The 111144-nt window shown below is 63.3% G+C and carries 107 protein-coding genes and 9 pseudogenes (2 of these 116 only partly in view); 53 read left to right on the forward strand and 63 right to left on the reverse strand.

Annotated elements, in window-relative coordinates; genetic code table 11:
- The 3 genes in view from PX554_RS18055 to PX554_RS18065 are tightly spaced (at most 11 nt apart) and all read right to left on the reverse strand, a layout consistent with a single transcriptional unit that may run on beyond the window.
- A protein-coding gene (locus PX554_RS18055) for a hypothetical protein (protein WP_275503914.1) crosses the window boundary here: on the reverse strand, positions 1-134 show its start. The gene continues 190 nt to the left of window position 1, outside the view; the window shows 134 of its 324 coding nt (coding positions 1-134); the start codon lies at positions 132-134; its stop codon lies off the left edge, out of view.
- An 11-nt stretch (positions 135-145) separates the two neighbouring features.
- Entirely contained in the window at positions 146-781 is a 636-nt protein-coding gene (locus PX554_RS18060; RefSeq protein WP_275503915.1) for a glycoside hydrolase family 19 protein, read from the reverse strand.
- Positions 778-1191, reverse strand: a complete 414-nt coding sequence (locus tag PX554_RS18065; RefSeq protein ID WP_275503916.1) for a hypothetical protein — start codon at positions 1189-1191, stop codon at positions 778-780. The genes PX554_RS18060 and PX554_RS18065 overlap by 4 nt, the downstream gene beginning before the upstream one ends.
- A gap of 115 nt (positions 1192-1306) precedes the next feature.
- Between PX554_RS18065 and PX554_RS18070 the strand changes: the two genes are divergently transcribed.
- The gene (locus PX554_RS18070; RefSeq protein WP_275503917.1) at positions 1307-1438 is read left to right on the forward strand and encodes a hypothetical protein; all 132 of its coding nucleotides are present in this window, start codon (positions 1307-1309) and stop codon (positions 1436-1438) included.
- Between the two features lie 18 nt (positions 1439-1456).
- On the opposite strand, the gene PX554_RS18075 is transcribed toward PX554_RS18070, so the two are convergent.
- The 5 genes from PX554_RS18075 to PX554_RS18095 form a co-directional block, all read right to left on the reverse strand.
- Positions 1457-1750, reverse strand: a complete 294-nt coding sequence (locus PX554_RS18075; RefSeq protein WP_275503918.1) for a hypothetical protein — start codon at positions 1748-1750, stop codon at positions 1457-1459.
- Between the two features lie 415 nt (positions 1751-2165).
- Positions 2166-4520 (reverse strand): hypothetical protein, encoded by a 2355-nt coding sequence (locus PX554_RS18080; protein ID WP_275503919.1) that lies wholly within the window; start codon positions 4518-4520, stop codon positions 2166-2168.
- Positions 4514-4771 (reverse strand): hypothetical protein, encoded by a 258-nt coding sequence (locus PX554_RS18085; protein WP_275503920.1) that lies wholly within the window; start codon positions 4769-4771, stop codon positions 4514-4516. The genes PX554_RS18080 and PX554_RS18085 overlap by 7 nt, the downstream gene beginning before the upstream one ends.
- Complete coding sequence (locus PX554_RS18090) at positions 4768-4992, reverse strand: hypothetical protein (RefSeq protein ID WP_275503921.1); 225 nt, start codon at positions 4990-4992, stop codon at positions 4768-4770. The genes PX554_RS18085 and PX554_RS18090 overlap by 4 nt, the downstream gene beginning before the upstream one ends.
- On the reverse strand, positions 4989-7517 hold the full coding sequence (locus PX554_RS18095) for a hypothetical protein (protein WP_275503922.1): 2529 nt from the start codon (positions 7515-7517) through the stop codon (positions 4989-4991). The genes PX554_RS18090 and PX554_RS18095 overlap by 4 nt, the downstream gene beginning before the upstream one ends.
- 576 nt (positions 7518-8093) lie before the next feature.
- Here PX554_RS18095 and glyA point away from each other — a divergent pair.
- Positions 8094-9407, forward strand: coding sequence for a serine hydroxymethyltransferase (gene glyA, locus PX554_RS18100; protein WP_100239678.1), 1314 nt, complete (start codon positions 8094-8096; stop codon positions 9405-9407).
- 102 nt (positions 9408-9509) lie between these two features.
- Here glyA and PX554_RS18105 read toward each other — a convergent pair whose 3' ends face one another.
- Genes PX554_RS18105 through PX554_RS18125 form a run of 5 tightly spaced genes read right to left on the reverse strand, consistent with a single transcriptional unit; the run spans position 9510 to position 14316 of the window.
- Positions 9510-10565 carry a Pnap_2097 family protein gene (locus tag PX554_RS18105; protein WP_197707541.1) on the reverse strand — a complete coding sequence of 352 codons (1056 nt, stop codon included), beginning with the start codon at positions 10563-10565 and terminating at the stop codon, positions 9510-9512.
- A complete protein-coding gene (locus tag PX554_RS18110) occupies positions 10562-11560 on the reverse strand; it encodes a sll0787 family AIR synthase-like protein (RefSeq protein WP_275503923.1) in 999 nt (332 codons plus the stop codon). The genes PX554_RS18105 and PX554_RS18110 overlap by 4 nt, the downstream gene beginning before the upstream one ends.
- A complete protein-coding gene (locus PX554_RS18115) occupies positions 11557-12105 on the reverse strand; it encodes an MSMEG_0567/Sll0786 family nitrogen starvation N-acetyltransferase (RefSeq protein ID WP_275503924.1) in 549 nt (182 codons plus the stop codon). The genes PX554_RS18110 and PX554_RS18115 overlap by 4 nt, the downstream gene beginning before the upstream one ends.
- Positions 12102-13199: an MSMEG_0568 family radical SAM protein gene (locus tag PX554_RS18120; protein WP_275503925.1), complete on the reverse strand. Its 1098-nt coding sequence runs from the start codon at positions 13197-13199 to the stop codon at positions 12102-12104. The genes PX554_RS18115 and PX554_RS18120 overlap by 4 nt, the downstream gene beginning before the upstream one ends.
- Entirely contained in the window at positions 13189-14316 is a 1128-nt protein-coding gene (locus PX554_RS18125; RefSeq protein ID WP_275503926.1) for a Nit6803 family nitrilase, read from the reverse strand. Before PX554_RS18125 ends, PX554_RS18120 begins: the two co-directional genes overlap by 11 nt.
- Before the next feature lie 236 nt (positions 14317-14552).
- Between PX554_RS18125 and PX554_RS18130 the strand changes: the two genes are divergently transcribed.
- From PX554_RS18130 to PX554_RS18155, 6 genes are all read left to right on the forward strand, one after another.
- Complete coding sequence (locus tag PX554_RS18130) at positions 14553-15950, forward strand: aminotransferase-like domain-containing protein (protein ID WP_275503927.1); 1398 nt, start codon at positions 14553-14555, stop codon at positions 15948-15950.
- A 74-nt stretch (positions 15951-16024) separates the two neighbouring features.
- Positions 16025-16435 carry an OsmC family protein gene (locus PX554_RS18135; RefSeq protein WP_275503928.1) on the forward strand — a complete coding sequence of 137 codons (411 nt, stop codon included), beginning with the start codon at positions 16025-16027 and terminating at the stop codon, positions 16433-16435.
- Between the two features lie 326 nt (positions 16436-16761).
- Positions 16762-17568: a phosphosulfolactate synthase gene (locus PX554_RS18140; RefSeq protein WP_275503929.1), complete on the forward strand. Its 807-nt coding sequence runs from the start codon at positions 16762-16764 to the stop codon at positions 17566-17568.
- On the forward strand, positions 17555-18469 hold the full coding sequence (locus PX554_RS18145) for an XcbA family protein (protein ID WP_275503930.1): 915 nt from the start codon (positions 17555-17557) through the stop codon (positions 18467-18469). Before PX554_RS18140 ends, PX554_RS18145 begins: the two co-directional genes overlap by 14 nt.
- A complete protein-coding gene (locus PX554_RS18150) occupies positions 18466-19797 on the forward strand; it encodes a class-II fumarase/aspartase family protein (protein ID WP_275503931.1) in 1332 nt (443 codons plus the stop codon). Before PX554_RS18145 ends, PX554_RS18150 begins: the two co-directional genes overlap by 4 nt.
- On the forward strand, positions 19794-20810 hold the full coding sequence (locus PX554_RS18155) for a 1-aminocyclopropane-1-carboxylate deaminase/D-cysteine desulfhydrase (protein WP_275503970.1): 1017 nt from the start codon (positions 19794-19796) through the stop codon (positions 20808-20810). Before PX554_RS18150 ends, PX554_RS18155 begins: the two co-directional genes overlap by 4 nt.
- Here PX554_RS18155 and PX554_RS18160 read toward each other — a convergent pair.
- Complete coding sequence (locus PX554_RS18160) at positions 20792-20983, reverse strand: hypothetical protein (RefSeq protein WP_275503975.1); 192 nt, start codon at positions 20981-20983, stop codon at positions 20792-20794. The two genes, PX554_RS18155 and PX554_RS18160, sit on opposite strands and share 19 nt — an antisense overlap.
- Before the next feature lie 42 nt (positions 20984-21025).
- Here PX554_RS18160 and PX554_RS18165 point away from each other — a divergent pair, with 42 nt between their 5' ends.
- Positions 21026-22327, forward strand: a complete 1302-nt coding sequence (locus tag PX554_RS18165; RefSeq protein ID WP_275503971.1) for an argininosuccinate lyase — start codon at positions 21026-21028, stop codon at positions 22325-22327.
- Positions 22328-22386: 59 nt separating this feature from the next.
- Here the strand turns inward: PX554_RS18165 and PX554_RS18170 are convergent, their stop codons facing one another.
- Both PX554_RS18170 and PX554_RS18175 read right to left on the reverse strand, forming a co-directional pair.
- Positions 22387-23046, reverse strand: a complete 660-nt coding sequence (locus PX554_RS18170; protein ID WP_275503932.1) for a cupin domain-containing protein — start codon at positions 23044-23046, stop codon at positions 22387-22389.
- A gap of 147 nt (positions 23047-23193) precedes the next feature.
- Positions 23194-23817, reverse strand: a complete 624-nt coding sequence (locus tag PX554_RS18175) for a hypothetical protein (RefSeq protein ID WP_275503933.1) — start codon at positions 23815-23817, stop codon at positions 23194-23196.
- Between the two features lie 238 nt (positions 23818-24055).
- Here PX554_RS18175 and PX554_RS18180 point away from each other — a divergent pair, with 238 nt between their 5' ends.
- A complete protein-coding gene (locus PX554_RS18180) occupies positions 24056-25585 on the forward strand; it encodes a hypothetical protein (protein ID WP_275503934.1) in 1530 nt (509 codons plus the stop codon).
- A 13-nt stretch (positions 25586-25598) separates the two neighbouring features.
- Positions 25599-26828 (forward strand): MSMEG_0565 family glycosyltransferase, encoded by a 1230-nt coding sequence (locus tag PX554_RS18185; RefSeq protein ID WP_275503935.1) that lies wholly within the window; start codon positions 25599-25601, stop codon positions 26826-26828.
- A gap of 90 nt (positions 26829-26918) precedes the next feature.
- Here the strand turns inward: PX554_RS18185 and PX554_RS26685 are convergent.
- The 5 genes and pseudogenes from PX554_RS26685 to PX554_RS18205 all read right to left on the reverse strand — a co-directional run.
- Positions 26919-27338 (reverse strand): annotated as a pseudogene (locus PX554_RS26685) (oxamate carbamoyltransferase subunit AllH family protein); the annotation flags it as partial.
- 345 nt (positions 27339-27683) lie between these two features.
- Entirely contained in the window at positions 27684-29075 is a 1392-nt protein-coding gene (locus tag PX554_RS18190) for a YlbE family protein (RefSeq protein WP_275503936.1), read from the reverse strand.
- A gap of 162 nt (positions 29076-29237) precedes the next feature.
- Positions 29238-29726 carry an MSMEG_0572/Sll0783 family nitrogen starvation response protein gene (locus PX554_RS18195; RefSeq protein ID WP_100239660.1) on the reverse strand — a complete coding sequence of 163 codons (489 nt, stop codon included), beginning with the start codon at positions 29724-29726 and terminating at the stop codon, positions 29238-29240.
- Positions 29727-29782: 56 nt separating this feature from the next.
- The gene (locus tag PX554_RS18200; RefSeq protein ID WP_100239659.1) at positions 29783-30082 is read right to left on the reverse strand and encodes a hypothetical protein; all 300 of its coding nucleotides are present in this window, start codon (positions 30080-30082) and stop codon (positions 29783-29785) included.
- Positions 30083-30084: 2 nt separating this feature from the next.
- On the reverse strand, positions 30085-31413 hold the full coding sequence (locus PX554_RS18205; protein WP_100239658.1) for an FAD-dependent oxidoreductase: 1329 nt from the start codon (positions 31411-31413) through the stop codon (positions 30085-30087).
- Between the two features lie 151 nt (positions 31414-31564).
- Here PX554_RS18205 and PX554_RS18210 point away from each other — a divergent pair, with 151 nt between their 5' ends.
- The 3 genes from PX554_RS18210 to PX554_RS18220 all read left to right on the forward strand — a co-directional run bounded on the left by PX554_RS18210 (position 31565) and on the right by PX554_RS18220 (position 33126).
- Positions 31565-32026 carry an SRPBCC domain-containing protein gene (locus tag PX554_RS18210; RefSeq protein WP_100239657.1) on the forward strand — a complete coding sequence of 154 codons (462 nt, stop codon included), beginning with the start codon at positions 31565-31567 and terminating at the stop codon, positions 32024-32026.
- Between the two features lie 550 nt (positions 32027-32576).
- On the forward strand, positions 32577-32753 hold the full coding sequence (locus PX554_RS18215) for a hypothetical protein (protein ID WP_197707538.1): 177 nt from the start codon (positions 32577-32579) through the stop codon (positions 32751-32753).
- Between the two features lie 46 nt (positions 32754-32799).
- Entirely contained in the window at positions 32800-33126 is a 327-nt protein-coding gene (locus tag PX554_RS18220) for an HU family DNA-binding protein (protein ID WP_275503972.1), read from the forward strand.
- 163 nt (positions 33127-33289) lie between these two features.
- Here the strand turns inward: PX554_RS18220 and PX554_RS18225 are convergent, their stop codons facing one another.
- From PX554_RS18225 to PX554_RS18240, 4 genes are all read right to left on the reverse strand, one after another.
- Positions 33290-34462, reverse strand: coding sequence for a benzoate/H(+) symporter BenE family transporter (locus tag PX554_RS18225; RefSeq protein ID WP_100239654.1), 1173 nt, complete (start codon positions 34460-34462; stop codon positions 33290-33292).
- A 119-nt stretch (positions 34463-34581) separates the two neighbouring features.
- Positions 34582-34929 carry a RidA family protein gene (locus tag PX554_RS18230; protein ID WP_275503937.1) on the reverse strand — a complete coding sequence of 116 codons (348 nt, stop codon included), beginning with the start codon at positions 34927-34929 and terminating at the stop codon, positions 34582-34584.
- A gap of 30 nt (positions 34930-34959) precedes the next feature.
- Positions 34960-35736, reverse strand: coding sequence for an alpha/beta fold hydrolase (locus tag PX554_RS18235; RefSeq protein ID WP_100239856.1), 777 nt, complete (start codon positions 35734-35736; stop codon positions 34960-34962).
- Between the two features lie 111 nt (positions 35737-35847).
- Positions 35848-36870 (reverse strand): nitrilase-related carbon-nitrogen hydrolase, encoded by a 1023-nt coding sequence (locus PX554_RS18240; RefSeq protein ID WP_275503938.1) that lies wholly within the window; start codon positions 36868-36870, stop codon positions 35848-35850.
- 231 nt (positions 36871-37101) lie between these two features.
- Between PX554_RS18240 and PX554_RS18245 the strand changes: the two genes are divergently transcribed.
- From PX554_RS18245 to PX554_RS18255, 3 genes are read left to right on the forward strand one after another with little or no spacing between them, the layout of a single operon-like run.
- Positions 37102-38034, forward strand: a complete 933-nt coding sequence (locus PX554_RS18245; protein WP_275503939.1) for a LysR family transcriptional regulator — start codon at positions 37102-37104, stop codon at positions 38032-38034.
- Positions 38034-38678: an MBL fold metallo-hydrolase gene (locus tag PX554_RS18250; protein ID WP_100239650.1), complete on the forward strand. Its 645-nt coding sequence runs from the start codon at positions 38034-38036 to the stop codon at positions 38676-38678. Before PX554_RS18245 ends, PX554_RS18250 begins: the two co-directional genes overlap by 1 nt.
- A 60-nt stretch (positions 38679-38738) precedes the next feature.
- Positions 38739-40127, forward strand: a complete 1389-nt coding sequence (locus PX554_RS18255) for a pyridoxal phosphate-dependent decarboxylase family protein (protein WP_275503940.1) — start codon at positions 38739-38741, stop codon at positions 40125-40127.
- Positions 40128-40526: 399 nt separating this feature from the next.
- On the opposite strand, the gene PX554_RS18260 is transcribed toward PX554_RS18255, so the two are convergent.
- Together PX554_RS18260 and PX554_RS18265 are read right to left on the reverse strand one after the other, a co-directional pair.
- The gene (locus tag PX554_RS18260; RefSeq protein WP_100237113.1) at positions 40527-41153 is read right to left on the reverse strand and encodes a DJ-1/PfpI family protein; all 627 of its coding nucleotides are present in this window, start codon (positions 41151-41153) and stop codon (positions 40527-40529) included.
- Positions 41154-41531: 378 nt separating this feature from the next.
- Positions 41532-42242, reverse strand: a complete 711-nt coding sequence (locus tag PX554_RS18265; protein WP_100237112.1) for a Crp/Fnr family transcriptional regulator — start codon at positions 42240-42242, stop codon at positions 41532-41534.
- 393 nt (positions 42243-42635) lie between these two features.
- Here PX554_RS18265 and PX554_RS18270 point away from each other — a divergent pair, with 393 nt between their 5' ends.
- Entirely contained in the window at positions 42636-42905 is a 270-nt protein-coding gene (locus PX554_RS18270) for a cupin domain-containing protein (RefSeq protein WP_275503941.1), read from the forward strand.
- Between the two features lie 41 nt (positions 42906-42946).
- Positions 42947-45199, forward strand: a complete 2253-nt coding sequence (locus PX554_RS18275) for a nitric-oxide reductase large subunit (protein ID WP_100239648.1) — start codon at positions 42947-42949, stop codon at positions 45197-45199.
- A 258-nt stretch (positions 45200-45457) separates the two neighbouring features.
- On the opposite strand, the gene PX554_RS18280 is transcribed toward PX554_RS18275, so the two are convergent.
- From PX554_RS18280 to PX554_RS18305, 6 genes are all read right to left on the reverse strand, one after another.
- Positions 45458-46048 carry a TetR/AcrR family transcriptional regulator gene (locus PX554_RS18280; protein ID WP_100239647.1) on the reverse strand — a complete coding sequence of 197 codons (591 nt, stop codon included), beginning with the start codon at positions 46046-46048 and terminating at the stop codon, positions 45458-45460.
- A gap of 120 nt (positions 46049-46168) precedes the next feature.
- Entirely contained in the window at positions 46169-46633 is a 465-nt protein-coding gene (locus PX554_RS18285) for a hypothetical protein (protein WP_100239646.1), read from the reverse strand.
- A gap of 14 nt (positions 46634-46647) precedes the next feature.
- Complete coding sequence (gene hmpA / locus PX554_RS18290; RefSeq protein ID WP_275503942.1) at positions 46648-47859, reverse strand: NO-inducible flavohemoprotein; 1212 nt, start codon at positions 47857-47859, stop codon at positions 46648-46650.
- A 37-nt stretch (positions 47860-47896) separates the two neighbouring features.
- On the reverse strand, positions 47897-48169 hold the full coding sequence (locus PX554_RS18295; protein WP_100239644.1) for a TehB family protein: 273 nt from the start codon (positions 48167-48169) through the stop codon (positions 47897-47899).
- A gap of 1 nt (position 48170) precedes the next feature.
- Positions 48171-48857, reverse strand: coding sequence for an alternative oxidase (locus PX554_RS18300; RefSeq protein WP_100239643.1), 687 nt, complete (start codon positions 48855-48857; stop codon positions 48171-48173).
- A complete protein-coding gene (locus PX554_RS18305) occupies positions 48854-49288 on the reverse strand; it encodes a group III truncated hemoglobin (RefSeq protein WP_275503943.1) in 435 nt (144 codons plus the stop codon). The genes PX554_RS18300 and PX554_RS18305 overlap by 4 nt, the downstream gene beginning before the upstream one ends.
- A 110-nt stretch (positions 49289-49398) precedes the next feature.
- Between PX554_RS18305 and PX554_RS18310 the strand changes: the two genes are divergently transcribed.
- Positions 49399-49857, forward strand: coding sequence for an Rrf2 family transcriptional regulator (locus PX554_RS18310; RefSeq protein WP_100239641.1), 459 nt, complete (start codon positions 49399-49401; stop codon positions 49855-49857).
- 57 nt (positions 49858-49914) lie between these two features.
- Here the strand turns inward: PX554_RS18310 and PX554_RS18315 are convergent, their stop codons facing one another.
- From PX554_RS18315 to cyoA, 10 genes and pseudogenes are all read right to left on the reverse strand, one after another.
- On the reverse strand, positions 49915-51165 hold the full coding sequence (locus PX554_RS18315; protein ID WP_157801340.1) for a DUF6438 domain-containing protein: 1251 nt from the start codon (positions 51163-51165) through the stop codon (positions 49915-49917).
- Positions 51166-51386: 221 nt separating this feature from the next.
- A complete protein-coding gene (locus PX554_RS18320; RefSeq protein WP_275503944.1) occupies positions 51387-52778 on the reverse strand; it encodes an aminotransferase-like domain-containing protein in 1392 nt (463 codons plus the stop codon).
- 85 nt (positions 52779-52863) lie between these two features.
- The gene (locus tag PX554_RS18325) at positions 52864-54069 is read right to left on the reverse strand and encodes an amino acid aminotransferase (RefSeq protein WP_275503945.1); all 1206 of its coding nucleotides are present in this window, start codon (positions 54067-54069) and stop codon (positions 52864-52866) included.
- An 11-nt stretch (positions 54070-54080) separates the two neighbouring features.
- Positions 54081-55277 carry an aspartate aminotransferase family protein gene (locus PX554_RS18330; protein ID WP_100239638.1) on the reverse strand — a complete coding sequence of 399 codons (1197 nt, stop codon included), beginning with the start codon at positions 55275-55277 and terminating at the stop codon, positions 54081-54083.
- The gene (locus PX554_RS18335) at positions 55277-56443 is read right to left on the reverse strand and encodes a phosphoserine transaminase (RefSeq protein WP_275503946.1); all 1167 of its coding nucleotides are present in this window, start codon (positions 56441-56443) and stop codon (positions 55277-55279) included. Before PX554_RS18335 ends, PX554_RS18330 begins: the two co-directional genes overlap by 1 nt.
- Positions 56444-56494: 51 nt before the next feature.
- Positions 56495-57772 (reverse strand): annotated as a pseudogene (locus PX554_RS18340) (malic enzyme-like NAD(P)-binding protein); the annotation flags it as partial.
- Between the two features lie 104 nt (positions 57773-57876).
- Positions 57877-58248: a cytochrome o ubiquinol oxidase subunit IV gene (gene cyoD / locus PX554_RS18345; protein ID WP_100239635.1), complete on the reverse strand. Its 372-nt coding sequence runs from the start codon at positions 58246-58248 to the stop codon at positions 57877-57879.
- On the reverse strand, positions 58248-58862 hold the full coding sequence (gene cyoC, locus PX554_RS18350) for a cytochrome o ubiquinol oxidase subunit III (protein ID WP_420833464.1): 615 nt from the start codon (positions 58860-58862) through the stop codon (positions 58248-58250). Before cyoC ends, cyoD begins: the two co-directional genes overlap by 1 nt.
- Before the next feature lie 8 nt (positions 58863-58870).
- Positions 58871-60841: a cytochrome o ubiquinol oxidase subunit I gene (cyoB, locus tag PX554_RS18355; protein WP_100239854.1), complete on the reverse strand. Its 1971-nt coding sequence runs from the start codon at positions 60839-60841 to the stop codon at positions 58871-58873.
- A gap of 5 nt (positions 60842-60846) precedes the next feature.
- Entirely contained in the window at positions 60847-61773 is a 927-nt protein-coding gene (cyoA, locus tag PX554_RS18360) for a ubiquinol oxidase subunit II (RefSeq protein ID WP_242443570.1), read from the reverse strand.
- Positions 61774-62184: 411 nt separating this feature from the next.
- On the opposite strand from cyoA, the gene PX554_RS18365 reads away from it, so the two are divergent.
- From PX554_RS18365 to PX554_RS18390, 6 genes and pseudogenes are all read left to right on the forward strand, one after another.
- Positions 62185-62835: a 2-dehydro-3-deoxy-6-phosphogalactonate aldolase gene (locus PX554_RS18365; RefSeq protein ID WP_275503947.1), complete on the forward strand. Its 651-nt coding sequence runs from the start codon at positions 62185-62187 to the stop codon at positions 62833-62835.
- A gap of 26 nt (positions 62836-62861) precedes the next feature.
- Complete coding sequence (dapA, locus tag PX554_RS18370) at positions 62862-63809, forward strand: 4-hydroxy-tetrahydrodipicolinate synthase (RefSeq protein WP_275503948.1); 948 nt, start codon at positions 62862-62864, stop codon at positions 63807-63809.
- The gene (locus PX554_RS18375) at positions 63806-64471 is read left to right on the forward strand and encodes an HAD-IA family hydrolase (protein WP_275503949.1); all 666 of its coding nucleotides are present in this window, start codon (positions 63806-63808) and stop codon (positions 64469-64471) included. The genes dapA and PX554_RS18375 overlap by 4 nt, the downstream gene beginning before the upstream one ends.
- A gap of 56 nt (positions 64472-64527) precedes the next feature.
- Positions 64528-65505, forward strand: a complete 978-nt coding sequence (locus PX554_RS18380; protein WP_275503950.1) for a hypothetical protein — start codon at positions 64528-64530, stop codon at positions 65503-65505.
- A 47-nt stretch (positions 65506-65552) separates the two neighbouring features.
- The gene (locus PX554_RS18385; protein WP_275503951.1) at positions 65553-66707 is read left to right on the forward strand and encodes an MFS transporter; all 1155 of its coding nucleotides are present in this window, start codon (positions 65553-65555) and stop codon (positions 66705-66707) included.
- Between the two features lie 118 nt (positions 66708-66825).
- Positions 66826-67709: pseudogene (locus tag PX554_RS18390) on the forward strand (aminotransferase class I/II-fold pyridoxal phosphate-dependent enzyme); the annotation flags it as partial.
- 16 nt (positions 67710-67725) lie between these two features.
- On the opposite strand, the gene PX554_RS18395 reads toward PX554_RS18390, so the two are convergent.
- Both PX554_RS18395 and PX554_RS18400 read right to left on the reverse strand, forming a co-directional pair.
- Complete coding sequence (locus PX554_RS18395; protein ID WP_275503952.1) at positions 67726-68472, reverse strand: metallophosphoesterase family protein; 747 nt, start codon at positions 68470-68472, stop codon at positions 67726-67728.
- 148 nt (positions 68473-68620) lie between these two features.
- A complete protein-coding gene (locus PX554_RS18400) occupies positions 68621-69538 on the reverse strand; it encodes a LysR substrate-binding domain-containing protein (RefSeq protein WP_100239628.1) in 918 nt (305 codons plus the stop codon).
- 208 nt (positions 69539-69746) lie between these two features.
- Between PX554_RS18400 and PX554_RS18405 the strand changes: the two genes are divergently transcribed.
- From PX554_RS18405 to PX554_RS18430, 6 genes are all read left to right on the forward strand, one after another.
- A complete protein-coding gene (locus PX554_RS18405; RefSeq protein ID WP_100239627.1) occupies positions 69747-71270 on the forward strand; it encodes an MFS transporter in 1524 nt (507 codons plus the stop codon).
- A gap of 363 nt (positions 71271-71633) precedes the next feature.
- On the forward strand, positions 71634-72302 hold the full coding sequence (locus PX554_RS18410) for an ABC transporter permease subunit (RefSeq protein ID WP_198771971.1): 669 nt from the start codon (positions 71634-71636) through the stop codon (positions 72300-72302).
- 8 nt (positions 72303-72310) lie between these two features.
- Positions 72311-73129, forward strand: coding sequence for an ABC transporter ATP-binding protein (locus PX554_RS18415; protein WP_100239625.1), 819 nt, complete (start codon positions 72311-72313; stop codon positions 73127-73129).
- Positions 73130-73155: 26 nt separating this feature from the next.
- Positions 73156-74130, forward strand: coding sequence for an aliphatic sulfonate ABC transporter substrate-binding protein (locus tag PX554_RS18420; protein WP_100239624.1), 975 nt, complete (start codon positions 73156-73158; stop codon positions 74128-74130).
- A 150-nt stretch (positions 74131-74280) separates the two neighbouring features.
- Positions 74281-74664 (forward strand): hypothetical protein, encoded by a 384-nt coding sequence (locus tag PX554_RS18425; RefSeq protein WP_100239623.1) that lies wholly within the window; start codon positions 74281-74283, stop codon positions 74662-74664.
- A 420-nt stretch (positions 74665-75084) separates the two neighbouring features.
- Positions 75085-75438, forward strand: a complete 354-nt coding sequence (locus PX554_RS18430; protein ID WP_157801339.1) for a hypothetical protein — start codon at positions 75085-75087, stop codon at positions 75436-75438.
- Positions 75439-75496: 58 nt separating this feature from the next.
- Here the strand turns inward: PX554_RS18430 and PX554_RS18435 are convergent, their stop codons facing one another.
- The 4 genes from PX554_RS18435 to hemA are packed head-to-tail and all read right to left on the reverse strand — an operon-like array spanning position 75497 to position 79655.
- A complete protein-coding gene (locus PX554_RS18435; protein ID WP_242443567.1) occupies positions 75497-75826 on the reverse strand; it encodes a DUF983 domain-containing protein in 330 nt (109 codons plus the stop codon).
- Between the two features lie 56 nt (positions 75827-75882).
- Positions 75883-76446 (reverse strand): DUF934 domain-containing protein, encoded by a 564-nt coding sequence (locus tag PX554_RS18440; RefSeq protein WP_100239620.1) that lies wholly within the window; start codon positions 76444-76446, stop codon positions 75883-75885.
- Positions 76433-78418 carry a DUF2849 domain-containing protein gene (locus tag PX554_RS18445; RefSeq protein ID WP_100239619.1) on the reverse strand — a complete coding sequence of 662 codons (1986 nt, stop codon included), beginning with the start codon at positions 78416-78418 and terminating at the stop codon, positions 76433-76435. Before PX554_RS18445 ends, PX554_RS18440 begins: the two co-directional genes overlap by 14 nt.
- Positions 78419-78431: 13 nt before the next feature.
- The gene (gene hemA / locus PX554_RS18450; protein WP_100239618.1) at positions 78432-79655 is read right to left on the reverse strand and encodes a 5-aminolevulinate synthase; all 1224 of its coding nucleotides are present in this window, start codon (positions 79653-79655) and stop codon (positions 78432-78434) included.
- A 112-nt stretch (positions 79656-79767) separates the two neighbouring features.
- Here hemA and PX554_RS18455 point away from each other — a divergent pair, with 112 nt between their 5' ends.
- The 10 genes from PX554_RS18455 to PX554_RS18500 all read left to right on the forward strand — a co-directional run bounded on the left by PX554_RS18455 (position 79768) and on the right by PX554_RS18500 (position 90801).
- Positions 79768-81168 carry an aminotransferase-like domain-containing protein gene (locus PX554_RS18455; protein ID WP_100239617.1) on the forward strand — a complete coding sequence of 467 codons (1401 nt, stop codon included), beginning with the start codon at positions 79768-79770 and terminating at the stop codon, positions 81166-81168.
- Between the two features lie 200 nt (positions 81169-81368).
- The gene (locus PX554_RS18460; protein ID WP_242443566.1) at positions 81369-82085 is read left to right on the forward strand and encodes a sterol desaturase family protein; all 717 of its coding nucleotides are present in this window, start codon (positions 81369-81371) and stop codon (positions 82083-82085) included.
- A complete protein-coding gene (gene hisC / locus PX554_RS18465; protein ID WP_100239615.1) occupies positions 82078-83208 on the forward strand; it encodes a histidinol-phosphate transaminase in 1131 nt (376 codons plus the stop codon). Before PX554_RS18460 ends, hisC begins: the two co-directional genes overlap by 8 nt.
- 147 nt (positions 83209-83355) lie before the next feature.
- Positions 83356-84852, forward strand: a complete 1497-nt coding sequence (locus PX554_RS18470; RefSeq protein WP_275503953.1) for a catalase — start codon at positions 83356-83358, stop codon at positions 84850-84852.
- Positions 84853-85056: 204 nt separating this feature from the next.
- Positions 85057-86436, forward strand: a complete 1380-nt coding sequence (locus PX554_RS18475; RefSeq protein ID WP_275503954.1) for an aminotransferase-like domain-containing protein — start codon at positions 85057-85059, stop codon at positions 86434-86436.
- A gap of 19 nt (positions 86437-86455) precedes the next feature.
- Positions 86456-87454 (forward strand): carbon-nitrogen hydrolase family protein, encoded by a 999-nt coding sequence (locus tag PX554_RS18480; RefSeq protein ID WP_100239612.1) that lies wholly within the window; start codon positions 86456-86458, stop codon positions 87452-87454.
- Complete coding sequence (locus tag PX554_RS18485; RefSeq protein ID WP_100239611.1) at positions 87442-88863, forward strand: cytochrome ubiquinol oxidase subunit I; 1422 nt, start codon at positions 87442-87444, stop codon at positions 88861-88863. Before PX554_RS18480 ends, PX554_RS18485 begins: the two co-directional genes overlap by 13 nt.
- Before the next feature lie 2 nt (positions 88864-88865).
- Positions 88866-89873, forward strand: coding sequence for a cytochrome d ubiquinol oxidase subunit II (cydB, locus tag PX554_RS18490; RefSeq protein ID WP_100239610.1), 1008 nt, complete (start codon positions 88866-88868; stop codon positions 89871-89873).
- Positions 89873-90019 (forward strand): DUF2474 domain-containing protein, encoded by a 147-nt coding sequence (locus PX554_RS18495; RefSeq protein WP_100239609.1) that lies wholly within the window; start codon positions 89873-89875, stop codon positions 90017-90019. The genes cydB and PX554_RS18495 overlap by 1 nt, the downstream gene beginning before the upstream one ends.
- A complete protein-coding gene (locus PX554_RS18500) occupies positions 90016-90801 on the forward strand; it encodes a 2OG-Fe dioxygenase family protein (RefSeq protein WP_100239608.1) in 786 nt (261 codons plus the stop codon). The genes PX554_RS18495 and PX554_RS18500 overlap by 4 nt, the downstream gene beginning before the upstream one ends.
- Before the next feature lie 206 nt (positions 90802-91007).
- On the opposite strand, the gene PX554_RS18505 is transcribed toward PX554_RS18500, so the two are convergent.
- The 4 genes from PX554_RS18505 to PX554_RS18520 form a co-directional block, all read right to left on the reverse strand.
- Positions 91008-91667: an FMN-dependent NADH-azoreductase gene (locus PX554_RS18505; RefSeq protein ID WP_275503955.1), complete on the reverse strand. Its 660-nt coding sequence runs from the start codon at positions 91665-91667 to the stop codon at positions 91008-91010.
- 151 nt (positions 91668-91818) lie between these two features.
- Positions 91819-92253: an ester cyclase gene (locus PX554_RS18510; protein WP_275503956.1), complete on the reverse strand. Its 435-nt coding sequence runs from the start codon at positions 92251-92253 to the stop codon at positions 91819-91821.
- Positions 92254-92312: 59 nt separating this feature from the next.
- Positions 92313-92924: a TetR/AcrR family transcriptional regulator gene (locus tag PX554_RS18515; RefSeq protein ID WP_275503957.1), complete on the reverse strand. Its 612-nt coding sequence runs from the start codon at positions 92922-92924 to the stop codon at positions 92313-92315.
- Between the two features lie 217 nt (positions 92925-93141).
- On the reverse strand, positions 93142-93924 hold the full coding sequence (locus tag PX554_RS18520) for an MBL fold metallo-hydrolase (RefSeq protein WP_275503958.1): 783 nt from the start codon (positions 93922-93924) through the stop codon (positions 93142-93144).
- A 92-nt stretch (positions 93925-94016) separates the two neighbouring features.
- Between PX554_RS18520 and PX554_RS18525 the strand changes: the two genes are divergently transcribed.
- The gene (locus tag PX554_RS18525) at positions 94017-94394 is read left to right on the forward strand and encodes a winged helix-turn-helix transcriptional regulator (RefSeq protein WP_275503959.1); all 378 of its coding nucleotides are present in this window, start codon (positions 94017-94019) and stop codon (positions 94392-94394) included.
- A gap of 35 nt (positions 94395-94429) precedes the next feature.
- On the opposite strand, the gene PX554_RS18530 is transcribed toward PX554_RS18525, so the two are convergent.
- Together PX554_RS18530 and PX554_RS18535 are read right to left on the reverse strand one after the other, a co-directional pair.
- Entirely contained in the window at positions 94430-95023 is a 594-nt protein-coding gene (locus tag PX554_RS18530; RefSeq protein WP_275503961.1) for a cytochrome b, read from the reverse strand.
- Positions 95020-96105: a catalase family peroxidase gene (locus tag PX554_RS18535; RefSeq protein ID WP_275503962.1), complete on the reverse strand. Its 1086-nt coding sequence runs from the start codon at positions 96103-96105 to the stop codon at positions 95020-95022. Before PX554_RS18535 ends, PX554_RS18530 begins: the two co-directional genes overlap by 4 nt.
- 617 nt (positions 96106-96722) lie before the next feature.
- Between PX554_RS18535 and PX554_RS18540 the strand changes: the two are divergent.
- Positions 96723-97474, forward strand: a pseudogene (locus PX554_RS18540) (IS5 family transposase).
- Positions 97475-97487: 13 nt separating this feature from the next.
- Here the strand turns inward: PX554_RS18540 and PX554_RS18545 are convergent.
- Together PX554_RS18545 and PX554_RS18550 are read right to left on the reverse strand one after the other, a co-directional pair.
- Positions 97488-97874 (reverse strand): type II toxin-antitoxin system VapC family toxin, encoded by a 387-nt coding sequence (locus tag PX554_RS18545; protein ID WP_275503963.1) that lies wholly within the window; start codon positions 97872-97874, stop codon positions 97488-97490.
- Positions 97871-98158: an AbrB/MazE/SpoVT family DNA-binding domain-containing protein gene (locus PX554_RS18550; RefSeq protein ID WP_275503973.1), complete on the reverse strand. Its 288-nt coding sequence runs from the start codon at positions 98156-98158 to the stop codon at positions 97871-97873. Before PX554_RS18550 ends, PX554_RS18545 begins: the two co-directional genes overlap by 4 nt.
- A gap of 393 nt (positions 98159-98551) precedes the next feature.
- On the opposite strand from PX554_RS18550, the gene PX554_RS18555 reads away from it, so the two are divergent.
- Together PX554_RS18555 and PX554_RS18560 are read left to right on the forward strand one after the other, a co-directional pair.
- Positions 98552-99310: a hypothetical protein gene (locus PX554_RS18555; RefSeq protein ID WP_275503964.1), complete on the forward strand. Its 759-nt coding sequence runs from the start codon at positions 98552-98554 to the stop codon at positions 99308-99310.
- Positions 99307-99954: an RES family NAD+ phosphorylase gene (locus tag PX554_RS18560; protein ID WP_275503965.1), complete on the forward strand. Its 648-nt coding sequence runs from the start codon at positions 99307-99309 to the stop codon at positions 99952-99954. The genes PX554_RS18555 and PX554_RS18560 overlap by 4 nt, the downstream gene beginning before the upstream one ends.
- Before the next feature lie 561 nt (positions 99955-100515).
- Here the strand turns inward: PX554_RS18560 and PX554_RS18565 are convergent.
- Positions 100516-101103, reverse strand: a pseudogene (locus tag PX554_RS18565) (Mu transposase domain-containing protein); the annotation flags it as partial.
- Between the two features lie 272 nt (positions 101104-101375).
- On the opposite strand from PX554_RS18565, the pseudogene PX554_RS18570 reads away from it, so the two are divergent.
- Both PX554_RS18570 and PX554_RS18575 read left to right on the forward strand, forming a co-directional pair.
- Positions 101376-102736: pseudogene (locus PX554_RS18570) on the forward strand (IS3 family transposase).
- A gap of 120 nt (positions 102737-102856) precedes the next feature.
- The gene (locus tag PX554_RS18575; protein ID WP_037523462.1) at positions 102857-103768 is read left to right on the forward strand and encodes a LysR family transcriptional regulator; all 912 of its coding nucleotides are present in this window, start codon (positions 102857-102859) and stop codon (positions 103766-103768) included.
- Positions 103769-103819: 51 nt separating this feature from the next.
- Here PX554_RS18575 and PX554_RS18580 read toward each other — a convergent pair whose 3' ends face one another.
- Positions 103820-104566, reverse strand: coding sequence for an IclR family transcriptional regulator (locus tag PX554_RS18580; protein WP_037523465.1), 747 nt, complete (start codon positions 104564-104566; stop codon positions 103820-103822).
- Between the two features lie 149 nt (positions 104567-104715).
- On the opposite strand from PX554_RS18580, the gene PX554_RS18585 reads away from it, so the two are divergent.
- From PX554_RS18585 to PX554_RS18595, 3 genes are all read left to right on the forward strand, one after another.
- On the forward strand, positions 104716-106269 hold the full coding sequence (locus PX554_RS18585) for a 4-hydroxyphenylacetate 3-hydroxylase N-terminal domain-containing protein (RefSeq protein WP_275503966.1): 1554 nt from the start codon (positions 104716-104718) through the stop codon (positions 106267-106269).
- A 66-nt stretch (positions 106270-106335) separates the two neighbouring features.
- Positions 106336-106959 carry an FAD synthetase family protein gene (locus PX554_RS18590; protein ID WP_030540716.1) on the forward strand — a complete coding sequence of 208 codons (624 nt, stop codon included), beginning with the start codon at positions 106336-106338 and terminating at the stop codon, positions 106957-106959.
- The gene (locus PX554_RS18595) at positions 106952-107431 is read left to right on the forward strand and encodes a flavin reductase family protein (protein ID WP_037523468.1); all 480 of its coding nucleotides are present in this window, start codon (positions 106952-106954) and stop codon (positions 107429-107431) included. Before PX554_RS18590 ends, PX554_RS18595 begins: the two co-directional genes overlap by 8 nt.
- A 103-nt stretch (positions 107432-107534) precedes the next feature.
- On the opposite strand, the gene PX554_RS18600 is transcribed toward PX554_RS18595, so the two are convergent.
- A complete protein-coding gene (locus PX554_RS18600) occupies positions 107535-108005 on the reverse strand; it encodes a DDE-type integrase/transposase/recombinase (RefSeq protein WP_275503967.1) in 471 nt (156 codons plus the stop codon).
- Here PX554_RS18600 and PX554_RS26690 point away from each other — a divergent pair.
- Both PX554_RS26690 and PX554_RS18610 read left to right on the forward strand, forming a co-directional pair.
- Positions 107971-108477: a DDE-type integrase/transposase/recombinase gene (locus PX554_RS26690; protein WP_156393945.1), complete on the forward strand. Its 507-nt coding sequence runs from the start codon at positions 107971-107973 to the stop codon at positions 108475-108477. The genes PX554_RS18600 and PX554_RS26690 overlap by 35 nt on opposite strands.
- 181 nt (positions 108478-108658) lie before the next feature.
- Positions 108659-109078 (forward strand): annotated as a pseudogene (locus tag PX554_RS18610) (IS21 family transposase); the annotation flags it as partial.
- Positions 109079-109196: 118 nt separating this feature from the next.
- On the opposite strand, the pseudogene istB reads toward PX554_RS18610, so the two are convergent.
- The 3 genes and pseudogenes from istB to PX554_RS18625 all read right to left on the reverse strand — a co-directional run.
- Positions 109197-109715: pseudogene (gene istB, locus PX554_RS18615) on the reverse strand (IS21-like element helper ATPase IstB); the annotation flags it as partial.
- Positions 109716-109940: 225 nt separating this feature from the next.
- Positions 109941-110690, reverse strand: a pseudogene (locus PX554_RS18620) (DNA cytosine methyltransferase); the annotation flags it as partial.
- Positions 110636-111144 carry the end of a deazapurine DNA modification protein DpdA family protein gene (locus PX554_RS18625; RefSeq protein ID WP_275503968.1) on the reverse strand. The gene runs 547 nt beyond the window's last position, so the window shows 509 of its 1056 coding nt (coding positions 548-1056); its start codon lies beyond the right edge, outside the window; its stop codon occupies positions 110636-110638. The gene PX554_RS18625 and the pseudogene PX554_RS18620, both read right to left, overlap by 55 nt.

Genomic DNA, 111144 nt, shown 5'->3' on the forward strand with positions numbered 1-111144 from the left:
TCGGCAGACGGCACCCGGCCATCCGGGCCGATGTGGTGGCCGATGATCGCGAAGGTGGCGCCGATGAGGTAGAGCAGAGCTGCGGCGAGTAGCGTCAGTGCAGCAAGGCCGCACAGTTGCAGACGAGCGTTCATTGCTTGTCCTTTCAGATCAGAATGATGCGCCCGCGCGCCGTGGCGACCTGGCGCTCGGCCAAGCCGTTCGGCGTGCGGGTCGATCGCGGGTTTCCGAGGTTGATCGCCCGGCTCATCGCCAGCGTGTCGTCAGCGTCGGCCCACTGCGCGAGCTTGTTGACGGTCCAGTAGTCGCAGGCGCTCAGCACTGCGTTGTGCGGTTCCTCGAGCAGCTCGGGATGCGCGACGACGTCGATCTTGATGCGCGTCGCCAGATCCTCGTAATTGCCGCGCCCGGTCGTCTGGAATATGCCGCGGCCGCGGTACCGGAATCCGTCTCCCGGCTGGGTATTGCCAAGATCAGCCCGGCCCTCATAGCGCTTCTGCGCTTCGGTCGGTCCCCATGCCTCACGCAGCAGCGTGAAACCCTGCGTCTCATGCGAGCCCTGCCCAAGCCAGTGCGGCAGACGGAGCGGCGTCGTGATGCCGGCCGGGCCCAGGTACCGCGCCATGCCCTCGCCGAGTGCGAGTCCCTTGTCGCCGAGCTTGCGCTGTCCGACCCATTCGAGCAGCGCGGCATAGGTTCGCGGGCCGATCGAGCCATCGACCTTGAGCCCGGCACCGCGCGCGTTGAGGCGGTTCTGGACTTGGATGCCGTTGATGGTCATTCATGGCTCCCTTCGTCGCGTACCCGCATCGCGCGCTCGCCAGCGGCACGAACCTCCGGCGACATTTCGAGCGCGCGGCCAGTCATCACCTGCGCGGCGATGAGCTGGCGTACCAAGCCATCGATCTGCGCTTGCATGGCCCTCAGTTTCTCATCGCAGGCGTGGCGCTCATCCTGCTGCTCGCGGCGAATGTCCGCGATCTGGTTGGCGTGGTCCGTGCGCGCCTCAGCGAGCATCCGCATCAGGTCGGCGCGAAGGCTGGCGTCTTCGGCATTCTCGAGCTCGCGCATCTTCGGGCGCTGGCTGGTCCACATCCGCCATTGCTGGAACAGTCCGCCGACGACGAGGATGCACAGCACCCAACCGCTCGCGGTACTGCGAGCTACCAGGCCCTCAATGGCAGCGTTCATCGACGCGCGACCGCATGAGTCGCGATGCTCTTATTCGTCATCGGATTTTCCTTGTGAACGGGTGTGGAAAGCCGCCGCCGGGGCGTCTTAGACGCGGGGCTACAGGGGTATGATTATGAAGCGATATGTATTGGGCGCGTTCACCATTCTCAGCGTGATGGTGTTGCTGCCGATCGCGCTGGTGCTGCTGCCGTTCTACGTGTGGGATCAGGGCAAGGATTCGTCGCGGCTGTACGACCTGTATTGAGCGGGGCGGGTTTGAGGTTCAGCCCGAGGAACTGACCGGCACAGCTTTGTCGAGCCGGCCCATGATGTCGACCAGCGCAGCGACGTGGAACGACAGCAAGCCGTCCGCCTCGTTGCCGCTGACGATAGCCGCCAGATCATCGCGGACGGTCGCCCACTCCGGCTTCGCGAGAAGTGCGGCCGTAGCGTTTCGGTACGCCGAGCGACGGGCGGTGAGTTCAGCCCCTTTCTTCGCCATATCAAGCGCGACAATCCGCTGAGAGCGAGCGAGTTCCTCGGGCGTGTATTCGGGTTCTTGTTGCGTGTCGGACATACGGCCTCCTGAGAAAATGCTAGTCGAAGGGCAGCAGCGCGCCATCACTGGCGCGGGGCAATGGGCGAGAGATATGCGGAGCTATCGGTGCTCGGTTTCGGCATCCTCAGCGCAACGGACTCGGCGGTGCGCAGCCCGAGCGTGGCGCCTGTGACCTCAATATGTGGTAGGACGTTGCGCAGGAGAGGAAAACCCGGAACGGAGTCGTTCTCTCATGGTCTATATTCTGCTCGTCGCCCTGATGGTTGGGCTTGGCTATTGCGGTTGGCGACTATGGCTTGAGGCGCGCGCCGCGTATGATCCGAGGGAAGCCAAATACAAGCGCCTGTATCGGCGCAAGGGACGCCGCCGACGCTAACACTTTCACGCGAGCGCCGTCTGCCTGCTGGGAGCCGCTGGCGGTCGGCTGCCAACGTCAAACATTGGCGCACATCTCGAAAGCCGAATGAATGTAACGGCCTTCAGCCGAAGTTATGATGGACTTGTTGTTGGTGCCGGGCACTGCTGATGGGCCTGCCGTCAGAGTCAGGGTGCGGCCAACAACATTTATGACGCGAGGCCACGCCACCTGACCATGCGCGATGGCAGTACCCAAATTGCTGATGACCGTGATGGTGATCCTTGCCGTGTTTTGGTTGAAACGTTGCAGTTGGACCGTGGCAGTCCAGTTGCACGTCTGCGCGCCGCCGGTCGTATTGGTGACGACAGCGGTCGCCAGCACCGTCGTGTCATTGCGCAAGCCGACCGATAGCGTCGCTCCTCCGGCCACAGGTCCCGAGCCGATAGCTTGAAACTGCACGGCCTCCCACCATGCATCGGTGGCGCCGACCGCGAGGTCATAAGGGATCGTGAGCGCGAGCAGATCGAAGGTGCCGGTGCCCACGATCTCCTGATAGACTTTGCGGGACAGAAACTGGGGTGATTTTTCCGAAGCATCCTGCGCGGCGCGAGCGACGCAGTTCTTTATTTTTACCCCATCGACGTAAAGCGCGTGCAGGCGATCGACGACCAAATTGCGTAGGCTCAGATCAGTCATGACCGGCGAGTTGAGCAAGACTCTGCCCGGCGAGGTCATGCCATCAATCGTCGCCGACACACATGTCGCGGTCGTAAAAACCCGATCCACTGTCGCCCCGCCGAGCGCGTTGATGGTGATCCCCGAAAATACGTCGAGTTTGTCGGCGTCGGCATTGCCATTGTAGTCGATGATGATGCCCTGCGCGCCGCCCAGCAGGTCGACCTTTACATCGCTGACCTTGTGTGCGCGCACCGGCGAGAGGGTCGGCTTGTTGGTCTGCGACAGCAGGATCATCGCGACCTGATTGCCGCCGAGGCACCGGCCACGGATGCCGCTGGCCGTGCAGCGGATGCCAGACGACGAGAAAAATATCGCCACCGGGCAATTCGGCAGGTCGAAATAGATGCCGGTGGAGTGGCAATCCCGCGCGCCTTCGCCGAAGTTGACGAGCGTAGCCCTGATGCCGGTAACGTTGCCCTCTTCAAGATAGCGGGTGCCGGTCTCGATCGTGCCGATCGATCCGATCTTGATCTCGCCGAGCGATGCAGGCCCGACGCCCGCTTTGACATAGACAGTATTGTTGGTGAACCGGGAGTAGCAAAACGCATTGCCGTAAACGATCGCGCCGCCGTGGCTGATGATGTCGCGGATATCGCAGTTGTAGGTGCCCGCACCGGTAAACAGCGTGTGGTAATAGGACGCTGTCGCAGCCGGAAAGACCTCGAACCCCTCGATAAAGCTGTCCGCCCAGACATCGCAGTCCGGCATGTTGTAGGACGGGGTGGTGAGACCGGTGCCGTCCTGCCGCGCGGTTGTATCGCCAAGCTGTGGTGAGACCCAATAACCGAGATCGGAAATGGCCTTGTCGGTGCTGAGCACGGCACCGTTGATCGCGGTGATCCGTACCATTTGGCACAGCACCGGCTCGTTGCCGTTATCCTTGATGCCGCCGGGGCCGTTGGACAGATTGTAGATGCCACCGACTCGGTATTTCGCGGCGTCTGAGACATTGGCGAGCGTGATCGAGCGATCCGCGAGGCTGGCGATCGGAGACCACCGAAATTTAGGATTCGTCGCGTATCCATCGAGCCGGTACACGCCACCCCAGATTTTCATGGGGTTCCAGTCGCTGGTGATTTTGCATCCGTAACCGGAGAGCGACACGCCTGGATACGGGGCGAGGCTTTCATAGTCGATCAACCGCAGCCAGGCCCCGGTGAAATCGATGATACCGCCGCCGCGCCGTGAAATCGCGATTACGGCAGCCTGCGCCGAAACCCAATCGAGACTACGGGTGATGTCTTGCAACCACGGGGCAAGCCGCTGCGCCTGCGGCAAGCTCCAGCGCTCGGCGATACGATGGACACCACCGTCTCCGACGATCGGCCATGCGGTGACAGGGTACATTCCCGATGCGAGCTTGGCGACGCGCACGCCGACCCCCGAGAGCGGGTGATCGTAATCACCGGTGCCGGACACGACGATGTCCCAGGTCTGTCCGGTATCGGCCACTACGCGCGCGCCGAGCGGATAGGGCTGAGCCGCACCGAAAAACACGCTCGGCGCGGTGACCCGAAGGACGAGTTGCGCCTGCGCGACCGGATCGACATTCACCCGCGCGACACCGTCGCTTCCGACGACGTAGGTCTGCACCGTCTGGCCATCGGCTGAGACCAAATAGGTTGTGTTCGGAACATAGGGGCCGAACGGCAGCGCGGCGACTCGCGCGAAGTTGATCGATGGGCTTACCATTCCGCCCTCACGACTTGCAGATCAGCGCTGAGACGCGCGAGGCAGGGCATATAAACCGTCTGCCCCGAGACGTTGACGACGGGGTAATAGCCGAGCGCGCCCGTCTTCCCGCCATCCTTATCGAAGCTGTCGGGATCGTCGGTCGAGCCGGCGAGGAACAGGATCTGCCAGTTGACCGAATTGTCGAGCGTCGCGAGGAACGCCTGAAGCTGCGCGCTGATCGCGGAGAGTTGATCGTCGGTCGTGCTCATGCCTGCCCCTCATCCGCGCCGTTGACGCGACGGAATGTGCCTGTCGAAAAGTCATAGGTGTGCATGCCCACGCGGGGCGTATCCTGCGCGTCGGCCGCTTCGGGCGCTTCGATCTTCGTTGTGTCGGCTGGCATATTCAGGTCGATCACTGCCTCGCTCGACGCGGTGACGGTGCGCGCGATCGATCCATCGGGGCGCACGGCTGCGAACCGAAACATCATTTGTAGAACTCCTGCGCGTAGATCTCGCCGTAGGTGTACCGGATGCCCGCCGCAGTCGCGCCGCCGCCCGAAATCGGGGTGTAGCGACTGAAGAAGAGTTGGTAGCCGTGGGTGCCTGGGGGCGGATTATCGATGAGCGTGAAGAAAGCCGGGAACCCGCCATTGGTGGCGGATGTCGAGTTTAGCTGGAAAGCGCGACTGATCGGCCCACCGTCCCGGTAAAGCTGCATGAAGAAGTTTGGGTTTTGGCCGGGAATCAACGTGATGTTCAAATTCACATCGAGCCGCATCACCTTGCCGTAATGCGACGGGACGTAGAACACGTCGCTGATCGTCGATGTGAGCGTGCTGTCGAGTTCCCCGGTCAACCCGCTGATCGAGGTGAAGCCCGTCACCGAATTGTCGACCAGCGCATCGGTGGTGACGCTCTGCGCCTTCAGCCGGCCGACAACGACGTTGTTCATGTAAACGGTGCCGGTCGTACTATCGACCTCGAAGATCAGGCTGTTGCCGACCACGAAGCGATCCGCAGCAATCGCGAATAGGTGTTCCTGCCCATTGATCTTGAGGCCAGTCATGACCGGCGCGCCGTTGTCGTCGACGGTTACGGCGATTTGGGCGATGGCTTGCTGGCCGTTGATCGTCTCGAACAGCACATCGATGGACGCCGTCTGGCCATCAACGGTGGATTTGAGCGTCGTAATAGAACTCGCGCGCACGCCAGCTTCGTCCGCGATTGCCTGATCCAGCCGAGCGACTTCCCCCGTAAGCGCACCTTGAGGCCCGGTGATGGACGCCTGAAGGTCGGCGATCATCTGCGCGGTCGCGCTCTGTTGGGTAGCGAGTGCAAGGTTGAGCTGCGACACCGCTGCTGCAATCGGCCCGCTCGGGCCGGTGATCTCCGCCTTCAGGTCCGTGTCGGCCTGCACGCGCGCATCATGCTCTGTCACCACGGCTTGGTTGAGCTGGGTGAACGCCGCATCCAGCGCGTCGCCATTGGCGGTGATCGCCGCCTGAAGCTGGTCGAACGCCTCGGCGCGCGCGCTGTTCGCATCCGCTACCGCCTGCGTCAGTTGCGTGACGGCAGCCGCGATAGGACCATCGGGGCCGGTGATCGCTGCATCGAGCGCCTGCAACGCCAGCGCTTGCGCATGATCGCCATCGGCGATCGCCTGGGTGAGTTGCGTCACCGCTGCCGCGATCGGGCCGTTCGGCCCGGTGATGGCGGCTTCGACTTCGACGATCTGTTGCGCGAGGGCGAGACCTTGCTCGATCCGTTCCGTGATCTCGGTTCGAACGCGCGCACCCATCGGGATGCCGTCGAGATGGGTCGCCGAATCCGTGCGCGTCTTCCGGGCGAACGCAAGCAACTGATTCTTGATTTGTGTCAACGCCGTTTCACGAGTGCGGTCGACCAGGCCCTTCGCGCCCTCGATCTGCTTGTCAGGGTCAGGAGAGCTCGCCAGTTCTGCGAGCGCATCGACAAAAGTTCTGGCGGGGATGCCACCCACCACTTCGCCGCCTGGGCCGACCGTACCGCCGATCGCTGCACCGGGGGGGACTAGCGCCACTTCTAAAGCATCGGTGCCGACGGGGCCGAGGATGAGGCGTCCACCATTCCGCGAACTGCGGCTGTATCGGACGCTGACCTGGTACGGAACCGTCGCCTCGACGCTGGCGATCACCTTCGCGGTCGCCGATGGCGGCTCGATGCCAGCGGTGATCCAGCCGTCATCCGGGCCGAGGCCAGTGGTGAACTTCCGGTAGTCAAACACGATCCCGTCAATCGCGGACGCGTCCCGCGCGCCTTCGATCACCAGCGCGGGCACCGTACCCGAACTCGACTGGATCGACGTCGCAGTGATCGCCCAGGCATTGGCGCCCGGAACCGGGATGAGGGGAGGGCCGGTCAAGCCGGGCGTGGGCGGCGGCGTGGTGGTCTGCCCGAGCGCATAGGGGTGCTTCGCCGCGGTCTCGCTGCGCGCCGTCATCGTCACGACGCCTTGCGATGGATCAAGCTCACGGTTCAGCAAGAGGACCGGCTGCGCGTTCAGCCCGACCTCGGGCAGGGTCACGGTGACGCAGTCGCCCGGCTTGTAGCCCATCCACACCAGCTTCAGCGGCAGGGTGATCGGGCCGAACTCGCGCGCGTTCTCGATGTCATAGCGGACGGCCGTCGCGACCTGCGGCGTCTGCTGAATGAAGGGATAGTCCTGGACCTTCGACCGCTTGCCGCGATCAGCGAGGACATATTCGGCGACCGAGATCGGCGTGCCGGGCAGCAACTGCCAGTTGTTCTCCTCGAGCCGGAACCGCGGGGTGATGGTGTTGATGCGGTTGCGGCGCGGCTGGGTGCCAGCCACGCTTGCAGCGCCGATCACATCATCGACCGCGATGTTCGCCAGCGAAACCTTGGGCGCGTTGACGAGGCAACTGATCCGCGCGCCGAGGGCGAGCGGCTCGCCCATCCCGGCTTGCAGGATCTTCTTCATCGTGTCCCACTTGTCGTCGCCGGAATAGATCATCCCGCCGGCCTTCCAGCCGTTCGCCGCGGCGATGTTCCGCCCTTCAGCGCCATCGTAGCGAAAATTCAGTCAGTTTCGCGTTCACAGTTTCAAAGAGTAGCCGCCACTTGCGGGATGCGTCGGCAACTAGATCGGGCAGTTATTCGGTAGGCTCCTAGAAGCCTATGGCTCGACCGAACTTCTTCCTATCTGGGCACAGAATGTCCCAGCCGCTTGTTGCGCTCAAGGGGGCGGGCGCTGAGTTGCTGCGTGCGGGCACCTCAATGCTATGATGAGGCATATAAGTGCCGCTTATGGTCGTTGCCCGTTTCCCGATAGAGCGTCGTCTCGTGCGATGGGCAAAGCTATAACGACATAAACATACCTTTATATCGTGCTTGACGCAGCATTTCTAACCCGCGATTGAGCAACAGCGAGGTGACCCATCCCAAGCGTGGCGGCAGGGCGAAGACGGGAAGCCGGAGGATGCCCCTCAGGGTAGATTCTGGCTCCGACCCCGCAACTGCAAGCGGCGAGCGGCGCATATGCCGATGTTGGCATCATCCGATTCCGCTCCCGCGCCCTACGGAGGAATTGATGAGCACCAGTCCCATAAGCGCCGCCCACGCCCACCTCGAAAGCTATTTCACCCGATCTCTTTCCGAAGCCGATCCGGCCGTGTTCGCCGGTGTCGCGAATGAGCTCGATCGCGAGCAGCACCAAATCGAGCTGATCGCATCCGAGAACATTGTCTCCAAGGCGGTGCTGGAGGCGCAGGGTAGCGTCTTCACCAACAAGTACGCCGAGGGTTATCCGGGCAAGCGCTATTATCAAGGCTGTCACCCATCGGACGAGGTGGAGCAACTCGCGATCGATCGCGCCAAGCAGCTCTTCAACTGCGGCTTCGCCAACGTCCAGCCGCATTCGGGTGCGCAGGCTAACGGCGCGGTGATGCTGGCGCTGACCAAGCCTGGCGACACAATCATGGGCCTCAGCCTCGATGCCGGCGGCCACCTAACCCATGGAGCCCGTGCGGCGATGAGTGGCAAGTGGTTCAACGCGGTCCCATATTCTGTACGCCCTGACGACCACCTGATCGACTTCGACCAGGTCGAGCGGCTGGCCAAGGAGCACGAGCCGAAGCTCATCATCACCGGCGGCTCGGCCTATCCGCGGATCCTCGACTTTGCGCGCTTCCGCGCGATCGCGGACGAGGTCGGCGCACTGTTCATGGTCGACATGGCGCATTTCGCCGGGCTCGTCGCGGGCGGCGTACATCCAACGCCCTTCGGCCACGCCCATGTGGTGACCACGACCACGCACAAGACGCTGCGCGGCCCGCGTGGCGGTGCGATCTTCACCGACGACGAAGCTATTGCCAAGAAGATCAATTCAGCTGTCTTCCCTGGCCTTCAGGGTGGCCCTCTGATGCATGTGATTGCCGCAAAGGCAGTGGCGTTTGGCGAAGCACTGCAACCCGAATTCAAGGCGTATGCCGGTGCTGTCGTCGAGAACGCCAAGGTGTTGGCGGCCACGCTCAAGGAGCGCGGCGCGGATCTCGTTGCCGGTGGCACGGACACTCATCTCGCGCTGGTCGATCTCCGTCCACTCGGCGTTACCGGTAAGGATGCGGACGAGGCGCTGGAGCGGGCGGGGATCACCTGCAACAAGAACGGCATCCCCAACGATCCAATGCCACCTGTCAAAACCAGCGGTATCCGCGTCGGCTCGCCGGCAGGCACCACGCGCGGCTTCGGCACGGACGAGTTCCACGAAATAGGCAACATGGTCGCCGACGTGCTCGATGGGTTGCGCGAGAATGGAGAACAGGGCGACGATCAGGTTGAGCGGAACGTCCGAGAGCGGGCCCGTGCACTGTGCGAGCGCTTCCCGATTTACCCGGAGCTTTGAGCACTCGAGGGGCGGGCAAATGCCTGCCCCTTATTTCCCGTGATCCGGATAGCTCACAACACGGCCCACTGATCGGAAGGTTTCGTCCGGATACCTCAACGATCAGCTGATCTGCCGGATCGTAAAAACCTCGGCTATCGGCTGATTGTCTCCTGTCCGCACAAGCCGGCAATGATGCGAAAGAGTCTGGCTACCTGGCTTGAGGTCGCCGAGCCCTTGAGCATATCGTTGATCGACAAGGCCAACCGTCAGGGTCTCGCCTGGGTCAAGATTCCCAGCGAAGAAGATGTCGCGCCGCACGGTCGTTGCCGTTTGCGCGCAGTCGCGAGCGAACTGCCATTCCGCGCGATCCACAAATGAGGCGAAGCTGCTGAAATAGAGAAAACCCGCGCCGTTGAAATCCTGTGCCGGGCAAGGATCGATCGGGACAACTGGTGTCCCTATGGGGCGGTCCAGCGCAAAGCCCATATGCTCTTTAAGATGGCCCGCGCGCATGGCAGCCGCCCGACCGGGAAGGTCTTCCCGGCCGCGATAGGGTTCCGGCTTGGGCAGGCCCGGCACGACGAAACGCGAAACAGTGTGATTGCCGCCGGTTAGCCCCCTCCGGACAAAGACCGATACCATTTCAACCTGCCCGATAGGGCGGCCGGCCACGAGCAACCGATGGCGGCTCAACATCTGGGTCTGAGTCACGCGTCGCAGGCGCGATCGCACCATCAGCTCATCGTTCTCCCGAGCAGAACCGAAATCGCCATCCTGAATCGAAATCGCGCAGAATGCGGCATAGACGGGGTCTCCGCGCTCATCGATGAAGCTCGGAGCCTTCTGGCCGGCCAAGTTCGCGAGCATCATCCAGTGCTGGTGCCCAAGCTGCTTGAGCAACCACGTCTCCGAGAGACCTTGCAGGCTCAACTGCGGCATGCCGAGCAGGATCGTTTCCCTGCGGCTGCTCAGCCACGAAGACGTTTGCGCCGCCCGAGGCGTTCCGGTTGGGCTGGGCGGCACGACGGGGGATGCCACCGGGTCATAGCCACAATGCTCGCAGCGATCCTGCAACCGGCCAAAGGCGCTCAACAACAATTTCTGGCCGCACGCAGGGCAGGGTTCGCGCAAGGCGTCATGATGAACCTTGCCGATGGGGCGGACAGCGCCCGTCATGCCGGTATCTCGATGTGGCTGGTTGCTGAAACGGGAGCACATCCGATCAACGGCCGGTCAGACAAGTCCCAGACTGTTTCCCGGTGTCCGTCGAACTCAATCTGTACAGCGAGATCCTGGGTGATAATGCCGATCGGCGCGGCTGCGATGTCTCTGGTATGAAACCGGGCTAGAACCGCATCTAACTGATCGGGGCCGACCGCGAGCAGATAGCCGAAACTCGGAAAAGTCTGGAGCCAGCGCTCCATCCCGACGCCTGGTGGCATTGGGATCGCATCGATGTCGATAATTGCACCAACGCCTGAACATTCTGCGAGCATCGTTGCAGTGCCGACGATGCCACCCTGGCTGATGTCCTTGGCCGCTCTTGCAAGCCCAGCTTCGGCGATCTCCGGCAGCAACTCGAGATCGCCGCGCAGGCGCGCGGTTGGCGCGGAGGTGGCCGCATCCCAGTTTGGATAAGGGTCGCGATACCGACCACGCAGATCGATGGCCGCCACGAGATGATCGCCTGGTACTGCATCGAAGCTCGTCAGCAGCTTCTTCGCGCGACCGAGAATCGAGAGCGCAAGCTGGCTGTTCTTCGTCCGTAGATTACTATGCCCACCGACCATAGGGACATCAAAGGCGCGCGATGCGTCACGCAAGCCCTCGAGGATGGGCAGGGCACCGTCTTGTCCGTCCGACCAGACGGCATTCACCGTTGCCAGGGGACGACCGCCCATCGCCGCGATATCGGAGACGTTGACCATCACGCCGCACCAGCCTGCGAACCAGGGATCGCTGGCAACGAACTCGTTGATGAATCCCTCGATCGCGAACAGCAGATAGCCGTCGCCATCGGGGATCGCAGCACAATCGTCACCGACCGCGATTGCACCGGTGTCTATCCCCAGGGACTTCACCACCTCGGCGATGTCTGCCTTGGCGGCGAAGCTGCGGCTCTCGCGCAGCGATCGGGCGAGAGCGCCCAGGTCAATGCCTGCCGTGCTCATCCGCGTCCGCGGGACAGGAAACCCACCTGGGGCGTATCGAAGGGCGGGTAGTATTCCAGATCAGCTTCCATTCGGTGATGCGGCCTGCCAAACAGGTCGAACTCCTTCATCGAGCGCCAATGCAGCCGCTGGAAGAGAAGGCCGTTCTGGCTCTGCACATTCGCCAGAAAGCGTCTACATCCACGGCCATGCGCCGAGGAAACAGCCAGGCGAATGAGGTCGGAACCGATCCGTCCACCAGCGCGACCCCGATAGGCCTGATCGACGGCGAGGCGGGATCCCCACCATGTGTGGAGCTCGGTCGGATCCTCGTGGATCCGCACCGTGCCTACCACCCGGGAAGCTCCAATCTCGTCCTGCGCAACGGCCACCAGCGCGATAGCGATCTCGTCAATCTCGTCGCGATCGTCCGCCGCGAAAACCCCTTGCTCCTCGCAAAAAATTTCACGTCGCAGCGCAAAAGCCGCGGCGCGCTCCCACTCCGCTGTCGCCCATTTGATGCGCACCGAAGGTGCCGGCACGGTCTGTTGCGCTACGGCGCTCATGACACGCGCCGTTCATAGGTCGAAAGAGCCGAGCAGGCGCCGCATCGCCCGCACCCCGCCTTGATATCGCTCGACTGCATGCCCGCGTCGCGCAGCATCACACCGAGCGGCTGGAGCACGCTGTGCATGAAGGTCGGTTTCGGCGACGGATGGCTCTCGAGTGGAGTACCCGCGATCGGAACGAAGGGCACCACGAACGGATAGACCCCGATCTCGACAAGCCGTCGGCAGACCTCGAGGAGATCCTCGCGACTGTCCCCGAGGCCCGCGAGGATGAATGTCGAGACCTGTCCCCATCCGAACACCTCGATCGCGGCTTGGAAGGCGTCGAAATAGCGTTCGAGCGAGACCTGGGCCTTGCCGGGCATGATGCGTGCGCGAACCTCTGGCGTCACGACCTCGAGATGCATGCCGAGCGAGTCGACGCCGGCATCCTTCAGACGCGTGAACCACAGATCGTCGTCTGGCGGCTCACACTGGGCCTGGATTGGTAGATCGACTGCAGCCTTCACGCCCGCGGCGCTCTCCGCGAGGATCGCGGCGCCTCGATCGGCGCCCGGTGGCGTGCCGGTTGTCATGACCATGTGGCGCACATGGTCCAGTTCGACAGCGGCCTTGGCGACCTCGGCCAGCTGGGCGGGCGTCTTGCGCTCTATCGTCCGGCCAGCCGCCAGAGATTGGCCGATTGCGCAGAATTGGCAGGCCTTGGTGCGGCTCTGGTAGCGTATGCAGGTCTGCAGGATCGTCGTAGCCAGGACATCGCGGCCGTGCAGGGTAGCGATATGCGAATAGGGAACCCCATCCGCTGTCGAAAGCTCATAGAATTTGGGCTTCGTGGGGAAGGAAATCGCGGCGAGTTGCACGCCGTCCCGGCTCAGTCGGCTCAGGCCCGCCGCGTCAGGACTGTCCGCCTGGTACGGGCTCTCGAAAGCCGGCGCATTGTGAACCGGCACCATCACGGTGGTACCGTCGATCGTCACCGGCATATGGTCGGAAGGGCCGGCGCCACCGCGCCGGCTAACCCCCGAGCTCTTGGGATCGACGAGCCGAATCCCGAAGGACTGCAACTCGTTGATCAAGGACTCAGTCGACATTCTCGAGTGCCCCCTGATCTTCGCCTGCCTCCGTGTTCACCACGGCATGAGGGACGGTGCGGATCGAACCGGCGCGGCGCATCGGGACTGCCGGCTGGTCGTTGATCAGGAGCGACAGGAGTTCGGGACGAGCATAGTGTCCGACCGAATCCATCATGCGCTTGCGCTTGATGATGAGGCTCATGTCCAGGTCGGCGACCAGAAGGCCTTCACCCGACGTCAGCGGCGGGACGACATGCTTGCCTTCCGGCGAGATGATCGCCGTCATGCAGCCGCCGCGCAGGCCGCGCTGCAGCCCTTCATCGGGCGAGATGGATGCGATCTGCTCCTCGGTCAGCCAGCCCGTCGAATTGACCACGAAGCAGCCGCTTTCCAGGGCATGGTGTCGGATCGTCACCTCGGTCTGTTCGCCGAATATGTCGCCGACCAGCGAGCCCGGGAACTGCCCGGCGTGAATTTCCTCGTGCTGCGCCATCAGCGCGTAGCGCGCCAGCGGGTTATAATGCTCCCAGCAGGCGAGCGCGCCGACCCGGCCCACGGCGGTGTCGACAACCTTGAGGCCGGCACCATCGCCGCCGCCCCAGATCATGCGCTCATGGAAGGTGGCGGTCAGCTTGCGGCGCTTGAGCAGGAGCTGGCCATCGGTGTCGAAGATCAGCTGGGCATTGTAGATTGTGCCATGGTCGAGTTCGTTGACGCCGAGCACGATGACCATCTTGTGCCGCCGTGCGGCCTGGCTGACCGCCTCGGTGACCGGGCCGGGTACCACGACGGCATTTTCATAGAAGCGCATATGGTCGCCACCGCTGGTCATCGGCGGGCGCACAAAGGAGAAATAGGGGTAATAGGGGACGAACGTCTCGGGGAAGACGATAAACTGGACGCCCTTTTCGGCGGCATCGGAGATCGCTGCCAGGACGCGATCGAGCGTGCCCAGCGGTGTTTCGAGATCGGGGGCGATCTGTACGGCGGCAGCTCGGATCACACGTTTTTCAGACATGACTTTCCTCTCAGGTTGCAGGGACAATTTCGCTCTTTTGGCAAGGGGCAGGTGCAGCCAACCCGCGACATGAAACGGGAAATTGATTGGATATGATGCAGTCAATGCCCACATCATTGCGGCGATAGTGTCGACTCATGATGCCATCTTATGTCCGTTCATTCTCCTATCATGAGGCCTAAACCCCTTGCGGAAAGCCGTCAACACAACTGCTTGGGTTTCTTATCATTCCGCGCTGCACAATGCCGTCAACGAGCGCGCTGCCACCTGTCATGAGGAGCTCCTGTCGGGCTGGCCTCAGTGCGCGCAACACTGTACGGTCAATCCATCATAGACTTTGAAGCAATGAGCTCATGCACGACTGGACGCCCGATCTTTCAACCTCAGCCAGGCCGCGTTACCTCGCCCTTGCCGACCGTATCGCATCGGACGTGCAGGCCGGGCGCCTGGTCGCGGGCGACCGTCTGCCCGCCCAGCGCTTGCTTGCGGAGCGTGTGGGGATCGACTTCACGACCGTAGCCCGCGGTTATGGAGAGGCGCAGAAACGCGGCTTGGTCGAGGCGCGGCAGGGGCAGGGGACTTTCGTCCTGCCGACTCAGCGCACGGCAGCGAGGTCTGACGTGACCACGCTATCCCGGGCTCATGCAGACGACACCGATCTTTCGATGAACCTGCCGCCGGAGCCGCACAATCCTGAACTGATCGAGCGCATGCGAGCTGGTTGGGATGCGATCGGACAAGATATTCTTCCGATGCTCCGTTACCGATCCTTCGGTGGAGGAACGCGTGACAAGGAGGCGGCGCTGCATTGGCTGGCGCGTCGCGGCCTCGTTCCCGCCATCGAGCAGGTCTATGTCACCCCAGGCGCACACGCTGCGCTGCTGGGAATTCTGAGCGCTCTTACCAAGCCTGGCGATGTGCTGCTCAGCGAGAACCTGACTTATCCGGGTGTAAGGGCCGTCGCGGCGCTCGTCGGCGTAGATCTCCACGGCCTCCCGATGGATCACGAAGGGATTGATCCGGAGGCATTCGCAGACGCCTGCGCGCGCTTTTCGCCCAAGGCCCTCTATCTGAACCCCACGCTTCAGAATCCGACCAACCTCACCATCTCGCTCGCGCGTCGGCAGCAGATCGTGGAGATCGCCCGGCGCTTCGATGTCGCAATCATCGAAGACGATGCCTACGGCTTCATCGCACAGGGAACGCCGCCGACCATCGCATCCCTGGCGCCGGATCTCACCTGGTATGTTGCCTCGCTGGCAAAATGCATCGGAGCAGGATTGCGCACCGCCTATGTCGTCGTGCCGGAGAAGCGGTCGACCTGGGGGTTCGCATCGGCGGTGCGTTCAGCGACCGTCATTGCCTCGCCTATCACCCTGGCTCTCGCGACACGCTGGATCGAAGATGGAACCGCCGATGCCATCCTGCGCGCAGTTCGCGTCGAGACGGAGGAACGACAGAAACTCGCGCACCGGATCCTTGCCGACCAACGCCTTGAAGGAGATCCGGACAGCTTCAACATCTGGTTGTCACTTCCCGCCGGATGGACGCGGTCGGCTTTTGTCGGTCACATGCGCTCGACGGGCGTGGGGATCGTCCCGAGCGACGCGTTCACCGTGTCCGGAACCCCGCCGGAAGCGGTGCGCATTTGCCTTGGCGGACCAGCGCCGCGCTCGACCGTGGAGCGAGCCCTCGAATGCGCAGCGCACGCATTGGAGGCGATGCCGGCTACGGTGACTTCATTCCTCTGAGGCGCGGATTCGGCCAGATGGCGGGGCGATAGACCGCGCCGGATCTCGCCCAAACCCAAATAACAGGAGAGAATATGTCCGCGAACCGCGAACGGTCGGTGGTCAGTGAATGGCGGGGAGGCCTTTCCTGTGAGGTGCAGGCTGGGCGGTTCACCCTGGTCGTGGATGAGCCCGAAAATGTGGGCGGCACCGATCGCGGGCCGCAGCCCACCGAGCTCTTTCTATCCTCGATCGCCTCCTGCTTTACGCTGGCATTGGCCTTCAGCGCCCGAAACCGATCGGTCGTTGTTGATGCAATCAATGTTACGGCGACGGGCATCTATGACGGGCCGCGCTTTAGTGCCGTCCGTATCGATGCGCGGGTCGCTTGCGACCCGGCCGCGTTGGACGGCCTCATACGACAGGCGCAGCGGGTCTGCTATGTCACCAACACGCTAAAATCCGATCTCGATATCGTGATCGCCCACGAGTTGATCGGAACGTAATTTCAAGCAAGGCGCTCAAATCTCACAAGCTGGCAGAGCCGTGGAAATGGCGAAATGCAATGTTGCGTTGATAAATTGCGCCGATGACTGTCATCGTATTTTCCATCTGACCTCGGTCGACTGACGAGCCCGCAGGGAATCCTCAGACGCTGACTTGGAAAATCCGACCAACAATAATGGCTTAACAAGGGCGCGCGCAGTCGATCCCTCCCGGGACCAAGGGGCTTTTCGCGCGCCAGCCTCGAGTCTCGCCATTGACGATATGTCGTATGAGAATTACATCATTCACTATAGTATCAAAAGAACGAGTAAGGAGAGCGGCGCTTATGCCCGCCAGCCAGCTTCCCACCTTCCTTGACCTTCCCGCAAGATCAGCGAAGCCCCGCAAAACCGGTATCACCCATATCCTCGACAAGGGCAGTACGACGAACGATGTCCAGGCGATCCTGGAATCCGCTGCGCGCTATATCGATGTCTGGAAGTTCGGCTTTGGGACCTCATACGTCGACCCGACTGCGCCGGCAAAAATCGCGCTTCTGAAAGCCGCCGGCATCAAGACCTGTACCGGCGGCACCCTGCTCGAAATCGCGTGGCTACGAGGGCGCGCCGAGGCCTTCTTCGAATTTGCCGCTGAAAGGGGCTTCGACTGCGTTGAGGTTTCCGATGGTGCAACCGACATTCCCTTCCACGACAAGCTCGCTCTGATCGAACGCGCGAACGCCCTCGGGTTCGAGGTGCTCTCCGAGATCGGCAGCAAGGATCCCACCAAACGCCTGACCTCGGCCGAATGGGTCAGCCAGCTTGAGACGGACGCCCAGGCCGGCGCACGCTGGATCGTGATCGAGGGGCGGGAAAGCGGAACCGTCGGCCTGTATGACGAATATGGCAAAATCCGGAACGATATCCTCCATGCAGTCACGCGCAGCAGGTTCGTCGACAAGCTGATCTTCGAAGCGCCGCAACGGGCGCAGCAAGCCTTTCTGATCCGGGAGTTCGGTCCGGAGGTCAACCTGGGCAACATTCTCGTCGACGACGTGATCAGCCTTGAAACCCTGCGTCTGGGACTGCGCGCTGACACGCTCCAGCTGCTGGCTGACGTCGATAGGGAGGGGCGCCGCGTTGTTCACGCTTGACCCCTCGGCGCAGAACATCATGCCTACACGCTATCGGCAGGTGGCAATCAGCAGCGATGTCGAGAGCCTGGAACCGGCATGGCTGGAGCAGCACTTCCTCGGGCGTGAAGCCTATATGCGCACGCGATTCATCGTCGCCCGGCTCGGCGAAGAATGCGCGCTCGTCGAGGTCGATCGTCCTGAGAGCAAGGCGCTCTTCTCGGTCATCACGGGCGTTCGGGTCGTCGCTCCGGCGGCCAGCTGTCGATATTTCTACGAACCCAGGATCGATACCGCCATTCCGTCCCAACTTGCACTGGTGGCGATCAAGAACCCGGACGTGCCCTGCGTGATCGTGGAGGGCGAGTACGGCCATGTGAGCTTCATCCTCAATCCGGCGCCGCTGCTCCTCAATGTCTTCGACATTGTCCCGCCCTTTCCGTCGAAGCTGCTCGATCAGGTGGAAAGGGTTCTTGCGGTGGCCGAAGACCTGCCGCCGATCGTGCCAGTTCCGGTCCTGGTCGACAGCCGAGAAGAACTCGCAGCGCATGTCAGTCCGCTACCCGCCGAGGTGCTGGTGCCTTGCCGCGGATCAGGCCTCGAATTTCCAGACACGAAGGTCGCCTATCTCGACGAGCGTCCACGCAAGGTGGACTGGATTCTCCTCGGCTGCGACCGGTCGCAGCAGATCCACCGCTGGTTCTACGGCACCCAGGCGCCAGTGGTGGATATCTGTCCGACCCGTTTTCTCGGCAAGCACCTCGATCCGGCGAGGACCATCACCCGCTGCTGCCTGATCCAGGAGGGAGTCGAGGCACGTGACCTCGCGACCTACGTCCCCTGGGGTTCGTCGCTGGATGAGGTGCGCAAGGCCCTCGTCCATATCCTTTCCAAAGTTGACGTGCCGTGGACGCGCACATGATCGATTCCCGGATATTCGGCCATCTCTGGTCGACGCCGGAAAGCCATGCCATCTTCGACGAGCCGGTCAGGGTCGACCGCTGGCTCGACGTCATCATCGCATTGGCTCAAGCCCAGGCCGAGCTGGACCTGATCCCGGCGGAAGCCGCGCTGGAAATAGCCGCCCTGAGGGACCGCAAGCTTCCCATTGATCGCATCGCTGAAGCGACGCGCAGGACCGGTCATTCGACTCTCGGCATGATCGAGGTGTTGCAGGATCTGCTATCGCCCTCCGCGGCGCCGTACGTCTATTATGGCGCGACCGTCCAGGACATCACCGACACGTCGCAGGCGCTTGAACTTGCCGCGACCGGCTCTCTCCTCTGGCGCGACCTGCGCGCGATCGAAGACAGGCTTCTCGACCTTGCCGCGACCCATCGTCTAACGCCGATGGCGGGCCGAACCCACGGCCAGCTCGGCTCACCTATCCCGCTGGGCTTCAAGATTGCGAGCTGGGCCGATCAGGTTGGACGCGATCTGTCCAGATTCCACGACGGGCGCGATCGCTGGCTGACGGGCCAGTTCGCGGGTGCGGTCGGAACGCTCGGTTTTTTCGGAGCCAAGGGCCTTCCGTTGCGGACAGCCTTTTGCAGAAATGTCGGACTGGCCGAACCTGCCATCTCCTGGCTTTCAGCGCGGGACCGGTTCGTCGAATTCGCAAACGTGTCCGCGATGGCGGTCAACACGCTCGCCCGGATCGCCAATGAGGTCTATGGCCTTCAACGTCGCGAGATCAGCGAACTTGGCGAGCGTCCAGCCGCCAGGACGGTCGGCAGCATCACCATGCCGCACAAGCGCAATCCGGAGAACAGCGAGCAGATTGTCACACTGGCCCAGCTTGCGCGCGCGCAGAGCGCGCTTCTCGCCGATGCCATGATCCATGAACATGAGCGAGATGGCCGGGCCTGGAAGCTCGAATGGTCGGTCTTCCCCACGCTCGCCCATTCTGTCCTCGCTACCAGCTCGCTAACGCGAGACCTCCTCGACGGACTCGAAGTCGATACCCAGGCCATGGCTCGCAATCTGGCACTCGTGCCGGCGTCTGAGCATCTGCTGAGGTTGATGACGGCACGCCTGGGTAAGCATGTCGCGCAGCAGACGCTGCAGCAGGCGTACCGACGCATCCGCGATGAGCGGCTCTCGCTTGCAGACGCACTGGAGGGAGTAGCGACGCCTGCCGAACTTGCCGCAATCGCCGATATCGATTTGGGGTCGGGGCCAGAAATGGTCGACCGCGTAATCGCGTCTTCCCGGCAGCGCCGCGAGGCGGAGCCGGAGCATTGGCGATGATCGCGCCGCCGCGCCTCCCGCTTGCCGCGCTGCCGACCCCACTCCAGCATCGCCCCGATCTTGGGGCAGCACTTGGCCGCAAGGCATTGTGGGTCAAGCGCGACGATCTCACCGGCTATTCCTGGGGCGGGAACAAGGTCCGGACGATCGAATATCTGCTCGGTGATGCCGAAGCGCAGGCCTGCGACACGGTTGTGCTGTGCGGCGGTCCGACATCGAATTTCGCGGCGCTCATGGCGGCCGCCTGCGCCGCCCGCGGTCTGGCGACCATCCAGGTCAGCTATGGAACAGAGCCCGATCCGAAGCCCGCGGCATTGGCCGCCGGCGAGGCGGCCGGGGCCGCCATTCGCTACACCGGGTCTCCTGATCGCGCGAGGATGGAGGACGTGGCAGATGCTCTCGCGGAAACCTTGCGCGGGCAAGGCCGGCGTCCCTATCCTGTGCCGCGTGGCGGTGCCACGGTAGTCGGGGCATTCGGATATGCCCATGCCGCGGGAGAGGTACGACGCCAGCTCAGGCAAGTCGGGGTCGACGCCGTTACCCTGGTCATTCCCGTCGGTTCGGGCGGCAGCATCGCGGGGCTGCTGGCCGGCTTTCTGTTCAACTTCGAAGGTGACGAAAAGGAGACGCCGCTCGATCTGGAACTGATCGGTGTCAGCGTCTCCCGTCCACCCGAGGAATTGCGGGAGGGAATCGACGCCAAGGCGCGGGCCTGTGGGGCAGGGCGCTCGCGTCTCGCGAACGTGAACTGCCGCTGGGAGCTGGTGGACGCGCGAGGGGCCGGTTTCAATCACTATGACTCGGACGATGCGGCATTCGTCGACGACATAATGCGGTGTTCGGGATTGCTCATCGACACAACCTATAACGGCAAGGCGCTACGCTGGCTTTGCGACCTGCTGCCGGAGACCAACCGGCCGATCCTCTATTGGCATACCGGCGGCTCTCTGGCGGTCGCCGATCGGCTGGGAACACCCGGTCATCCTTCGCCCGATCATAAGGAAATCAAATGAGCATGCTCCCCACCGGAGAAGAACGGGCAGCGCCCCGCGTTGAAGGTCCTTCCGCCGATGGACCAGCGCCGGAGCTGATCGAGGCCGGGTTCGGGTGGGAGATCGCCGATGCTGGCGTATTGCACCACGGCTTGAACATCGCAGACTTCGCGCACGTGCTCGACCTGCATCATCGGGCAGTCATCTCAGACGATGTTGCGCGTAAGCTCCTGTCCGTGCTGCTGGAGGCCCACCGCAAGGACGCAAGCGACTTCCCCTATGATCCGCATTATGGCGAGGCCTATAATTCTCGCGAGCGCTTCTTCGCCGAGCGGATCGGCGATTGCGCAGGATGGCTCCACGCTGGCCGGCCTCGACGCGAGGCGGCGCGTGTCGCTTTCCGCATCGTGCTGCGCCGGCTGACGGCCGAGCTGCTGAAATCTGGCGCCTCCTTCGCCGAGGCCGCCTGCACTGTCGCGAACCGCCATCGTGAAAGTTTCATGGCGGACCAGACCTATCTCCAGCAAGCCCAGCCTTCGACTTTCGGGCACTATCTGCTAGGATTCGTCCCGCCGGCGCTGCGCGACAGCGATCGGCTGCTATCCGCCCTCCAGGCAGTCAACCGCAGTCCAGGCGGCGCTGGCTGTGTCAATGGCAGCCACTTGCTCGCGGACCGCGGCTATCTTGCATCGTTGCTCGGTTTCGACGGCGTGATCGAGCACACCCGCGACGCGATGTGGCAGGTCGACACGTTCATCGATATCCTGTCGACCGGCGTCAGCCTGCTCTCGAATCAGTCGAAGCTCGCCGAGGATCTCGAGATCTGGTCGAGCCAGGAATTCAACTATGTGGACCTGGCCGGTCCCTATACCCGTTCGTCGGTGCTGATGCCGCAGAAGCGCAATCCTTACGCTCTCACCATCATCCGCGGCGGAAGCGGAATGCTTATCGGCCGGCTCTCGGGGTTCCTGGCGGTCGTGAAAACCCCTTCGGCCCGCAGCGACAATCTGATCTTTGCCTATGGCGAGCTCCCGCGTGCGTTGGACTATGCGGTCAAGATCAGCAACCTCAGCCGCGGCGTCGTCGAAACCTTGACGGTCAACGAGGATCGGCTGTGGAAGTCGCTCGAAGCCGGCTTCAGCCAGGCGACCGACCTCGCCGAATATGTCATGGTCGAATGCGGGATCGATTACCGCAGCGCATACAAGATCGTCGGCCACGCGGTTCGTGCGGCAAGCGCAGCCGGCCAGCGCGGGATCGATATCGATGTCGAGGCAATCCGGCAGGCCGGACAGCAGGTGGCGGGTCTCGATCTTTCGCTCGACGCCGACAAGCTCGCTTCCGCGTTGGATCCTCGCCAGATCGTTTCCAGCCGATCGGCCCAGGGAGGTGCGGCACCGGCGGTCGTAGCCGACATGGCGGCGCGCTTCGCCCAGACAGCATCTGACCTTGGTCGGCAAGCTAGCGAGAATCTTGCCCGTTTCGAGCTCGTGGAACAGCAATTGCTCCAGCGTGTCGAAGCTATGGCCAACCTCTAGGGGACGAAAGTCGGAGGCTGGTGGCACAATTGCAACCCGCCTCCGCCTGATGGTTCCGTTCAGGCTCCCTCGCGGTTGCGGAAAACATACCAGATCACCTGTGCCGGTTCTGTTCCTCGGTTCTCCCAGTGATGTGGAACTCCGCCCTGAAAATGCAGCGCGTCACCAGGCGTGAGGACGTAATCCTCCGCGTCCATCCGAAACACGACCTCTCCGGACAGCACAAAGATCAGCTCTTCTCCGGTGTGGTTCAGAACTTGGTCCCCGCTCGATGCGCCAGGAGGCATAGTTGCGACCGCCGCGGCAGTCACGAACTGGCGGTAGGATCCCGAGATGCTACCGAGGCTCAGTCCTTCATGCGGGGTGTAGACCGGCTGCCGATGACCGGCAGGGGTGAATTGGAAGGGAGCCGAAGCATTCTCGTCTTCTTCCACGAAATAGCCGACGGTGACGCCGAGCGCCGTGGCGAGCTTCAGCAGCGTCGTGATCGTGGGGACCATGCCGCTGCGCTCGATCTTATGGATCGCGCCCGGCGACACGTCGCTGATATCTGCGAGGTTCTGGAGTGACAGTCTTTTCTTGCGCCGCAGCGCTTCGATCTTCTTGCCAACCTTGCTGACAATGACGTCGACTTCATCATTGCCTGTCGGAGTCGGAGCCTTTTTCGGGGCAGCGGCTCGCGGCTTTGCGTCACCTTCCTTCTTTGCGCGTGTCGCCAATATTCTCTCCAGGGCAAATCAATAGTCGGTGAAATTGCAGACCTGCGTCATGCAACGCGGTGAGGCAAGAGGCGGTGCCGCGAAACATCAGGCGCGACAATCGTTCCCGCATCCGGACGGGCAGCGGGAGCCGCCCATGCCCCGTCTTCAAACTTGGACATCTCCCGTCTCGATCCGTCGACGCCAACCGTCGATCGCCCCGTCGAGCGCGGCGCGATCCCTTGTTTCCAGCCAATCCTCGAGCCCCGGCGTCGCGTCGATCATCACGCCGGATTTGTTCTCCAGGCGAATGATGGTGAGGGAATAGACAAGATTATTGGTCATGGTGGCATGTTGCGCCATCGAAAGTGTCGCCAGGCCGCTTGCGAGATGCATGGCCGCCGTGCTGAACGGCGCGGCCGCCTCGGGGTTCGGATCCCCGGTCTCCTGAAGTACCACCCATGTTTCGCCCGCTGCGCGGGCGCTCGCGATGCGCTCTTCGACCAGACGCGCATCCACGGCCGCTTGGATATCCCGGGCGCGGAGCGCGAAGGCCGCGCCGCGCACAAGCTTCAGGCGCCGATCGGAACCTGTCTCTGACGCGCTCGGCCAGGCGTCGATCAACTGATCGAGCGTTCTCAGATCCTGCAAACGGTCCGCCTCTGCGCGGAGGGCTCTCAGATCACTTTCGTAGCGCTGCACATCCGGCATGGCGGTGGCGTGCAGTTCCCGTTCGCAATCCGCCCATTCGTCCTGAAAGGGCCTAGTTATGGTCGACGACGTGCCGTGCATGGATCAGAATTCCCGGAGGCTTGGCCGATTCATACGACCGCAACCACGTTTGACATGGCGTCGTAATATCGCATAGGAAAAATGAAATCACTATAAGATACGCACCCGAGGGCTTCGGGCGCGCAGCGCTGGTAGAGAAGCGTCGATGCGGCAAGAGGCCCGGTGGTAGGAAAGGCGAGCGCTTCGTTGCCGTGAACATCAGCCCTAACTCTGTCCGACATCCGAGAAGGCGTCAGCCTTGAGGCTTCTCCTCACCGTGCACCGCGGCGCCTACAAGGACAGTGTCCGGCAGATGGCCGCAACGCGGGCGATGCTAGAAGCGAGCGGCGTTGAGTGGGCAGGGGCATTCATGGCCACTCCAGCCAATCTTCAGCAACTGCACGCCGAGGGTTTCGCGGAAGCCGATCTGGATACGCAGGCCAACGATCTCGTGCTCGCCGTTCGGGCGGAGGATGGGGCTTCAGCGCAACGAGCATTGGCGCGTGCCGAAGCCAGCCTGTTCGCCTCCGAACCTCAGCCAACGGGTGTCCAGGAACTACCGCCAGCAGATTTGCGGGCAGCGCTGCGCGTCGATCGAGCAGCCAATATCGCTATGATCTCAGTGCCCGGACCTTATGCCGCACTGGAGGCTCAGAAGGCGCTGTCCGAGGGGCTCCATGTGATGCTGTTCAGCGACGGCGTAGAACTGGCCGATGAGCTCGCGCTCAAACAACGCGGGCGGATGCTCGGCTTGTTCGTCATGGGGCCGGGTGCCGGTACATCCTGGATCGACGGCATCGGGTTCGGTTTTGCCAATCGCGTTCAACCCGGCCCGGTCGGCATCATCGCCGCCTCGGGCACCGGTGCCCAGGCGGTCATGTGCCTCCTCGACCACATGGGGATCGGGACATCGCACGCGATCGGAGTTGGTGCGCATGACCTCACGGCCGACATTGGCGGCCTTTCCGCGCATATGGCGCTGGAGGCGTTCGAGGGAGACGAGGCAACGCGCGCCATCATCCTCATATCCAAGCAGGCCGATGCGGCAGTGGCCGCCGGACTACTCGTTCGCGCGCGCAAGCCGACCGTCGCGGTTCTGCTCGGTACGAGTGACGAGCGCCTGATGAGCCACGAAGACGTCTATTCCACTCTTGAGCAGGGCGCATTCGCGGTTGCGGGCTTGCTCGGATACCCACCGCCGACGACGGTCGACGCGCATCTAATGGAACGGGTCGAGGCGGCAGTGGCCCATCTATCGCCGGAGCGGACGCGTGTCGTAGGCCTGTTCAGCGGCGGAACCCTTTGCGAAGAGGCAGCGGCGATCGTCGGCCGTTATCTCGCACCGATCGAGCGGGTCGCGTCCTCGCGGCTCGATCCGGCCACACGTCCTGTGCATCTCCTGCTCGATATGGGCGACGAGGATCATACGCGCGGCAAGCCTCACCCGATGATCGACGCCGCGGCCCGATCGGCGCTCTTGCTCGAACAAGGTGCGGATCTCAGTGTCGCGGTCGTCCTGCTAGACCTCGTGATTGGCGAAGGTTCGCACCCTGATCCCGCCAGCGTGCTGGCACCTGCGGTCACCAAGGTCGTCGAATCCGGTGCGGTTGTGCTCGCCTGCGTCATCGGCACGCCGGCGGACCCGCAGGATCTCCAAAAGCAGCGCGACCAACTCGAACGTGCCGGCTGCATTCTTGCCCTAACCACAGCGCGCGCGGCCCACGCCGCGGTCGCGATCGCGCTGCGCAAGCCTTCGATCGCTATCGAGACCGAACCTCGAACCTCCTGATCCTGATATCCGAATGGACCAACACCTGATGTCGTCTCAGCCTTCTTCTCCCGCCGCGCACAGCCCGCGTGTTGCGCTCACCACCTATTCCACCAAACCGCGCGGCGGCGTCGTGCACACGCTGGAGTTGGCCGAGGCGCTGCAGGCGCAGGGGGTCGATGTGACGGTGATAGCGATGGGTGAGCGAGGCTCGCTGTTTCGCGAGGTCACGGTTCCGGTCGAGTATATTCGGCCGCCCGAGGTCAAGGACACGCTGGAGGCGCGCGTCTTCAGCTGGATCGACACGTTGACCAAGGGCCTTGAGCCGCTGCGCGAGCGTTTCGACATCGTGCACAGCCAGGACTGCATCTCGGCGCGCGCGGCTGCCAGGATCCGTGACGCGGGCGCTGCCTTTCGGCTGGTGCGCACAGTACACCATGTCGACGACTTCACCACCGACGCACTCATCGAATGCCAACGCCAGGCGATCCTCGAGCCGGACGATGTCCTGGTGGTAAGCAAGGTCTGGCAAGAGCGCCTGCACGCAGATTATGGCGTGGAGGCCGACATCGTCACGAACGGGGTCTGGCCCGAGAACTTCCGGTGCAGCCTTGATGACACCCGCCGCAAGGAGCTGCGCCGCAGGGTCGGCGCGGAGGATCGTTTCCTTTATCTCACGATCGGCGGCATCGAGCCGCGCAAGGGCAGCCGTTTCCTTGCCGAGGCGCTCTCACGGCTCAAGTCCCGGCGTGCCATCTCGCCGGTGCTCGCCATCATCGGTGGCCATAGTTTCCAGGACTATTCGGCCTATAGCGAAGAGGTGCTGGCCTCCTTGCCTGGGCTCGGCCTTGAGCTGGGACGCGATGTCGTCCTGCTGCGGACGGTTGCCCAGGCCGAGCTGGTCGAGTGGCTGGCGGTCGCCGACGGCTTCGTGTTCCCTTCGATCAATGAGGGGTGGGGACTGGTCATCATGGAGGCGGCGAGTGCCGGCCTCCCCGTGGTCGCGTCCGACATCGACGTCTTTCGTGAGTTTCTGGACGATGGCCAGAACGCGATCCTCACCCGAGCCGGCGACAGCGGGTCGCTCGCCCTCGGCATGGCACGGCTGATGGACGAACCCAACACGCGCCGGCGGCTCGCGGCCGAAGGCACGGCGCTCGTCGCCAACTATGGATGGGATCGGACCGCCCGCCAGCACATCGCGCAATATGACCGCATATGGAGCGCAATGAACGCCGCCGAACGGGTCGGGCTCTCCGCCTAAGGACCACCCGTCCGCAGGCCGGAGCGACGACGCTCTCAGGAATCGTCTGCTGCCGTCGCTTTTCCAGGCTGCGGCGGCCAGCCCGAGCCCAGCCAGGAGCGCGGCACCAGAACAATGGCCTATGCCGCGCACGATATGTGCTGCTTGCTCGAATTCTCCGCGGCGCTGCGGGGCCGAGGGGCAGAGGGCATCTCCGCTATCAGAAAAGAGCATATGCACCGGTGCGATGCTCTGTCCGCGCGCGGCCCATCGCAGGAAATTGCGGCTGAGATCCGTCGTCCGGGCCCTTGTCGCGATCGCTGTGAGCCGTGCCGGGCGCCATCCTGTCCAATGGTAGAACAGCAAGAGGCCCGCAAGCGCGTCGTCGCCCGACGGCGTGAGCCCGGTACCGCGTCCCTCAAGAACCGCGGCGGCGCCTTCTAAATCTCCATTTTCAGTCGCGGCCTGTACATCATGCCAGGTTGCGCCAAGATCATTGGGACGCTGCTCTGCAGCAGCCCAGAATGTCATCCACGGGGCTGCGATGCCGAGTTCGCGTGCCGGAGGCGTACGCGGCACATAGACGCTTGCCGACGCGATATCGATCGTCCCTTCCGAAAAGGTGAGGCGCCGGGGATCCAGATAGACGGCCGCGCCGTTAACAACCGGCGGTGGATTGCTATCGAGGACGAGATGGATCGGGCCTGGCCAGATCCTCGGCCCGACGACCGCGAAGATGCTATCGTCGATCCGCACGTAAAAACCGCCGGCGAAGTTTCCCACGACTTTGCCCGGCAATGGTCCGCTGCGGGCAGCCTCGCTGCACAATTCCGCGATCGCCTCGCCCTGATAGACCGCGCGCGCCGATCTTGTCACTTAGGCGATCCTTTCGTCGAGCTCGAGTGCCGCCTGCACGAAACAGGCGAGCGGCGCGCGGGCGATCCCAGCGCCGATCTGCCCCAAACCGTCTGTCGCATGCACGATACCGGTGCTGATCCCGGGTGTGACCGAGAGCTCGGCGATCCGGCGGACGTCGAGACCCAAGGGAGCACCCTTGTTCGACAGATAGGGCATCCGAAATCGGTCGCTTTCACCTACGCTGATGGTCTCCATGGCTTGGGTGAGGGCGAGCGCGTCGTTTGCACCGCCAAGGAAGGTGGCTGCCGCCGGCGTGTTCCCCGCGACCGCGGCGCCAAGTCCGATGAGTTCGAGAACCGCGCTGTCTCCGATGTCGGGAGCAGCGCATTCGGGACCGAATCCGGGTCTGAACAATGCGCTTCTGACCGGCGGGGCGTCAGTCACGATCCAGGGACGATTGCCCAGCCGAATCCCGAAGGAAGAGCCGTTGCGCGCCATGGTCGTCACGATACTGGTGCCGTCGACCCTTGCCGCCGCGTCCGCCAGCGCCTTTGCCGCCGCCATTGCCATGTTCAGCGTCGTGAGCGGGTTGCCGGCTAGGAAATCAGCGGCGACGGCGGTCAACGGATGGCTCGATCGAACAAGTGCGGGCAGCAAGTCCCGCAGCACGAGGTTGGTCGTCGCCTGGATGCGCATATGGACGTCGTCGGCCATCGCGACCCCCTGTGCGGCGAGGTCGAGGATATCGATCCCGCCACGGCGCTTCAGCGCTTCCGCCAGCACAGGCCCGATCACGTCGCGCACCAGCTTCAGTCGGTCGATGCCTGCTTCGTTGTTGACGCCGAACCAGGGGGCTTCGCCCGCGCCCTGGTTGACGCTGGAGAAAGCGGTGGTGCCGCCGTGCGCGTTTTCCACGACGTAGACCGGCGCAGAGGGGCCGATCACGGTGGCCATCGGGACCACGGTCTGGTGATCGTTGGCGGGCTTGAACATGACTTCACCGGCTTGGGCGAGTTCTGCGGCCGTCGCGACATTGTTGGCCCAGCCTTCGGCGACGATCGCAGCGGTCGCCGACCGGCGCAGCGGATCGATCATGTCGTCCCAGGTGATCGCGGGACCGCAATGCAGGAGAGTCCGCTCACCGAGTCCTTCGATGACCGCGCCCGCGCGCTCGACGGTCCTTATGATCGGGCTGGCGTTCAGATGACCGAGTACCCGGGCGTTCGCCGCGTCGATCCGGGTCGCCTTGGGACCGAGCAGCCGCCCGAGCGCGGAAACCAATCCGCCGTCGCCACCGGCAGGAATGCGCCAGTCGACATCCACGACCGGGGCGCCTTGATCGCGCAGCGCGTCCGCGAAGATCGGCAGCCCGACATTGATAACGCGAACCTCGCCGGGCAGGCGGGGCACTGGGTCTTGGTCGGGTCGTTTCATCGTTCGGGCGTCTTATGCACTGGGGGAGGAAACCGATATGAAAACGCGAAATCTTCCGCGGAGGATAACGCACCCGTGACAAAGAAAAAGCAGCAAGCCTGTCCAGGCTTGCTGCTTCGGGAGTGGCGTGGATTGAGCTCAGACCGTCCAGGTCGAGAAGATCAGGGCGCGGTCCCGCCAAGCCTGGATGTTGATATCGAGCACGTCGAGTGGATTGATCGGAATGACGCCCGGGATCAGGTCGTCTTCGCGCATGCCGTACAGGGCGCCCATGGCGAAGCGGCAGGCATAGACCTTCGCGCCTTCGTCCATCAGCGTCTTGAGCTGACGATTATACTGGAGATTGCCGGGGAAGGCCTCGGTGCCGACCGCTGGATAGCCCCGCGTCGCCGCTGCCATCAGGACGCCCGGACCGTAGAGCACGAATGACAGCTCGAAACCCTTGCGGCGCAGGCGCGTGGCCGTCAGCATGTTCACGAAGCCCACCGACCCCTCGAACGGGACGGTGTGCATGAGGATCAAGGCCTTGTCGCCTTCGTTGGCCTTGAGATCCGGAAAAACCTTTTCCTCCACATTGAAGAGGATATCGCCTTCCTTGGGAGCGGGAATTGTCACTGTCTTCGGCATAGTTCTCTCCTTACGAAAATCATCCGGGCGTCGCCCGAAAGTGGCAGTTCAGTGGCTTATTTCCTGGGCGATCGGTCCTGCCCGTCGATCCGCACGAACGGATGGGGAGGCCGGGGACGGGGGCTCTGCTTGGGCCAGGGCCGGCGATGGCTCCCCGGCATCGCGTGGATAAGATACTGGCGCAGCCCGTTCGGCAGCATCTTGTACGTCGGCACGAAAATATAGCGCCAGAACCGGTCCTTCAGCGTGCGCGGCTTGCCGTAGACGGTGACGCCGTTCTTCCGGCCGATACGCTGCTGCGCATCTGCCAGGAGATATTGCTGCGAATTGGTGCGCAGCCACTCCGTGAATGACATGCTTACCTCCGGAAATTCTGCTGGACGGCCAGAGCTGCCATCTGGATCGGCTCGTTGAGCGCGCCGATGGCGGGCGAATACACATTCTCCATCGTGGCGAGATCGTCGACCGAGATGCCGGCTCGGATAGCGACCGCAAGGAAGTCGGCTCGCTCCTTCACGCCTTCCCCGCCGACCATCTGCGCGCCGATCAGGCAGCGCGTCGCCGGATCCGCCAGCAACTTCACCGTGATGGGCTTCACGCCCGGATAGTAGCGCGCGCGGGTGATGCCCTTTGCCACGCCACTGACATAGTCCATCCCGACGGCGCTGGCGGTGGTCTCGCCGAACGACACGCCGCCGATCATCCATTCGCCGGCGAGCATTGCCCAGGGCACATAGACCGATTGATACTCGCGGGTGCCGCCCGCGGCGTTGATGCCGGCGGTCTTCCCTTGCGCATAAGCGTGGCTCCCGGACAGGCCTTGCAGCGACACGTTCGAAACGCCGTGCGGGATTTCCGTGCAATCGCCCGCCGCGAAAACATCCGGTGCCGAAGTCCGCATCCGCGCATCGACTACGATGCCGCCGGTGCCGCCAAGTTCGATCCCGGCGGCGCGCGCGAGATCGCTATTGGGCACCTTGCGTGTGCCGATGACAGCGAGCTGCGCTTCGATTCGACCGGCAGTAGTCTCTACATAGGAAAGGGTGCCATCACCACCGAACGCGGTGACCTGCTCACCCCAGAGCGTGGTCACGCCTGCTTCCGCCCAGCCTGCGCGGACGGGATCGATGATGTCGGGATCAACCACTTCGGCCATCGGCCAGGGGCCCGGATCGACAACCGTGACCTTGATGCCGCGGTGGACCAGAGCGGTCACCATTTCGACCGCGATCAGGCCGCACTCTACGACAACGGCCGACTTGACCGTGTCGAGGAACGAGTCCCATTCCTTGGCACGCTGGATGTTCTTGACCCGGTAGATGCCTTTGAGATCGCCGCCGGGGAGGTTGGGATCCCGGTAATTCCAGCCGGTGGCGAGAACCAGCTTGTCGTATCGAACTTCGCCTTCTCCCGCGACCTTGATCACATGACGCTTGGTGTCGATGCTATCGACCGTCGTCTCGTAGTGAACGTCGATACCCTGTTCCTGATACTGCTGCTTGGTTGCGAGGAACAGCCGATCGAAGGACTCGATTTCCTTGCCATGGACGAAGGGAATACCGCAGGGACTATAGGCAACGTCTTCGAACTGGGTGTAGACAACCATCTCGGCAGAAGGATCGACACCTAACGCTGCACCCGCAGCGCCTAAACCAGCAGCACCACCACCAATCACCACAATTTTCATAATGCGATCCTCGCCTCGGATTTGTCACCGTATCGTATAGGGAATGCTTTTTTCCTAAAGTAGATACGAGGCCAAACCCCGTCAAGGGGAATGCAGCGGGATCGAGTTGTCGTTGGCGAGCGCCGCCACACAGGTTAGGAGCGCATCGACCATGAGCTCCGCGACGCACACCACCTCTCGAATCATTCTCGCGACCCAGCGCGCGATATTTCGGGCCTTCTTCGATCCTGAGGTTCTGGTGAACTGGCGGCCACCCACGGGGATGTCGGCCGAGCTTCATGCATTCGATCCACGTCCAGGGGGTGGGTACCGGATGACGCTGGCTTATGAGGATCCGAGCAGCCGCCCCGGCAAAACGGCAGTCGGGCGCGACGTTGTTCACGCGCGTTTCCTGGAAATTTATCCCGAGGAGCGAATTGTCGAGGCGATCACGTTCGAGACCGATTATCCCGCATTTTCTGGGACGATGACTCTCACAACCACGATGCGGCCGGTGACGGGCGGAACCAAGGTGACCTTCCTTGCAGAGAATGTGCCGGAGGGCATCGCTCAGGAAGATCACCTCAAGGGCATGGAGTCGACGCTCAAGAACCTTGCGAACCTGCTCGAATGAAAGGCCAGAGAAATGGCCTGCAGCTCGCGGATCTGCCGGAGATCGACCTGCTGAGAGAGGCGGACGAACGGGCGCGGACCTATGCTGCAACCATCGGCAGCCGCCGTGCTTGGCCGGATCCAGAAGCGCTGGAAGCGCTTGTCGCTTTTCAGGAAGATCTCCGAAACACTGGAGAACCGATGTCGAGACACTGCGGCTGCTGGACGAAATCGGTTCTCCCGCAACTGCGGCGACCACAGGGCCGAACTATTTTAGCTATGTGATTGGCGGTGTTCTTCCTGCCGCCGCGGCGGCTGTGCGCTTGGTGTTCGCCTGGGAGAAGTGCGCGTCTACCCTCGACACGTCGCCGGTTGCCGACGCAATCGAAATCCAGGCGGCGCGCTGGATATTAGAGGCACTGGACCTTCCCCGGTCCGCCGGGGTGGGCTTCGGCACCAGCGCCACGGCCTGCACTATTGCCTGTCTCGCGGCGGCGCGTCGGGCGCTACTCGCGCGCGCAGGCTGGAATTGGGACCGCCACGGCGCATAAGGCGCGCCGGTGGTGAGGGGCATGCTGCCGAAGACCGCCCATGTGGCCGTCATCAAGGCCCTTCGCATTCTGATTTTCGGTCTCGACAATCTCGTGCGGTTGGGCGCGCGCTTCGTCCTCGCGGGAGCTGTGCGATGGCGTCGAGTGGGCGGAAAGCTTGACGGCGGATGGTCACAAGTGGCTGAACACGCCCTATGATGGCGCCTTCTCCATCTGCCGGGACGCGAGCGACATGGCGAGTGCGATGTCCTCCGAGGCAGTCTATGCGAGAAGCCCCAGTCAAACAGGAGTATCTATGAACAACACCGAACTCGCCGAGCAAATTGCTTCCGGACGAGACCTGTCCAAAGCCGACGCGCGCAAGATCGTCGACGAGGTATTCTCCGCGATCGTAACTGCAGCGGCCGCTGGCCAGGAGATTTCGTTGAACGGCTTCGGCAAGTTCAAGCTGAAGGAATCGTCGGCACGCGAGGGCCGCAATCCTTCGACGGGCGAGTCGATCCAGATCGCCGCGTCGAAGAAGCTGACATTCGCGCCGGCCAAGGCCGTCAAGGATCGCCTGAACCCCTGATCGATCGGAACGGGGCGCCGCGCACCGGCGCCCCGCAACATATCGATGGTGCGCTGGGTTTCTCGATCAGCTCGTGGCACTCCTCGCCGACCCGCCCGGCGACGCGGAGAGGAAGGCTCCATTCGCCTCCTCGGCGATGGCCCGGCCACCGGGGACGAGATCGCTACGACGCCTTCGTTCGCAATATCGTTTTGGCTGCCAAGGCCGCAAAGCCTGTCACCAATCCCCAAAAGGCTGCGCCAAGGCCGAAAAGCGCCAAGCCCGACCCCGTGGCGAGGAATGTCACAATGGCCGCGTCGCGATCCTCCCTTGCCGCAAGCGCCGTCTCGAGCGCGCCGACCAAGGCCGGGATCAAGGCGATCCCCGTCAAAGCTGCAATCACGTTGTGCGGCAACGCCAGGAAGAACCGCACAAGCAACGGGGCGAACAGCGCTAGAAGCAGGTAAAAGCCGGCATACATAATGCCGACGATCCACCGCCGAGTCCGATCAGGATGGGCTTCCTCGCTAGTGCAGATCGCCGCTGTGAGCGCCGCGAGATTGACCGAGTGTGCGCCGAACGGCGCCGCCGCAAGGGATGCAAGGCCGGTTCCCGCCAACAATAGGCCAGGCTTTGGGCGGAAATCAGCCGTTCGCAGCACTACCAGCCCCGGCAGATTTTGCGAGACGAGGGTGACTAGGAACAATGGAACACCGAGGCTGATGATCGCGCGCGCATCGAATTGGGGTGCGACAGGGAAAAGCACACCAAATGCTGCTCCCGTAGGTAGGTGCGCGATGTCACCCCGCAAAGCGGTCAAGAGGGCGCCCGCGGCGAGGACGAGCAGCAATGCGTAGAGCGGAACCCGCTGGCGCGCTGCAAGGTAGACGGCGACAATGATCGTGACCAGAAGCGGATCGCTTCCTCCAATCTTGAACAGCCCGAGGCAGAATGGGAGCAAGACACCGCCCAGCATGGCCGATGCAACCGATGCAGGAATGCGTTCCGCCAGCCTGCCAAGGGCTGGTACGGCACCGAGACAGACCATCAGCAAGCCGCTGACCAGGAATGCACCGATCGCGACCGGCCAAGTCTGCCCAGGCGTCGTCGCAGCCAAAAGCGCCGCCCCCGGTGTCGACCAAGCCAGTACGATCGGCATCCGCAATTTCGTGGAAAGCGCCGCGCCGGCAATCGCGATCCCAAGACAGAGCGCCGTGACGGCCGAACCGGTCTGTTCAACGGATGCCCCCAACGTCCGCATCGCTTGCACGACCAACGCCACGGTACCACCGAAGCCAATTAGTGCGGCGATGAGAGCGGAAGACCATGCGTGCAATGGGGGCAGCGAACGAAGCATCCGGCCCCCCTAACCCTGCCCGTGCCGGTTCGTCACCTGCGTTGACAAGAACCGTGATGCTGCGCGAGCGGACGGTCCGACGGCCATGAAAGCGCACCCAAGCGTCATGTGAGGCTCCTTCAACGAAGGGCTGCAGTGACGATGATCTCAACCTTCCAGTCAGCTCGGGCGAGTTGCGCCTGCGCAGTCGCGCGCGCCGGGGCAGGGGAGTCGCCGATCCAGTCCTCCCATATCCGGTTCATCACGTCATAATCGGTGATATTGGCGAGCCATATCGTTGCTTGAAGCAGCCGCGAGCGATCCGTGCCCGCTTGCGCAAGCAGATCGTCAATCGTCGCAAGGATAGCCCGTACCTGGGCCGCAATATCCTCTCCCGGAGCGCCTATCTGGCCGGCCAGATAGACGGTGCCATTGTGGATGACGGCATGGCTCATGCGTCGACCGGGCTTCAGGCGCTGGATGTCCATTGAATCTTCTCGTTTTGAATGAGATGTCGACTATGCGGTGGCGTCGAGGAAGCGCGCGAGCAGCGCGTTGAACGCGGCCGGATCCTCAAGATAGGGGAGGTGGCCGCAGTGCGGCAGCCGCGCAATCGAGGAATTGTCGAGAAGCTGGTGCAACTCCTCCACGCAATAGGGCGGTACGAAGCCGTCCTGCTCGCCGCGCACGAGCAGCACCGGGCATCGGATGTCGGCCAGCTCGGGGCGCTGGTCGAAGTCGATCAGTTCCTGGAACCGTGCGCGGATATGTTTCGGGTCGATGCTGTCGAGCGATTTCAGGAATCCTCGCACGATCGCCCGGTGCTCGTTCACGCCCATGGCGGCGAGGAGAGTTTCGGCCCAGGCGCGCTCTCCACTAGGCTGGACGAGCAGATCGTAGAGCGCAAGCCGGGCCTGCCTGTCGGCGGGCGTGAGATGAACGAAGGCGTTGACGACCGCGATACGCTCGACGCGATCGGGAAATCGCGCCGCGAACATCATCCCGGCCCTGGCCCCCTTGGACAGGCCGCATATCGCGATCCGCTCGGCGTTGAGATGATCGCAAAGCGCCTCGATCGCTTCCCAATAGCGGATGAACGAGACGTCGCGGCCGCCCGAACGACCGTGGCCAGGAAGATCCAGCGCGACGACACGATGCGAAGGGGCAAACGCCTTTCGCTGCAGCACCCAGTTCTCGCCATTGCCGCCCAGGCCGTGGAGAAAGAGCAGGATCGGGCCCGTGCCTTCGATCGTGTAGGACAGCGTATATCCCTGGTGTGAGAAGCTTTCGATCATGGTCACAGCGGTCCCATTGTGCGCGATCGTTGCACGAAGCTATGCGGGCAGCAACGACAAGTCGCGCGCACCATGCCAGGGGGGCGGCATGGTGCGCGCGAACCCTCGGGATCAGGCTTCCGTCTGAGCGGCGAGGGCGGTGCCGGCGCCATCGGCACCCACCAGCTTGAGCGCCTTGGACACCTGCTCCGGTGTCAGGTCCTGGGCGGTCACGGCGGGGGATGTCGCCGGGTTCGTCATCAGCAGGCGCAGCAGTTCGGGGCGGGAGAAGTGGCCGACCGAGTCCATCAGACGCTTGCGGCCGAGGTTCAGGTCCATGTTGAGGTCGGCGATCAGGATACCCTCGCCGGAGGTCAGCGGCGGCACGACATGTCGGCCTTCCGGATCGATGATCGCGGTGATGCTGCCGCCACGGATCATGCCCGCCGCGCCGTGCTCGCCCGAAATCTCCGCAATCTGCTCCTCGGTGAGCCACCCTGTCGCGTTGACGACGAAGCAGCCACTCTCGAGAGCATGGTTCCGGATCTGCACCTCGGTCTGGTCCGCAAAGGTCGGGCCGAACAGCGCACCGGGGAACATCGAGACGTGGATGTCCTCATGCTGCGCCATCAGCGCGTAGCGAGCGAGGGGATTGTAATGCTCCCAGCAGATAAGACCGCCCACGCGGCCGACCGCAGTGTCGATCACCTTCAACGTCGAGCCGTCGCCCACGCCCCAGATCATGCGCTCGTGATAAGCCGGTGAGAGCTTGCGATGCTTGAGGCGAAGCGTGCCGTCGGCGTCGAAAATCAGCAGGCTGTTGTAAAGCGTGCCGTGATCGCGCTCGTTGATGCCGATCGAGATGACAATGTGGTGCTGCCGCGCGGCAGCGGACAGTGCCTCCGTGACCGGGCCAGGCGCAACGACGCCATTCTTGTAAAGGCGGAGGTGCTCGTCACCGATTAGCGCCGGACCGTGCACGATCGAGAAATAGGGATACCAAGGGAGGAACGTCTCGGGGAAGACGACGAGCTCCGCCCCCTTCGAGGCCGCTTCCGAGGCCGCGGCGAGTACGCGATCGACGGTGTTCGCCAGTGTATCCAGCGCCGGAGCGATCTGAACGGCCGCAGCGCGGACGGTACGGGAATCTGTCATTGGTGGCCTTTCCTTACGAACGGAGCATGCGAGATCGACCGATCGCGCAAACCTTCGGGCAATCGGACCAGCGAGTGTCGGCGCGAGGAGATTGCTCCGATTTTTCCACTCGGGGCAGCTTCAGCCGCACGATCCACACCGATGACCTCGGGTTCGTGTTGGATTTTGGTGAATTCCAATAGAATAGGGAATATAGACTTTGCTGAAATGATTTTTCCGGAATCGTGAATAATGGACACATTGCGCGCCATGCAGGTCATCGTCGCCATCGCCGAGCAAGGAGGCTTTGCAACGGCTGGACGCCAACTCGGCCTCTCGGCACCGGCGATCACTCGTATCGTCACCGACCTGGAGACCCAGCTCAACGTCAAGCTCGTCGCCCGCACCACTCGTAGCGTCCGGCTTACCGAGGCCGGCCAGCGCTACGTCGACGACGCGCGCCGCATCCTCGCCGCGGTGGATGACGCTGGCGATGCGGCCCGCGGCATCCACGGGGAATTGCGCGGACGCGTCAACGTCACCGCGTCCGTCCTCTTCGGCCGGCTGTTCGTATCGGACCTTCTCGTCGCATTCCTCCGCCTCCATCCCGGCATGGAGATCGCGACGCTCTATGTGGATCGCGTGGTCCAGCTTTCCGACGAAAACCAGGACATCGCGGTCCGTGTCGGAGCGCTCGCCGACTCCAGCCTTCGTGCGGTCCGCGTTGGTGCTGTTCGGCGGATCGTCTGTGGGGCACCTTCCTATCTCGAGGCCCACGGTATTCCGCAGCGGCCAGAAGATCTGGACGCGCACGAGACCATCGGCATCACAGCGCTAGGCGCCGGGTTGAACTGGCAGTTCAGAAGAGGTGGGGAAGCATTCACCAAGCGGGTCCGTCCAAGGTTCTTCGTGAACGCTCACGAGAGCGGGATAACTGCGGCTGAGGCTGGTTTCGGGTTGACCCAGGCCTGCTCAGATCAAATCGCCCACCAACTGCGCGCGGGTTCGCTCAAGGCGATCCTCACCGACTGGGAAGCTCCACCCTTGCCAGTCCATATCCTCCACCGCGAAGGAGATCGCATCTCCGCGCGCGTGCGCGGTTTGGTCGATCATCTGATCGTCGGGCTGCGTGCGAAGCTCGAGATACTGGCTCGCTATGAGCTTGAACCGGCAACCGTGACCTAATGCGACTCGATAGAAGTCATCATCATGAGGCTGGCAGGGCAACGATACGCGAGGCAGCGGGCAGCGTTGTCGACGTCTCGAAGATCCGCCATTTCGGCTTCAGCCACTTCGAGTCCGATGAATGCGGCGCGCTTAACGATTGGCTTGAAGCGACGCCGGATGCGGTGGCCTTCACCTGCCCCCTGTGCTGCGACGAGCTCGCCATCCGAACGCCTGCCGTTCTTGCCAAGGAGGCAATGCTGGAAACCGAATCCAAGCGCTTCCGGCTGATACCCTCATCCCATTTTAGACTCGCGCACGATGTCGTCAAAGGAGGCCTTTCGATCTCGAGGCTGTTCGACATGGCGCCGTTCGTCCATAGCTGGCTTCAGGCAGCGCTTCGCCTGAGCGGTCAGGAGATCCTCAACATCAGCCCAATCCGCATCGTGAAGGCATGCGCAACGCCGCTGATCGCAGCCTGGGGCGGCGCAGAGACTACAGCCTTCGGCAATCAGTCCAACAACTTCCTCGAGGCATGGGCCGCGATGGGAAACAAAGGTGCCCCGCTGGAGATCCCGGGCAAGAATCACTTCGATGTTCTGGACGGCTTCGAGACGGTCGATGGGACATTGACGCAAGCGCTGCTCTCTCTAGCGTCGATGTAAGGGGACGGGCAGAACCGGCCGCCTCAGGCAACCCGGAATCACTCATCCATGGAGTATGTGTTGGATCAATTGAATGGCGTCGCAGGCACGGCTGATGGCGACGAAATCAACCTGTTGCAAGCTGCTGACGAACGCGCGCGTTCCTATACAGCTACGATCGGCAACCGCCGCGCCTGGCCGGCACCCGAGGCCCTCGAAGCGCTCTCCGCGTTCCAGGAGGATTTCCCCGAACACGGGATGACGGCTACGGACACACTGCGGCTTCTCGACGATATCGGCTCTCCCGCGACATCCGCGAGCACGGGTCCCAACTATTTCGGCTATGTAATCGGTGGCGTTCTCCCGGCCGCCGCTGCCGCCGAGCGGCTAGTGCTCGCTTGGGACCAGCGCGCATCGACGTTCGACAGCTCGCCGGTCTCCGACGTGATCGAAACACAGGCGGCTCGCTGGATTTTGGAAGCCCTAGACCTTCCCCGGTCCGCCGGGGTGGGCTTCGGCACGAGTGCCACTGCCTGCACCATCGCCTGTCTCGCAGCAGCCCGCCGGGCGCTGCTCGCGCGTGCTGGCTGGAATTGGGACCGCCACGGCGCACAAGGCGCGCCGGTGGTGAGGGTCATGCTGCCGGAGACGGCGCATGTGGCCCTCATCAAGGCGCTTCGCATTCTGGGCTTCGGTCTCGACAATCTCGTGCGACTGCCGGTCGACGGATCGGGCCGTGCGATCGTCGAGCAAGTACCCGATGCGGACGATCTGACAATCCTATGCCTTCAGGCGGGCGAGGTGAACACCGGTAGCTTCGATGATTTCGCCAAGCTCATCCCCATGGCGCAGGCACGTGGGGCGTGGGTGCATGTCGATGGGGCGTTCGGCCTTTGGGCGCGCGCCTCGTCCTCGCGGGCGCTGTGCGATGGCGTGGAGTGGGCGGACAGTTGGACGGCGGACGGCCACAAATGGTTGAACACGCCCTATGACGGTGCCTTCGCTATTTGCCGGGAAGCGGACAACATGGCGACCGCGATGTCCTCCGAGGCGGTATACGCGCCGACCTCCGCCTCCGCGCAGCAGAACCTGACACTCGAGTTCTCGCGTCGCGCCCGCGGCATCCCGATCTGGGCGGCATTGCGGACGCTAGGCCGAGATGGCCTTCGTCAACTCGTGGACCGCAACATTTCGCAGGCGCAGCATGTCGCTGAACGTCTCCGAGCCGAAGGCTATGAGATTCTGAATGATGTGGTGCTGAACCAGGTGCTGGTGCGCGCGGACGACGACGAGCGCACCCAGCGCATTTGCCGGGCCGCTCAGGCTTCCGGTGTTGCTTGGTTCGGTATGACCCGATGGGAAGGACGCCCGGCGTTCAGGCTGAGTTTCTCAAGCTGGCGCACGAACCAGGAAAATCTCGACAAGCTCGTCGCGCTATTGGTTGGACTGTTGCGTGACGTGAAGAACTGAAGCGCGATACGGATGTCCGCGGCGGTTGGGCCGCCGCGGATCCGATCGAGGCAGATGCCGATCGGTTTCGAGTGGGTGGGTACGTGCGCGGTCTGCCAGGGATCGCCGGACAGAATTGGATGACCACTCGCAGTGTCGGGCTCTCAGAGGCAGGCGAGCACTATATCGATGATGCGCTTCGCGTCCTTGCGGCGGGTCGACGATGTCGGCGAACCCCAGCAGAGGTCGATGAGTGGATCGGCTCGACTGGAAGGGGCCGACACAACACCCGCCTCCATGAACCTTTTCATCGAGGCCGAAGGCACCTTCGGGTTTCGGCTAGCGTGCGAAAGGCCCGATCGAACCCGGATACGCGCTGTCAATAGTCGGACGGCCATCCGCCAGACCGCTATTTCAAGCTCAGGGCACCTGAGGCGTGCGACGCCACGATTCCGCGGGTTCTGGGATCCGCATCAGTTTGCGGATATGATCTGAGTTCGCTTGCGATGTTAGGGTTGTCAGCAGTTCAAAGGCAACCTCGATCGCGGTGCCTGGACCAGTCGAGGTAATCAACGTGCCGTCGACGACAACGGCTTCGTCGACAAACTGCGCTCCATAACCTTCGAGCTGAGCTCGCCGCTTGCCGCCGATCTGGTGATAAACCGTAGCGCGTCGGCCATTCAATACTCCAGCTGCACCCAATGATAGGGATGCGACGCAAACGGCCGCCACGGTTTGCTGCCTCTCCACAAATCTGCGAATAATGTCGGTAAATGGCTGCGACAAAGCGTCGTTATAGAAGCCCGCACCTTCAAATCCCCCTGGAACGGCAACGGCATCAAATCCATCCAGATCAAGGTCTGCCACCAGTGCCTGGGGCAAAACTGAGAATCCGAATGTCGCCTTGAGCGGCGACCGCAAGCCTGCAGAAACGAGCTCTATTCCCTCTTCTCCATCAAGATTCGCCCAGCCGAGAACATCGGTAAATCCGGCTGCTTCCAGGGGCTCAAATCCGTCAGCAAGTAACAATAGAACACGCTTTGTCATCGTACTTCTCTCAAAAAATGCATATTATTCATTATAGGGTATGTTCCGCCATCTATGGTAGTGCTGTAATAGCAGTATTTCGGAATACTGAATTTCATATCTGTGAATAATGAGGGTAATGTTTTCGCCCTTACACTGCCGGCGACACACGTTGATCAGAGGACAGAGAACGCATCCTCCCTCGTGGAAGGACGTCAGTCTCCCTGAGCTCACTTGAACGCTCTGCCTTCTTCAATGCGTGGATATCGGTGACGACGAATCGGAATCCGTCGCGGCTGTTGGTTGTGATAGATGGCGCAATGAACGCAAGGCTGCTGCGGTCTGGTTCATCGAGGCGGAAGGCGCCGCTGGGCTCGGCTTCGCTTGGCATCGGTTGACCTAATGCCCGGCAGCACCGTCGGCGATCTCACGAATCTTATCGAGAGATAGCAGGACCAATTGTTGATTATGGCTCGCAATCAAGCCACGCCGTTCCCACCCTGCAACGACCCGGCTGGCGGTATGGAGCGTAGTGCCGGCAATATCGGCGATATCCTTGCGCCGCAGGGGAAACTCGATCCGGATGCCGTCATTCATTCGTCTTCCGGCTTGGTCGGCTAGCCTTAGCAAGGCCCGCGCGATCCGTCGGTCGACGTTCTGCGTGGCAAGCTCGCGCAACCTTTCCTGCGCTTCGCTCAACCGCGTGCCGAGAATGGCGGTCATATTGATCGCAATCGTGGAATGCTGCCGCATCAGCTCCAGGAGATCGACGGGACTCCAGCTGATCTCGATCGAATCAACCATCGTCGTTGCGTCGGCGGGATAGAGGCCATCGGTCAACAAAGGAACACAACCGAAAATTTCGCCCGGACCAATGAACCGGACCAGTATCTCGCCGCCGTCGCTCCCCGACTGGGTAATCCGGACACTCCCGGACAATAGGGCGTGTGCACGGCCGGCCGGCTGTCCCTGGTCAAAGACCCGTACGTCACGGGGGATATCCCGCTTGCGCGCGATCGCAACCGCTTGCGCTCGCACATCCGGCGGCAACGCCGTGAACAGCGCGATGCCCGAGATCGGATCTGCGCTAACGGGATTCCGAGCAATCATGGCTTCCTTGTAAGAGCGGGTTCGCAAAAGTGGAGCAGTTTGCGCCAGCGCAACCTCGAATCCCCCGACTATGCTAGATTCGGGCTGCGGCTGGAACGAAAACCGTCTAGCGGAAAATAACGGCTGAGGTATCGCAATGCTCTGTCCAGAATGCGGTGAAGTGATCGGATCGGGCCCGCTTGATTTGCGACATCCTGTGTCGTGCGAACGAAACAGCGCTCCGCTCAAGACCGCAACCCAGCGATTTTTTGCGGAACTCTCAAGGCTGATAGGCGGCGTAAGCCGCGCGATGCGCGCAGCGCAGGCGGACTGATTGTGGCGCTGCCGCATTCCCGACCAGGAGAGGTGTTTCGCCTGGCACCGCTCGGCGATAAGACCACACGGACTGTGGCGTTGGCACGCACACCATCCTTCGAGGCCGTTCACCTGGTCATTCGCGCCGGCCAATCAATCGCACCGCACCACGTTGCCGGTTCGATGACGCTTTACTGTATTGCGGGTCATGTACGCTTTGAGGGTAGCACGCCGCCGGAGCTTCGAACCGGCGACTGGCTCTTCCTCGATCCGGGTGCCCCGCACGCGGTAGAAGCGATCGTCGACAGTTCCTTGCTTCTGACGATCATGTTCGATGAATCCCATGGCGGAGGGCCTGAACCGGCCTGAGCGACTGGTACGACGCGGTGGTAACGACAGGGGGGGAAACAGTGGGCGAGTATCGCAAGCTTTGGTGGACTTTGATCGCGGTCCTGGCCGTGACCTTCACGATATTGGGCGTATCGGGCGTTGAAGTCTATCGCAAGGCTCCACCTATCCCCGCCAGGGTCGTCACGCCCTCCGGCTCGGTGCTAATGACCCATGACGACATCCTGGCGGGTCAAGCGGCCTGGCAAAGTACAGGTGGGATGGAACTCGGCTCGATCTGGGGCCACGGCGCCTACCAGGCTCCTGACTGGAGTGCCGACTGGCTCCATCGCGAACTGGTCGCATGGCTGGATCTCGCCGCGTGGGAGACCTACGGCAAGGCGTTCGATACGCTGGGTGTCGAGCAGAAGGCCGCGCTGACCTATCGCCTGCGGCAGGAATATCGCCACAACGGCCATGATGCCGCGACAGGCGTCCTCACGGTGTCGGATCGCCGCGCCCGCGCGATCGCGCTGACTGCCGACCATTATAGCCGGCTCTACGGCAATGATCCCGCGCTTCAGGAGATGCGCGATAATTATGCGATGAAAGAGGGGACGCTCCCAAGCCCGGAAAGCCGCGCCAAGCTCGCCGATTTCTTCTTCTGGACGGCCTGGGCCGCCGCGACGGAACGGCCCGGGACGGTCGCCACCTACACCAACAACTGGCCACCCGAACCGCTGATCGGCAACCAGCCGACGCCGGAGAACATCCTCTGGTCGCTTGCCTGCGTCGTCATCCTGATCGCGGGCGTCGGCACGCTGATCTGGGGCTGGGCGTTCCTGCGCCGTCACGACGATACGCCGCTCGTCGCGGCGGACAGGGACCCGCTGACGCTGGCCGCGCTCACCCCGTCGCAGCGATCGCTCGGCAAATATCTGTTCGTCGTCGCCGCGCTGTTCATCTTCCAGGTTTTCATCGGCGGCTTCACCGCGCACTACACGATCGAAGGACAAAGCTTCTACGGCATCGATGTCTCGCAATGGTTTCCCTATGCGCTGACCCGCACCTGGCATGTGCAGAGCGCGATACTATGGATCGCGACGGCGTTCCTCGCCGCCGGTCTGTTTCTTGCGCCGGTGATCAACGGCGGTGACCCCAAGTATCAGAAGCTCGGCGTCGACATCCTGTTCTGGGCGCTGATCCTTGTCGTCGCCGGATCCTTCATCGGCAATTTTCTAGCGCTCTCGCATGCCTTGCCTGCCAATCTCAGTTTCTGGTTCGGGCATCAGGGATATGAGTTCCTCGACCTGGGCCGCGTATGGCAGATCGCACTGTTCGGCGGGCTGCTGTTCTGGCTTACGTTGATGCTGCGCGGCATGCTGCCGGCGCTGCGCGCGAAGGATGGAGGCGACAAAAGCCTGCTGGCGCTGCTCACCGTCTCCACCGTCGCGATCGGTCTCTTCTACGGCTCGGGACTGTTCTACGGCGAGCGCACCCACATCACGATCATGGAATATTGGCGCTGGTGGGTGGTCCACCTGTGGGTGGAGGGCATTTTCGAAGTGTTCGCCACCGCTGCGATCGCCTTCATCTTCGCCTCCATGGGCCTGGTGTCACGGCGGATCGCGACCGCCGCCAGCCTCGCTTCGGCCTCCTTGTTCATGGTGGGCGGCGTGCCTGGCACTTTCCACCACCTTTATTTTTCGGGCACGACCACGCCCATCCTGGCGGTCGGCGCGGCGTTCAGCGCGCTTGAGGTGGTGCCGCTGATCGTGCTCGGCTACGAAGCATGGGAGCGCTGGAGCCTGCGCAATCACGCCCCCTGGATGCGCGCGATGCGCTGGCCGCTGATGTGCTTCATCGCGGTCGCCTTCTGGAACATGCTGGGTGCCGGCGTCTTCGGCTTCATGATCAACACGCCGGTCGCACTGTTCTACCTTCAGGGGCTGAACACGACCGCGGTCCACGCCCACGCGGCGCTGTTCGGAGTCTATGGCTTCCTGGCGCTCGGGTTCACCCTTCTGGTGCTGCGCTACATCAGGTCCGACATCGCCTTCAACGAGCGGCTGATGCAGACCGGCTTCTGGGGGTTGAACGCGGGGCTAGTGCTGATGATCTTCACCAGCCTGCTTCCGGTTGGCCTGTTCCAGTTCGAAGCCAGTGTCACCACCGGCATGTGGTATGCGCGCAGCGACGCGTTCCTCCAGCAAGGCTTTCTTGAGACGCTGCGCTGGATCCGTACCTTTGGCGACGTGGTGTTCATCGCAGGCGCCATAGCAGTCGCGTGGCAGATCGTGATCCTCGGGCTGTGGCGTCAGGGCACGCGGACATAGCCAAGAAGGGCGGTCAAAGGGTGGGCGTGCAGGGGAGGACTGTCCCAAGCCGTCTCTACAGGTCATGCCCTCATAGGCGTGAAGCAAAATCTACGAATGGGTGCTCGAATCGGTCGAACATCCCGTTCCCGGACCGAGGGCGCAGTCCAACGCACTTGCCCAACTTGAAAGACCTCATGGTGCCGGGCTGAAGGAGGGTACGCCAGATCACAGCTGATCTAGGGCGTCATACCCTTCAAGTTGGGTTCCATGCAGATCCTATCGAAGCTGCTGCGAGATGCAGCTAAGGGCCATCTTCGTGGTTGCGCACAAGGTTTCTCGAAGATCGCCGGACTTGGCCTGAAGTGCCAGACCACCACAAACCGAGATGACGAAATGGGCGAGTACCTCTGGTGCGGCGTTGTCGACGAGTTCATCCTTCGCAAGCGCGGCTTCGAAGCGTCGACGCAATACGCCTTCATAATAGGCGCGGTAATTCACGAGCTTCTGCCGGATCGTCTCATGTTCCGGTGCGCATGCAATCGCACCATTCAAGGTCAGGCAGCCCAGTGGCGTGTCGGGGTCGGCGATAACCTCGATGAACCGACAGATAAACGTCTCGATCGCAATCTCGATCGAAGGAATTTCGAGTGCCTGTTCCACGAATTCGAGATGCTGTCGTCGGTAGCGTTCGAGAGTCTGGCCGAACAATTCCTCCTTGCTCGCGAACACCCGATAGAGGCTCGGCCGTTCGATTCCGATCGCCGCAGTGAGATCGGACAGCGAGGTCCCTTCGTAACCCTTGAGCCAGAATTCGCGCATGGCGGTGTCGAGGGCTTCGTCTATGTCGAACTGCCGTTTACGGCCCACTTTTACCAACGCCTTTCGTGCCGGGAATCGAGACCTCTCGTTTACCCGCTCGGCACGGCAAAAGGATGGCGATTTATGGCAGGCCTATGCTGCTCGAACGCAACTGATACCGGGATGCGATCACATCAGTCCGTGGCTGCCGGCCACCGCTCCCAGTAGCGCGATGAGCGAGAGGGCAAGCAGCAGGCGGTGCATGCGTTCCATCCGCATGAAGTCCGCGGCGGGTGAAGCGGAACGCCTCATGCGATCGTGAAGGAATAGCGGCTCGACGATGAAAAGCATGAGAGCGAAGATCGCCCAGACTCCGACCATGGCATGCATCCACCAGAAATGGGGATCGGCGAACCGACCCCACATTTCGAACCGATAGACCATCCAGAGACCTGACGTGCCCGCGAGCAGCACCCATAGGCGTGCCTGTCCGGCAAACCGCCCTTCGATCCGGTGAAAGGCGGCGAGCCGGCAGTCTGGATCGTGATCGTGGCGAATGGACGGCATCACCACGCAAGTCACGAAGCCCACGCCGCCGATCCACAGCAGGATCGCCAGGACATGCAGCGCGCGAGCGACAATGACATCGTCCATCCGAATCGTCCCAATCAGGCGGCCAGCAATTCGTCGGCGGGGCCGAAGAACTCGTAGTGGATACGGTCGGACGGCACTCCGGCAAGGGACAACGCCGATACAGCCGCGCGCAGGAACGGACGCGGGCCGCAGATATAGTAATCCGCCTCCGCGACGGGAGTGCTGGCAATCAACCACTCGTCGGTTATGATCCCGGCTCGGTCATAATCCTGGCCTGCCAGCTCGCCGACCAGTGGCGTCTGGTGGAAGTCGGTCACTTGCACGACCGTCCCGCCGTTCACCAACTCGCGAACATGGTCGCGCATCGCGTGTGTATCGCGGTCATGGGTTCCGTGAATATAGTGGGCGGGCGTGCCCGGATACCTCTCGACCAGCGTCTCGAGCATCGCGACCATCGGGGTCAGACCGACACCGCCCGACAGAAGGACAACAGGGCGTTCGGGATGCTCGGCAAGAAAGAACTCGCCGGCCGGCGGCGAGACCTTGAGGATCGTCCCCGGCTTCGCGTGATCGTGCAGCCAGCTCGAGGCCAGCCCGTGCGGCTCGCGCTTCACCGAGATGCGATAGAACTCGCCGTTGGGCGCGTTCGAGATCGAGTAGTTGCGCTTAATCGGGGGATGCCCCGGAATCTCGAACCAGAAGGTCAGATACTGCCCTGCTTTGTGGCGGATGACTGCGCGACCGTCGACCGGACGCAGGATGAAGGAACTGATCACGCTGCTCTCGCGGATCACCTCCTCGACGCGGAAATCGCGCCAGCCGGTCCAGCCGCCTTCGGCGGTCTCATGCTCGCGATAGATGTTCGCTTCGCGCGCCATTAGAACCTTGGCTAGGAACCAATAGGCATCGCCCCAGGCCGCCAGGATTTCCTCCGTCGCAGCCTCGCCGAGCACGGCCTTGATGGCACCGAGCAGTGCTTCTCCGACGTGCGGATAATGCTCGGGCAAGATCTGGAGGCCGACATGCTTCTGCGCGATCCGCTCGACCGCGGGCGCGAGCGCCGTGAGATTGTCGATATTGCTGGCATAGGCGAGGATCGCCGCCGTCAGTGCGCGCGGCTGAGCGCCCGCGGCATCCTGATGCGACTGGTTGAACAGGTCGCGGATCTCTGGGTTCTCGAACATGCGGGCGTACATCTCGCGCACGATCTCGAGCCCGCTGGCTTCGAGTGCGGGTACGGTGGCCTTGACGAGCGCGATCGTGCGCTCGTTGATTGTCTGCGACATCAACGTCTCCTGTGACGGGTTGGAAAGGAAAGTAGGTTCAGCCGGTCGGCAACTGATCGTAGAAATCGACCCGCATCCTCATCGGTCCAATCGGCTCGACGAAATGCGGTTGCTGAGGAAGGACCAATCCCGGTGTCTCGGGATCGAGAAGGATTTCGGACGACGGGTCGAGATAGGTGAGCCGCAACTGCCCCTCGATCACCCGCACCAAACCCCACACGCCGGCCTTGGTGTTGTGCCGACCACGCAATGCAACCGGCAATGTGTCCTGGTCGAAGACCGGCGTGGACCGATAGGGCAGGGCGGCCATGTCAGGCGGCCAGCCGGATGTCTTCGGCGTGCGTGGGGTAAGGAGCCACGCCAGCGGCGGTGTCCAAGCCTGCCAGTTCGCTCGCGAAGCCGTGGTTCACATCACGATGATGCGCTTCGTCCGCGCGCACTACCAGCACGACGTCCCGCAGCGTGGCGTTATCCGGTAGCTTCCAATAGTGTCGTGCGATCGTCGGCGCCGGCACATTAGGGCTGCGACCCTCATCGATCTCCTTGAGAAAGTGCGTATAGCTGATCACCGCTTCTTCCTCGAAATAGCCGACGATGCGGTGCGCGGTCCGAGGGCTGACGAGGTAGAGCGCGAAGAAGGCGAGATAGAAGACCCACTGAACGCCAAGAATGACCAGCCGCTCGAACAGGGTCGGTTTGGCGATCTCGATGAAAGTCATCAGATGCATGCGCTCATTCTCCGCTTCCTCCATCAAGGTGCGGATCCAGCCCTTGTCGTCGCACATCCGGCGTAGGCATTTGAGGTGGTTGATCGTCGCGCCGACCATGCCCGGCACGGCGGCAACCGTCTCCAGCACGATCGCGCGATGACCGTAGCGCTTGGCGAAGAACGTATCGGCGCAAAAGCGCAATACCTTGGTGAAACCGAGCGCGATGCGGTCGCGCAGGTCGCGCGGCTGGTGATGGACCGTAAGGTCGACAAGAGGGATGTCGGTCATGACAGGACGCTCCTTTTGAGATGGTCCGTCGCTGGGGCGGGCCGAGGAACCGGTCGGCGATCCGGCCGGAAAAACAGAGCAAGCTGCAGGCTCTCGGCGATGCGAGCTGCCTTCGCCTGTAACGCAGCCGCGGCGCGAGCTGTCATCTGCTCGTTCGTGACCTCCGCCCACAGCGTGAGCAAGCGCTCGAACAGCGCGGGGGCCAGGCGATGCTGGTGTTTCTTGTGCGCTGGCACCGGCTGGCCTTTGTATCGGCCGGTGGTCAGCATCACCGACGACCAGAAGGAAACCAGCTTGTCGAGATGCTCCGGCCAGTCCTCGATCGCGTCGTTGAAAATCGGTCCGAGTTCGGCGTCGACGCGAATGCGCGCATAAAAGGCGTCGATCAACCTTTCCAGCCCTGCTTCGTCGATCTCCGGGACGCCGTCCACGACTCATGCTCCAATCATGTATCAACGATGCATCTATCCCTCGACTTTGAAACATGCAACAAGAATACCTAATTTGAGGCGAGCCGTTTTTTGGCCTCGCGGGAGCAGGCATGAAGCTGACGCTATTCACGGATTACTCGATGCGCGTGCTGCTCCATCTCGGCGCGCAGCCCGAGCGGCTGTGCTCGATCGCCGAGGTAGCGCGGGCCTATGGCATCTCGCAGAACCACCTGATGAAGGTGGTCAACGAATTGGCGCGCTCGGGCTATGTCGAGACCGTGCGTGGCCGCTTCGGGGGCATCCGCCTCGGGCGAGCACCGGAAGACATAAATATCGGCGCGCTGGTCCGCCACACCGAGGACGGATTCGATCTGGTCGACTGCGGGAGCTGCGTCATCGCGCCGGCCTGTGGCCTCACGGGCGTTCTCAAGGAGGCGCTTTCGGCCTTTCTCGGCGTATTGGACCGATACACTCTCGCAGACCTTATGACCAAGCGAGAGGATCTAGGCCGGCTGCTGGCGGGCATGGCATTGGCTGCGAACCCCGACGTACCGGTATCGCCGATCTAGACGAGGTCCGGCCAAGCTTCCTCTCGCTTGTCCAAGCCGTCCCACCCTGTTTTGAACTTAGCGCTCAGCTGTGGTGATGTGCGATGCGAGCCAGGCGGCGACCTTCGGCATACGGCGCGCCTTGGTCTCCTCGAGCAGCGTCCGGTTGCTATCGAAGCCATAGTTCCCGACAGGACTTGCTCCTGCCTCGATCAGCCGGATGACGATATCATCGGTCCAGCTTCCGAAGATCATGCTGAGGCCCTCGCGGTCCTTGATCGTGGCATCCGCCCCATGCTGAAGGAGCAGGTCGAGCAGCGCGACATTCTCGACACCGTAGAGGCTATTTCGCCCAAGGCTGTCGATCCGGTTCGGGTTTGCGCCCTTCGCGATCAACCGCTCGGCGGCAGCAAGCCTGCGGGTCTCGTCCTTGCAGCCGTAGCTGGTCCCGAGCTTCATGAGCGCTGTCCCGCCCTGGGCCTCCCGGGCATCCGCATTCGGATTGATCGTTTCTGGCGCGTCGATGTCGACGCCCGCACTCGCGACCGCGTCGACGAGATCGGCCGAGCAGCCGCCGGCGTTCTGCGCGAACAGCTGCGCGGCCGCATCCTTGCCCAGCCGGTCGAGCCAGCCGGTAGAGGCGAGCCGCGAGAAGAGCTTCGGGCGCCCGGCCTTGATCGAACCCTCCAGCAAACGGATGCCGGCAGGCGCTTCATCGCCGCCCGGCTGAGAGGTCGAGCCGTCGCGGCCAACCGGAACGCTCAGTGGCGCGCCACGGTCGAATAGGGCGACCAGCAGATCTTCGTCGGCATTCCCTTGCACCCCTTCGACCAAAAGCTCCGCTGCATCCGCCGAAGCAAAATCGAAATGCTCATTCTCGAGCAGCGGAATGAGCGCCTGCGTGCCGCGCACCCAGCGGGCCGTTCCCGCCAGTTCGTCCACCGCTTTCTCGAGATCCGTGACCGCCGCCGGCATGCCGACCTCACGCCCGACATAGTCCTCGACCGTCTTGTGCCGTTTGCCCATGTCGAGCGTCAGCGTATAGGTCGGGTGATCGGTGACGCTTGCCCGGTATTGGTTGCGAAGCCCGAAGAAATTCGCGGCCTGGAACCGATCGAACAGGACGGCGACCGCCCTGGGATCTACCCGGTCCTCATGGGTGCCTGGCAAGAAGACGCCGCGCACCGGAGCGAACTTGCGATGAAGGCCGGCGACGCGATCGGTGGGCGAGGTTTCGGTGGTGAAAACGATGCGCCCGTCCCCATGGATCGTGACCTTATAGTCAGGGCAGATGCCTAAGCAGGCCGACCGCTGCAGGGTGATTTTCATATCTTCAAGCTCACTCCGCGAAGTGTCCCGGACAACATGTCGCGCCGGCGCTGCTTCGGCCGCATTCGCGCTGAAAGCCAGCGTCAATAGAAACGCGCAGCCAATCTGCTTCATGATTGTCATATGGCCCTTACCCTGCTCCGCTCTTGCATCCATTTCGGGCTACCAGGTCGTGAATTGCCCCACGATTAAGAAGTCCCGATGAACTCGTCTCGAGAACGTTAGACGATCGCCTTTGTCGTCAACGAGGGCTGGGCCATCAGCCCAGCCAAAAGGGACAAGCCGTCCTTGAGTACGTCGCGGTCCGGCGCCGTACCAAGCGAGACCCGCACGGCTTCGACCGGATCCGGCGTCACTGAGAAGGTCGATCCTGGTACGACGGCGACGCCGCTGCGCTCGGCATGGTCAGCGAACGCGGCAGCGCGCCAATGAGACGGCATATGCAGCCATAGATGGTGCCCATCGGGGTCGGCTGCGAAATTCTCCTCGCCGATGATCGCCGCCGCCATGTGTTGCCGTTCCGCATTCTCGGTCCTTATGGCGGCCACGATTTCAGTCAGGGTGCCTTCCCGGATCCAACGGGTGGCGAGCGCCGCGAGCAGCGGGGAAGCCATCAGTGTCGTGGTCCGGATTGCCCGCGCCAGCCGTTGGGCGTCCATCTCGCTAGGTGCGACGACATGGGCGATCCTGAGCGACGGCGTCGCGCATTTCGAGAGCGTGGCGACATGCCATGTGATGTCGCTCGCGAGCCTCGCAAATGCGGGAAGCGTTAGCTTCCGCAGAGGCGCATAAGGGTCGTCCTCGATGATGGCGATCTTATGCTTGCGGGCGATGTCCGCGATCCGCTGCCGCCGCTCCTCCGACAACGTTGCGGTGGTCGGGCTGTCGATCGAGGGTACGACATAGAGGACCACCGGCGCCCGGGCTCGGCAAACTTCCTCGAAGGCCTCGGGAACGATCCCGCCCGTATCCATAGCGACAGGGGCCGTTACGAGGCCCTTCTGTCCGATCACCGATTTCAACCCTGGATAGGTGACCATGCCGGTGGCAATGACATTTCCCGCGCGTAGCAGCGTTTCGCAGATGGCATAGAGCGCACTTTGCGCGCCGCTGACGACGAGAAGCCGATCAGGCGAGACTGCGCCAAGGCGCGGGGCGAGCCAAGCGGCTGCGGCAAGCCGATCCCGCACACCTCCGGTGCTGGTCTGATATTGAAGATGCGCCAAGCTGCGGGGGCCGGCGAGAACATGGCCGATCCCGGCCGTGATTTCCTTCTGCAGGTCGACCGCAGACGGCTGGGGCGGCACGTTCATGCTGAGATCGACCAACGGGGCGCCAGCGAGCCGGCCGGGCTGCCAGTCCCTCGTATCCGCACCTCGTACAAAGGTGCCACGGCCCGCCCGCGCATCTACCAAACCGCGGCGCCGTGCTTCGTTGAATGCGCGCGTGACCGTCGTGAGGTCGACGCCGAGCGCATCGGCGATCATCCGTTGCGGCGGCAGCCGATCGCCGACCCGTATCCGGCCCGAGCGGACATCTGCCTCCAGGGCTTCCACAATGCCCAGATATTTCATCCGGGCGTTCTCGGCGATTCTTGGGCGCCACAGGCTCATCTTAGGCGACACCGATTGGAAAGGATGCGCGCGGCGCGGCGGGCAGGCGGAGCCGATGAACATGTGCGTGCAAGATGCAGCCCACTCAGTGCGGCGATTTGCGGATGGTGAGGATGGACTCGACGAAAGCGTCGATCCTCGCCACCGGAAGACCCGCCACATTGATCCGACCGTCCTCGACGATATAGATTCCAAATGCTGCACGGGCCTCCTCGATCTGCGCTCGCGACAGTTTCAATAGTGAGAACATCCCAAAGCCGTGAGCGAGATAGGCGAACTCGTCGCTGCCGGAGGCCTGAAGAAACGCTTCCGCGAGACGTGCCCGCTTCTCGTTCATATCCTCGCGGATCGACGTCAGCTCGTCATGCCAGTTGGTCAACAGGTCGACGTCCTCGAGGATGGTGCGGACGATCGCCGCACCATGGTCGGGGGGCATCGAGTAGATGGTGCGGGCATGAACCGTCATGCGTGCGGCCGCGATCTCCGCCTCACGAGGGTTCCGCGCCAGCACCAGCGCACAGCCCACACGCTCCGAGTACAGCCCGAAATTCTTCGAGCAGGACGATGCGGCAAGCAACTCCGGCAGGCGCGCCGCCAGGATACGGAGCCCTCGGGCATCTTCGTCCAGCCCGCGTCCAAACCCCTGATAGGCGATATCGACGAACGGGATCAGATCGCGCTCGAGAAAGAGCGTCGCGAGCGTCCGCCACTGGGCCTCGTCCAAGTCGGCACCGCTTGGATTGTGGCAGCATCCGTGCAGGAGAACCACGTCGCCGGGCGTCGCGCTCCCCAGCCGGTCACAGAGAGAGTCGAACCGTACGGTCGACTGCTCGGTATCGTAATAGGGGTAGTAAGCCGTCTTCAAACCAACGGCCGCGAAGATAGCCTGATGGTTCAGCCAGGTCGGGCTGGGCAACCATACGGTCGCCTTCGGCCTCGCCTCGGCAAGGAGCTGTGCCAGGATCCGCAGCGCCCCCGTCCCGCCGGGCGCCTGCAGCGAAGCGATCCTGCTCGCTTCCGTCGCGGCGCCGAACGTCACATCGAGCATGGCGGCGGCAAATTGCCGGTCGCCGCGCGCACCGACATACCGCTTGGTCGTCCTGCTTGCCAGCAACTGGCGCTCGGCCTGCTTTACGCTCAGCATGATGGGCGTCTCGCCTGCCTCGTCCTTGTAGACCCCGATGCCCAGGTCGAGCTTGTTGGGCCGGGTGTCTGCGGCGAACAGGCTGCCGAGCGCGAGAATGGGGTCGGCTGGAGGCGGCTGCAACGCCGCGAGCAACGGTTGTGACATCTTGAACCTTCTTACGCGGCAATGTCGGCAGGGTTGGACAGGGCGAGCGCGGCCGCGTGCAATCGGACGACCAGCTCCTTCGCATCGGGTATCGACAGGGTGAGCGGGGGCAGGATGCGCAGGACATCGTCGCCGGCGACGACGCTGAGCACGCCCTGATCGCGAACGGCCATCATGACCTCACGGACCGGACGCCTGCACTTGAGGCCAAGGAGCAATCCCTCGCCGCGTGCACATTCGAAAAGCTCAGGATAGCTTGCGGCCAAGTCGTCGAGTTTGATGCGCAGTTGCTCTCCGGTCCGGCGCACAGTCTCGATGAAACCCGGTTCCAGCATGATGTCGAGCACCTCACTGGCCACCGCCATGGCCAGCGGATTTCCGCCGAAGGTGCTGCCATGCGTACCCGGTGTCATGCCGGCCGCCGCCGCTTCCGTGGCGAGACATGCCGCCACCGGGAACCCATTGCCCAGGCCCTTGGCGCTGGCGAGGATATCCGGCGTGACCCCGGATGCCTGGTAGGCGAACAGATGACCTGTCCGGCCGATTCCCGTCTGCACCTCGTCGAGAACCAGCAACAGGCCATGGCGGTCGCAGAGAGCTCGAATGCGGGCGAGTGCACCCTCGGCAAGCGTGCGGACGCCGCTCTCGCCCTGGACCGGCTCGATCAGGACGCCGGCCGTCTCCGGCCCACAAGCCGCGGCAAGTGCGTCGAGATCGCCGAAGGGAACCTGATCAAAGCCGTCGACGGGTGCGCCGAAGCCCTCGAGATATTTTGCCTGACCACCAGCCGCTACGGTGGCCAGCGTGCGTCCGTGGAAGGCTCCTTCGAAGGTCACGAGCCGCCACCGCTCCGGGCGTCCGTTCACATGGTGATAGCGCCGCGCTGTCTTGATCGCGGTCTCGACCGCCTCGGCGCCCGAATTGTTGAAGAACACGCGATCCGCGAAGGTGGCGGCGCACAGCTTCTCGGCGAGCTGTTCCTGCTGGGGAATCCGGTACGCGTTCGAGACGTGCCAGAGCTTCGCGGCCTGGCGCGTGACCACGTCGACCAAGCGGCGATGCGAGTGGCCCAACCCGGTGACCGCGATGCCGGTGGCGCAATCGAGATAGCGCTGACCATCGGCGGTGAAGAGCCAGGCACCGTCGCCGCGCTCGAACGCGAGATCGGCCCGCGAGAAGCAAGGATAGAGGAAGTCGTGTCCGTCCATCAGGCGACCTCCTCTCCGATGGTGACGCGCGCATAGGCGAAGGAAAGCCACTCGAGGGCGATGGCGAGATCGGCGGTCTCGACGGTCGCGCCAGCCCAGAAGCGGAACCCCGGCGGCGCCGTGCGATAGGCGCCGATGTCGTATGCGACGCCCTCCTTGTCGAGGAACGCCACGATCGCCGACGCTGTCCTGGCCTGGAGCGCGGCATCGGCGGCTAGCGCCGGTTCGACGATCTTGAGGCAGATGGAGCTCGGCGAGCGAATTTCGAGACGCTCGACCAGGAACCCGCACCAGGGGTTGCGTGCCACCCATTCCGCGACGCACGCGGCATTCGCCTCGCAGCGCCGGATCAGCTCGGGGAGCCCACCGATCGCCTGCGCCCAGCGCAGGCCGTCGATCGCGTCCTCGACCGCGAGCAGGGACGGGGTGTTGATCGTGCTCCCCTGGAAGAAGGCTTCATTGACCTTGCCGCCCGACTTCATGCGGAACAGCTTCGGCATCGGCCATGCCGGCGTGTAGCTTTCGAGGCGCTCGATGGCTCGCGGACTCATGACGATGATGCCATGCGCACCTTCGCCGCCGAGGATTTTCTGCCACGACCAGGTCGTCACATCGAGCTTTTCCCAGGGCAGCTCCATCGCGAACGCCGCCGACGTCGCGTCGCAGATCGTGAGCCCGCCGCGATCGTCGGGGATCCAGTCACCGTTTGGCACCCGCACGCCCGAGGTGGTCCCGTTCCAGGTGAAGACGAGGTCGCGATCCGGATCCCAGTGGCCGAGGTCGGGGAGTTCGCCATAGGGTGCCGTGAACGTCCGGCAGTCGGCCAGTTTCAGCTGATTGGTGGCATCGGTGATCCAATCCTGGCCGAAGCTCTCCCAGGCGGCTACGTCGACGCCGCGCGGGCCGAGCAAGCTCCACATCGCCATTTCGACCGCGCCGGTGTCGGACGCCGGCGTGATCGCAATCCGGTGGGTGTCCGGGATGCCGAGCACGGCCCGCGTCAGCTCGATCGCCTCACGCAGCTTGGCCTGGCCGGGCTTCGAGCGATGCGAACGCCCGGTCAGGGCGCCTTCGAGCGCGGCGAGCGTCCAGCCGGGGCGCTTCGCGCAGGGACCGGACGAGAAATTGGGAGTTGCGGGGCGTACAGCCGGAGCGGTGGCGTTCATGGGCAATATCTCCAGGCAAGATCAGGAGGCGAGGGGCACAGCGTCGCGGAGGCGACGCGCGAGGGCTTCGGCATAGGCTGCGAGATCGGCGATCGGCCGCGTGGCGACGCCGCTCGCGGCCGCGGCGCCGGCCACAGCCGGCGCAATGCCAATTGCAAGGCGTGGATCGAACGGGGATGGAATGAGCGGCGTATGCGCGGTTTCAACCCCTTCGCTGGCCAGCGCGGCCAGCGCGTGAACGGCGGCCAGCTCCATCCCCTTGGTGATCTCGGTCGCGCCGCAATCGAGCGCCCCCCGGAAGATGTGCGGGAAGCACAGGACATTGTTGACCTGGTTGGGGAAGTCGGACCGGCCAGTGCAGATCATCGCATCGCCGCGCACCTGCTGCACGAGTCCGGGCATGATCTCGGGGATCGGATTGGCGAGCGCCATGATCAGCGGGTCGCGGGCCATCCGCGCGACCATGTCGGCCTTGAGGACGCCGGCCGCCGACAAGCCGAGAAAGATGTCGGCCCCGTCGATCGCCTCGGCCAGCGTGCGCAGATCCGTGTCGCGCGCATGGGCACGCTTCCAGGGATCCATGAGCCCGGTGCGCCCGGAATGGACGACGCCCATAAGGTCGGTGACGGTGATGTTCTCGCGGCGCGCGCCAAGCGCAATCAGCAGATCCAGGCAGGCAAGCGCTGCCGCACCGGCGCCCGAAGTGACGATCCTGGCCTGTGCGATAGTCTTGCCGGCGCGGCGCAGCGCATTCAGGACCGCCGCTGATACGATGATCGCAGTGCCATGCTGGTCGTCATGGAAGACGGGAATCCCCATCCGATCGCGCAATCGCCTCTCGATCTCGAAGCATTCCGGCGCCTTGATGTCCTCGAGGTTGATGCCGCCGAATGTCGGCTCGAGCGCGGCGATGACCGTGACGATCTCCTCGACGCTGCGCGACGAGATCTCGAGGTCGAACGCATCGATATCGGCGAACCTCTTGAACAGGACGGCCTTGCCTTCCATCACCGGCTTCGAGGCGAGGGGGCCGATGTCGCCGAGACCAAGAACGGCGCTGCCATTCGAGATGACCGCGACCAGATTGCTGCGTCCGGTGAGCTGCACCGCCTCGGATTCGTCCGCATGGATCGCCATGCACGCCGCGGCGACACCGGGGGAATAGGCGAACGAGAGATCGTCGAGCCCGACGAGCGGCTTGGTCGGCTGGATCTGGAGCTTACCGGGCCGCGGATAGCGGTGATAGTCGAGCGCGCCCGACAATAGCCGTTCGGAAAGGGTATCCTCGCTCGGCGACGCGGCGAGGGCATTGGTCACAGTCTGGGGCATGGAAATCCACCTCCTTGGGCGATGCGGCCCGTGGCCGCATCGCGGGCTTCGATTGTTCTCAAGGGTAGGTCCATCCGCCCCGATGGACGTTGATCTTTCGAGCGTCAGTCCTTCGCGCGGGCCCTTTCCACGCTCATCTGCATCGGCATCATGTTGGTGTTGGCGTTGTGCATCACCCACAAGGATCCTGCGACGATGATCGCGATCAGCATGCCTGTGAGGACGAAGATCACCGTGTTGTTGCGCTGCTCCGGCGCGGAGCCGAGATGCAGGAAGAGCACGAGCTGGACGATCAGCTGCACGACCGCCAGCACGACGATCGCCGGCAGGATGCGGTCGTGCGGGACCATGCCGCTCATCACCGCCCCGAACGACAGTCCGGTCAGGACCAGACAGACGATAAAGCCGATCGTGTAGGAAGCGAGGGTTCCGTGAGACGCCTCACGATGCGCGGCGCGCGTGGGGGAGACGGACATCAGAGAACTCCGTGCAGGTAGACGAAGGTGAACACGCAGATCCAGATCAGGTCGAGGAAGTGCCAGAACAGGCTGAGGCAGGCGAGGCGGCGGCGAACCACCGCGTCGAGCCCGAAACGCCTTGTCTGGTCGATCATCACGGCAAGCCAGATCAGGCCCGAGGTGACGTGCAGGCCGTGCGTGCCTACAAGCGTGAAATAGGCGGACAGGAACGCGCTGCGCCCCGGCCCCGCGCCCTCGGCGATAAGGTGCGCGAACTCATTCACCTCCATCGCGATGAAGGCGGCGCCGAACAGGAAGGTGATCGCCAGCCAGCGGATCACCTTGCGGGTGCGCGCCGCGTGCAGGTTCAGCATCGCCATGCCGAAGGTGAAGCTGCTGATCAGCAGCAACACGGTCTCGGCCGCGACATAGGGCAGGTCGAACAGCTCGCGGCCGGTGGGGCCGCCGGCATAACTTTCCGCCAGCACGCCGAACGTCGCGAACAGGCTGCAAAAGATGAGGCAGTCGCTCATCAGGTAGATCCAGAAACCGAGAACGGTCGTGGATCCGCTGTCATGTCCGTGGTCGTGGCCGTGCGGGTGATGGCCGCCGGAGACGGCGGGTGAGTGCATGTTCATGGTTATGCGGCCTCCTTCATCGAGGCGTGCCAGGCGCCTTCGATGCGGGCGACCTCGTCCGCGGGCACCCAATAATCGGTGTCACGGTCATAGGTGCGCAGGATGAAAGTCACGATGGTCGCGAGCAGGCTCAACCCGGCGATCGCCCACATGTGCCAGACGAGCGCGAAGCATAGGATGAACCCCCAGACCGAGATTATGAAGCCCGCCGCCGTGTTCTTCGGCATGTGGATGTCCTCGTAGCGGCGCACTTCCACGCGACCCTTTTCCTTGTTCTCCCAATGCTGTTCGAGCGACGTGATCTCCGGAATGTGCGCGAAATTGTAGAAGGGCACCGGCGACGGGCGCGACCATTCCAGGCTGCGCGCGTCCCAGGGATCCCCGGTCAGGTCGCGGTTCAGCTCGCGGTCGCGGATGCTGACATAGAGCTGGATCAGGATCGCCAGGATACCAAGGCCGATGATGACCGCGCCGACCAGCGCGACCTGCAGCCAAGGCTGCCACTCGGGCATGTCATAGTGGTTCATGCGCCGGGTCATGCCCATGAAGCCCAGGACATAGAGCGGCGTGAAGGCGAGCCAGTAGCCGACCAGCCAGAGCCAGAAGCTGACCTTCCCCCAGAACTCGTTCAGCGTGAAGCCGAACACCTTGGGGAACCAGAAGGCCATGCCGGCCAGGCACCCATAGACCACGCCGCCGATGATGACGTTGTGGAAGTGGGCCACCAGGAACAGCGAGTTGTGCAGCACGAAGTCCGCGCCTGGCACCGCCAGCAGCACGCCGGTCATTCCGCCGACAGCGAAGGTGATCATGAAGCCGATCGTCCACAGCGTCGCCGAGTGGAAACGGATGCGACCGCGATACATGGTGAAGAGCCAGTTGAAGAGCTTCACGCCGGTCGGAATCGAGATGATTGTCGTCATGATGCCGAAAAAGGCGTTGACGTTGGCGCCCGATCCCATGGTGAAGAAATGGTGCAGCCACACCAGGAAGCTGAGCACGCCGATCGACGAGGTCGCGTAGACCATCGACTTGTAGCCGAACAGCGGCTTACCCGAGAAGGCGGCGATGACTTCGGAATAGACGCCGAAGCAAGGCAGGATCAGGACATAGACTTCCGGGTGGCCCCAAATCCAGATCAGGTTGATGTACATCATCGCATTTCCACCAAGCTCGTTGGTGAAGAAATGCATCCCGAGGTAGCGGTCGGCCGCGAGCATCGCGAGCGTGGCGGTCAGCACCGGGAAAATGGCGACGATCAGGATGTTGGTGATGAGCGCGGTCCAGCAGAAGACCGGCATCTTCATCAGGTTCATGCCCGGCGCGCGCATCTTGAAGATGGTCGCGATGAAATTGACGCCGGCCAGAGTCGTTCCCAACCCTGATATCTGGAGGGACCAGATATAATAATCCACGCCGACGGTCGGACTATATCCGAGCTCGGAGAGCGGCGGATAGGCAACCCAGCCGGTGGCGGCGAAATCGCCCACCCACATCGAGATCATGACAAGCACCGCGCCCATCGCCGACAGCCAGAAGCCGAGCGAGTTGACGAAGGGGAAGGCGACGTCGCGCGCGCCGAGCTGCAGTGGGACGACGACGTTCATCAATCCGAGGATAAAGGGCGTCGCCACGAAGAAGATCATGATCACGCCGTGCGCGGTGAAGATCTGGTCGTAATGATGCGGCGGCAGATAGCCTTCCGCGCCGCCGGCGGCCACCGCCTGCTGGAGGCGCATCATGATCGCGTCGGCGAACCCGCGCAGCAGCATCACCAGCCCCAGGATGAAATACATCACGCCGACCTTCTTATGGTCGACCGAGGTGATCCATTCCTTCCAGAGATAGCCCCAGCAGCGATAGCGGGTGAGAAGGGCGAGGACCACAAGGCCCCCCAGTGCGACGACGATACCCGTGCCCATGATGATGGGCTCATGCAGGGGGATCGCGTCCAGGCTCAGTTTTCCGAGCATGGTCATTACTCCGCAGTCTTGGCGCGCTGCGGGCCGCGCATCGGGCCTTCGACCATGGCCATCTTGGCCATGCCGTGGGCGGGATGCGTCATCGCAGGCATATATTGGTTGACGATGTCGTCGAAGAGCTCCGGATCGACGCGGGCGTAGGTGGTGGGCGCATTCTTGATGCTCGGCTTGGCCAGTTCGGTGTAGCTCGCCTTGTCGAGAACCCGCTGCGACCGCTGCACCTTGCGGACCCAAGCATCGAAGGTCGCGCGATCGGTCGCGACAGCCTGGAAGTGCATGTCCGAGAAGCCGGAGCCGCTATAGGCCGAGGAACGTCCGGGATAGGTGCCGGGATGATCCGCGATCAGGTGGAGCTGGGTCTGCATGCCTCCCATCGCGTAGACTTGGCTGCCCAGGTGCGGGATGAAGAAGCTGTTCATGATCGAATCAGCGGTGAGCTTGAAGTTGATCGGGGTGCCGGCCGGGATCGGAAGCTCATTCACCGTGGCAATGCCATAATCCGGGTAGATGAAGAGCCACTTCCAGTTCAGCGCGACGACTTCGACCCGCACAGGCGGTACCTTCGAGTCGAGCGGCTGATAGGGATCGAGCTTGTGGGTGGTCTCCCAGATCATCACCGCGAGAAAGAGCACGATCAGGCAGGGGATCGTCCAGATGACGAACTCGATCCCGTTCGAGTGCGACCACTTCGGCTGATAGTTCGCCTTGGTGTTGGTCGCGCGGTAGCGCCAGGCGAACACCAGGGTGAGGATGATCACCGGGATCACCACCGCCAGCATGATCCCAAGCGCGATCAGGATGAGGCTGCGCTCCTGGACGCCGACATCGCCCTTCGGGAAGAGCAGCGCATAGTCGTCACAGCCCGCAAGGAGCAGGGCGGCAAGCGGCACGAGGGCGCGCGCTGATGACAAGAGCCGTCTCATGATCGGCGCTCCCCAACGGGAGCACCGCCATCCGGCATACGGCCCATTTGCCGAGCTCGAGGCCCGGCGTCGGGCATAACAGTCCCAACCGTCAACGCTGCGTTCCTTTCGATCACGCTTCTCGTCCCAAGGCGCGGGAGCCGTTTTGCTTGGCAATGACGACGGTTCCGACTCGACAAAGACGAGTGCGCCTCTTATGTATGCACCATAGCCATACTATATGGCTTGTATCAAGCCCTACTTAATGTAGTTTTCGATGACCGTTCTGCGCACTACGGATGAAAATTCCAACCGCAAGGCGAGAATCGCAAGACCCTGCACGAAGCGGAACCCCATCGGGATCGCATCCATACAAGTCGTCGAAGGCCATACATTAAGGTCGCCCGCGACCATACATTGAAGGGAAACCTCATGACCGATCTGACCCCCAAGGCCATTTTCAACGCCGCGCTCGCGAGCACGCCGTTGATCGCCGTGCTCCGCTGGATCACGCCGGATGAGGTCGAAGGCGTGGGAGAAGTACTGGTCGAGGCGGGATTCAAACTGATCGAGGTGCCGCTCAACTCTCCCGACCCTTATGAAAGCATCCGGCGCCTCTCGAAGCGGTTTGGAGACAAGGCGCTGATCGGTGCCGGGACCGTGATGGATCCGGTCGACGTGAAGAAGGTCCAGGATGCCGGCGGACGCCTCATCGTGATGCCGCATGCCGACCTGGACGTCGTGCGCGCCGCGTATTGGGCGGATTTGCCCTGCGTCCCCGGCGTCGCGACCCCGACCGAGGGTTTCGCAGCGATGGCGGCCGGCGCCGTCGGTCTCAAGGTCTTCCCCGCTGAGGCGATCCCGCCCGCCGCGCTCAAGGCGTGGCGCGCCGTCTTCGCCAAGCATATTCCGCTCTTCCCGACGGGCGGGATCGTGCCCGAGACCATGGCCGACTATGTCGAGGCAGGCGCGAGCGGCTTTGGTACTGGTGGCCGGCTCTATGCTCCGGGCCGCACTGTGGAAGAGGTGCGTGCGCGCGCCCAGGCCTATGTCGCGGCCTGGCACGCCACGCAGGCGGCATAGGCGCGGCGATGGCAGGAAGCGAGATCGTGGCCGCGATTGGCGGCAGCCGCTTCGATGCGCGTCGGGTTCTGCCCTCGGGTAGTATTCCCGCTCTTGTCACGCCGCTCCATGCGGATGGCAGTCTCGACTGGACATCGCTGCGCTCGCTGATCGACTGGCATGTCGAGGAGCGGACCGATGCCCTGGTGATCATGGGATCGACCGGCGAGGCCGCGACCATGACGATGGGCGAGCACAAGAACGTCATCCGCGCAGCCGTCGATCACGCGGCGGGCCGGATTCCGATCATCGCCGGCGCCGGCTCCAACGCGACCGCTGCCGCGATCGAGTTGACCGAGGCGGCGCGGGAGGCGGGTGTCGTCGCCGCGCTTTCGGTCGTGCCCTATTACAACAAGCCGACCCAGGATGGGCTGTACGCCCATTTTCGCGCTATTGCAGAAGCCGTCGACCTGCCGCTGATCATCTACAATGTGCCGGGCCGCACGATCACGGACCTAGCCGACGACACGGTGATGCGGCTCGCCGAAATCCCCAACATCGTCGGCCTCAAGGACGCGACGGGCGATATTGGACGCGGGATCGGGCTGCTCCGGCGGCTGCCGGCGCGCTTCGCGGTCTTCAGCGGCGATGACGAGACAGCCGCCGCGCTGATGCTCCATGGCGCGCGCGGCAACATCTCGGTCACCGCCAATGTCCTTCCCGCGGCGATGCGCAGGCTGTGCGCCGCGGCGCGCGCCGACGACGCGCTGACGGCCCGCTGGATCAGCAGCGCGATCGCGCCATTGAACAAGGCACTGTTCATCGAGTCCAATCCCATTCCGGTCAAATGGGCCCTGGGGCAGCTGGGCCGTCTCGCTCCGCATCATCGCTTGCCGCTCACGCCGCTCACCCCGGCGGGCCAGGTGATCGTGGAAGAGGCGTTGCGCGCGGCCATCGAGGGTTTGCGCGAGGAAGCGCTGGATTACGCGATATGACCGGCGCCCGTCGTCACGCACAGGCAAGCGCAGGTAGCGGAGTCCATAGGTTCCGGGTCCGGACGGTCGTGTTCGACCTGGACGGAACACTCGCGGATGCGGTGCCCGACATCGCGGACGCGGTCGATGTCATGCTGAAGGCGCTTTCCCGGCCAACGCTCGATGTCGCGCAGGTGCGATCGATGCTCGGCGATAGCGTTCATGAGCTGGTGAAACGCGCGCTCACCGCCACGGGCGGGGTTACCGAACCGATCTTCACGGAGGGGTTTGCGCGCTTCGTCGGCCAATATGAAGCCCATTTGGCGGATCGTAGCCGACCATGGCCAGGCGTCGAGGAGGCGCTTTCAGCACTAGAGGCTGATGGCGTTCAGCTCGCGATCTGCACCAACAAGCTCGACTATCTCACCCGTCCGTTCCTGGACGCCATGGGCTGGAAGGGCCGCTTTCCTTCGGTTGTCTGCGGAGACACGCTGGATGTCCGAAAGCCGGACCCGGCACCACTGCTCGAAGCCATCCGGCGGACGGGTGTTGGTCCGGCCGCGTTCGTCGGCGACACCGTGGTCGATCTGACCACGGCGCGCGCCGCAAGAGTTCCCTGCCTCCTGATGCACCTGGACGAGGGGCGATCGTACCGGCGGGCGCCGATCCGGGCCAGGTGCTGACGTCCTTCGCGGAGCTTCCCGATGCGCTCGCCGCGCTCTGAGGCTGGCTGCCTAGCGTGCGGGCGGCGCGGCGGCGACAACAACTCCGACGCTTATCCGCCATGTACACGATAGGAAGCGCGCCGCTCGATCCCACGGGCTTCCATGTGCGGATCTATTCAGGCGAGATCATCAAGTTCGCTGGCCTCCCGGCGACGGCGGCCTTGATCGCCTTCGCACGCGAGCTGATCGAGGCCGAGCTTCATCCCTACGCGCCGCCGCTGGTGCATCTGCATTGCGATCATGCCGCTCAAACCCAACGCTTCCATGGATGCGAGAAAGCCTTCAGCGCATCGCGCGAGGTCCGCGAGCTATGGCGCGGTGTCTTCGAAGCAGTGGGCATCGACCCGCATCGTCTTGCCCGGGATCGGCTCCATCTGCGCTTCCAACCCCATCAGGATGAGCCGGCCCAGGCGCCGCGTGCCCGGACCACCGCGACGATCGCTTTCCATCGCGACACCTGGGGCTCGAATATTTATGCCCAGACCAACTGGTGGGGTCCGGTCTACCCGATCACCGCTGGGCGTACCTTTGCCTTCTATCCGGACCTCTGGGACCGGCCGGTCCGCAACACGAGCGGCGATTTTGATCTAAGGGCGCTTCTGGACCGGTCGCATGCGCTTGGCCGCAATGCGGTCGATGCCGATCAGGCCATCCCGCATCTCGCCGAGGATCCGTCCGGCTGGCGGGCGGTGCCGGTGGTGATCGATCCTGGCACGTTGATCGCCTTCTCTGGCGCCCATGCCCATGCAGGGGTCGGCAACCATACCGGCCTCACGCGCATCTCGCTCGAGACGCGGACGATCTGGATTGACGATCTCAGGGAAGGGCGCGGCGCGCGCAACCTCGACGGCCATGCGCGCTGGCAATCTCCCGGGCTGTTCCGGCGCGTGAGTGACGACCAGCCGCTCCACGCGCTTCTCGGCTGCCGGGCGACGGTACCCTTCGACGGGCTGCCCGCCCAGCCAAACGATTGCAAAGGTCCATCCGAATGATCGAAACCAAGATCCCCCCGGCGCGCAACAAGGCGCACGAGCGGCTGTTGCGCCTGCTCGCACTGGCGACGTTCATCATCTTCTTCCAGGCCTATATGGTGGCGCCGATCATCCCGACCTTGTCGCTGCGCATGCACGCGCCCGTCGAAACCGTGGGGTTGATCGTGCCAGCTTATTTGATCCCCTATGGGATTGCGACGCTCGCCTACGGCTTGCTCGCGGACCGGGTCGGTATCCACAGGGTGATGTTCGCATCGCTCGGAGCCTTCTCGATTCTGACGATCCTCACCGCGACGGCGCACTCCATCGACCAACTGGCGCTCTGGCGTCTGCTCACCGGCATTGGCGCGAGTGGGGTGGTGCCTTTGGCGCTGGCGTTGGTGGGGAGGCTCTATCCCTATGAGCAACGAGGCCGGGCGCTCGGCTGGATCTTCGGGGCGATGGCGGGCGGGATGGCGTTCGGTGCGCCGGTGGGGGCGTTGGTAGTGCCGGCGATCGGATGGCAGGGGTTATTCCTGCTCGCTGGCGGCTGCGGGTTCGTGCTCCTGGTGCTGCTGTCGTCAAGTCGTCCGCTGATCGCGAGCGCTGCCCAGCCCGTGATGGGCACGCTTGGAGACGTGCTGCGCGGCTATAAGGAGTTGCTCGGCACCGCGCGGGGGCGAAGAACCTACGCCTATGTCTTCCTCAATTCGATCTTCCACTCGGGCGTGTTCACCTGGCTCGGCGTCTATCTCGAGCGGCACTATGCGCTCAGCCCAACGACCGTCGGGCTAGCGCTTCTCGGCTATGGCATTCCTGGCTTCCTCCTTGGCCCGGCGATCGGTCGTGCGGCGGACCGGTGGGGGAGGGCCCACCTGATCCCCTGGGGATTGCTCGCCGGTGGCCTTGGGGTTGGCTTACTGCTGGCAGATCCGCCGCTGATCCTGGTTCCCCTGGTAGCCGCGTTGCTCTCGCTCGGCTACGACATGACCCAGCCGCTGTTCGGAGGCATCGTAACGGCGCTTGGCGGTCCTCGCGCCGGTCAGGCGATGGGGCTCAACGTCTTCACGCTTTTCATCGGCTTCGGCCTTGGAAGCCTTGCGTTCGGTGCCCTCATGCCAGCGGGCTTCAGCATCGCCTTCGGCATATTCATGGTGGCCGAGCTTGTTATCGGACTCCTCGCCTTCGCCGCGTTTCGATCTGAGCTTCCTGCGCCCCTGTGAGCGCTGCTGTCGCGAGATAAAAGGGCACAGGATAATGCCCTGCCGCCCTTCGCGCGCAACCAATGACAGTGCGGATCAGGCATTTAGTGGACTGAATGCGTGCGAGGGCGATTCTTGAGTTGCTACTGCGGGCAAGAATGCGCTCGACAAGTTCGGTGGCGGCACCGCGAGGAGCCGCGTTTTGAACAGCACCTATTCCGGACACGCTGACTGCGAGGCCGGCTCAACGAGTTCTACGGGACGGAACACGCGATCGTCCTTTCGACAGGCTATTAAGCCCACCTGGGCATGATTTCGACGATGGCGGGAAGGACGATTATATCATCCTCGACGCCGACAGCCACGCCTCGATCCATGTTGATTGCTCGCTGTGCTGCAGAGGACGTGCGGTTCCGCCATAACCCGGTTGACGACCTCGACCAGCGCCTGAGCCGTTTGCCGGCTCGGCCAGGAAAACTCGACGACCTAAAAGGCGTCTTCGAGGAGCTTGGGCGCGAAGGCGACATTGATTTCGTGATGGGCACCTTTTCCAAGTCGGTTGGTACCGTCGGCGGCTTTTGCGTATCGAACACCTGAAATTCGACCTGCTGTGACTGATCGGCCGCCGTCATATATTCACTGCGTTGCTGCCGCCGAAGGGTGGTCGCGGCCGCAGCCACCTCAATCCGTAAAACGATACACCGGAGGGAGAAGCGCGCGCATCTCTCGAAGAACGCCCGCCGCCTGCATCAGGGTTTGCGCGAGATGGGCTAAAAGCCTGGCACGGAGCAGGCGCAATCGGCCACCATCGCGGTAATCCTGACCGACATGGCACAGGCCATCGCGTTATGGCAGGGGCTGCTGGAAGCCGGACCCTACGTGAACACCGCGCGTCCGCCTGCAACACCAGCAGGTATGTTCATTCTGTGGTGCTCGTCATGTGCCGAGCACAGCGATGCTCAGGTGGAAGAGGTTCTGGATATATTCCAGGCTTCGGGCCGCGCAGCGGGGATTAGCGCCTGACGACCAGATGAGCGGCTTACTCGGCAGCCTCGATGACGCGGGTTCCGAGTTCGTCGATCGCGAGACAGGTCAGTCGACCCGATTTATAGGCGCCGGTATCGATCCCGATGCGGTTCGCCCGAAACACGGGCTCGTCAACGATCACATGCCCGTGCACGACCCTCATGCCCCAATCTTGGTCGGAACTGAGGAACGGTTCGCGGATCCACATGAGATCGTGAGGGGCCTGCATCGATAACGGCCGGGCCGGATCGACGCCGGCGTGAACGAACAGATAGTCGCGCCAGACCAAACCGAGCCGAAGTCCCTGCAGAAATTCCTGATGGCTGGCGGGCAGCACCTCCAACAGCCTATCGCGCAGTGTCAGCCAATCATCGTCATCATGTATCTCCGGTACGCTCAGGCCATAGCTCTCGAACGCGTCCATCCCCCCATATTTCATCCATCCGGGGCCGTTCTCTCTCGGCGCCTCCAGGAAGTCGATCATCCGGTCCTCATGGTTTCCCCGAAGAAAAACCCGCGAAACATCGTCCTCGAACGGACTGGATAACCGGTCTATGACCTGGCCGGAGTGAGGGCCTCGATCGATATAGTCGCCAAGGTAGCAGATGACGGGCTTCGACGGCTTCACGGCCTGGATATCAGCGGCGACCGCGCGCTCCATCTTGTCCAACAGATCGAGCCGTCCATGTACATCGCCGATCGCGTAGACGAGATCGGCATTCGTGGTTTCCGGGCTGGGCAACAAGGTTACGTCGATCATCAGAAGATACCTTTGCGGCGAGCTCAATCGTGATGGAACCGCCGAAACCGCCACCCCTTGAACGGGAACCATGGGGTGTTCGGAGATGCGAGTCAGCGTGCCTCATAAGAAACGGCTGGCCGGCTCTCAAGCACTGATGGCGCACGGCTCAATCAGTTGTCGCGTCGTCGGACGATCCGAAGTGCATTTCGATTGCCTCCGCCTGGAGAAGCTGACGCACGAATTGCCTGACGGCAGGCGAGGGGTCATGGGTCCGGAAAATCGCAGCGACCTCCGACACGATCTGCTCGCCGGCGATTGGCCGAAACACCAGGTTCGGCATCCGGACCACGGAAGCCACCACGCTCGGAAGGATCGACACCCCGGCGCCAAGCGATACCTGGGCCAGGACTGCGATCAGATTGCCTGGCGCGTCCATGATGCGCGGGGAGAAGTGGCCGCGCCGCCCGATCTCATACGTGCCGGCGGTCTGTTCAGGCGGGATGAAGGCTTCACCCGCGAGCTGGGCTGCCCGAATGCGCCCTCGCGTGGAGGCGAGCGGATGCTCGGCTGGCAGCGCGACACAGAATTCATCCCGCAGGAGCACGTGCCGGCTGACGCCGGCGGGAAGCGGTAATGGCAGCCGGATGAACCCGATATCAATGGACCCGTCGCCGACACTGGCGGGAAGACCGGCCATGGCGAGTTCATGGGCGTTGACCTCAACGCCGGGCCAGGCCGCGCGATACTGGCGGATCTGGGCCTGCAGGACGCTGGCATAGGCCGCCGAACCGACATAGCCGATCTCGATCCGACCGACCTCGCCGCGGCCCGCGCGGCGCCCGACACTCTCGGCCTGTGCGAAACGGGCGAGAACCGCCCGCGCTTCGTCAAGGAAGATGGCTCCCGCTGCGGTCAGCGCGACCGAGCGCTTGGTCCGCGCAAAGAGCCTGGTTGCCAGCGTCCGCTCGATCTCCTGAATCTGAACGGTGAGCGTCGGAGGCGCGATCCCCAGGCGTTCTGCTGCGCGTGCGAAATGAAGCTCCTCAGCGAGCGTCACAAAATAGCGTAGGTGCCGAAGCTCCATGGGGCGTTCCTTTTAATTAGGATATACCTAATTAAATTGTATTTCTCTGACAATGACATGAATTCTGGCCGGCGCCATAAGCAGCGCCGAATTGATCGGAACCCCTCATGCCTAGAGCCCGCCACCGCCGGGAGGGCCTTGCCTTCTCTCTCCTTGTATCCGCTCCCGCTTGCGAGCTGCCGACCCGCTACCTCGGAGGGAAGGCGATATGATCCCCACTGCTCAGGTGCGGCGCGCGGTCAATCCGATGCTGGTGCTGCTCACCGCGTCCACTGGCTGCGCCATGACCGTGCTCGACACCAACGTGGTCGGGATCGTCCTCCCGACGATCGCACGGGATCTCGGCGCGAGCTTCGCCGATATCGAATGGGTGATCGGCTCCTATGTGCTGTGTTTCGCGTCGCTGCTGCTGCCGGCGGGCAGCATTGCCGATAGGTTCGGACGACGCCGTGTCTTCTTTGCGGGCGTCGTGTTCTTTGCCGTCGCATCGATCCTTTGCGGTATCGCCACGACGGCACTGGGGCTGTCCGTGGCGCGCGCCCTTCAGGGCGTTGGCGCCGCATTCCTTCTTGCGCCGGCGTTGGCGATCATCGGCCATAGCTTTCATGGAGAAGCCGAACGCAGCCGCGCCTGGGCGATCTGGGGCGGCATGATGGGGCTGACCATGGCGCTTTCTCCGATCATTGGCGGTGTCATCGCCAACCTGCTCGGCTGGCGGTGGGCGTTCTTCATCAATGCGCCGATCTGCATTGCGCTGTGTACCGCCGTTGTACTGCTGATCGAGGAATCGCGCGATCCAGATGCCGGGAAGCCCGATCCTGCTGGAATAGCACTGTTCGCCCTCTCCATGTTCTTCCTGACCGCGGCCCTGATCTACGGCCAGGAACATGGCTGGGGGGCACCGGTGACGCTGATCGGGTTCGCGCTGGGCATCTGCGGTTTCGCGCTGTTCGTCGCCGTCGAGCGTGCCCAAGTCCGCCCCATGCTCGATCTCCAGCTTTTCCGCCGACCCGCCTTCATCGGCGCGGTGCTGGCGATGTTCGCCTATGCCGGTTCCGCCCAGGTGATGGCTTCGCTGCTGCCCCAGTTTCTACAGAACGGGATGGGCAGAGGGCCGCTTGAAGCCGGTTTCGCCATGTTGCCATTCGCGTTGGCGATGCTCGCCTTTCCCTATGTCGGACGGAAGCTCGGTCGTCGACTCGTATCGCGGCAAGTCCTCGTTCTCGGCCTATTAGTGGTTGCTGCCGGCAACGCATTGACCAGCTGGGGTGCTTCTCTGGGCCAGTCGATGATCGTGATGGTCGGCATGCTCATCCTTGGTGCTGGCGGCGGCCTGCTCAATGGCGAAACCCAGAAGGCGATCATGGGCGTGGCGCCGCGCGACCGGGCGGGAATGGCTTCGGGGATCAGCACGACTTCGCGATTCTCCGGTATCCTCCTCGCTTTCGCGCTGCTCAGCGGCATCTTGTCGACAGCCACACGTGGGCATCTGACCGCCTCGGCATGCCGGTCCGGGGCGGGATGCACCATTGATCGTCGATTTGCCGACGCCGTCGTTTCCGGAGATCTGCCACAGGCCCTTGCCGGTTTGACGGGAACTGCGCGCGAACTAGCGATAGCCCAAGCGCAGCTTGCCTATCGTGCCGGCTTTTCGACGGCGCTTATAGCCGCCGCCATCGGTGCCGCGATCGCGGCTATCCTCGTCGGAAGGCTGATGCGGGAGGTGCGCTAGCTTAACCGAGATCGCCAGGAGACTCCGATCGCAGCCGCAGATGGCTCTATCGGATGGATTGGGCTGGGGCTTGCTGCTCGCGCAAACGGCTCCACCCGCTCAGCTTCGCGTGCATCGCGCTTCACCCAAAAGGTGGGCTCTTCGAGCCGCACGCAAGGTTGACGGCATATCGTATAAGACATAGCAGTTTCCTATAATGGACAACTCATTCGCCCCCTGTTTGCCATGAGGTCCCATTCCGCGATCCGGAAGGGAGAGAGGGCGAAAACCCAGATTTCCGACACGTTCATCCAATGGCTGGTGCCATTGTGCATTGTTGGCGCCTGGCAGGTCGCATCTACGAGCGGCGTGTTCCCGGAACGGATGCTCCCGGCCCCGACCAGCATCGTGGCGGCGGGATATCGGCTGCTACTCTCCGGTGAGCTTCAGCGGAACCTTGGGGTCAGTTTCTGGCGCGCCGGCATCGGATTCCTGGTTGGCGGAACGATCGGTTTCGCGCTCGGCCTGGCTAATGGCCTGTCGAGCCTGAGCGCCAAGATGACCGACACGACCCTGCAGATGATCCGGAATATTCCGCATCTCGCGCTCATCCCGCTGGTCATTCTCTGGTTCGGCATAGACGAAACCGCAAAGCTGTTCCTTGTCGCCTTCGGCGTATTTTTCCCGATCTATCTGAACACGCTTCATGGCGTCCGCTCGGTCGATCCCCAGCTCATCGAGATGGGGCGCATCTACGGTATGAGTGGACCGACGCTGTTCCGCCGGGTGATCTTCCCCGGCGCGCTTCCGTCCATCTTTGTGGGCCTGCGCTTCGCGCTCGGCATCATGTGGCTGACGTTGGTCGTCGCCGAGACGATCGCAGCGTCCTCCGGCCTCGGATACATGGCGATGCAGGCTCGCGAGTTCATGCAGACCGACGTCGTCATCCTGAGCATCGTCATCTACGCCCTGCTCGGGAAGCTGGCCGACACAGCCGCCGGCATCATGGAACGGCTGACCCTCTCGTGGCACCCGGCGTTCCACGGCGGATAGCGTCACAGATGCAGGACATCCGCCACATCAAGGAGAGGCTATCGGGCGCCGCGGCATCGGGCGACACACCCGGCGCGGACGCACTCGCGGACGGCGGCACCGCACTGTCCATACTGGGCATCCGAAAGCGATTTGGCGAGACGGAAGTAGTGCGCGCCATCGACCTTGAGATCCCATCGGGTCAGTTCGTCGCGGTGGTAGGGCGCTCTGGATCAGGAAAGAGCACGCTGTTGCGGCTGATCGCCGGACTTGAGACGCCCGATGCCGGCACCATCGCGTTCGACCGGATCGGGGGCGGGGAGGGGGAAGGCGGTTATCTCCGGATGATGTTCCAGGAGCCAAGGCTATTGCCCTGGGCGCGCGTGCTCGCGAACGTCGAGGTAGGAATTCGCGAAGCCGACAAGGCACACTCAAAGGCGTTGGCGAGCGACGTGCTTCGCGAGGTCGGCCTGGAGAGCAAGCAGTTCGAATGGCCATCGGCCTTGTCTGGTGGGCAGCGTCAACGGGTCGCGCTGGCGAGAGCGCTCGTAAGCCGGCCACGCATCCTGCTCCTCGACGAGCCGCTCGGGGCGCTCGATGCATTGACCCGCCTTTCCATGCAGTCGCTGCTGGCGCGGGTGTGGGCCAAGTTGGGTTTCACGGCCATCCTTGTGACGCATGACGTCCAGGAGGCGGTGAGCCTTGCTGATCGTGTCCTGGTTATCGACGACGGCAGCATCGTGAAAGACGTCCGCGTTGGCGTCGCCCGTCCGAGAACGCGCGATTCAGCCGAACTCGCGAAGATCCAAAGCAGCATTCTCGAAGAGCTGCTCACCGAAGACAATTGATCCTGAATATCCGGAAGGAACTACACATGATAACCCGCAGAGGATTCGGCATATTTGCAGGATCGCTGGCGGTTGGCGGCTTCGCGGCGCTGACCAGCTGCAGCGCCGACCGCAAGACCTTGAGGGTCGGATTCCAGAAGGGAATCGGCACTATCATGTACTTGAAGGATTCGGGCATCCTCGAGCGCAAGCTCGATCCTTTGGGCTGGTCCGTGGCCTGGAAGGAGTTCGTCGCCGGTCCGCAAATGCTCGAAGCCATCAATCTCGGCGCCGCCGACTTCGGACCGGTCGGGGAGACGCCGCCGATCTTTGCCCAGGCGGCCGCCGCCGACATCCTCTATGCCGGATGCGAGCCCCCATCGCCCAGAAGCGAAGCCATCATCGTTCCCAAGGGCAGCACCATCAGAACGGTCGCAGACCTGAAGGGCAAGCGCGTCGCCTTCGTCAAGGGATCCAATGTCCACTATCTCGTCCTTCGCGCGCTTGAAACGAGTGGCCTTGGCTATAGCGACATCGTACCCGTCTATTTGACGCCGGCCGACGCAGGAGCGGCGTTCGAGCGTGGCGCGATCGACGCATGGGGGACTTGGGATCCCTATCTTTCCGCGGCCGAACTGAACACTGCAGCGCGCTCAATCACCGACGCGACGGGCCTGGCGCCCAATATCATGTTCTACATGGCCGCAAGGCCGCTGGCCGAGCATAACCCGCTTGTCCTCGAGGCGGCCCTCTCGGCGGTCAACGAGGCCGGTCAGTGGGCTCAGAGAAATCGCAAGGCGTTCGCCGCGATTCTCGCCGCTCAGATCGGCGTGTCCCGGGAAGTCGCGGAGCGCGCGGCAGACCGCAGCGAGTTCGGCGCTGGCGCGATCTCCGATGAAACGCTTGGAAAGGAACAGGAGATTGCGGACCTGTTCTTTAAGCTCAAGCTGATCCCGAAGGCCGTCGATGTCCGCTCTGCGGCATGGCGGGCGCCGGCACCATCTGGGGCGGGAGGGCGATAATGGATCGTCGCGCATTCGTCGGCGAGGTTCTCCCCCGCTTCACCGCTCCAGGGAGCGATCCGTCTTGTTCCTGACATAACCGCACAGTAGGCGCAGCGAATGACTCGCAAAACGCGAGCGTGGAAAAAGGGGAGTGTCTGGAGGAGTGTGATGAGTCGCGCGTTCAAGCTGGCTGCCGTGCCGGAAACGGAACTGGATTGGCCGATCCTGGCGGCCGCGCGTCGGTGGCGGCAAGCACGCGACCAGGGCTTGCCTGTCCAGAGCAGCCTCTATGCGGAGCTCGAACGATCCTATCTGGGCCTGCTCGCCCCAGTCTTCGACGGCCTCTTCTCGATATTCGAGGCAGGCCTTGGCCGGCGCTTCGAGGCATCGAACGCCCCCGATGCCTGCCCCACTGGCGACGAGATGACATTGCTCGAATTGCTGCACGACGGGCGCTCGGCGGCCAGATACCTCGTCTCCCCGATGGTGCAGCCATTCCGGATCGCCGCTCGCTCGACCAAGATCATGTTTGCGACGCATTCAATAGCCTAGGCGATCGTGCCTGCCATGACGGAATGCTGTCTTCACGCCGCACCCGAAAGAAAGGAACAACCCGAATCACCCAGGGTGGGCGGGTTCGGCCGATTCCACATCCTGCTCCGGTTCCCCGTTTGCAAAGAGTGTGGAATCCATCTTGCGAGATTAAACGCCATCGTTTATCTAATAAACGATGGCGTTTAATCGTAAAAACGATAGCGTCTACATGATCTGCTTTGAGGTTGGTCCCGTCGTCGATAGCGACGGGAGCGATGGGACGTCCGCCTTTAGGAATGAAGCCGACAACGATCAGGCTACCTGTAGAAACCCTTCAGCGTATCGAGGCGCTGGTGGGTAGCCGACGCATCGCCTCCTTCATCCGCGAAGCGGTCCAGGCCGAGCTTAGACGCCGAGAAAAGGAGGCGGGTGAGGACCATGCCAACGGTGAGCCCTGAAGCTAATGTGGTGGCCGCAACGTCTCTCGCGGCTGAGGCGGTCAAATTGCTCGTCGAGGCGGAGCGTTTACACGCCGTTCCATATTTGAGGCTGGCGGTCGCTGTTCTCGAGCAGAACGAGACTGCTGAAGCTGATCCACGCAACGAAGCCGCGATGCACCATCTACGCGCGGCCTTGGTGCTCCTCGAGCGCAACGGTGAAGATGATGCCGCAGGCGATGTCGAGAGCGCGCTTGTCCATCTGGGCGAGCCGTTTCCCGAGTTGTCGGACGTCGAAGCCAACGCGAAAATGGACTGGTGGATTTCGAGAGAGCAAAGCCGCTTCCACTCGTGAGTTCAGGAAACCGCCGCGCTGAGGCGCGGCCGCGCGCGATCTCCGAGGTGCGCCAGCGTCACTTCTTACGGATGTTCGCGAGGTAGGTTCTGCAGAACAACCAGCCCTTCATCGGGCGCAGAGGCATCAGGCAACCCAGCAGCAACACCGGTCCCGATGTCAGGAAATGGACCCAATAGGGTGGGTTGAACAGGATCTCGAGCAGCAGCGCGAAGATCACCGCCGGAAAGCATCCGAAGCAGATCACGAAGAAGGCCGGTCCGTCCGCGGATTCCGTTTCGGTGAAATCGAGCCCGCACGTCTCGCACCCATCCCGCAGCGTCAGGAAGCCGGTAAACAGCCGACCCTTCCCGCAGCGCGGGCACCGTCCGCGAAGACCTGTCCGCATAGGACCGAACCTCAACCCTCTGCCAGACCCGGCCGCCAGGCGATGTACTGTCCCGCTCATCCAGGCTCCCCAGCTTCTGTTGGAAGGTGCAGCATCTCCTGTTGGGCCGTATCGCTCCGGGTGAGCAGGCGTTTCAGCAACGGTCCTGCCGACCGGTCCGTTGCGCCCGTCGCGGCGAGCGCACGTTGCCACTGTTCCGGCGGATGGGATGCGGAGGTCTCAATCGTCGAAAACCCGCAGGCGCATAGCGCCGCGAACTGGTCCGGCAGGACTTGGCCCGAGGCACGGAGGTCGCCCGTGAACCGGTGGCGGCCGCGAAGTGTCGTTGCGAGCGTGAAGCCACGACCATCACGGAAGCTCGGAAACTCGATCACGATCAAATCGAGATGATCGACCATGGCGAACAGGCGCTCGATCTCGGCGCCCGGCGTGACGCGCACGCCGATCGGCCGGGCCTCCTCGACCTCCCCCGGAGAAAGCACCACGAGCGTCGCGATCGGCACAACCAGCGGCTCGGCCGCGATCCGATGATCGAGGGCGCCGTCGATCCAGGTATCGGAGACCGGCCTTGCCTCCATGTCGATGACGGGCATCAGCAGCCTCCGTTCAATCGCCAGCATAGGCGGCCGCCTTGAACGGTGCGGCGCCCAGGCGGCGATAGGTGTCGATGAAGCGTTCGCCGGGTTCGCGACGCGCAATATAGGCGTCGACGATCGCGTCGATCGTATCGACGACTTTCTCCGAAGAAATCGCCGGCCCGATGATCGAGCCGATCGAAGCCTTGTCGTCGGACGCGCCGCCGAGCGTGATCTGATAAAATTCCTCGCCGGCCTTATCGACCCCGAGCAGGCCGATATGGGCGACATGATGATGGCCGCAGGCGTTGATGCAGCCGGAGATGTTGAGGTCGAGCGGTCCGATCTCACGCTGCCGTCCGGGAGCGGCGAAGCGCTCCGCGATGCGCTGGGCGACGGGGATCGATCGCGATGTCGCCAGGCTGCAATAATCGAGGCCGGGGCAGGCGATGATATCCGTCAACAGGCCGATATTGGCGCTGGCGAGCCCTGCCTCGACCAACCCCGACCATAGGGTATGGAGATCGTCACGGCGGACATGCGGGAGGACGAGGTTCTGTTCGTGGGAGACACGGATCTCACCGAAGGAATAGGCGTCGGCCAGATCGGCAATGCGCTCCATTTCCTCGGAGCTGACATCGCCAGGGATGCCCCCCGTTGGCTTGAGCGAAACCGTCACGCAGGCATAGCCTGGCACGCGGTGCGGATAGCTGTTCGTCTCCAGCCAGGCCGCGAAGGCGGTGTCACGGCTACGGGCTGCCTCGAGCGCTTCGGACTCGGCCGGGAGGCTTTCGAACGGCGGCTCGACGAACCGAGCCTGGAGGGCGGCGATGATCTCCGGTTCGAGGACGTTATAGTCCGCCGCCATCGCGGCGAATTCGTCCTCGATCATCTGGATGAAGGCTTCGGATTTCATCTCCTTGATGAGGATCTTGATGCGCGCCTTGTAGATGTTATCGCGCCGGCCGAGCGCGTTGTAGGTCCGCAGGATCGCCTCGACATAGCGTAGCAGATCCTTGACCGGCAGCCAGTCGCGCACCCGCACGCCCACCACCGGTGTGCGCCCGAGCCCGCCGCCGGCATAGAAGCTGAAGCCGGGCTCGCCAGCTTCGTTTCGGTGCGCCATGATGCCGATGTCGTGGACGTGGATCGCCGCCCGATCGATCGGGCCACCGGTAATGGCGATCTTGAACTTGCGCGGCAGGTAGGTGAATTCGGGATGGTCTGTCGACCATTGCCGCAGGATCTCGGCGAACAGGCGCGGATCGATCACCTCTTCCGCGGCCGCGCCGGCGAAATGGTCGGTCGTGACGTTGCGGACGCAATTGCCGCTGGTCTGGATGGCGTGAAGATCGGCCTCGGCCAGCAGCGCGAGGATGTCGGGCGTATCCTCCAGCCGGATCCAGTTGAACTGGATGTTCTGGCGGGTGGTGAAATGCCCGTAACCGCGGTCGAAATGGCGCGCGACATAAGCGAGCTGGCGCAACTGCGCGGCGCTCACCACGCCATAGGGTAAAGCGGCGCGCAGCATGTAGCCATGGAGCTGCAGATAGAGCCCGTTCATCAGCCTAAGCGGCTTGAACTCGTCCTCGGTCAACTCGCCGGCGAGCCGCCGCTCGACCTGGCGCCGGAACTGCGCGGCCCGGTCGCGGAGGAACTGGCGGTCATATTCGTCGTAACGATAGATGCCCGCGTAGGGCGACCGGTCGAGCGCCGACGGTGGCGGGGGGAGGGTGTCGGCGCGCGCCGGCCGCCCCGCCTGGGTCCCGAGGTCCGATCGGACACTCGGCCCATGGGCACGGATCTGCTCGCGATAGGTGAGGGGCGCGGGCGCGGAGTGCACGTCCACGACGCGGTGCTCCGCCTGGTCCGCGCGGGCCGCCTCGAGCGCGGTCTCAAGCATGTCTTGTTCGAACCGCGTCGCCGCCTCGACGGTATCGACCCAGGTTGCGGCGTCACCAAGCCATACCGACGCGCCATCGCGCAGCCGGCTGGCCGTTACAAAATGCGTTGCCATCACTTTTCCTCGTTCAGGCGGCGAGCAGCCGGTTGTTCCATCCCAGCCGGGCGCGCGCGGCGACAAGGCCATCGACCAGCGCCTTCATATGCGCTTCGGTGTGAAACGGGGTCGGCGTGAGGCGCAGGCGCTCCTGGCCACGCGCGACGGTCGGATAGTTGATCGGTTGGACGTAGATGTCGTGCTCGGCGAGAAGCAGGTCGCTGGTCGCCTTGCAGAGATGCGCGTCGCCGATGATCAACGGCACGATATGGCTCTGCGTGTCGGGGACCGGCATGTCGGCCGCACGCAGCATCGCGATCAGCCGGCTCACCGCTGCATGCTGCCGCGCGCGTTCTTCTCCGCTGTCCTTCAGGTGCCGGATCGCGGCCGCGGCGCCGGCCGCCAGATGCGGGCAGATCGAGGTGGTGAAGATGAAGCTGTCGGCGCAGCTGCGGATCACGTCGACGAGGAGCGAGGAGCTGGCGACATAGCCGCCCATCACGCCGAACGCCTTGGCGAGCGTGCCTTCGATCACGGTCAGCCGATGCGCAAGCCCCTCGCGCTCGGCAATGCCGCCGCCGCGCGGACCGTAGAGGCCGACGGCATGGACCTCGTCCAGATAGGTGATCGCGCCATGCTTGTCGGCGACGTCGCAGATCGCCGCGATCGGCGCCACGTCGCCGTCCATCGAATAGACGCTCTCGAACGCCACGATCTTCGGACGATCGGGGTCGATTGCGCTCATCAGCTCATCGAGGTGCGCGGCGTCATTGTGACGGAAGATGAAACGTTCGGCGCCCGAGCGGCGAATGCCCTCGATCATCGAATTATGATTGAGCGCGTCGGAGAAGATCGCGCAATCGGGCAGGATCCGGCCCAGCGTGCCGAGTGCCGCCAGATTGGAGATCCAGCCCGACGTGAAGATCAGCGCGGCCTCCTTGTCGTGGAGATCGGCCAGCTCCGTCTCAAGAGCCACGTGGCTGCGATTGGTGCCGGAGATGTTGCGCGTGCCGCCGGTGCCCGCCCCGAACTGGTCGATGGCGCCGTGCATGGCGGCCAGGACGTCGCGGTTCTGCCCCATGCCGAGATAGTCGTTGCTGCACCAGACCGTGACGCGACGAGCGTCGCCATCGGGCTGGCGCCACAAGGCGGTGGGGAATTCGCCCGCCAACCGTTCGAGCTCGATGAAAGTGCGATACCGTCCGTCGAGCTTCATCTCGCCGATCAGCGATTCAAACCGCGCAACATAATCCATGGTCTTTGCCTTGCTTCTGCTATCCCTTGCAGGGGTGGGGAACACATTTCGGTCTTGCGCCGAATCAATGCAACATACAATATCCATATATATGGACACGAAAGTTTGCACAATGGATGACGAACGGCCCGCGCACGAATGGCGCCCTATAATCGCGGCAGGAGCGAGTCCGCTCTATCTCGCCATCGCGGACTCGCTCGCCAGCGATATCCAGAAGGGGGCGCTCGCCGCCGGCGACCGGCTGCCGCCCCAGCGCGCGCTCGCCGACGCGCTCGACATCGACTTCACGACCGTGAGCCGGGCCTATGCGGAGGCGCGCAAGCGCGGTCTGATCGAGGGGCGGGTCGGGCAGGGAACCTATGTGCGCGCGGGGCGGGCCAGCCGCGTCCCGATGCGCCCTGCATCCGGTCTCGTCGACATGGGCATGAACCTACCGCCGAAATTCGATGATCCGTCGCTCGGCGCGCAGCTCTGGGCGGGCATTGGAGACCTCGAAGCCGATGGCGGCATGGATCTGATCCTGCGCTATCAGGATGTCGGCGGCGCCGGGATCGATCGACAGGCCGGCGTGGACTGGCTGGCGGATCGCCTGCCCGATGTGTCGATCGACCGTCTGCTGGTTTGTCCAGGCGCGCAGAGCGCGCTCCTGTCGTTGGTCACTGCGCTCGGCGCCAAGGCCGGTCCGATCGCCGTGGAGGCGCTGACCTATCCGGGCTTTCGTTCGCTGGCGGCCCACCTGTCGATCGAGCTCGCGCCGGTTGCAATCGATCGCGACGGGCTGGATCCCGACGATTTCCGGACGGTTTGCCGCACGCGCAAGCCGCGTATCCTCTATTGCACGCCGACACTTCACAACCCGACGACCGCGACCGTTCCGCTCGACAGGCGAAAGGCGATTGTCGAGATCGCCCGCGAATATGGCGTCTCGATCATCGAGGACGACGCCTATGGGAAACTGTCCGGAAGCGCACTCCCGCCACTTGCGGCGCTGGCGCCCGAGATCGTCTACCATGTCGCCGGCCTGTCTAAATGCCTCTCGCCGGCGCTGCGGGTCGCCTATGTGGTCGTGCCGGACCTGCGGGCCGCGGTGCGGCTGTCCGGCGCCGTTCGAGCGACGACATCGATCGCCTCGCCGCTCGGCGCGGCGATCGCCACGCGCTGGATCGAGACCGGGCTGGCGGGTCAGGTGGTCGCTGCCATCCGGGCTGAAACCGAGGCGCGGCGCGCGATCGCTGACCGCCTGCTTGCCGATCATGGGCTGGTGACGGCGAAGCATGCCTTCCATTCCTGGCTCCCGCTCTCGCCCCCCTGGACGCGCGGAGAATTCGCCGCCAGGCTCCGCCAGGCCGGCATCGGCGTCGTGCCGAGCGATTCCTTCACGGTCATCCAGCCGGTCGAAGCTGTCCGCCTCGGGCTCGGAGCGCCTGAAACGCGCGATCGCCTGAGCGAGGGTCTTTCCACGATCGCGGACCTCCTGCAGCAGTCTCCCGCCATGTCCTCGCTGGTCGTGTAGCGCGGAATTGCATTGACAGTGTATGCAATCAATCTGCATATAATCAGGCGTCGAATCGCACGATTGCTGGGGCACCCCATTAGCCACGGCGCCCGGCTCCCTGCCGCCCCCCGAAGCCGGAATCGTGCGGTTCGGCGCATGAAGGGACACATGACGCTATGCAGCAACCGATATGGAAGCGCCGACATCAACTGGATCGTATGACGCTTCGCAGCCTGACGGTCGCCTTTTTCCAATATCCGGCGGTGTGGGCGTATCTGCTGCTCGCGCTAGCCGCGGGCGTCCTCGCCTGGATGCGGCCGTCGACCATCCTGCAAAACGTCGCGGCGGTGGTCGCGGCAGGCCTCATCTATCCGCTGGTCTGGTACGTGCTGCACCGCTGGGTGTTGCACAGTCGCTGGATGTTCAAGTCGCCGCTGACGGCGGGCGTGTGGAAGCGCATCCACTACGATCACCACATCGACCCGAACCATCTCGAGGTTCTGTTCGGCGCGCTCTATACAACGCTTCCGACCATCGCCGTGGCGACGATGCCGATCGGTTGGTTCATCGGCGGCTTCGGCGCCGCGATGATGGCATTCGCAGCGGGTCTGCTGATCACCTGCTTCTACGAGTTCGTTCACTGCGTCGAGCATCTCCCCTACAAGCCGCGCAATCGCCTGTTCGCGGAGATGAAGGCGCGCCACCTTGCCCATCATTTCCATGATGAGAACGGCAATTACGGCATCACCAATTTCACCTGGGACCGATTGTTCGGAACGCTCTACGAGCGTCGCGACCGGCCGATGAAAAGCCCGACCGTCTTCAACCTGGGCTATGACGAGGCGGCCGGGCGCCGCTGGCCATGGGTTGCCCGCATGTCCGCCGCGCCGGTCCCGGTGCGTTCCGGAAAGGACGGGCTGTCACGCGATGTATGAGCGCTCCAATATCCGCCGCATGACCGGCTATGTGCCGGGAGAGCAGCCATGCGCGCCCGCGATCAAGCTCAATACGAACGAAAACCCGCTGGCCCCGTCGAATGCGGTGATGCAGGCGCTTTCGGACATCACCCCGGCGATGCTCCAGCGCTATCCCGACCCGAGAGCCGCGAAACTTCGCGGCGCCATCGCCAATTACCATCGCTGCGATGTGGAGCAGGTGATCGCCACCAACGGCAGCGACGAGTTGCTCCGGCTGGCGATCACGACCTTCGCAGCCCCCGGGCATGCCATTGGCGTCGTCGAGCCGGGCTACAATCTCTATGGTGTGCTCGCGTCGATCCAGGATTGTCCGGTCGCCCGCGCCGTACTCGAAGACGATTGGCAGCTCCCCGCGGATCTCGCCGAGCGCTGGAACAAGGCCGGCGCACGATTGGCGCTGCTCGCGAACCCGCAGGCGCCCTCGGGCCTGCTCATCCCGTCCGGCACGATCGCACGGCTAGCTGCCGAGTTTCAGGGCGTGTTGCTGGTCGACGAGGCCTATGTCGATTTCATGGATCCCGTGCATGCGCATAACCTCGTGTCGCTGCTCGACTATCACCCCAATCTCCTTCTCGTGCGCACCTTGAGCAAGGGCCACTCCCTGGCAGGTCTTCGTCTCGGCTACGGCCTGGGCGCAGCGAGCCTGGTCGACCCGATGCTCACGAAAGTCCGCGACAGCTACAATGTCGATGCGATCGCCCAGCATGTCGCGACCGTCGCGTTCGGCGATGTCGAGACGACCCGCAAAAGCTGGGAGTTTGTCCGTGGCGAACGTCAGCGCCTCTCGGACGCGTTGCGCGGGCGGGGCTTCCATGTCTTTCCGTCCGAGGCCAATTTCGTGCTGACGCGGGTGCCAGAGAGCCTGGGTCCGGCGTCCGGTCTCTGTGAAGCGCTCGCGGCGGAGCATATCCATGTCCGATGGTTCGACCAGGCGCGCCTCGACGCGTGCCTGCGAATCACGATCGGGACGACGCTCGAGAATGATGGCCTGCTCCGCGCGATCGATCGGATTGCGAAAGATGCCGCTGCGCCGGCGTTGAACGATAACGAGACCAGAGGGAACGCCAAGATACCCGGCTGAAGCTCAGGCCGCGCTATCCGCAACGCTGTCATGTCGTCATTCGATCACTGTGGCGGATTATCTTCGTGAGCAAAAAGGAAGAACAATCGCTAGGAAGACATCGTCTTCAAGAATTGAATTCCAGCAGCAGATAAGAGGAAAATTCCAATGGCTGACAACAGCGTAACAGCGGCGGGCTCGACGACGGGCAGCGGCGCTCCGGCCCGAAGCGACCGCAATTCCCTGACCATCGGCCCGAATGGCCCCATTCTCCTCCATGACGTCCACTTTCTCGAGCAGATGGCGCACTTCAATCGCGAGAAGGTGCCGGAGCGCCAGCCGCATGCGAAGGGATCCGGCGCGTTCGGCGTGTTGGAGACCACCGAGGATCTCTCGGCCTATACCAAGGCGGCCTTATTCCAGAAGGGGGCAAAGACCGATATGCTTGCCCGCTTCTCGACCGTGGCGGGCGAGTCCGGGAGCCCGGATACCTGGCGCGACGTGCGCGGCTTCAGCCTCAAATTCTACACCGACGAAGGCAATTACGACCTGGTCGGCAACAACACGCCGGTCTTCTTCATCCGTGACGGGATCAAGTTCCCGCACTTTATCCGCAGCCAGCGCCGCCTGCCGGACTCGGGGTTGCGCGACAACCACATGCAGTGGGACTTCTGGACCAGCAATCCGGAGACGGCGCACCAGGTCACCTATCTGATGGGCGAGCGCGGGCTGCCGCGCAGCTGGCGCCACATGAACGGCTATGGGTCGCACACCTATATGTGGATCAACGCCGCGGGAGAGAAATTCTGGGTGAAATATCATTTCCATACCGCCCAGGGCACGCGCTTCTTCGACAACGCCGAGGCGGCCGCCATGGCCGGCGCCGATGCGGACTATCACCGCCGCGACCTGTTCGAGGCGATCGCGCGCGGCGAATATCCGGTCTGGAACCTATCGGTGCAGATCATGCCCTATGCGGATGCAGCGACCTATCGCTTCAACCCGTTCGACCTGACCAAGACCTGGTCGCATGCCGACTATCCGCTGATCCCGGTCGGCACGATGACGCTCAACCGCAATCCGGTGAACTTCTTCGCCCAGATCGAGCAGGCGGCCTTCTCGCCGGGGAACACGGTGCCGGGCATCGGCCTCTCGCCCGACAAGATGCTGCTGGCTCGCGCGTTCGCCTATAACGACGCGCAGCGCAACCGGATCGGCACCAACTTCCACCAGCTGCCGGTCAACCGGCCCAAGGTTCCGGTGAACACCTATATGTTCGATGGCCAGATGGCATTCGACCATAGCGGTGCCGCGCCAACCTATGTGCCGAACGTCGGCGGCCGGTCCTGGGCCGACGAGACGGGGCCGACCGAAGACGGCTGGGAAGCCGATGGCGAGATGGTGCGCAGCGCCTATACGCTGCACGCCGAGGACGACGACTTCGGTCAGGCAGGCGCCTTGGTACGCACCGTGTTCAACGATGCGCAGCGTACCGCGCTGGTCGACCAGGTTGCCGCGAGCCTGCTCGGCGGTGTGCGCGAGCCGGTGCTGGGGCGCGCCATCGAATATTGGAAGAGTGTCGATGCGGGCGTCGGCCAGCGCATTGACGACAAGGTGCGCTCCGGCGCGGCCCCCAAGCCCGCGGAGGGCATGGGCGAAGGCTGAGTGCGCTGACAGCGGAGCGCGGGGGATGTTCCTCCGCGCGCCGTCGGGTTCGCCCTGCTTGAAAACCTGTTCCTGCCCCGCTCCGGAGCCTGCGTCGCCAAAGAGCCGGATCTGGGTTGTAATCTGCTCTTTTCCTCGTGAGCCATACATGCTATTTAGCAATGTATGTTCCATTGCCATACATCACGATGAGGGATTGAGCCTATGTGGCGACCGCACCTCAATGAAGCCTCGCCGATGAAATATCTCGGCATCGTCGACGCATTGGAGGCGGATATCCGGTCCGGCCGGGTGGCGCGCGGCGAGCGCGTTCCGTCGCAGCGTGCGATCGCCGAGGCGCTGGACGTTGACCTCACGACCGTCACTCGGGCCTTCAACGAGGCGCGCAGGCGTGGGCTGATCCAGGCGCATGCCGGCCGGGGAACCTTTATCAGCGAGACCATGGACGGCGGCGAGGCGCCCGAACAGCCCCCGCCGGTTCTTGATCTGAGCATGAATATCCCGCCGCAGCCCAGTTCGACCGATTTCCGCAAGATATTTCCCCAGGGCGTCACCGGCGTGCTCGGCAGCCCGCGAGGGCTGATGACGCTCCATTATCAGGAGAGCAACGGCATCGAGGCCGATCGCAAGGCGGCCGCTTCCTGGCTTGCCAGGCGCATCGAGCCGGTGACGCCCGAGCGGATCATCGTGACGGGAGGCGCGCAATGCGCACTCTTCGCGATCTGCGAGCTTTTGCTGTCGTCCGGCGATGTCGTGGCAGCCGGCGCGATGACCTATCCGGGCATCAAGGCGGTCGCGGCCCAGAAAGGCCTCGTCCTGGAACCCCTCGCGATGGACGAGTACGGCATCATCCCCGACGCTTTCGAAAAGGCGTGCCGGGACAAGAAGCCGAAGGCGCTCTACGTCGTGCCGACGATCGACAACCCCACCACCGCGACCTTGCCCGAAGAGCGGCGGCGCGCGCTGGTTGCGCTGGCCCGCGAATATGGCGTCGTGATCTTCGAGGACGATCCCTATGCGCCGCTGCGTCCGGTGCGCTTGCCCGCGATGGTCGAGCTGGCAGACGATATCACCTGGCATATCGCCACGCTGTCCAAATGCGTGACGCCGGCGCTGCGCATCGCCTATGTGATCGCGCCGAACGCGGGAAAGGCTCGCCGGCTCGCCGCCGTATTGCGTGCGACGATCCTCATGGCGCCGCCGCTCATGTCTGCGCTGGCGAGCCGCTGGATCGTCGAGGGCGCGCTGGATGAAGTGACCAACGCGATCGCCGAGGAGAATGTGGTGCGCCAGAAACTGGCCGCCAACATTCTCGCGGGATGTCGCTTTTCGGCCGACCCCCATGGCCATCACCTCTGGCTCTTTCTTCCCGAGCATTGGCGCGCCTCGGACTTTGCCGACCATGCCGATCGCGCCGGCGTCTCGATCGTGCCGGCCTCGACCTTCGCGATCACCGCGCACCCCGTAGAAGCCGTCCGGGTCTCCATCGGCGTCGCGCCCGACAGGGGCGCTCTGGAAGATGGACTGACCCAGTTGGCGAGCCTGATCTCCGAGCCGTCGCTCGGCACAAAGGCCGTTGTCTAGCACCCTTGAGGATCGTCCCATGACCGACACGTTCAAGGCCGCTGTTGTTCAGGCCGCTCCCATTCTCTTCGACACGCCGAAGACCATCGCCAAGCTTGCCGACCTCGCGCGCGATGCGGCCAGCTCGGGTGCGTCGCTCGTCCTGTTTCCCGAGGCGTTTGTGGGTGGCTATCCAAAGGGCCTGGACTTCGGGGCCCGGCTCGGCAGCCGGAGCCAGAAGGGCAGGGAGGACTTCCGCCTTTATTATGAGAGCGCGATCGAAATACCCGGTCCCGAAGCCGCACGGCTCGGCGAGATCGCCCTCTTGAACTCCATCCACCTCGTCGTCGGCGTGATCGAACGCGATGGCGGCACGCTTTATTGCAGCGCGCTCACCTACGGGCCGAACGGCCGGTTGCTTTCCAGGCATCGCAAGCTGATGCCGACGGCGCTCGAGCGGCTGGTCTGGGGTTTCGGCGACGGCTCGACCATCGGCGTGGCCAAGACACCGCTCGGCCGTATCGGCAGCGTGATCTGCTGGGAAAATTACATGCCGCTGCTGCGAACGGCGATGTATGCGCAGGGCATCGAGCTCTATTGCGCGCCGACCGTCGACGATCGCGACACCTGGTTGCCGACGATGCGCACGATCGCGATCGAGGGCCGCTGCTTCGTGATCTCGGCCTGCCAATATCTCACCCGCGCGGACGCTCCGCCCGGCTACGAAGCTATCCAGGGCGATGATCCCAAGACGGTGCTCATTCGCGGCGGGTCGTGCATCGTCGATCCGCTCGGCAATGTGCTCGTCGAGCCGGATTTCTCGGGCGAGATGATCCGCATTGCCGATATCGATCGCAAGATGATCGTCCGCGGCAAATATGACCTCGATGTCGTCGGTCATTATGCCCGGCCCGATGTCTTCCAGCTATCCGTGGATACGCGAGAGAAATCGGCGGTTTTATTCGCGCGGCAGGGCGATAGTCTGGCTCCACAAGACGTCGATGGTGCGGCAGGGGAGACGATGGAATGTTCGGATTAACGGCGCTCGAACTGGCCCGTATCCAGTTCGGCTTCACGGTTTCCTTCCACATTATCTTTCCAGCGATCACCATTGGTCTCGCCAGCTATCTGGCCGTGCTGGAGGGGCTGTGGCTGTGGAAGAAGGACACGGTCTATCGCGACCTCTACCATTTCTGGTCCGGGATCTTCGCCGTCAACTTCGCCATGGGCGTGGTTTCCGGCCTGGTCATGGCCTATCAGTTCGGCACCAACTGGAGCTATTTCTCCGCCTTCGCCGGCAGCATCACCGGGCCGCTGCTCGCTTATGAGGTGCTCACCGCCTTCTTCCTCGAGGCCGGGTTCCTCGGCGTCATGCTGTTCGGCTGGAACAAGGTCGGGCCCGGGCTGCATTTCTTCGCGACGATCATGGTGGCGATCGGGACGCTCATCTCGGCGACCTGGATCCTCGCTTCCAACAGCTGGATGCAGACGCCGCAGGGCTTCGAGATCATAAACGGCCGCGTCGTGCCGGTCGACTGGCTGAAGGTCATCTTCAACCCGTCCTTCCCCTATCGCCTCGTCCATATGACGATCGCGGCCTATCTCTCGACGGCGCTGTTCGTCGGCGCCTCCGGTGCATGGCACCTGCTCAAGCGGCGCGACACCCCGGCCGTGCGCACTATGCTCTCCATGGCGATGTGGATGATGCTCATCGTCGCGCCGATCCAGATCGCGGTTGGCGACGCGCATGGGCTCAACACGCTCAAGTACCAGCCCGCCAAGATCGCCGCGGTCGAGGGCCATTGGGAGAGCAAGAAGGGCGAAAGCGTGCCGCTGATCCTGTTCGGCGTGCCCGACATGAAGGCGCAGGAGACGCATTATGCGGTCGAGGTGCCCTATCTCGGCAGCCTGATCCTCACCCATGAGCTCTATGGCCAGATTCCGGGCCTGAAGGAGTTCGCGCCGGAGGATCGGCCCAACTCGACCATCGTCTTCTGGACCTTCCGCGTGATGGTCGGGCTCGGCATGCTCATGCTGCTGCTCGGGGTCTGGGCGCTCTGGCTACGCTGGCGCCGCCGATTGTACGAGAACCGCGCGTTCCTCCGCTTTGCCCTGCTGATGGGACCGTCGGGCAGCATTGCGATCCTCGCCGGCTGGATGACGACGGAGATCGGCCGTCAGCCATGGGTCGTCTATGGGGTGATGCGCACGAAGGATGCGGTGTCCAACCACAGCGCGCTCGCGCTGTCGTCGACGCTGATCCTGTTCATCGTCATGTACTGCGCGGTGTTCGGCACCGGCATCAGCTACATGCTGAAGCTGGCCGCCAAAGGGCCGCACGCAAGCGGAGATGGTGCGGTCGAGCATGAGAAAGGCCAGGCCCTGCGACCCGCACGGCCGCTTTCCGCGGCCCGCGACGACATCGACCCGATTGGCCAGGGAGACTGACGATGGGTATCGACCTTCCGCTCATCTGGGCGATCATCATCGCCTTCGGCCTGATGATGTACGTCATCATGGATGGCTTCGATCTCGGGATCGGGATCCTGTCGCCGTTCGTCCCTGCCCGCGAGGACCGTGACACCATGGTCAACACCGTGGCGCCGGTCTGGGACGGCAACGAGACCTGGCTGGTGCTGGGCGGCGCCGCACTTCTGGCTGCGTTCCCGCTCGCCTATTCGGTCATCCTGAGCGCTCTCTACCTCCCGCTGGTGCTGATGCTAGCCGGCCTGATCTGGCGCGGCGTGGCCTTCGAGTTCCGGTTCAAGGCGGACGAAGGCCACAAGGCCTTCTGGGACCAGGCGTTCGCATGGGGCTCGTATATCGCCACCTTCTCCCAGGGCGTGGCACTCGGCGCCTTCATCAACGGCTTCCGGGTCGAGAAGGGCGCTTATGCCGGCGGCCTGTTCGACTGGCTGACGCCGTTCAGCCTGTTCACCGGCGCCGGGCTGCTCGTCGCTTACGCATTGCTCGGCAGTACCTGGCTTGTGATGAAGACGGAAGGCGCGCTTCAGCAGCGCATGCGGGTGCTCGCCCGGCCCGTCACTCTCGTGCTGTTCGCGTTCATCATCGTCGTCAGCCTTTGGACGCCCTTTACGCATCCGGATGTGGCGACACGCTGGTTTTCGCTGCCGAACCTCTTCTACCTCATGCCCGTGCCGCTGCTGGTGCTGATCGCTACCGGCCTGATCCTGCGGTCGCTCTCTCGCGACAGCCAGGCCGCGCCGTTCGTTCTGGCGCTGTTCCTGCTGTTCCTCGGCTATACCGGGCTGGCGATCAGCCTCTGGCCGCACATCATTCCGCCGGGCATCTCGATCTGGGAGGCGGCCTCGCCGCCGGAGAGCATGGGCTTCACGCTGGTCGGCGCGCTGTTCATCATCCCGTTCATCCTCGCCTACACCGCCTGGTCCTATTACGTGTTCCGCGGCAAGGTCCGGGCGGGGGAGGGGTATCACTGATGCGCTCCGCGTCTCACTCGCGCCGCCTGTGGCTCGGCCGTTTCGGCTGGCTGGTGCTGATCTGGGCGGCAAGCGTCCTGGCCCTTGGCGTGGTCGCCATGGCGTTTCGCTGGCTGATGGGGCTTGCGGGGCTGACGACTGGATGACACGCCAGACTTCCGGTCTCGTGAAGCATGACGATATTGCGAGCCGACTGATCTACGAGCTCAAGACCCGCGGGTTCGCGTATATTTCGTCGGCGCAGTGCGGCGAATTGCTCGGCGTGCCGTCCGGAAGCTTTCGTCCCTACGCCGAGAGCTGGGAACGGCTCGATCCCGATCGATGGATGGGAGACGGAGGGACTTACCGAAAGCGCCGGTTCGCCGCTTTTGCCGTCGAATGGGGTGCGGTCGTTCGCAAGCCGCACCAGCCGCATTATCAGAGCCGGCTTCACAACCAGCTCAATGGCGGCGTCGATCGTTGGTTCTCGCCAGTCGAACCGCAGATCGCGGACCAACCGATCACGGACGCACTCCTGCGCCTGGGCGACGCACTGGGACGCCGGATCGTGGACACGCCCAACCCATGTTGGCATGCCGAAATGCACCAGTTCCGGATTGAGGCGAAGACCTTCGAGAGTGCGACGCCGACACCCGAAGGCCTGCATCGGGACGGGGTCGCACTCGTCATCATGATGCTCGTTGCACGCCAGAATATGCTGGGTGGCGTAACCGGCATTCGCGGTATGGATGGCCGCAGGATCGCCGAAATCGAACTGGATTCACCATTGGAAATGGTGATTGTCGACGACCGGCGAGTGCAGCATGTGGTGACCTCGATCAAGCCGACGAATCCAAGCGCGCCCGCGATCCGCGACGCGCTGGTGTTGACCTTCCAGCCTCAGCAGATCAGCCAATCGCGATCGTCTGCCTCAGCGAACCATCGCTGACGAGGGATCGCCGGCGCGCCACATTGACGCATCATCTGCGACCGCGGTGAAGCGGCGGCCTCTCCACTATGCCAAGCGCCTCAATCCATGATTCCCGACAATCTACACGGAGGGCCTGACCACAGGGAAGGCAGAGGTGGCCCGGGCGAGCCTGCCGCGCAACCGTCTGCAGCGTCGCCCCATATGAGGGCGACGCTCAGCGGTGATCAGATCGATTTTGCGAGTTCGATCGCCGTTGCCCGAGCCGGACCCCGTGCGGCGGCATCCGCCTCAGGCCCGAACAACGTGCCCTCCGCGACGATCGCGTGGACTTCGGTGATCCCGACCATCCGCGCCCAGATGTGCATATAGGCGATCTGGTGGTCGAAATCCTTCTCGGGATAGTCTCCGCCCAGGCGCGCGCCGCGCGCAGCGGAAAGCACCAGTTTCCGGCCAGTGAGCAACCCGACCATATTCTGGCCGTCGAAGCTGTAGAGCACGTCCTTCTGGGTCACCGCGTCAATGAGATGCTTCAAGCGGTAGGGGATACCGAAATTCCACATCGGGACGCCAATCACGATGACGTCGGCAGCATGGAAAAGCTGGCCGAGTTCCCGGATCGTCGCCCAGACCCGCGCCGGCTCGCCCGTCATCTCGGTCCCGGCGAGGCTCGCATATTTCGCCTCGAGCGCCGCGCCGTCGAAACTCGGAAGGTCCATCTCCCAGATGTCGAGCCTGCCGACCGTCCGCGCGGGATCCTCGGCGGTCCATGCTTCGATGAAGCGCTCGGAGATATCCTGAGACGCGGAAACAGCGCCGCGTGGTGAGCCGGCAATATGAAGCAGATGCGGCGGCGACTTTCCCGACCCAATGGCGGATTCTTCCATCTTTCATTCTCCCGAATCGAATGAACGATCGTGTTCACTCGATTCTGGCGCTATCCGCTTGCAACACCTTGGTCAATAATTCAGTGAACAATAGTGTATTGTTAATATCGGATGCGATCCGGGGGGCCAGAAAACCGAACCTGCCACAGCTTCACGCTCCCCCGGCGATCGAGGAAACCGGGCTGGTCCAGCGCTCCAGTGGCGCGGCGTCCGGCCAGGACGAACCCACTGGCCACGACATCACCCAGGTCTCGGCCAGCTTGCCGTCCTCGATGCGATAGGCCTGCATGGCTGCGCGCGTCTGAAGCGCGCCACTGGCGCGGTCGGTCCAGCGCATCGCCACCCGATACCAGGCACGGTTACCCTGGAAGCTGTAGTCATAGGCCACGATCAGAAAATCCGGCCGTTCGCGCTTGAGCGCGACGATCTCGGCCGCATAGCTCTCGGGTGTCACGATCCGGTCTCCGCCTTCCTCATGCCGGAGATAATGCGGCGCTACGCAGGTCGGCACGAGGTCGAGCTCTCCATGGCTCCAGACGCGCTCCCAGCGGTCGAACAACGCGCGCGTGACATCGGTATCGGACATGATCTTCTCTCTCCATTATCGGTTGAAGGCGCTCCCCTCATGGGTGCGCGGGGCATCGCCTAGCGGTGGGGCGCGGGGGGCAGGGCGCTCGATACGCCGCGCAACCAATCGCAAACCAGGCCGGCGATCGCGGCGTCGTCCGGCCCCTGGCGCGCAAGCGACTGCCATGTCGGGAACTGAACGGCGCTTCCCAGCGTCACGCGCATACCATCGATCGCGGATATATCGGGCGCGAGGTGGTCGAGCAGGTCATCGCGGATACCGTCCAGGAAACTGCGCACGCGCCGCATCGGTTCTTCAAGCGCGGGCACATCCGCTTCGTCGCGGAATGTCACGGTCCACATCGCTTCGGTTCGACGATAATAGGAATAGAGTTGGCCTAGGGCGCGCTGGACCCGCGCCAAACCGGTTTCCATCGCCCAGGCAGATGGCTCTGGGATCGGGTGGCTGGCGAACCAGTGTGAGGTGCATGCCTTGAACAGCTCGTTCTCGTCCGCGAAATGACGATAGACGGTGAGCCGCTGCACCTTCGCCCGTTCGGCCACGGCGCTGATCGTCGTCGCTCGCGGACCGAGTGTTTCATGCAGATGGACTGTGGCCTCGACGATGCGGCGCCGCGTCTCCTCCTGGGTCGCCGCCCGTTGTCCAAGCGTGTAACGTCGTTTCGTCATTCGGCGAACATATATGTTCACTCAAAACATGCAATAGGCGTGACGATGCTGGCCCGTCATCGACCGCATCATCAGGATTGTGGCCTCCGGCACAGGTCAGAAGGCCTGGAGCCTATTCGATCGTGCACGCCGTCACCCGATGCCCTCCCATGACGATGAAAGGGCACCCGGTGACGGTCTGAGCCCGTGCTGGTCGTCTTGACCAGGCGGTTCGCGATTACATCTCCAGCGAAAGGCTCTCGCGCGGAGCGAGCCAGCGCGTGCGCTTGGCGGCTTCGCTCCGGGCGAGCACGCCCGAAGCGGCCAACTGGGCTTCGCTGAAATGATTCCAGCCATCGAAATGGAGCGGCACCATCACCTCCGCATTCAATGCGGCTGCATAGTCCGCCGCCTCGCGCGCCGACATCGAAAAGAAGATCCCTGCATCCGGAGCGGGGGTGACATGGCCCATGTGCATGAGGGCCAGCCCGATCGGCGCTGCGCGCTCGACGATCTCAGCCATGCCGGCGAAGGGCACCGTGTCGCCGGAGATGTAGATGGGGCCGCGTGACGTACGGCCGTCCCAGTCGATCAGGAAGCCGGTGACTGGACCGGTCAGCTCCTGCGTACCGTCGGGCCCATGCTGGGCGGGCGCCGCGGTGACGCGCAGCGTGAAGCCGTCGCGACTGATCTCGGCGTCCTGCCAGGGCGTGAGGCCAACTGCGGCCCCGCCGAGACGGGCGGCGGCTTCCGGCGTGGTGAGTATCTGGGGCACCTCGGCAAGAAACGCTCGGCCACGCGTGTCGAGATTATCGCTATGCTGGTCGTGACTCAGTAGAACTGCGTCGATCCGACCAAGTGCGGCGGGATCGATGGCTCGGGCGTTCGTCTTTTCCAGGGATATCACGCCGTCATTATAAGTCGTTCCGGCATCATCGAATACGGGATCCGTCAGAATGCGAATCGAACCGATCTCGATAAGTGCCATTGCTGTGTCGAAATAAGTAATCTTGACGTTCATCTGTGCGGTTTCCCATTGTCACCTTTAAGCCTATACAACCACCTGCGCGGGACTTAGGCTAGGCACAGAATGTTCTGAGTCGGTTGAGAACCATGACCTACCAGCCCAAGCGCGCACCGCTCGAGCCCTGCCCGGTCGAGGAGGTGCTCTCGATTATCGGCGGAAAATGGAAAGCGCGGATCCTGCTGCTGGTGTCGCGGGGACATGAGACATTCTCAGTGCTCGCCAGGATGCTGCCCGACGCGCCCGACCAGGTTCTCTCGACCCAACTCAAGGCACTCACCGACGACGGGATGCTGACCAAATCCGCGCCGACATCGGTCAATGGCGCTGGCGCGCGCTACGCGCTGACCGCGGACGGTCAGAGCATGATGGCGCTGCTCGACAAGATCTCCGACTGGGGCATGGCCCGGCTGGAGGGAAAAGGGCATGTCTGGTCGCCGCCGGCCGATCCCAAGGCAGCCGCCTGAAAAGGAGGAGGCATCACGACGCCTCCTCCCAATTATCATTCGGTAGCATCCAGGTCGTCCACCTGCGGTGACATTATGGGTTCGCGGCGGCCGGAACCGAACGTCATGCTCCGCAGCACCCCATCGCGCCGGATCAACCCATGCATGAGCGCGGCTGAGAGATGCGCCAGGATCAACGCGAAGAACGCGATCGCGACGAGCGTATGAAGCGTCCTGAGCGGGAAATAGAGCCGCAGATCGTGGGGGAGGATCGCTGGCAGCGACAACGCCTTGGTCAGGACGATCGGAAAGCCGCCTGCCGACAACATCGCCCAGCCGATCAGGGGCATTGTCAGCATTGCCGCGTAGAGCAGCACATGGGACGCCTTGGCCACGAACTGCTGGGCTTTCGGAAGATCGGCGGGTAGCGCAGGCGCTCCGGTAGCGAGGCGTACAGCGAGACGCAGAACCACCAGAACGAACAGCGCCGCACCGATCGGACGATGCATCTGAAGCAAGGCCGAATAAGCCGGCCCGACCGTGGAGACCATTCCGACCCCAATGAAGATCATGGCGAGGATGAGCGCAGCCATGGTCCAATGGATCAGCCGGAGCAGAATCGAGAAATGAGTGCGGTTGCCATGGCTCATCGTACCGACTCCCCTGCATGGAGGTCCTTGCCGATGGCGCTCGGCCCGGGGTTCTCGCTGGCCCTGCGGCCGAACGAGGTGGAGTAGACCTTGGCGCGGACGGCGAGCAGCGGATCATCGGACGGCGCCATACCGGCCGGCAGGACCGTGGGATCGAAATTGACATCCCGGCAATTGCCGACCTCCTCGGCGTTCACCGTTGAGACGGTGAGGGTGCCGACATCGACCGTCCGATGCGCGCCGGTCCACGCGACCGTCGCTTTGTTGGTCACGTCACCTGGATTGGCGACGACGACCACGAGATGCCAGCGCGATGGCGCCTTGGCGGTCCGGGCGACCATCTCCTTGAACAGATAATCGCGCGGCAAGCTGTCGAGCTTTGCCTTGTCCAACCCTTCGACCGCCGTCTCGGGGATCATCTGCCAGCGGACGAACCGCGTCTCGCCGGCCGCATTGGAGAAGCGGAACGCGTTGATGCTGTAATAGGTCGCGTTGGCGAAGCTGTTCGGCAGCACGGCTTGCTTGATATAATCCTGGAACGCCTTCGTCTCCGGATGGCGTGCGAGATAGGCCTTCATCAGCGCCGGATCGGGCTTGCCCGTCTTGGGATCGGGCGTGCTGGCCAACTGCAGATCCACGAAAGACTGCGGATCGGCCACCGGGAAGATCGGTGTGTGGTTCATGCCTGTCCGCCATTCCTGGCCGTCCGGCGTCCGCAGGATCAGCGCCATCGAATGGAACACATTCCGGCCGTCGATGGCGAGCGGGTTGCCGCCGGCGAGCGAGAAACGCCCGAACACCGGATAGTCGCCCCTGGCGAAGATGCTCGCCTTCGTGAGTGCCGCGCCTGCGCCGTTCGCCTGGAAGTCGCCCACCAGGCAGAGGCCTTTCGAATGCGCCCGGCGATAACCTGGATGCACGCCGCCCGCATTCTGCTCCAGAGCGTCGGCGACATCGCCGCCGTTAAGCCGCTTCGGGCCAATCCATCCTGCCGCCCAGGCGAGGCCAGTCGCAAGCAGGAGCACGATTGCGGCGATCAGCGCGTAAGGGGCCAAGGGCGGGGGAGGTGGGTTGTCTCGCATCGCGAGGCTTTCGGAAAAAAGAGATCGATGCTTGATGGACATTCACCATAGGCTTTTATTCCGCCGAGGGTACGAATTCCGCGATTGCCCACATCACCAGCGGCAGATCCACCCCGCCGATCAGATGGAAATCGCACGAACCAGGCCTTTTCGCCGCGCGTAGATTTAAGGATCCTGACGATATGATCGCGTCGCACTGCGATCATCATAGGACGCTCGGCTTGAACAGGCATCGTAAATGACCATCAGTCATTTTAGATGACCAATGGTCATTTGGAGGCTGCAATGAACAGAAAGATCGCACTGGTAACTGGCGCTTCACGTGGCCTCCGCGTGGCGTTCGCGCACGAACTCGTTGAGCGATGATATGAACTGGCGCTCACCGCGCGTTCGCGGGTTCCGATGAATGGGCTCGCGAAGGAACTGCGAGAAAGATGCGGGATTAAAGTCTCGGTTCATATACAGGATCTCTCCGACCCAGCTGGTCCCGCAAAGCTCGTGCGGCTTCTGGAAGATCAGGGGCTCGTGCCGGACCTCCTAGGGTCCAAACCCAATCAGCATCTTGAGGGATGATGGTATTTCTGATTCACTGGCGCATGGATCAAGAGGAGTGAGGCATGGCGCTGTTCTGGTTGTCGGATGAAGCGTGGGCGGCGATCGAGCCGCATCTGCCGAGGAACCAGCCCGGCGCGCGGCGGGTAGACGACCGGCGGGTGATCTCCGGGATCGTGCATGTGCTGAAGGTAGGCTGCCGCTGGTGCGACTGCCCGGCCGATTACGGGCCATCCACGACGATCTACAATCGGTTCAACCGCTGGTCGCGCCGTGGCTTCTGGCTCAAGCTGCTCGACGCGCTGGTGGATGCTGGCGTGGTTGCGAAGAGTACCGCGATCGACAGCACCTACATCAAGGCGCAACGCGCGGCGTTCGGCGGAAAAGGGGGCGCCAGATCCAAGCGATCGGTCGCTCGCGCGGTGGCTGGACGACCAAGATTCACGCGCTCACCGATGTCATCGGCCGTCCCTATGCGTTGATGCTGACGGCCGGCAATGTCAGCGACGTGACGGCAGCGCCCGCGCTTCTCGAACGTGCAGGCCGAATGCGTTACCTCCTTGCTGACAAAGGCTACGATGCCGACCGGCTGCGCCGTTCTTTACGTGACGCCGGAGCCGTTCCTGTCATTCCCGGACGGCGAAACCGCAAACGCACAATCCGCTACGACAAGGACAGATATCGCGGCCGCCACCTGATCGAGAACGCCTTCTGCCGTCTCAAAGACTTCCGCCGTGTCGCCACCCGCTACGACAAACTCGCCGCCAACTTCCTGTCAGGCGTCGCCATCGCAACCGCGCTCGCCTTCTGGCTATGATTGAGTCTCAGCCCTAGCGGATGTGCTCCACCTTGAGACCCTTGACCTTCACCTTCTTCCACTCGCGGTCGGCAGTGAGGGCAGGGACGCCCAGCTGCATCGCGAGAGCCAGGCAGGAGCGATCGCCCAGGCCGCGCCCGAACTCCTTTGTCTGGGCATGCATTCCAGCGGCCGCATAGGCGGCTTCTACGTCGTGAGCTCGGATATCAAAACGAAGCTCATCGAGTAGCTCGCGGATGGTGGCCGTGTCCAAACCGCTGAGCAGCAGCTCCTTGACGACCTCCTGGAGATTGACGGCCGAGAGAGCGGCTTGTCCAACATGCGGTGCGACCTTGTCGGCACCCGGTTCGTCACGAACCAGCGCCAGCACCGCGGATGCATCCAGCACGACGGATGTCATGCCGGATTCTGCAACCGCTTGGTCGGAAACGCCTCATCCGCCTCTGCGGCAGCTTCCGCCTTTCGGTCAGTCAGAAAATCGTCGATCGTGCGAGCGTGCTTGGCATGTTCCCGGTAGAGGGCTTGCGCGCGCGATACCCCATGACCGATCGGAGACAACCGAACCTGATCGTCCTCGACCGTAAGAATGACCTTGGCGTCTCCGTGTAGGCCCATCGCCTTGCGAACCGATGCCGGCAGGATCATACGACCGTTACTGGCCACCTTTACGTCTATGGACTGCATTGCCACGGTGGCACTCCTCGTCGGTGTCATACGCAGCTTCTATGCCATCGCAGGAGACATGGCTCAATGCGTTCTTTGGCATTGAGCTAGATCTATCTCGCAGATGGTGTCTAAGTGGGCATGCTCTGTTGGCACATTCCGGCCTGAACGCCGCGAGCGTATGATCAAGGTCACTTGCAGCCATATCGAACAGGTGCCGGACACGGTCCGGAAGCTGATTTTACATGGGTCATCTTTTTTCCAGGAAGAGGGGTTACTGGAATAAACATCGGGTTGGGCGAGGGTGGTTAGATCGCTTATCGGTTAGCTGGACTAAGCGAAATTGGTGCGCATGGGATGGTAATGTCGGTTAGACGGGTTATATGTTAGCGAGACTAACCGTAGGAGCTGTTCATGGCGATCCTCGCCAACGCTGTCGATCCGAGCGCCTTCGCCAATCTGGTGTTCGCCAGCCTGGTCGAGACCGCGCGCGCCAAGCCGGCCAAGCGTCGCGGGACCACGCGATCCGACACGGTCGATGACACCTTATATATAGCACCCACCGTGGAAGGCTTCTCCGAACAGTATCGGACGGCCGTCGAGCACGCGATCGAACAGCTGACCGCGACCGGCGCCGCGGCCGACCCGGAGCGCCAGGCGCTCTATGCGATCGTCGACAAGCTGCTGCCCGAGGTCCGGGCGCGCCACCTCGAGCGCAAGATCGAGCAGCTCCTCGACGTCCTGGCCGACACTCATGATCCGATGGCGGAGTTTCATACCGCAGTCGCGGCCGACAACACCGCCATCCGCCAGCGCTTCCTGCACGAGGTCGAGACGCTCAGCTCGGCCGAGGTCGCCGCGCGCGCCGGGCATGAAGCCAAGAACCGCCACCAGACCGCCGCGCGCTGGAAGGGGCAAGCCCGCGTCTTCGCGGTCCCGTACCAGGGACAGGACCGTTTCCCGACCTTCCAGTTCGACGCCGACGGCAAGCCGCTTCCCCTCATCAAGAAAATCCTGGAGGTCCTGCCGGCGAGCCGGACACCATGGCAGACTGCTTTCTGGTTCGTGTCGTCCAACTCCTGGCTCGGTGGTCCCGCGCCGCGGGAGATGCTTGAGGATGAAGCGGGCGTCCTTGAAGCAGCGGCGCACGAGAGCGACGAGATCAGCGGGTGACAGCGCTGGCGCCGACCGGCATCGTTCCCAAACCGCCGGCAGCCTTTCCGACCCACGTCACCGATCTGGCCGTAGGCGCAGTCCTCTGGCGCATTCATGCTGAGCGCCTTGCTGGGGACGCGTTCAACCCCGGGTTCGGCTTCTCGCGGTTCGCGCCGATCGGCCCGGTGCGCAAGCGGGTGCCGACTGCCTATGCCGCGGACGGGTTCGAGGCCGCAGTTTACGAGACGATCTTCCATGACCTCGATCCGGCGCAGTCCTTCAAAACGTATTCGCTGAGCAAGCTCTCCGGCGTTCGCTGCTCGCTGCTGCGGGTCGCCAGCCCGCTCGCGCTGCGCTCCTTTCTCGCGCCGGACCTGATGAAGCTGGGCGTCGCGCGCAATCAGTTGATCGACACACCCTCGCGCGAGTTCCCGGACACGCGGCGCTGGTCCGCGGCGCTGCATCGCAAGGATGCCGTCACGCACGGGATGGTTTGGGAGTCACGCGCCTATCCTTCGTCGCTGGCGATGATGTTCTTCGGCAATCGCGTTCCGCCCGGGGCGCTCGGCGTGGTCAGCACCACCCGGATTGACGCGGACCCGACGTTGGCGGTGCGCTTCAGAGCCCTCGCTGACCGTTCGGGGGTGACTTTGGTAGTCTAAGACTAAGACCCAGCCCCGGACGTTCGCGGCTCCTCCTCGGCTTCCCAACTTCGGTTGCTTGTTCAGGTCCAGCGAGCGGCCGCTTGCGGCCGTCGGGTCAAACGATTCGAAGGGCCCGACGTCGCGATCAGTGGTGAGCCACCTGTGCCTTAGCTCCGACCCGGCGCCATCTCCACCAAGGGTGAGCTAACGGTAGCGTCCTTCATCCCAGCTTAGCTCTTCCCAAATTTGGTGAGGATCATGGACTGGAAACTCCTAAAAGTCTGTAGGGTCGGAGGAGCGGGCGGCTCAGACCAATACTCTCTCGAGATAAGAAAGCGGTTGGCCAAAACGTACCTACTTCCTAGAACCCCGGAAGCATGGGGGAAAACGCACATCTCGAATTGCTCCGCTCAGTCGGGGAGGCGCTGTATGGCGAACGCTGGCAGGCACCTATCGCGGCTGACCTTGGCGTGTCCGATCGCGCGGTCCGTTACTGGATCTCGGCCGCCAACCCATGCCCCGACGACATGGGCGTCCGGCTCCTCGCGATCGTTGTTCGGAAGCACAAAGCGATGGCTGATAGACCGTCATGTCGAGGCGCGGGGGACGTCGTTCGATCCGGCAAAGCACGAGATGCTTCACGGCGTCGAATCCGATCGTGCCGCGATCGAGCGCGCTGCGTATTCCATGATGGACGTCATCGAGCGTGAAGGTCTCCAGCAGGCGCAGGACCTGAACGAACTCGCGCTTGCCTTGTCTGCCGATCCGCGCCTCCAGAAGGCGGCGCAGCGTTGCGAAGGCCTCCGGCAGTTCCCAGCCGACCAGCGGGGCAGCCTGGTCCAGCGCGTTGGTCTTCTGCTCGATCAGCGCCAGATAATGCAGCGGGTCGAAGACAAAGTCCTCCTTCTCCCAGGAACGGAGATGCCGTGCGACTATCTCCGCACCGCAGGCAATTACCACCTCATGGACGTAGCCGCGCACCAGCACCTCGCGATGGCCATAGGCACTCGGGACCGAATAGTCGTTGCCACGATAGCGCACCAGCGACAGCGAACTGACCCGTGCGGTGCGCTTGTCGCAGGCATCGTAGGCGACGACCGGCAGAGGTTGGAAGTGGGTGCAATCGCGTTCGAGGCGCTCTCCGATCGTCTCGCCATGACCACGCAGCCTTCACGAACGGCGAAAACTAATGCTGGCCATTGCCGCACCGGAACATCGTGAGCAGCTTGAACAGGAGAAATAGGCCGGCACCTTCCATATCCGGGCCATGCCTCTAAAACAGCTATATAAGTGATCCGACCTTCACCGGACATGCGTCCGTCAAGCTATGCCTCTCAGGAAACAAGACATGATCTGTCCGGCGTCAGCGCCAATGGCACAGATTTGAGGTTGTGAATTAAGGAGGATTTGGGCTTCGTCGTAGTGACGAAGGAACGAAGATGAAGCCCAAATCCTCCTTGAAAAAATCGGTGAAGGCTCCTGCGGAGCAGGTGGTGAAGGACATCCGGCGGGCGACACGCCGGCACTTCTCTGCCGAGGATAAAATCCGGATCGTGCTTGAAGGCCTGCGCGGCGATGACAGCATTGCTGAACTGTGCCGCAAGGAAGGGATCGCCCAGAGCCTGTACTACACCTGGTCGAAGGAGTTCATGGAAGCGGGCAAGCGCCGGCTCGCCGGCGATACCGCCCGTGCCGCAACCACCGGCGAGGTCCAGGATCTGCGCCGGGAAGCCCGTGCGCTGAAGGAATGCGTGGCCGACCTGACCCTCGAGAACCGCCTGCTTAAAAAAAGCATGATCGCGGATAGGGGCGACGACGAATGAGATACCCTGCATCCGAGAAGCTGGAGATCATCCGGATCGTCGAACAGTCGCACCTCCCGGCCTGGCGCACGCTGGAGCAGTTGGGCATCCCGCGCCGGACCTTCTATCGCTGGTACGACCGCTATCTCGAAGGCGGCCCGGAGGCGTTGGAGGATCGGCCATCGGCCCCGCGCCGGGTGTGGAACCGCATCGGCGACGATATCCAGCAGCAGATCATCGACATGGCGCTGGATACAACCGATCTGTCGCCCCGCGAACTGGCGGTGCGCTTCACCGACGAGAAGCGCTACTTCGTGTCGGAGGCCACGGTTTATCGCCTGCTCAAGGCCCATGATCTGATTACCAGCCCGGCCTTCGTCGTGATCAGGGCAGCCGATGCGTTCCACACCAAGACGACGCGGCCGAACGAAATGTGGCAGACCGACTTCACCTACTTCAAGATCATTGGCTGGGGCTGGGTCTATCTGTCGACCGTGCTCGACGACTTCTCGCGCTACATCATCGCCTGGAAGCTGTGCACCAACATGCGAGCCGAGGATGTCACCGACACGCTGGACCTCGCGCTCGAGGCCTCGGGTTGCGACAGCGCAACGGTGCTGCACAAGCCTCGGCTGCTGTCGGATAATGGCCCGAGCTACATCGCGGGTGAACTGGCGGAATATATCGAGGCCCGGAAAATGAGCCATGTGCGCGGAGCTCCGATGCATCCCCAGACCCAGGGCAAGATCGAGCGCTGGCATCAGACCCTCAAGAATCGCATCCTGCTCGAAAATTACTTCCTGCCCGGTGACCTTGAGGCCCAGATCGAAGCCTTCGTCGAGCATTATAACCACCGACGTTACCACGAGAGCCTGAACAACGTGACGCCCGCCGACGCCTACTTCGGCAGGGCCGATGCCATCATCAAACAGCGCGAAAGGATCAAACGGAAGACCATCGAACATCGCCGCTTGCTCCACCGCAAGATCGCCGCTTAATATCAACCCCAGGACGAGGCCCGCACTCCGCTAATTTACGCCGCGAGTTGTGCCAAATGTTCTGACGACGGACAACCTGAAAGGTTTTTCCATCTCGGGTTCCGCTCTAGGGAGGAGACAATGGAATTCCGCCAGCTCAGGTATTTCCTTGCTGTGGCAGAAGAACTTCACTTCGGGCGCGCCGCGACGCGGCTGGACATGGCGCAACCGCCACTGTCGCGCCAGATCGCCTCGCTGGAAGAGTCTCTGGGCGTGCAGCTATTCGACCGCAGCCGTAGCCAGATCCGCCTGACGCAGGCAGGAGTCGTGTTGCAGGATCACGCGCGGCAGATCCTCGACCGGATGGATACGGCGCAGCGCGAGACGCGGCTGGTTGGCGCAGGCGGCGCGGGTCGGTTGCGGATCGCCTTCGTCGGTTCCGCGTCGCACGGGCTTCTGCCCATGCTGATCAAGTCGTTCCGGTCGGTCTATCCGGAGGTGGAACTGGCGCTGTCCGCGCTGAACAATGCCGAGCTGCACCGGGCCCTGATCACGCGGGAGATCGACATCGCCGTTGCCCGCCCCGAACTCAAGGACGAGGAGTTCCGCCAGCAGCTTCTGTGTCGCGAGAAGCTGATCCTGGCGCTGCCCGACAGCTCTCCGCTGGTCGCGGAAGACAACATCACCTTCGCCGACCTGAGCGGCCAGACCTTCGTGCTCTATCCTCGCCGCCCGCGCCCGAGCTATGCCGATGTCGTGCTCGATATTTGCGAGCGAGAGGGGGTGAAGCCCGGCGGCCTCGAGCTGACGCAGGATTTTCAAAGCGCAATCTCGCTGGTCTCGGTCGGCGTGGGGCTGTCGGTCGTGCCCGAATCCGTCAGCCGGACGACGCGACCTGGGGTCATCTATCGCCCCTATGTCGGCCACAACCCTGGAACCGCTTTGACGGTCCATTCCCGGTTGGACAACCGCGCCCCGCAGGTGCTGAACTTCATGGAGATCACCCGAAAATTCACCAGGACGGCGCAAGCCGCAGTCACTCGGGCCGAATAGCGCGGCACAGCGCCTGAACCCGCTATTCCCCGTCTGCGGATTCGCGGATGATCAGGGATCCCTGCGTCGATGGCCCAGGCGGTCAGAGATCCGCTGCGCCGCATCGACGGTGATAGTACGGAAAGCGCGCGGCTGGCGCGCATGGCGGCTGGCCGGAACCGTCATCGACAGCACCGCGACCGCGCGTCCGACGTGGTCCCGAATCTGTGCCGCGAGGCAGACGAGATCGTCATCATCGCCAATTGGGCCGCTGTCGAACCCCTCGGCCGCCAGTGCGGCCAGTTCGTCGCGCAAACGTTCCGGGGCGTCGATGGGACCACCGGGGCGGGCATGCTCGTCCAGCCAGTCGTCAAGCCGCATGGGGCTGAAGGCAGCCAGATGCAGTCTGCCGGGCGGCGCCTTGTGCAGCGGCAGATGCGGGCCGATCACCCCGGACGACACCCGCAGGGGCCGGGTGCCGTCGATGGCGTCGACCAGCAGCAGACGGTCGTGATCGTGCATCGTGAGGTGCAGCGTCTCGCCATGATCGGCGGAAAGCTGGGCCATCACCGGCCGCGCCACCTCGACCAGATCGAAACTGTCCTCCAGCGCGTGGTAGAGCGTCGCCACCAGCGGGCCGAGCCGATAGCGCCCCCGCTCGACCTTGCGCAGAAGGCCGATCCCCGCCAGCCCATCCACCAGATCGTGGGTGCCGCTAATGGAATTGCCGATGGCCCGCGACAGGGCCGTGACGCTGTGTTCCGACTGCGTGGCGGAAAAGCAGCGCAGTACTTCGCCGATCTTGCGGATTGTCTTCATCGAGTGCTCCCTCGTCCTGCCGATCCCGCTGTGTTTTCCGGCAATGCCGGAAAAATGACAGGTATTACGCGATACCTTTCGGTGCGCACGCGTCGATGTCAGTCTTCACGTCGAGGAGCGTCAGGCAATCTGCCGCAGGGGAGGAAGACATGAAAGATCAAACCACCGCCACCCAGGCACCGTATACCGGTGCCGAATTTCTGGACAGCATCCGCGATGGGCGCGAGATCTACATCCACGGCGAGCGGGTAAAGGACGTCACCAGCCATCCGGCTTTTCGCAACTCGGCCCGTATGGTCGCGCGCTGGTACGACCGGCTGAATGCGGAGAAGGATACAATCGGCCGACCGACCGACACAGGCTCGGGCGGGTGGACGCATCCCTTCTTCAAGGGAACCAAGACCGCCGAGGAACTTGTGGCTGGCCGCGATGCCATCGCCGCCACCCAGCGGGTGGCGAATGGCTGGATGGGCCGCTCGCCCGACTACAAGGCCGCCTTCCTGGGCACGCTGGGGGCCAATGCGAGCTTCTACGGCGAATATGCCGGCAATGCGAAGACCTGGTATGACCGCACGCAGGAGCGGCTGGACTACTGGAACCACGCCATCGTTAACCCGCCGATCGACCGCCACCTGCCCGTCGAGGAGACCGGCGACGTCTACATGCAGGTGGAGAAGGAAACCGATGCCGGCCTGATCGTCTCGGGTGCCAAGGTGGTTGCCACCGGCTCGGCCCTGACGCACTACAATTTCATCGCCCACTACGGAATCCCGATCAAGGAGAAGAAGTTTGCCCTGACCTTCACGGCTCCGATGGACAGCGCCGGCGTCAAGCTGATCAGCCGCGCTTCCTACGAGCTGAACGCGGCGGTCATGGGCACGCCCTTCGACTATCCGCTCTCCAGCCGGATGGATGAGAACGACGCGATCCTCGTGTTCGACAAGGTGCTGGTGCCCTGGGAGAACATCTTCATCTATGGCGACATCGAGAAGATCAACGCCTTCTTCCCCGCCTCGGGCTTCGTGCCGCGTTTCACGCTGCACGGTACCACGCGGCTGGCGGTGAAACTCGATTTCATCTCCGCCCTCTTTTCCATGGCGCTGGAGGCGACCGGCTCGGGCGCCTTCCGCGGCCCGCAGACCGCCGTGGGCGAGGTGCTGGGCTGGCGCAACCTGTTCTGGGGCCTGTCGGACGCGATGGTGAAGAGCCCGGTCCCGTGGCAGGGAACCGATGGCTACGTTCTGCCCAACATGAACTACGGCCTTGCCTATCGCATCTTCGCACCGATGGCCTACAGCCGGATCAAGGAACTGATCGAGCGCCATGTCGCCTCGGGGCTGATCTACCTGCCGTCCTCGTCGCTCGACTTCGCTTCGGATGCGGTGCGGCCCTATCTCGACCGGTTCGTGCGCGGCTCGAACGGCATGGCAGCAGTGGACCGCGTCAAGCTCCTGAAGCTCCTCTGGGATGCGATGGGCTCGGAATTCGGCGGGCGGCATGAGCTTTACGAGGCAAACTATGCCGGCAACTACGAGAACATCCGCATCGAGACCATGCTGACCGCGCAGGCGACCGGCGAGATGGCCACCCTTCAACAGATGGTGCACAACTACATGGCCGAATACGACCTGACCGGCTGGACCGCGCCCGACCTCATCAACCCCTGGGACGTGAACCGCCTGAAGGCGGGTTTCCAGGGCTGAGGCCACGGGTTCAAGTCCGTGAGGGCGGCCGATCATCCCGGCCGCCCCTTGCAAGAGGAGGAGCGGATGGGTCTGGATTTCTCCGGGGTTCCGGCCCAGGTCGTCACCGACCGGCAAGTCATGCTGCCTGCCAGCGTTGCGGCCCTCGGGGCCTTCGACGGGGTACATCGCGGGCATCAGGCGCTGATCCGGGCTGCCGTGGACTCGGCGCGGGAGCAGGGTCGGCCCGCCGTGGTCTGGACCTTCGATCCGCCACCCAAGGTGCATTTCGGTCGCGCGGCGCAGCTTTTGCCGCTGGCGGAAAAGCTCGCGCGGATCGCGGCGCTCGGCCCCGACTTTATCGTCGTCGCCCAGTTCAATGACTGCTACGCCCGCCGTAGCGCCGACGATTTCCTGGCCGATCTGGGTCGGATCGGGCCTGTGCAGATCCATGTCGGCGCCGATTTCCGCTTTGGCGCGCGGCAGGCAGGCGATGTGGCGCTTCTGGCGCGGCATTTCAGCGTCGTCGAGGCCCCGGTCACCTGCTGCACGGCAGGAGAAACGATCTCGTCCAGCCGGATCCGTGGGCTCCAGGCCTCCGGGCGCGCTGCCGAAGCCGTGCCCCTGCTGGCCGCCCCGCTGCCCTTGCATGCTATCGGGGCCGCCCTTTTAACCAACGACATCCGCCATAGGGAGGACGACAATGCTTAGATTTGACGCACGTGATCTGCGCAACGCCTGCGGCAGCTTTGCCACCGGCGTCACGGTGATCACCACCCGCACGGATGACGGCGACCATGGCATGACCGCCAATGCCTTCATGTCGGTCTCGCTCGACCCGCCGCTGATCTCCATCTCGCTCGACCACAAGAGCAAGATGCGGGAGCGGATCCGCGCCTCGGGCCGCTACGCGGTCAGCATCCTTGGTGACGACATGGAGCATGTCGCCTGGCATTTCGCGGGGCGTCACAACGAGGCCCTGTCCACCATCCTCGAAGACCGCCACGATCTTCCAGTGGTGCCGGGCGCGGCGGCGGTGTTTCTTACCGAGGTGGAACAGGAGGTCGATGCCGGCGACCATACGCTCTTTATCGGACGCGTCACCCATCTCGAACGCCGGGCCGAAACCGGCCCGCTGCTCTTCTGCGGCGGCAAATTTGCGCGGCTGGCCGCGGCGATATAGACACGATGTCACAAAGGCAAGCGTTCGGAGGTCGATGGGGGTCGTGCATGGGAGGCGCCGCCTTAACCTGGGACCGGACGCACTTCTCTCCGCAGACCGTTTTTCACGCACTGATTGACGGGGCGATGTGTTGCCACGTTGCAATAGCCTGGGAGCGAAGTTTTCGGTGATCGGCAGCGGCCAGATGTCCGCGGTGAAGAAGGACGAGATTGGCGATCTGGCCATGAACTGAGACGAAACGCTGGCATTGCCGGGCCGACTTAAACCGCATCATACGCCACTCCCGTCGTCGCACGGGGAGATGTGAATTCTTTGCCCGGTTGGTGATGCCTTTGTGAGATCCATGCTCGACGCCCTGCATCAGTTCCGCCCTGGCTGATGCGTAGGATCGCAATTTGTCGGTGACCATGACCCGTGGAGATATGCCCTGACCTTTGAGGAACTTGCGCATCAGCCGCAGGGCTGCGCGTGTGCTTCTCCGGCTCTGAAACAGAGCATCGAACGCGCGGCCGTTAGCGTCAACGACGTGCCAGCCTGACATGGTCTGGGTGGCCGACTTCACGTACATCCGCATTACGGTTGGCTTCTGCTATCTCGCGGTCATTCTCGACGCTTGCAGCCGGAAGGTCATCGGCTACGGCCTGTCAAAACGCCTGGATACGCCCCTGGCATTGGCAGCGTTGCGTTCGGCGATCGAAAACAGGAAGGCTCCACCCGGCTGCATTCACCACACGGACCGCCGATGCCAAGGCAGATTCAACCGGTTGCCGCAACACCCCAACATGGAGGTGTTTATTGTGACGGGCCGCCGGAAATCGGAGCAGTCAACGCGGCAGAAACTATCCTCGCCAGGGCGACCACCGGTGTGGCAGCGTGAGAACCTATGCCGGTTCTGGCGAGAAATAGCGGCAGGCTTGTCAGCGAGGATGCCGCTTTGGAAGCCAGCGTCTCTGCCCCTGTTGGGAACCGGTGATTTCGGAGGTCAGGTGGCATGCCTCCCACACATTTGTCGCCCTCAGCGGCACTACTCAAAAGCAGAAGCCTGACTTTCCGAGAGCGAGAGGACATAGCTTTGGAAGCGCTCGCGGCGCTGGCAAGCGCACCGGCTTTGCCATCCCTGAGAGCGCCGGTGCAAAAATCCACCACTGAAGCGGCCGGATAGTCTGGCCGTTGGCCGGAGCAAAACTCCGCCAGTGGTAGCCTTCGCGCCTTTGGCCGAGGGCGGGGATGAAGAGTGTGGAGCTTTATGCGCGGGTGCGGCGTGCCGTTTTCATCGACGGATTGAGCCGGCGGGAGGCCGCACGGCTTTTCGGCATCGACCGTCGGTCGGTCAACAAGATGCTGCAGTTTTCCGTGCCGCCGGGGTATCGGCGCAGCAAGCCTGTCGTGCGGCCGAAGCTCGATCCGTTCATCGCCATCATCGACCGGATCCTGGAGGAAGACAGCGAGCGGCCGAAGAAGCAGCGTCATACGTCGAAGCGGATCTTCGAGCGGCTGCGCGACGAGCACGGCTTTGCCGGCGGCATCACGATCGTGAAGGATTATGTGCATGCCGCCAGGGAGCGCCAGCGCGAGATGTTCGTGCCGCTTTCCCATCCGCCGGGACATGCTCAGGTCGATTTCGGCGAAGCGCTGGCCATGATTGCGGATTCCGATGATCGCGCGCAGCCATTCCGATTTGATGGCGCGCAGCGTTCCGATTTGATCGCGATCAGTTGCGGTCACTCGGTCGACATGGGTTGGGTGTCATTTTCGTGAGGCAGGGTCAATCGCCGATGGACGCTTTGGTGCGCCGCAGGCTGTCGCCTTCGAGTTCGACGCGGTGAGCGTTGTGAAGAAGGCGGTCGAGGATAGCGTCGGCATAGGTGGAATCGCCGATGGCGTGATGCCACGACGCGGTCGGAAGCTGGCTGGTGACGATGGTCGACTTGCGGCCGTACCGATCTTCCAGGATCTCGAGCAGGTCGTGCCTGGCCTGTGCATCCAGGGGCTGAAGACCCCAATCGTCCAGGATGAGCAGTTCGACGCTGGCGAGGCTCTTGAGCCTGCTGGCAATGCGCCCGTCGCCGCGTGCCAGGGCAAGCTCGTCTAGCAGACGCGTGAAGCGCACGTAGAGGACCGAGCGGTTGTCGCGGCAGGCCTTGTGGCCGATGGCGCAGGCGAGCCAGCTTTTGCCGATACCGGTCGGGCCGCAGATCGCCAGATTGTCGTGCGCGTCGATCCACTCGCCGCTCAACAGCGTTTCGAACAACCGGCGCTCGAGACCGCGGGGGCTTCGGTAATCGCGCAGCACGCCGTTCTCGACCGCGAGCTTGTTGAGCGATCGCCAGTCCGATCCGGCCTCGACAAACGCGAGCCTCACCCAGGTCTGCCACTGGAGCGACGGCACCCGGTGCATCGGCCCTGCAAGCGGATCTCCGGGCAGCGGCATCTGGCCGATGACCTCGCCCACGCCCCGCAGCGGGTATTTACGCGGCTGGTAGATGAAGGGAGGCACGCGTTCGGCGTGGCGCGCGATGAGGATGAAGCGCTTGCGGCTCTGCGCAAGGTGGCCGAGCTCGCCGCAATCATGGCGATCCTCGTTGACCGAGTAGCCATAGGCACGCAGCAGCGCGATGATCTGGTCGAGAAGCCAGCGGCCTCGGGTCTGGATCCGGGGGACGTTCTCGATGAGAATGATCCGGATCGGATCGTCCTTGTAGGCCTCGAGGGTGAGCCAGATGCCGCGAAGCGTTAGTGCGTTCAGCGCCTGGTACTTGTCCGTCAGGCTCTTGGCCTGTGACAGGAGACCGCTGAAGCCCTTGCAGGGCGGGCTGAGCAGCATGCAGGTGAGCGCGCCTAGGGCGGCGCGGATGTCTGCGGGGACGGCCTCGCGCCAGTCCCAGTCGGGTTCGCGTCCGTGGAAGGCGCGATACTGGTCGCGGCTGAAGAGGTCCATGACCGTGCCGGGCACGCCGGTGAGCCGCTCGAAGTTGCGGATGGCGCCGGGATCGACGTCGATTCCTCCGGCGCACTCCCAGCGCGCGACCATGTTGCCCACGCGCGGGCGGGCCTGGTTGAAGCCCTTCGCGCCGGCACCGATGCCCGCAAAGAGGTGCCCGTGGCGGTAAATTCGGGTGATGGTAGACTGAAGCATGGGGCCTCCGGATGGTTGTCTGGGCGCAGGTCGCCCGCGCCGCTCACCTCCTCGATCCCCCTTCCCTCTCAGGCCGCTTCGCGGCGCTCGTTGAAGAGATCGGCCGCCCATGCCTCGACCCATCCGGCGGTGATTTCGTCGTGGTCGAGGTCGCCGCTCTCGATCAGGTCGCGGATCTGCTGGCGGGCGAGCGTGATCGCATCTTCCCATGGATCGACCGGGCCCGGCGATGGCGGAACCGCCTCATCGGCCTCGGGCAGGAGCCGCGAGGGAGATGCCGTGCGGGCGCATTGCTGGCGATACGAGCGTTCCAGATGGTCGGCGACGAGGAAGTCTGTCTTTCGGACGCCACGCCGATGGGCGTCGTGGCGTGCTGCGATCCCGTAAGCTTGGGAATCGATGGAGGCGACCCAGTGCGCGAAGGGGGCGAGGTACGGGAGGGCGTCGCCCTTCACGCCGAAGGCGTGCATTCTGGCGCCGATGGGGAAGTCGCGGCTGAGCCGCTCGACAACCGCGATCAGGCCCTCCGGTCCTTGGATCGGACGGCGGCACATGCTGCCGATGCCGACCACGGTGC

This window comes from Sphingomonas pollutisoli (genome assembly GCF_029167165.1).
GTDB classification, from domain to species: domain Bacteria; phylum Pseudomonadota; class Alphaproteobacteria; order Sphingomonadales; family Sphingomonadaceae; genus Sphingomonas; species Sphingomonas pollutisoli.

Excerpts from the sequence above, each read along its gene's own strand:
- PX554_RS18060 (WP_275503915.1), bottom strand. The coding sequence starts at position 781 with ATGACCATCAACGGCATCCAAGTCCAGAACCGCCTCAACGCGCGCGGT.
- PX554_RS18065 (WP_275503916.1), bottom strand. The coding sequence starts at position 1,191 with ATGAACGCTGCCATTGAGGGCCTGGTAGCTCGCAGTACCGCGAGCGGT.
- PX554_RS18070 (WP_275503917.1), top strand. The coding sequence starts at position 1,307 with ATGAAGCGATATGTATTGGGCGCGTTCACCATTCTCAGCGTGATGGTG.
- PX554_RS18075 (WP_275503918.1), bottom strand. The coding sequence starts at position 1,750 with ATGTCCGACACGCAACAAGAACCCGAATACACGCCCGAGGAACTCGCT.
- PX554_RS18080 (WP_275503919.1), bottom strand. The coding sequence starts at position 4,520 with ATGGTAAGCCCATCGATCAACTTCGCGCGAGTCGCCGCGCTGCCGTTC.
- PX554_RS18085 (WP_275503920.1), bottom strand. The coding sequence starts at position 4,771 with ATGAGCACGACCGACGATCAACTCTCCGCGATCAGCGCGCAGCTTCAG.
- PX554_RS18090 (WP_275503921.1), bottom strand. The coding sequence starts at position 4,992 with ATGATGTTTCGGTTCGCAGCCGTGCGCCCCGATGGATCGATCGCGCGC.
- PX554_RS18095 (WP_275503922.1), bottom strand. The coding sequence starts at position 7,517 with ATGATCTATTCCGGCGACGACAAGTGGGACACGATGAAGAAGATCCTG.
- glyA (WP_100239678.1), top strand. The coding sequence starts at position 8,094 with ATGAGCACCAGTCCCATAAGCGCCGCCCACGCCCACCTCGAAAGCTAT.
- PX554_RS18105 (WP_197707541.1), bottom strand. The coding sequence starts at position 10,565 with ATGACGGGCGCTGTCCGCCCCATCGGCAAGGTTCATCATGACGCCTTG.
- PX554_RS18110 (WP_275503923.1), bottom strand. The coding sequence starts at position 11,560 with ATGAGCACGGCAGGCATTGACCTGGGCGCTCTCGCCCGATCGCTGCGC.
- PX554_RS18115 (WP_275503924.1), bottom strand. The coding sequence starts at position 12,105 with ATGAGCGCCGTAGCGCAACAGACCGTGCCGGCACCTTCGGTGCGCATC.
- PX554_RS18120 (WP_275503925.1), bottom strand. The coding sequence starts at position 13,199 with ATGTCGACTGAGTCCTTGATCAACGAGTTGCAGTCCTTCGGGATTCGG.
- PX554_RS18125 (WP_275503926.1), bottom strand. The coding sequence starts at position 14,316 with ATGATGTGGGCATTGACTGCATCATATCCAATCAATTTCCCGTTTCAT.
- PX554_RS18130 (WP_275503927.1), top strand. The coding sequence starts at position 14,553 with ATGCACGACTGGACGCCCGATCTTTCAACCTCAGCCAGGCCGCGTTAC.
- PX554_RS18135 (WP_275503928.1), top strand. The coding sequence starts at position 16,025 with ATGTCCGCGAACCGCGAACGGTCGGTGGTCAGTGAATGGCGGGGAGGC.
- PX554_RS18140 (WP_275503929.1), top strand. The coding sequence starts at position 16,762 with ATGCCCGCCAGCCAGCTTCCCACCTTCCTTGACCTTCCCGCAAGATCA.
- PX554_RS18150 (WP_275503931.1), top strand. The coding sequence starts at position 18,466 with ATGATCGATTCCCGGATATTCGGCCATCTCTGGTCGACGCCGGAAAGC.
- PX554_RS18155 (WP_275503970.1), top strand. The coding sequence starts at position 19,794 with ATGATCGCGCCGCCGCGCCTCCCGCTTGCCGCGCTGCCGACCCCACTC.
- PX554_RS18160 (WP_275503975.1), bottom strand. The coding sequence starts at position 20,983 with ATGATGCAGGTCGAGCACGTGCGCGAAGTCTGCGATGTTCAAGCCGTG.
- PX554_RS18175 (WP_275503933.1), bottom strand. The coding sequence starts at position 23,817 with ATGCACGGCACGTCGTCGACCATAACTAGGCCCTTTCAGGACGAATGG.
- PX554_RS18185 (WP_275503935.1), top strand. The coding sequence starts at position 25,599 with ATGGACCAACACCTGATGTCGTCTCAGCCTTCTTCTCCCGCCGCGCAC.
- PX554_RS18195 (WP_100239660.1), bottom strand. The coding sequence starts at position 29,726 with ATGCCGAAGACAGTGACAATTCCCGCTCCCAAGGAAGGCGATATCCTC.
- PX554_RS18200 (WP_100239659.1), bottom strand. The coding sequence starts at position 30,082 with ATGTCATTCACGGAGTGGCTGCGCACCAATTCGCAGCAATATCTCCTG.
- PX554_RS18205 (WP_100239658.1), bottom strand. The coding sequence starts at position 31,413 with ATGAAAATTGTGGTGATTGGTGGTGGTGCTGCTGGTTTAGGCGCTGCG.
- PX554_RS18210 (WP_100239657.1), top strand. The coding sequence starts at position 31,565 with ATGAGCTCCGCGACGCACACCACCTCTCGAATCATTCTCGCGACCCAG.
- PX554_RS18215 (WP_197707538.1), top strand. The coding sequence starts at position 32,577 with ATGCTGCCGAAGACCGCCCATGTGGCCGTCATCAAGGCCCTTCGCATT.
- PX554_RS18220 (WP_275503972.1), top strand. The coding sequence starts at position 32,800 with ATGTCCTCCGAGGCAGTCTATGCGAGAAGCCCCAGTCAAACAGGAGTA.
- PX554_RS18225 (WP_100239654.1), bottom strand. The coding sequence starts at position 34,462 with ATGCTTCGTTCGCTGCCCCCATTGCACGCATGGTCTTCCGCTCTCATC.
- PX554_RS18230 (WP_275503937.1), bottom strand. The coding sequence starts at position 34,929 with ATGGACATCCAGCGCCTGAAGCCCGGTCGACGCATGAGCCATGCCGTC.
- PX554_RS18235 (WP_100239856.1), bottom strand. The coding sequence starts at position 35,736 with ATGATCGAAAGCTTCTCACACCAGGGATATACGCTGTCCTACACGATC.
- PX554_RS18240 (WP_275503938.1), bottom strand. The coding sequence starts at position 36,870 with ATGACAGATTCCCGTACCGTCCGCGCTGCGGCCGTTCAGATCGCTCCG.
- PX554_RS18245 (WP_275503939.1), top strand. The coding sequence starts at position 37,102 with ATGGACACATTGCGCGCCATGCAGGTCATCGTCGCCATCGCCGAGCAA.
- PX554_RS18250 (WP_100239650.1), top strand. The coding sequence starts at position 38,034 with ATGCGACTCGATAGAAGTCATCATCATGAGGCTGGCAGGGCAACGATA.
- PX554_RS18260 (WP_100237113.1), bottom strand. The coding sequence starts at position 41,153 with ATGACAAAGCGTGTTCTATTGTTACTTGCTGACGGATTTGAGCCCCTG.
- PX554_RS18265 (WP_100237112.1), bottom strand. The coding sequence starts at position 42,242 with ATGATTGCTCGGAATCCCGTTAGCGCAGATCCGATCTCGGGCATCGCG.
- PX554_RS18285 (WP_100239646.1), bottom strand. The coding sequence starts at position 46,633 with ATGGACGATGTCATTGTCGCTCGCGCGCTGCATGTCCTGGCGATCCTG.
- hmpA (WP_275503942.1), bottom strand. The coding sequence starts at position 47,859 with ATGTCGCAGACAATCAACGAGCGCACGATCGCGCTCGTCAAGGCCACC.
- PX554_RS18295 (WP_100239644.1), bottom strand. The coding sequence starts at position 48,169 with ATGGCCGCCCTGCCCTATCGGTCCACGCCGGTCTTCGACCAGGACACA.
- PX554_RS18300 (WP_100239643.1), bottom strand. The coding sequence starts at position 48,857 with ATGACCGACATCCCTCTTGTCGACCTTACGGTCCATCACCAGCCGCGC.
- PX554_RS18310 (WP_100239641.1), top strand. The coding sequence starts at position 49,399 with ATGAAGCTGACGCTATTCACGGATTACTCGATGCGCGTGCTGCTCCAT.
- PX554_RS18315 (WP_157801340.1), bottom strand. The coding sequence starts at position 51,165 with ATGAAAATCACCCTGCAGCGGTCGGCCTGCTTAGGCATCTGCCCTGAC.
- PX554_RS18320 (WP_275503944.1), bottom strand. The coding sequence starts at position 52,778 with ATGAGCCTGTGGCGCCCAAGAATCGCCGAGAACGCCCGGATGAAATAT.
- PX554_RS18325 (WP_275503945.1), bottom strand. The coding sequence starts at position 54,069 with ATGTCACAACCGTTGCTCGCGGCGTTGCAGCCGCCTCCAGCCGACCCC.
- PX554_RS18330 (WP_100239638.1), bottom strand. The coding sequence starts at position 55,277 with ATGGACGGACACGACTTCCTCTATCCTTGCTTCTCGCGGGCCGATCTC.
- PX554_RS18335 (WP_275503946.1), bottom strand. The coding sequence starts at position 56,443 with ATGAACGCCACCGCTCCGGCTGTACGCCCCGCAACTCCCAATTTCTCG.
- cyoD (WP_100239635.1), bottom strand. The coding sequence starts at position 58,248 with ATGTCCGTCTCCCCCACGCGCGCCGCGCATCGTGAGGCGTCTCACGGA.
- cyoC (WP_420833464.1), bottom strand. The coding sequence starts at position 58,862 with ATGCACTCACCCGCCGTCTCCGGCGGCCATCACCCGCACGGCCACGAC.
- cyoB (WP_100239854.1), bottom strand. The coding sequence starts at position 60,841 with ATGCTCGGAAAACTGAGCCTGGACGCGATCCCCCTGCATGAGCCCATC.
- cyoA (WP_242443570.1), bottom strand. The coding sequence starts at position 61,773 with ATGAGACGGCTCTTGTCATCAGCGCGCGCCCTCGTGCCGCTTGCCGCC.
- PX554_RS18365 (WP_275503947.1), top strand. The coding sequence starts at position 62,185 with ATGACCGATCTGACCCCCAAGGCCATTTTCAACGCCGCGCTCGCGAGC.
- PX554_RS18375 (WP_275503949.1), top strand. The coding sequence starts at position 63,806 with ATGACCGGCGCCCGTCGTCACGCACAGGCAAGCGCAGGTAGCGGAGTC.
- PX554_RS18395 (WP_275503952.1), bottom strand. The coding sequence starts at position 68,472 with ATGATCGACGTAACCTTGTTGCCCAGCCCGGAAACCACGAATGCCGAT.
- PX554_RS18400 (WP_100239628.1), bottom strand. The coding sequence starts at position 69,538 with ATGGAGCTTCGGCACCTACGCTATTTTGTGACGCTCGCTGAGGAGCTT.
- PX554_RS18405 (WP_100239627.1), top strand. The coding sequence starts at position 69,747 with ATGATCCCCACTGCTCAGGTGCGGCGCGCGGTCAATCCGATGCTGGTG.
- PX554_RS18410 (WP_198771971.1), top strand. The coding sequence starts at position 71,634 with ATGCTCCCGGCCCCGACCAGCATCGTGGCGGCGGGATATCGGCTGCTA.
- PX554_RS18415 (WP_100239625.1), top strand. The coding sequence starts at position 72,311 with ATGCAGGACATCCGCCACATCAAGGAGAGGCTATCGGGCGCCGCGGCA.
- PX554_RS18420 (WP_100239624.1), top strand. The coding sequence starts at position 73,156 with ATGATAACCCGCAGAGGATTCGGCATATTTGCAGGATCGCTGGCGGTT.
- PX554_RS18425 (WP_100239623.1), top strand. The coding sequence starts at position 74,281 with ATGAGTCGCGCGTTCAAGCTGGCTGCCGTGCCGGAAACGGAACTGGAT.
- PX554_RS18430 (WP_157801339.1), top strand. The coding sequence starts at position 75,085 with ATGCCAACGGTGAGCCCTGAAGCTAATGTGGTGGCCGCAACGTCTCTC.
- PX554_RS18435 (WP_242443567.1), bottom strand. The coding sequence starts at position 75,826 with ATGCGGACAGGTCTTCGCGGACGGTGCCCGCGCTGCGGGAAGGGTCGG.
- PX554_RS18440 (WP_100239620.1), bottom strand. The coding sequence starts at position 76,446 with ATGCTGGCGATTGAACGGAGGCTGCTGATGCCCGTCATCGACATGGAG.
- PX554_RS18445 (WP_100239619.1), bottom strand. The coding sequence starts at position 78,418 with ATGGCAACGCATTTTGTAACGGCCAGCCGGCTGCGCGATGGCGCGTCG.
- hemA (WP_100239618.1), bottom strand. The coding sequence starts at position 79,655 with ATGGATTATGTTGCGCGGTTTGAATCGCTGATCGGCGAGATGAAGCTC.
- PX554_RS18455 (WP_100239617.1), top strand. The coding sequence starts at position 79,768 with ATGGATGACGAACGGCCCGCGCACGAATGGCGCCCTATAATCGCGGCA.
- PX554_RS18460 (WP_242443566.1), top strand. The coding sequence starts at position 81,369 with ATGACGCTTCGCAGCCTGACGGTCGCCTTTTTCCAATATCCGGCGGTG.
- hisC (WP_100239615.1), top strand. The coding sequence starts at position 82,078 with ATGTATGAGCGCTCCAATATCCGCCGCATGACCGGCTATGTGCCGGGA.
- PX554_RS18470 (WP_275503953.1), top strand. The coding sequence starts at position 83,356 with ATGGCTGACAACAGCGTAACAGCGGCGGGCTCGACGACGGGCAGCGGC.
- PX554_RS18475 (WP_275503954.1), top strand. The coding sequence starts at position 85,057 with ATGTGGCGACCGCACCTCAATGAAGCCTCGCCGATGAAATATCTCGGC.
- PX554_RS18480 (WP_100239612.1), top strand. The coding sequence starts at position 86,456 with ATGACCGACACGTTCAAGGCCGCTGTTGTTCAGGCCGCTCCCATTCTC.
- PX554_RS18485 (WP_100239611.1), top strand. The coding sequence starts at position 87,442 with ATGTTCGGATTAACGGCGCTCGAACTGGCCCGTATCCAGTTCGGCTTC.
- cydB (WP_100239610.1), top strand. The coding sequence starts at position 88,866 with ATGGGTATCGACCTTCCGCTCATCTGGGCGATCATCATCGCCTTCGGC.
- PX554_RS18495 (WP_100239609.1), top strand. The coding sequence starts at position 89,873 with ATGCGCTCCGCGTCTCACTCGCGCCGCCTGTGGCTCGGCCGTTTCGGC.
- PX554_RS18500 (WP_100239608.1), top strand. The coding sequence starts at position 90,016 with ATGACACGCCAGACTTCCGGTCTCGTGAAGCATGACGATATTGCGAGC.
- PX554_RS18505 (WP_275503955.1), bottom strand. The coding sequence starts at position 91,667 with ATGGAAGAATCCGCCATTGGGTCGGGAAAGTCGCCGCCGCATCTGCTT.
- PX554_RS18510 (WP_275503956.1), bottom strand. The coding sequence starts at position 92,253 with ATGTCCGATACCGATGTCACGCGCGCGTTGTTCGACCGCTGGGAGCGC.
- PX554_RS18515 (WP_275503957.1), bottom strand. The coding sequence starts at position 92,924 with ATGACGAAACGACGTTACACGCTTGGACAACGGGCGGCGACCCAGGAG.
- PX554_RS18520 (WP_275503958.1), bottom strand. The coding sequence starts at position 93,924 with ATGAACGTCAAGATTACTTATTTCGACACAGCAATGGCACTTATCGAG.
- PX554_RS18525 (WP_275503959.1), top strand. The coding sequence starts at position 94,017 with ATGACCTACCAGCCCAAGCGCGCACCGCTCGAGCCCTGCCCGGTCGAG.
- PX554_RS18530 (WP_275503961.1), bottom strand. The coding sequence starts at position 95,023 with ATGAGCCATGGCAACCGCACTCATTTCTCGATTCTGCTCCGGCTGATC.
- PX554_RS18535 (WP_275503962.1), bottom strand. The coding sequence starts at position 96,105 with ATGCGAGACAACCCACCTCCCCCGCCCTTGGCCCCTTACGCGCTGATC.
- PX554_RS18545 (WP_275503963.1), bottom strand. The coding sequence starts at position 97,874 with ATGACATCCGTCGTGCTGGATGCATCCGCGGTGCTGGCGCTGGTTCGT.
- PX554_RS18550 (WP_275503973.1), bottom strand. The coding sequence starts at position 98,158 with ATGCAGTCCATAGACGTAAAGGTGGCCAGTAACGGTCGTATGATCCTG.
- PX554_RS18555 (WP_275503964.1), top strand. The coding sequence starts at position 98,552 with ATGGCGATCCTCGCCAACGCTGTCGATCCGAGCGCCTTCGCCAATCTG.
- PX554_RS18575 (WP_037523462.1), top strand. The coding sequence starts at position 102,857 with ATGGAATTCCGCCAGCTCAGGTATTTCCTTGCTGTGGCAGAAGAACTT.
- PX554_RS18580 (WP_037523465.1), bottom strand. The coding sequence starts at position 104,566 with ATGAAGACAATCCGCAAGATCGGCGAAGTACTGCGCTGCTTTTCCGCC.
- PX554_RS18585 (WP_275503966.1), top strand. The coding sequence starts at position 104,716 with ATGAAAGATCAAACCACCGCCACCCAGGCACCGTATACCGGTGCCGAA.
- PX554_RS18590 (WP_030540716.1), top strand. The coding sequence starts at position 106,336 with ATGGGTCTGGATTTCTCCGGGGTTCCGGCCCAGGTCGTCACCGACCGG.
- PX554_RS18595 (WP_037523468.1), top strand. The coding sequence starts at position 106,952 with ATGCTTAGATTTGACGCACGTGATCTGCGCAACGCCTGCGGCAGCTTT.
- PX554_RS26690 (WP_156393945.1), top strand. The coding sequence starts at position 107,971 with ATGGTCTGGGTGGCCGACTTCACGTACATCCGCATTACGGTTGGCTTC.
- PX554_RS18600 (WP_275503967.1), bottom strand. The coding sequence starts at position 108,005 with ATGCGGATGTACGTGAAGTCGGCCACCCAGACCATGTCAGGCTGGCAC.